The sequence below is a fragment of the Neisseria sp. HMSC073G10 genome, from assembly GCF_001812605.1.
GTDB classification, from domain to species: Bacteria; Pseudomonadota; Gammaproteobacteria; order Burkholderiales; family Neisseriaceae; genus Neisseria; species Neisseria subflava_A.
In genome coordinates, this window is sequence record NZ_KV809536.1 from 209,843 (window position 1) to 322,331 (window position 112,489).

Below are 112,489 nucleotides of genomic sequence, written 5' to 3' on the forward strand. Positions count from 1 at the left end.
GGGGTCCCGAGTTCGACTCTTGGTGCCGGCACCAGTTAAAGACTGATGGTGCCGCAAGGCATTTCAGTAAGCCGGTATAGCTCAGTTGGTAGAGCACCTGACTTGTAATCAGGGGGTCCCGAGTTCGACTCTTGGTGCCGGCACCAATTAAAAGCCCGATTGTGAAAGCAGTCGGGCTTTTTGCTTATGCTTTGATATTTTAAAAGCAGACCTTATAATACCGCGTTTCCATTTATAACAAAGGGCTGCCCGTCGGGCAGAACACACAACACCATGATTACCGTAAACACTTTGCAAAAAATGAAAGCAGAGGGCGAGAAAATCGCCATGCTGACCGCTTATGAATCCAGCTTTGCCGCGCTGATGGACAATGCCGGCGTAGATGTATTGCTGGTCGGCGATTCTTTGGGTATGGCGGTGCAAGGTCGTCAGTCCACTTTGCCGGTGAGCTTGCAGGATATGTGCTACCACACTGAATGCGTGGCTCGCGGCACTCAAAATGCCATGATTGTCAGCGACTTGCCGTTTGGCGCGTATCAGCAGAGCAAAGAGCAGGCATTTGCGGCGGCGGCCGAATTGATGGCGGCCGGCGCGCATATGGTCAAACTCGAAGGCGGCGTTTGGATGGCGGAGACCACTGAATTTCTGCAAATGCGCGGCATTCCTGTTTGCGCCCACATCGGCCTGACCCCGCAATCCGTGTTTGCATTCGGCGGCTATAAAGTTCAAGGTCGCGGCGACAAGGCGGAAGCGTTGCTCAACGACGCTAAAGCACATGATGCGGCAGGTGCGGCAATCGTATTGATGGAGTGTGTTCCTGCGGAATTGGCGAAAAAAGTGACCGAGACAGTTTCTTGCCCGACCATCGGTATTGGCGCAGGCGTGGATTGCGATGGTCAGGTTTTGGTGATGCACGATATGCTCGGCATTTTCCCCGGTAAAACCGCCAAATTCGTGAAGAACTTTATGCAGGGCAAAGACAGCGTTCAAGCTGCGGTCAAAGCCTATGTGGACGAAGTTAAAGCAAAAACGTTCCCATCTGTCGAACATACGTTTGCCGGATAAAATAAAAACCAGGCCGTCTGAAACTTATTTCAGACGGCCTTTTTGATGAATAAAAGCGTATAATCGGCGCGTGATTTCCGTTGATGAAACAGCGGAAAAGATAAAGGATTTTTCAAACCATGCAAATCATTCATACGATTAAAGAATTGCGCGAGTGGCGCAAAACTGCCGGAAAAGTGGCATTTGTGCCGACCATGGGCAATCTGCACGAAGGCCATCTTGCGCTGGTGCGCGAAGCGGAAAAACGTGCCGATAACGTTGTGGTCAGTATTTTTGTCAACCGCCTGCAATTCGGACAAGGCGAAGATTTTGACAAATATCCGCGCACTTTGCAGCAAGATGCCGACAAATTGGCAGGCGAGGGCGTTGCCGTCGTGTTCGCGCCTGATGAAAAAGAGCTGTATCCGAATGTGGAACAGCGTTTCAATGTCGAGCCTCCGCACCTGCAAAACGAATTGTGCGGCAAATTCCGCCCGGGCCATTTCCGCGGTGTTGCGACCGTTGTAACCAAATTGTTCAACATCGTTCAACCCGATACCGCCTGTTTCGGCAAAAAAGACTATCAGCAGCTGGCGATTATCAAAGGCTTTGTCGAAGACTTGAATTTAAATATCGAAATCGTCCCTGTCGATACCGGCCGCGCTTCAGACGGCCTGGCACTTTCCAGCCGCAACCAATATTTGAGCGAAGCAGAGCGCGCAGAAGCGCCCCGCCTCTATCAAGAGTTGCAAAACATTGCCGCCGCCCTGAAAAACGGCAATCTGGATTACGCCCAGCTCGAGGCCGAATGTATCCGCCGTTTGAGCGATGCCGGCTGGGTGGTTGATTACGTTGAAATCCGCCATGCACACAGCTTGGCAGTGGCTCATGTCGGCGATAAAGAATTGGTGGTGCTTGCCGCCGCCCGTTTGGGTACCACGCGCCTGATTGATAATTTGGAAGTGGATTTGGCTTAAAACCAAGCTACTGTTAAAGGCCGTCTGAAACCTGTTTTTCAGACGGCCTTTTGTTACAATAACGCTTTTGCGTTTCTAAGGCTTTTCCATGTCCAAACCCACCGTTTCCCCGATGATGCAGCAGTATCTCGCCATCAAATCGCAACACGCCGACAAGCTGGTGTTTTACCGTATGGGCGACTTTTACGAGTTGTTTTTGGATGACGCAGTGGAGGCGGCAAAGCTGTTGGACATTACCCTGACCACGCGCGGGCAGATGGACGGCGTGCCGATTAAGATGGCGGGTGTGCCGTTTCATGCGGCGGAGCAGTATCTTGCGCGACTGGTTAAGATGGGAAAAAGCGTGGCGGTATGCGAGCAGGTGGGCGAAGTCGGCGCGGGTAAAGGGCCGGTGGAGCGCAAAGTCGTGCGCATCGTAACGCCCGGCACGCTGACCGACGCGGCGTTTTTGGAAGACAAGGAAACCAACCGCATTGTGGCGGTGAACACGGATAAAAAACACGTTGCTATTGCGTGGGCTTCTTTGCAAAGCGGCGAATTCAAAACCAAGCTGACGACGGCGGACAAACTCGCCGACGAGCTGGCGCGTTTGCAGGCGGCGGAAATCCTGTTGCCTGAAGGTAAAAGTCTGCCTGACGGTTTTCAGGCAACCTCCGCCAACATCACGCGCCTGAACTCATGGCAGTTTGCCGCCGACGCGGGCGCGAAATTATTGACCGAATACTTCGGCTGCCAAGACCTGTACGGCTTCGGTTTGGACGGCAAGGAACACGAAGCCGCCGTCGGCGCGGCGGGCGCGCTGCTGAACTACATCCGCCTGACGCAAAACCTGATGCCGCAACACTTAGACGGCATTTCGCTCGAAACCGACAGCCAATATATCGGCATGGACGCCGCCACGCGCCGCAATCTTGAAATCACGCAAACCCTCTCCGGAAAAAAATCGCCGACCCTGTTTTCCATACTCGACGGCTGCGCCACCCACATGGGCAGCCGCCTCTTGGCACTCTGGCTGCACCATCCCTTGCGCAGTCGCGCCCACATCCGCGCCCGCCAAGAAGCCGTTGCCGCGCTGGGTTCGCAATACGAAAACCTGCAAGGCCGTCTGAAAAACATTGCGGACATCGAACGCATCGCCGCCCGCATCGCCGTCGGCAACGCCCGCCCACGCGACCTCGCCGCCCTGCGCGACAGCCTATTTGCCCTGTCCGAAATCGAATTGTCCGCCGAGGGCAGCAGTCTCTTAGAAACCCTCAAAGCCGTTTTCCCCGAAACCCTGCCCGTCGCCGAAACCCTCAAAGCCGCCGTGATGCCAGAACCCGCCGTCTGGCTCAAAGACGGCGGCGTCATCAACCAAGGCTATTGCGCAGAACTGGACGAACTGCGCCACATCCAAAACCACGGCGACGAATTCCTGCTCGAGCTCGAAGCGCGCGAACGCGAACGCACCGGCCTTTCTACCCTCAAAGTCGAGTTCAACCGCGTCCACGGCTTCTACATCGAGCTATCCAAAGTTCAAGCCGAACAAGCGCCTGCCGACTACCAACGCCGCCAGACCCTGAAAAACGCCGAACGCTTCATCACCCCCGAACTGAAAACCTTCGAAGACAAAGTCCTGACCGCGCAAGAGCAGGCATTGGCACTGGAAAAACGCCTGTTTGAAGCCCTGCTGAAAGAAGTTCAGACGGCCTTGCCGCAGCTTCAAAAAGCAGCCAAAGCCGCGGCTGCCCTCGACGTACTTTCTACGTTTGCCACCATTGCGGCAGAACGCGGCTTCGTCTGTCCCGAGTTCGCCGACTATCCGGTCATCCATATTGAAAACGGCCGCCATCCTGTCGTCGAGCAACAAGTGCGCCACTTCACCGCCAACCACACACGCCTCGACCACAAACACCGCCTCATGCTCCTGACCGGCCCCAACATGGGCGGCAAATCCACCTATATGCGCCAAGTCGCCCATATTGTCCTTATGGCGCACACCGGCAGCTTCGTCCCCGCCGATGCCGCCCAAATCGGCCCCATCGACCAAATTTTCACCCGCATCGGCGCATCCGACGACCTCGCCTCCAACCGCTCCACCTTCATGGTCGAAATGAGCGAAACCGCCTACATCCTCCACCACGCCACCGAACAATCCCTCGTCCTCATGGACGAAGTCGGACGCGGCACCTCCACCTTCGACGGCCTCGCCCTCGCGCACGCCATCGCCGAACACCTGCTGCAAAAAAACAAATCCTTCAGCCTCTTCGCCACCCACTATTTCGAGCTGACCAAACTACCCGAAGCCCACGCAACAGCAGTCAACATGCACCTCTCCGCACTCGAACAAGGACAAGACATCGTCTTCCTCCACCACATCGAGCCCGGCCCCGCCAGCAAAAGCTACGGTATTGCCGTTGCCAAACTCGCAGGCCTGCCCAACCGCGCCCTCAAAGCCGCCCAAAAACATCTGGACGAACTCGAAGCCCAAGCCGCCGCCAACCGTCCGCAGCTGGATATTTTCAGCGCCATGCCGTCTGAGAATGGGGCAGATGAGGAAGGGAAAGAACAAGAAGTTGAGCCTGTTGATCATTTGCAGGCCAATGAATTGGCTGAAGCTTTGGCGCAAATTCAGCCCGACAACCTCACGCCGCGCGAAGCCTTGGATGCCTTGTATCGCTTGAAAGAAATTTGCAACAAGGTGTCGTAAATAACTCAAAGGCCGTCTGAAACAGGAGAAACATATAATGAGTTTTGCTGACATTACCGTGGTTGGTATTACCGGTGCAGATTCTTATACCGAGGGCACGATGTATGCAATTATCCGCAGCTGTGCCGAATTGCCTGGAAGCCGTGGATTGCTGATCAGCCCGAGCTGTCCGCAAGGTTTGCCGGAAAATATCCGACATCAGCCTTGCCGGCCATTCGGTTATCTCGAATATAATCTGTTTGTTTTGTACCAACTGATGTATTACATCGATACTGATTATTGTTTGATCGTTCAAAATGACGGCTGGGTGTTGAACGGTCAAAACTGGCAGGATGCCTATCGGGAATATGACTATATCGGCGCACCTTTGCCGATTTTGTTGGAAACCGAAGCCGACGGGCAGTTTTTCCTGAAGGGAACCGACCAATATTTGGCCAAACAACATCTGATTCAGACTTCTCCAAATTTGGACGAGCCGCAGAATGGCGGTTTCAGCCTGCGCAGCAGACGGCTTTTAGCTATGCCACGACAACTGGGCTTAAATGTAGAAATCCGACCGCCTTTGCCGCCGAAAGACGAAAAAATTGCCGATATGGAATGGCTGATACGGCTGCACCACGAAGATATGTTTTTGACGGCGCAACACCGTTATAGATTGCAGGACTTGGGTCTGAAATTCGCGCCTCCGGATATTGCTACGCAATTCTCTTCAGAAGTACCGTTTATCAATCAAATGAGGAATGTCCCTTTAGAGCGCGTCTTTGGGGCGCATTGGATGGGCAATGTGGTCTTGACCGGCTGCAACCGTGTCCGGTTTGCCCAATTGAATGAGGATAAATTGGAAACATACTCCCGTTTTTTTAGAAATTTGGGTTATGAATGGGAATAAATTAAGGCCGTCTGAAAGTTCAGACGGCCTTTTTTAATGGCTGTTAATGTTGATGATGGTGGGCATGGCGTGCAGCCGCGCGTTTGGTACCGACAGGCACAATCAGCGTTGCGTAAGTATTGTCTTTCTGACATACGCTTTTATCGCCGTAATCGGTCTCGTTCACGACTTTGATTTTCCACAAGCCGTCAATCAACGTAATCACATTGACCACGCCGTTTTTATCGGTTTTGCCGGAGAAGCCTTGAGGCTCGCGGTGGTCATGGGTTGATTCCAAGTCCATTTCGGCCAAAGTGTCCGAGCTGGCGGTAACGGTGGCTTTAACCAAAGGCTCGCCTTTGTACAGGACTTTGACCGGCAAAATGCCGCCGGCTTTGACTTCGTTCGGATTTTGCAGCGGAACCAGTTCCAGCTCTTGGCCGATAGGGCGGGTCAATACCGCTTCATCGACTGCGCCGTTGCCCACTTGGACAAAGCTTTTGCCGAACATTTGTGCCTGTTCGCAATAGGTGGCACCGGCCAGTTGTTTTAAGGTTTGCTGTTTCCAGCCATCTTTGTTTTTCGACCAGAAAGTAGGCTTGTAGGTTGCGCTGACCCAGTAGGAACCTTCAGGCAAAGCAGCTCTGGAAACGTATTGATAGTTTTCGCCTTTATTTACCAAATCAACGGTTTTCTTTGAGCTGTCGGTCAATTGCAGCGGTTTGAAAATATGCACGCGGTCGTCGGCGATTTTTTCGACATTGGGGAAGTCATGGCTGTAACCCAAATCCGCATGCAGGATTTGGCCGGCAGGCTGATGTGTCGGTGCGGCCACCCAAACATCGTGCGCCTGTGCCGCTGCGCCTAATCCCAGCAATCCTAAAAGCATCCATTGTTTCATAGTTTCTACACTCCATTTTGTTGTTGAATGAAAGGCCTTGTATTTTGGCGAGTAGAAACATTACTCTTATTTGCATTTTTTGTAAATAATAAGAACTATATTTTTTAATTATAAATAATTATTTATATTGAATTTTCAGACGGCCTGACGTATTGGTAATGCTGTTTGCAACGTATGTTTATCTTGTATAAATAGCTGCTTTAATCTTTATCTGATTGATGTATATATAATTTATTGTGATTTTTGTCTGAGTGGGCATTTTTTTCCGACTTCCGCCCGGATTGTATATAACCAAAACTGATAAACGCGAAAGTAAACATTATTTCCAGTTTGCATCCAATCCCGATAAAGTGCTCCCATATTTTCAACAGGAGCCGATCATGAATATCCGTACGCTTTCTTTTGCCGCATTGACTGCCGCGCTGGCTTTGAGCGCGTGCTCGCCAAAAGCCGAACAATCCGCCGACAATGCTTCTCAAGCTGCCGGAGGTAAAGGAGGGGAAGTCAAATTGCTGAATGTTTCCTACGATGTCGCCCGTGATTTTTATAAAGAATACAATCCTTTGTTTGTCAAAGAGTTTGCCGCAAAAAACGGTGGACAGTCGGTTGAAGTCCAACAGTCGCACGGCGGCTCCAGCAAGCAGGCTTTGGCTGTCGCCAACGGTTTGGCTGCCGATGTGGTGACCATGAACCAGACTTCCGATATCGAGCTTTTGGTAAAAAAAGGTTTGGTCAAAGCCGATTGGAACACGCGCCTGCCGGATAATGCCGTGCCTTATACCAGCAACGTCGTTTTCTTGGTACGCAAAGGCAATCCGAAACACATCCAAGACTGGGGCGATTTGGCCAAAGACGGCGTGCAAATCGTTTTGGCCAACCCGAAAACCACCGGCAACGGCCGCTACGCCTTTTTGGGTGCGTACGGTTATGGTTTGAAAGTGAATAACGGCGATGAAGGCAAAACCAAAGATTTTGTGGCCGCATTGCTGAAAAACACGCCTGTGTTTGAAAACGGCGGCCGTGCGGCAACGACGACCTTCAGCCAACGCAATATCGGCGATGTCTTGGTTACCTTTGAAAATGAGGCTAACTACGTCAGCAAAAAGCTGACCCAAGACCAATTTGAAATTGTCTACCCAAGCTACACCATTCTTTCCGAAGCGCCGGTTGCTGTCGTGGACAGCGTAGTCGATAAAAAAGGCACACGCGCCGCTGCCGAAGCCTATCTGCAAAACCTCTGGAGCGAACCGGCCCAAGAGTTGGCCGCCAATCTTTACCTGCGTCCGCGCAATGCCGAAGTATTGGCGAAACACAAAGCCGATTTCCCTGAGATTGAGACGTTTAATCCGAATGAGAAATTTGGCCCGTGGGAAGAAATCATGAAAAAATTCTTTGCCGACGGCGGATTGTTTGACCAGCTTTCCAGTAAAAAATAAGGCTTGAATATAGAGGCCGTCTGAAACTTCAGACGGCCTTTTGTTACAATAAGCCTTTTTCTTATCCATCTTTTCCCATGTCTCAACGCAAAATCATCCATATCGATATGGACGCATTCTACGCTTCGGTAGAACTGCGCGAGCAGCCGCACCTGAAAGGGCTGCCCGTCGTTGTGGCGTGGGACGGCACGCGGTCGGTTATTTGTGCCGCTTCTTATGAGGCGCGCAAATTCGGCTTGCACTCGGCCATGTCGGTGGCAACGGCGAAAAGGCTGTGTCCGCAGGCGGTGTTTGTGCCGCCGCATTTCGATTTGTACCGCCAGGTATCGGCTCAGATTCATGCCGTGTTTCAGCGTTATACCGATTTGATCGAGCCTTTGTCTTTGGATGAAGCCTATTTGGATGTTACCCGAAATTTTGAAAATATCCCGTACGCCAGCGATGTGGCCAAACGCATTCGTGCCGAAATTTTTGAAGAAACCGGTTTGACCGCCTCCGCAGGTATTGCACCCAATAAGTTTTTGGCAAAAATTGCTTCAGATTGGCGGAAGCCAAACGGGCAGTTTGTGTTGCCGCCGCAAAAAATCATGGCGTTTTTGGAGAGCCTGCCGTTGGGTAAGATTCCCGGTGTCGGCAAAGTCACGCTGAAAAAGATGAATGCCCTCGGTATGCAAACTGCCGGCGATTTGCGCCGTTTTGAGCGCGGCGAACTTTTAAACCATTTCGGCCGCTACGGCTACCGCCTTTATGATTTGGCACGCGGTATCGACGAGCGGCCTGTCAAAGCCGAACGTGAACGCCTGCAAATCTCAACCGAAATCACCTTGCCCGAAGATTTGTCTTTGGAACAGGCTTCAAGCCATTTGCCGCACCTTGCCGAAGACCTTTGGCGGCAAATCGAACGCAAAAACGTCGAAGCCAAAGGCGTTACCCTCAAACTCAAAACCCACGATTTCCGCATTATTACGCGTTCGCTGACGTATTCTTCCGTCCTTCCCGACAGTGCTTCGCTGCTTCAGGCGGCGCATACTTTGCTGCAGCGCATACCGCCGCAACGCGAAGATGCCTTCCGCCTGATCGGTATCGGCGTGAGTCATTTGTTGCCGAAAAACCAGCAGCAGACGCTTTGGTTATAAAGAAATAGAAAAGCATTCTTTCCGTTTGAAGATAGGGCGCTGGACAATATCGTTCCATAACCATATCGACAGCCGTTTTAACAGGCCGTCTGAAAATTATTAGGAACAACCAGCCATGTCTTTATTCCGCCCTCAATTCTGGAAAATCCCCGAAATCAGCGATGACGAACGCCGCCGCCTGCCTGAGTTGGCGGCTGCTTTGGAGCACCGTTTGCAAGACATTGCCGCACGCTATCCGCAAGCCGTCTTCGCATCCAGTCTTGCGGTTGAAGATATGGTCATTACCGATGCCGTGTGCCGTCTGAAACTGCCCATACGCATCATCACGCTCAATACGGGCAAACTCAATCCCGAAACCGCCGCGCTGATTGCCGAAACCAATGCGCGCTATCAAACCGAATTGGAAGTGTTTTATCCCAACCAGCAAACCGCCGATGAATTTGAAGAGGAATTCGGCACGACCGCCATGTACGACAGCGTCGAGTTGCGCCGCCGTTGCTGCCATATCCGCAAAATCGAACCGCTTAACCGCGCTTTGCACAACGCCCCCGCATGGCTGACCGGACAACGCCGCAGCCAGTCGGAAACGCGCAGCGAATTGAATTTTGAAGAGCTGGATACGGGTCGCAACATCGCCAAATTCAATCCTATTTTCGATTGGGAAGAGCAGGATGTTTGGGCATATGCGCACGAGCACCAAGTTCCGCTCAATGCGCTTTATCATCAGGGCTATCCCAGTATTGGGTGCGAACCCTGCACGCGTCCGGTCAAGTTGGGCGAGAATATCCGCGCCGGGCGATGGTGGTGGGAAAGCAAAGACAGTAAGGAGTGCGGTTTGCACAAATAATCAAAGGCCGTCTGAAAACGTTTCAGACGGCCTTTTTGACGATTTAACAAAATGATTTATCAGGAATTTGTTTTCCGCTCAACGAAAGTAGAGAGCAGGGCAGTATCGATGTCCCATTTCCAAATGCCTTGTTCCGAGCCGTCCATGCCGCGCAGGAAGAGGTAGCGGATGGCGATTTTAGGCAACGGCTTGCCGCGCAGGGCATAGTAGCGCGCAATGGCAACGGCGTAGATTAGGGCTTGCAGGTAGTAGTGATGATGCGCCACGGCTTCGTTCATCTCCTGTTGCGTGTAGGCGCTTGCATCGTTGCCCAAATGGTTGGATTTATAGTCGATTAAAACGACATTGCCGTCTGAATCTTGGCAAACCATATCGATAAAGCCGTTTAAATAGCCTTGCAAATCATGGAAATCAAGTAGTTGCGCGGCTTGGACGCATTCAGGCGGCAGGTTTGCTTCGCTTGAGGCAAACCAACGGCGCAAGTCGTCCAGTTTGAAATCGTCCATGTACAGGGTGAACCCCATTTCGGGCAGGCGTTGGGCCGGCGGAATCTGCGACAGGCTCTCGTTGATTAAAGGTGTCAGGCGGCAGGTGTCAAGCATGGCACTTACCGTTGGCAGCCATTTGTCTTCAAAGCTGTGGCGTTGCAGAACTTCGGCAATCATTTCGGATTGGCTCTCGGCAGAGGCGGCGAAGTCGAGTTTTTCCAACATTTCATGCAAACATACGCCGGCATTGGTGCCGCGGGGGAAATGGTGGATATCGAGGCCGTCTGAAAGTGGGGGCGGCAGGTTTTCAGACGGCATGGCACGGTCTGCGCTTTCTGCCGGATCGATGGCAGGTTGCAAAGGCTCGTGTTGTTCGTCGGTTGACTTGGTGTGCCGGCTCAAACCGGTAAAGCTGGTGTGGCGGATAAAGTCAAAATTGCGGCGTTTAATGCTATGTGCGCTCAAGGCTTGGTCTTGCTGGCGGCTGTATTGATAGACGGTTTCCAGCAGGGCTTCTTCCGTGAATGCAAACTCCGTATTTTCAGGCGCGTTTTTGATAAAGCGTTGCCAGTTGGTTTTAAGCATTTCTACAACGTCTGTCGCGCTTTTATAGCTTTGGCTGACGCTTTCGCGGCCTGCATCTGGCAAACCTTCGAGCAGATAGGCAAAAGGATTGTTTGGCGTACAGTTTTTGTTGGCGGCGGCGTAGATGTTGAGCTGTTCTTCGGCGCGGGTAAGGGCAACATAGAGCAGACGCAAATCTTCTGCCGTCTTTTCGTCGGCAAGATGGCTTAGTTCTGCTTCCGAGGTTTGAGATTTGGCCAGCAGCTCGGTTTCGTGGTTTTCAGTATGCAGGATTTTCCAGTTTTCTTTGGAATTGTCTTTGGTATCCCACGCGAAGGGGCAGTAAACCAAAGGATATTGCAAACCTTTCGACGCGTGCATGGTAACGATTTTGACCAATTTTTCATCGCTTTCAAGACGGATGGTTTGCGCGTCTGACGGGAAATGGCCGCTGCGCGCACGGCTGATTTGTTCGTTCAGCCATTTATGCAGGGCGGCAGGGTTGCGGCTTTGGCTGTCTTCTTCGGCCAACAGCTCCAAAATTTGGTAGTAATTGGTCAGGCTGCGCTCGTTGCCGCCTTTGAGCAGGCGTGTTTCGATGTCATGTCGGGCGGCAAACTGCTGCACGGCGGCAAAAATACCGCCTTTCCGCCATTTTTCCATGGCCTCGGCTGACGACTCCAGCCATTTCAGCAGCTGATGTTCGTTATGGTTGAGTTCGTAAATCTCTTTGGCGGTATAGCCGAACAAAACGCCGGTCAAGACAAAGCGCAGCCAGTCGGTTTGCCTTGGGTTGAGCCAAAAGCCGATCAACGCGGACAGCGAGTCGGCCTCGGCGGAATCAAAAACGGACTGGCGCGACAGCAACACGCTTTGGATACGGCGCTGTTTCAGTTTTCCGGCAATCATCGCAGCTTCGTTGTTGGTACGGACCAAAACGGCAATATCTCCGGACTCCAGCGCGCGGCCTTTGAAGTTCAGACGGCCTTCGGCTGCTTCATTGAGCGCAAAGGCAATTTCATCGGCGCAATATTCGGCGGCGCGGCCACGTAAAATCTCTTTGCCGGTTTGATCGTCCGTATTGAGCCAGCGCACTTGGATGGCGGGGCGGTGTGGCGACAGCCGGCTTTCGGCACGGCTGGCGGAGACCTCGCTGTAATCGATGTTTTCCAACACGAAGGGGTGTTTTTTTTGTTTGAACAAGGCGCTGATGCCGTTGATCAGCTTGGCATGGCTGCGGTAGTTGACGGCGAGTGTGTAATGCCTGTCCGCATCTTGCGCGGCTTGCAAATAGGCGTAAATGTCCGCACCGCGAAAGCTGTAAATCGCCTGTTTGGGGTCGCCAACGAGAAACAGCGGGCAGCCTTGTTCGATAAAAATTTGGCGGAAAATTTCGTATTGCAGCGGGTCGGTATCTTGGAATTCGTCAATCAGCGCGATTTCCCAGTTTGCCGCTGCCGCTTTTGCCAATGCGTTGCCGTGTTCATTGGTGGTCAATGCCTGATGGACGTCTAGCAGCAAATCGTCAAACACACGCTCGCGGCGTGATTTTTTTTGTTCGGCAATGGACTGATTGATGTAGGAAAGGAGGTCGAGTTGCAGGCAGATGAAGACTGCTTCTTCCGCGCTTTTCATTGCCTGCAAATCACGACCAAGATTAGCCAAGGCTTGCAGCTGAATAATTTCCGGCGTATCGGCATCGGCTTTATATTCTTTTTTCAGTTTGATGTTGAGCGTGTCGATACTGAAGAGGCTTAATTTTTCCAGCGTTTGTTTGCTCAGGCGGGGCAGACGGTTGGATTCGGCGTTTGTTTTTAAATCGGTAAAAACATTTTCAAAGGTATTTCTTCTGTAGGTTTGGCCGTTAAGTTTGGGAAAAATTGCCCAAAACGCTTTTTCCAAGTCTTCCAACTGGCCGCAAATTTTTTCCCATGTTTCTTGAAGCTTGGCTTGGGCTTCTTGCAAATCGCCTTCAGGCCGTCTGAATTTCAGATAGGGGCGGCCGGTATAGCTTTTGATTTCGGCAAGCATTTCTTCGGGTGTGCATTTTCGGTCAAAAACCAATTGTGCCAATGTGGTATCGGTTGCCACTTTCTGCCGCCAAAAGTCCTGCGATGGAATCAGCAGCCTTTCGCGCGAGTCGTCCGACAGCTCGACATCCAAAGGTGCGCCGCACAAAAACGCGTAATCGCGCAAGACGCGCTGACAGAAGCCGTGGATGGTGTAAATCGAGGCGTTGTCAAACTGGCTCAGCGCGGCTTTGAGGCGGAGAATCAGGCGATGGCAGCTTTCCTGTCCATCTTGCTCGCCTAAAGCCAAAGGAATCAAGTGATTAAGAAAGTCATCGGGGGATTTTTTCTCTTTTTCGTAATATTTGTTCAGGCCGTCTGAAATATGTTCCGGCTCGCCGCCCAAGGTTTGGATTTCGTTCAAAACCTGCAACACTTCGTCCAAACGCGCGCGCAAACGGGTTTTCAGTTCTGCCGTCGCCGCTTTGGTAAAGGTAACGACCAGAATTTTCTCGATGTCTTTTTTTTCTAAAACAATCAGTCGGGTAAAAAGCGCGGCAATGCCGTAGGTTTTACCCGTACCGGCAGAAGCTTCGATGAGGTTGGTACCGTCGATGGAAAGTGTGAGCGCGTCAAAAGGAAGGGCGGAAGACATGGTTGGAACGGAATAATATTAGCGAGGCATTATCATAACAGAGATAGTGTGTTGTTTTGCATTGATGATAAAAATGCCGTCTGAAAACTTTCTGTTTTCAGACGGCATGTCTTAATGGCTATTAAATGACTTCAATAGTGCATCTTAGTAGCGCAAACGGCGTCTGGCGTAGCTTGGTTGGCGAGGACGGTAGGTATAACGGTTCGCCGCAGGAGCTTTACTGTCGTCATAGTAGTACGCAACATTATTACCGTTAATGGTCGTATTGTTGACGCTCAAACCAGTTGGAGAGCCGGTAGTGATAACAACATTGTCGCTTTGGATGGTGTTTGCCGTATTGGTTACGGTGGCGTCGTTTTTACCTTTGGCGTTGATGCCGCCGTTTGGTTTGCCTGAAGCGTAGCTGCCGTTGACATTGACGGTCAGATTTTTTTCGTTAACGCTGCTGATCGCGCCGGAAGTATTGACTTTGTTGCCTTCTACTTCAACGGAGTTATTGGATACCAGGTTGGTACCGTGCAGGTTGACGTCGCCGTTGTTGGCATTGATTTTAATATCGTTGCCGGCCGCTACATTTGCGCCTGCGGCGGTAGAAGACGCGTTATCGGTTTTGTTGACGCCGACAGAGCCGTTGACGTGAGGAACGGCAACACCGGTTTCAACATTGATTGTCGCGCCAGCGCCGATACCGACATTAACGGCTGTACCTTGGTTGGAGGCAGTATTGGCTGATTCGGTGAAGGTTACGCCGTTGCCTGCGGTAATGTTGACGTTGTTGTTGGCAGTAATGTTGGATGCGATTTCAGCAGAGTCTTTGGCGTTGATGACAACATTGGTCGCATTCATATCGCCTTTGACGGCGGTAGATTCTTTTTTGTTTTCATCAGCGTAGTTGACGTTCAGGTTGGCATTCACATCAACGTTTGAACCGTCTTTGGTGTATGCGCCGACAGTCAAAGAAGCGCCTCCTTGTTTACTGCTGCTGTTGCTGGTGTTGTGGGCGGCAGTGTTGTGGTATGAACCTGCATCAATGTTGATCGCACCGGTAACATCATATTTTGTACCTTCATCAGACACTTTGTCATTTGCCAAAACGATGGCATTGCCTGCGTTGATGGTGGTTACGGTTGCAGTGGATTCATTGTGGGTCGAAGAGTTGCCTTGACCTTGTGCAGTGATTTCACCGCCGATGCCTTTGTTGGTGCTGATGCCAACAGAAACGACCAAACCGCCGCCGTTTTGTTTCACATCGGATTTCGCACCGCTGTGTGCCGCTGCATGGGTAACGTTTTTGGCAGATTCAACCACATTGCCAGTCGCATTAATCACGGTACCTTCTTGATTAATATTGCCGTTGGCAGTGATGGTGGTATTACCGCCGGTGTTGATGTTGGATACATGGGATGTATTCGTTACGGTAGTTGCATCTGTTTTGGTGCTGGTAATGCCGACAGACAAGCCGATGCCTGCAACGTTATTTTTTTCGTATGCAGTAGCAGATACGCCCAAATCGGTTACGCGGCCGGATTCGGTCACAGTGTTGCTGCCTTTGGATGCAACAATATTGACGTCATTGGCTGCGGAAATGTTGACGGATTCTTCGCCGTTGACTTGGCTGCCGCTGACGGTAACGTTTGAGTTGGAAGACAACTGGGTGTTTTTACCGGTCAAAATGCTGCCGTTCAGACCGACAGAATGGGTGTCGGTGTGGGTATCGGTAAATTTGATACCGGCTTTGGCAGTCACGCTGCCGTTTTCTTTATTGGTTTCGATACCAGAGTAGCCTTTGATGGAATACTCGTTGACCTGTTTGTTTTCTACTGCTTTGGCAGCATCAATGGTCAAATCGCCTGCGGAAGAGAGTTGCAGTTTTTGTGCCGCAAACAATGCAGAACCGATTACATTGATGTCCTTGTTGGAAACAACGGTCAGGTCGGCATTGGAAACCAGGGTTGAACCGGTTACTTTTTCAATGCTGCTGTTGCTGCTGGTTTTAGAGGTAGTGATATTGAAAATCGTACCTTTACGCGCGCTTTGTGAGGAAGTATCGGTGCTGGTGGCGTTTTTAATATCAACATTGCCTGCTTTGGAGCTGACGAATGTACCGGCTTGGCCTTCAACGGTACTGCCGTAAACGTTGACGCCGTTTTTTGCACCCAAGACTACGTTTGAGTTGGCAGTAATGCTGCTGCCGTGCAGGTTTTCTGTACGGTTGTTTTGAACTTGGCTTTCTCCGCCGAACAGGCCGCCCCAGTATTTTTTCTGGTCATCGAGGCTGTTGGTGTTGATGGTGGTTTGAGTACCCAAGTTGATCTTGTTGACATCGGTAACGACATTGCCGTTTGCCGCGATGCTTGCGCCGTAAGTGCTCAAATCGCCTTCGGAAATCAAACCGATATCACCGGCTGCAGAGATTTTGGTTTGATGGGCGGTAGAGTTTTTTGAAGATTTTGTAGCGATACCGGTTTTCAGAGCGGCAGTTTCGTTTTTGAAGCTGACATAAGTCGAGCTGCTGTCGGTTTCACTGTTGCTGCTCAATACGATGCCTTGTTGGGCGGCAATGCGTGCATCAGCAGCCGAGGTCAGTTCGGTCGCGTCCAGTTGGACTTTGCCAGTGGTCGCAATATTGACAGAACCGGCATTGATTTTGGTTTGATGCAGGCTTTCGTCAGCAGAAGAGCTCAGGTTGTTGTTGTACCACAGGCCTTTGCTTTGAGTATGGTCGGATTCTATACGGTTGGTTGTTTTTACCGCGTTAGAATTGATATTGCCCGTGGCAGATGCGGTCAGCGCACCGGCATTGATGTTGGCCGCGCTCAGGTTGAGGCTGCCGCTATTGTTCAAAGTCAATGACTCGGATGCATTGATATTGCTGGCGGTAAAGGTTTCCGTTTTGTTGCGGTCTGAACGGAAGTGCTGAACATTTTTCGCCTCTTTGCCGCTGGAAGATTTGTTAGCAGAATGGCTGGTAACCGTGCCTTTGATGTCGGTATCGCGGGCAAACAATTCCATTTGTGCGCCGGTCAGATTGGCAGACTGGATGCTCAGGTTGCCTTTGCTGTCGATATTCAGGTAGCGGGTGCCGGTAATGGCGGCATTTTGAATGTTTTGTTTGGCGCGTTTGTCGGTCGCGTGGATGCGGATAGTACCTGCGCGCATACTGCCGAAGATATGACCGTCAAGCACCGGCGCATTTGAAGCAGCGTCCAATGTTTCGATTTGTGCGGTTTTGTAGTCGAAGTTGCTTTTGCCTGAAGAAACGTTGATGGCATCGGCGGCATTAACGTTGGCTGATTTGCCGACTACAACTTGCGGCGCGAGCAGGTCAACTACGTGGTTGCCGCTCAAATTGCCGTTTACTTGCAGTTGTTTGCCATTGTCGCTGATATTGAAAGATTTCAACGCGCCGTCTGAAACGGTTGGCGTACCGACAACCAAGGATGCGCGGTTGGCATTCAGGATGCTGCCGCCGTTGTGGGTAATGCCGTTAGGGTTTGCCAAAACATAGTCTGCGGCAATACCGAAGATCTCTTGCTGACCTAAGATCAGAGAAGGGTTTTTGCTGACCACTTCATTCAAGATCACAGATGCGGCCTGACCTTGGAAGTTTTTATTGGCAGACAGGTTTCCAGCCAGTTGGGATTTACCGGCAGACAGGGCGTTATTCAAAACGGCACCGTGTTGGGAAACGTTGTACTTGTTATATTGGTTGTGAGAAAGACCTTGAGCCGTCGGTGCGGCAATGTTGACGATGTCAACATTGCGTTGCTGCTGTACCGAAGTTTGGCCGATGGCTTCGATATTGGCCGCCACCGCTGCATTTCCCAGGAATGCAAAGCACACGGCGACAGTTACTTTGCCGGAAGCTGAGAGCTTAGGCTGATATAAAGTGTCGATTTTCATGGATTTTAATCCTTATTTATCGTGATGGAGATTGAATCAGAAATCCCATATCGGGTATGGTATTTCTGTTGAGGAAATTTTGAATGTATTAACATTGTTATAAGATTTTTTACAATCATACCACCAGTACGGCCTTGTGTGCACTATTTCAAATGCAAATATAAACCGCCCATCTTATTGATATTAATGAAAAATTAATAATGTTAAGATGGGCGGTTTATATATTGGATAAAAGGATATATATTTACATAACTTTAAAATGGAATGCGCAAAGAAACAGTCACATGATCCTGTATTTCACTATTTGATTGGTTGGGCATGCGCGCAAAACCTTTGCCATAGTCGGCAGAAAGCTGCCATTTGTCCGCCTTGCCTAAATTTAAACCTGCAACCACACCCATGGCACGTTGCGAACCTTCGTTATTGTTTTTGGCAACGCCAATGTCCGCGCCTAGATAAGGCTCGATATAGATGCCGTGGGGCGTATTGCGGCGGAAATAAACAGTATTGCTTAACAGGACTGCGCTGTTTGCGCTCAAAGAAGTTGAACGGAAACCGCGTACATTTTGATAACCGACGATGTCCATTTCTTTGGTGGCAAACAAATCATGCGGGCTATATTGGGCATCGATTTGGTGATGGTTGCGCACGATCCATTTACCCAATGGGCGGTTTTGAATCAAATTGCTTTGCAAGGATACAGAGGTATAGAGCTTGTCGAATGGCGTGTGTTCGGTATTTTTCGCAAACCCTTGTTCCACGCCGATATTGTTGAGCCAAATACCGTTTGGCAGGATGGTTGTATGCGACAGGCCGACTTGTGCCGAATAGATTTCCGGGCTTTGCAGTTCCAGTTTGCTGTCGGCAAATTTTGCAGTCTGTTTCACATAATCGATGCCGGCATAGGCGGAGGTAATGTGTTTTTGACTGCGTGAAAATACGCGGTCCGCTTTGATTCCTGCCGCTTTGGATTTGGAGCGGTAGGCATAGCGCGTTACGCTGGGCGTTAAGATGCTTTGCGATTGCGACGCGACGGCGTAAGTGCTGAATGTCCATGCGCCATAAGGTACTTGGTAGAACATACTGCCGCCGCGACTGTAATGGCTGTCGTGGTTGTTTAGATTGGTGTAGCCGTTTAAATAAAGGGAGTCGCTCAATCCCAACGGGCTGCCGATATTCAGGCTGCCGCGCAGTGTCGTGGTATTGGGTTTGCTGCCTTTATTGTCGATGGTGACGCTGCCGCCCCAATGTTTTTGGGCATCGTTGTTGAGTTGGATGGAGGCAGTACCGTCATCATGCGGATAAACATCGATGCTGACGTTGTTGCCGGCAACATGGTTTGCCTGTTCGATACCTTGGTCGAGGTATTGGATGTTTAGAGGTTTGCCTTGATGATCGGGGAAGAGGGTATCGACGTTGACTGTACGGGAGCCGCCGGTAATCTCACGGATTTTGCCTTCGATGACTGCCAATTTCAGGACGCGTTCAGGCGTGGTTTCAAATTTGATTTGCGTATGCGGATAGCCTTGAGCGATATACTCGGCAACGATGTCCCGGTTCAGTTGGTTGATGCTGTTTTGATTGATGCATTTGGGTAACTTGGCTTCAATCTTTTGGGAATCGATAAGGGTAATGCCGGAAAGCTCGATACCGGTGTAATCCAAGCATTCGGTATTGTTTTCAGACGGCACCTCTTGTGCAACCGTGTCGTTATCTTGTTTTTTCTGTAAATCCCATGCTGACTGCTCGCGTTTTTGGATTTCAACCGAATGAATCTGGTCGAGATTGTCGCGGAAGTCTTTGTCGAATTGGTTGGATACGTTTTTATCGATTTGATCAGGCGGATTCGGCGTATTGGCCGCGTAGGCGTTCAGTGCGGAGAGAATCAATACGGGCAGGGGAAGAAGGCGGGATTTATACATGGTGTCGTAATTTTATAGGGATAATAATTGGGTTTATTTTATCGAAAATAGCTGCTTGGGGCGTATCGGTTTTTATCGTTGTCTGTAATCAGGGTTTATTAAGCAATGATAGAATAAATTTCTATGATGATACCATAAAAATATTAAGGGAATTTAAATAACAAAAACCTGCCTTTGAAAAGGCAGGTTTTTTCAGACGGCCTTTGAGCCGTTAAAGATTTTGCAAACGCTCGACAGAAGGCGCGTAGTAGTAAGCACCTGATACGGCTTTAGACAAATATTTCAGCAGTAAGTCGGTTTTGCCGTCTGCATCGCCGAACATATTGAGCAGTTGAACTTCAATATTGTGCAGCGTGTTGCAATAGGAAGTGAACATCAAACCATGTTCGCCGCTGAGTTTGCCGAAGGGCAGGCTGCGGCGGACGATTTTCAAGCCAACGCCGTTTTCTTTGACATTGACGCGGCCGAGATGGGAGTCGGGCAGGCGCACGTCTTTGCTGAATTCGTCATTGGTTTCTTTGCTGCGGCCCACGCTGGCTTCTTGTTCGGCAGTAGGAACGGCATCCCATTTTTTTAAATCGTGCAGGTATTTTTGCAGCAAAACATAGCTGCCGCCGGCATCCGGTTTGCCTTCGGGAATAATGGCGACATTGCGCACATTGTCATCGCCCTGCGGATTTTCCGTGCCATCGACAAAACCGTCCAAACCGCGGTCTTCATACAGGCGCAGGCCGTGTTCTTCAGTGGATACGCGGATGCTGTCGCCGAATGCGCTTAATACGGATTGTGCTAAGGCATAGGCGGCTTTTTGCTCGGTGGCTTGGATGTGGATATAGAGGTCGTGTTGGGTGGAGGGTGCGAGGCCGTTGCCCAATTCTGGGAAAGGTTTGATTTCACTGCCTTCGTCAGTATGGCCGAACGATTGCCATGCGCGGCTGCCGAAGGCAATGGTCAAACCCAAAATATCATTCGGAAAACGAGTTTTTAATTTGGCCAGAGCCTCCAAAGAAAGGCGGCAGGCAGATTTGATGTCTTCGTTGCGGCCGTCTGAAATGTCTGCTTCGATAAAAATACCGGCTTGTGCGTGATCAGGAATAATGGCTGATTGGGGATGGCTCATGATGATTCCTTATATTATGGGTTTTTACGCGGGGGATTATACACTGAAAGTTTCAGACGGCCTAAAATCTGCCTTTTGATTTTTTAGGGCGGAAAGGCATGTTTGGCAAGATGTTTTTTGTGAGCGTCATTCTGTTGCAAGTGTTTACATTCGGGCTCGGGCGTTCGCTGCAATGGCTGTTTGCGCCTTGGATTGGCAAAGTCGGCAGGCGTTGGCTGATGGGTATTTCCTATTTCATTACAAACGGCTTGTTGGTCGGCTTGCTGCTGGAGTTGGGGCATATGATGTTCCGCGTGGTGGCATTTTGGATGGTAATCTTGCTGTTTGTGATGTATGCCGCGTTGGCGACATTTATCCTGTATCTTTTGCTGCGCCGTTTTATGGCGCGCCAACCACTGTCACGAAGCCTGCGGCTGTTTGCGCCTTTGTTTGTGGTCGGTTTGCTCGGTTTGGGGATGTATAACGCCTATACGCCCGTTGTCCGCCATCAGACCGTATTCATCAATAAGAAAATGGATAAGCCGTTGCGTATAGGCGTGGCCAGCGATTTGCACTTGGGGATTTTGTTCGGCGCACGTCAATTAGACAAGCTGACGGACATCATGAAGCGGGAACAAGTCGATATGGTGTTGCTGCCGGGCGATTTGATGGACGATACCATCGATGCCTACCTTAAAGAAAACATGAAACCGCATTTGCAGAAGCTGACTGCGCCGATGGGTGTTTATGCCACTTTGGGCAATCATGACTGGTTCCGCGATCAGAAGCGCATCAAACATGAATTGGAAGCGGCAGGTTTGACGGTTTTGGCCAATCAGGTTTTGGAAGTGAATGGTATGTTGCTGGTAGGGCGGAGCGATGATTTGGATCGCAAGCGTCCCAGCACGGAGCAGCTTTTGGAAGGTCAAAATACCGAATTACCGGTTTTATTGATGGATCACCGTCCTACTTCAATCGAAGCCCATGCACGGCTGCCGATTGATGTGCAAGTTTCCGGCCATGTCCACAACGGCCAAGTTGCACCTGCCAACCTTATCGTCCGTACGCTTTATCGTCTTGCTTACGGTTATGAGGCGATCGGCAACGGCCATTTTTTCACCACTTCGGGCTACGGCTTCTGGGGCATTCCCCTTCGTTTGGGTTCGCAATCAGAAGTGTGGGTTATCGACATCAAGTCAAAGCATTGAAATAGAAATATAAACTTCAGGCCGTCTGAATTTTAGACGGCCTTTTTTATGAAAATTGGGAAAAAATATTAAAATTGGATTATAATCAATATAAAAAATCAGCCACCGATATAAGTGGCATCATAACTAGGGAACTTACTATGGGTATTATTAGTCTTGCACTTATCTTCGTATCAATCACCGCAGTCTTATTGTATTTCAAACAACAGTTGAAAGACCACAAAAAAGACTGTCACGAATCCTTTGTCTCTTTGCGCATTGCGCTCGACTGCCGCCATCAGGCTGTCCGTCATGTATTGGATGCATACAGCAAACACCTGCAAGAGCAGGGCATTGCATCGGATCAAAACGTTCAGCAGATGTGTGCCGAAGTCGAAACCGCATTGGCGCAAACTGTCAAAACATTTTCCGAATCCAAAATCAAACATCTGTGTGAAGCCGAAACAGCATTGAATTATGCGCTGAAAAAATTGCAAACTGCCGTCAACGGTCTTTTGAAACAGTATCCTGATAAGAAATTGGCCGGTTTGATGGAAATGCTGAATGCAGCAGAAGCGGAAGTCGCATTGGCACGCCGCACTTACAATCGCAGAGCCGGAAGTTACAACCATCATTTAAACAAGCTGCCCAACCGTCTTGTCGCCAAGCCATTAGGCTTTGACAAGCAGGCAGGATTGGTTCGTTTTACGGAAAATCAAACGCAACGCATGAGCAGCAATATGTTGGCTTAAAAATTAAGCAGTTTGCTGAATAAGCGATAAATAAAAGGCCGTCTGAAATATTAATTTCAGACGGCCTTTTGTGTACTGTTAATGAAAAGTACTTAGGCTTTGGCTAATTTATTGAGCAAAGCGGATCAGGCTGTCGGCAAGCTTATCGGCTGCAGTTTCGTAACCTTGTGCAGAGAAGTGAACGCCGTCTTTGGCTGCCAAGCCTTGAGCCATCCAGCTTTTCATGCTGCATGCGCCCCCCATTGCATCTTGCCAAGACCAGAACATGATTTTTTCGTCACGGGCAACGCGTTGCTGCATTTGTTGTACTTCGCTGAGCAAGACAGGACGGTTGCCGCAGCTGCCGTAGGCGGTTTTCAAAGATTCCGGAGCGCCGAGGATCAGGATACCTGCGTTGGGCAGGGTGTTTTTGATTTGGCGGATGTAATTGCGCCATGTCCGTTCGGTAGAGGAAATATCGAGATTGCCGGAAAAGGCTTCATTGGTACCGTAGGCAAGGATGATTAAATCGGCTTTGGTTTGTGCCAAATCTTCCCACATGCCCGGCCGCCATTTTGACCATTGGGATAACTGCGCGCCGTTGATGCCCATGGCGGAAACGGTTACGCCACGTCCGGGGCGTTCGATATTAATGAAACCGATTTGCCAAGGCATGCCGCTGCTGAGGGTCATTGGCAGGGAGGTATTGGTATGCAGCAGTTGCCAACCATTTTGTGTGGCAGGGATTTCGCGTCCGTTGACGGTCAGGGTTTGCTCGGACCAAACCGGTTTGCCGAAGATGGAGATTTGTTGCATATCCATGCTGCCGTCGGCTGCGCTTAAGGTAACGCTGCCGCCATCGGCGCGTGCTTCAATACCGCCGAAAGAAAAATCGCTGTGTGATTTGCGGCTGCTGATGGTGTTCCAACCGCTGCCGTTGTAACGGACGGTTGCCATGCGCTGGCCTTTGACGGTGTTGGGATAAACCCAACCAATGCCGCCGTTGCCCCATTGTTGTTGTAAACGGCGGCGCAGGCGGTCGGTGAAATAGTCGCCGGCGGTGTGGGAGTCGCCGACTTGGATAATGCGGAACTTACCGTCTGAAGTGTTGTTGAGCTGTTGGAGTTTATTCAGCCAGGCAGGGCGGTTGGAGTCGTAGTTGCTTAATAGGCCGTCATTGGTTGCGCAGGCGGTAATAGGGAGTGCGAGAAGCGTGAGGAGTAAGGTTTTATTAAATTTCATGGTTGTGTATCGTGTGTAAAATTAATTTTTTCCATAATTTTTCCGGCCAGTAGTTTTTGGCCTTCTGCGGAAAAGTGAATGCCGTCCTTGCTGCGGTAACGGATGATTTTTCCATCTACTTTGACAGAGTCGGCATATTCTTCTGCGCCATTGCTCAACAGTTTGTCGGTCGGCAACCAAATGGCTTGAGGCGACACCGTACCCGACAGGATTTTGTCGAGGTAGCGCATCTGTTCGTTGAGCTTGGCTTTTTTCATGTAAGGAATGCCCAGCCAAATGACTTGGACATCATGTGTAGAGGCTGCATCAAGAATACGGCGGACGCGGCTGAGGTATTCTGCCTCCCATTCGGGGGAAGCGAACTTCAGGTATTTTTTACCCATCGGGAAATCCCAAGGGTCGTTAGGGCCTAAGAATACAACCAAAACGCGGATGTCGGGTTCTTTTTGCAAAGTTTGTTCGATGGTTTTCGGCCAGTCGAAGAAGTTGGGGTAGGACAAACCGGTACTTTGTTTGCTGAGGTTGACCGATTGTACGCCATATTCTTGCTTGAGGTGTTTTTGTACGAAAGGTGCAACGCCCTGCATTAATGAGTCGCCGGCAAAGAAAACTTTGTTGCCTTTTTTCAATACAACCTGTGTTGCCGACTGATCAGCCTGATTGCTTGGCTCGCTGGCGGCGGTATCCGTATTGTTAGCCGCATCAGAAGCAACAAAGTCTTTTTGATTGTCCGATGTTTCAATGTTTTCCGTATTTTCAGACGGCCTTGTCGTTTCAATACCAGAGTCTTCCGAAGCCAAAGTGTCTTCTGCTTCCAGCGAAGCTTTCAGGCCGTCTGAAAATTCGTAGGCTTTTTGTTGCCAATCTGCACCGATACGCCACCAAGTGTATTCGGATAAAGGCTCAAGCGGGCTGTTTTCATGATAGGTCTGCTGCCAATAGGCATTGATGGAGTTTTGGGCAAACCACATCAGCGCAACTGCACTGAGCAGAATCGAAACAAACAGGGAGATAAAGCGTTTCATGTTCTGCTCCTTAGAAATTGGCGTAAATAAAGCCGGGAATGCCGGACGGGGCGAAGACGATAATCAGGGCGAGGATAAGCGTGATGGGGATAAACCACAGCCATGCAGGCAGTTTGTCCAAGCCTTTTACCGATGCTTCAAATAAGCGAAGCAAATACGGGTATAGCAAAAGCATCATCGCAAATGCACCCAGCAACATGAGGTCGGTCGGCAGAGGCGCGTTCCAACCTTTGTCATTGGCAAATAATGCGCTGAACAGCATTTCCGTATCGGCAAGCGTTGCGCTGTTGAACACGACAAACGCGAAACAAACGAAATGGAAGGTAAACAGCCAGGCGAGCGGTTTGCCGATTTTCAGACGGCCTAAGGCATTGCGGCCGACGATTTTGTCGCCACAGTTAAGGAACACTAAAGCTGCACCGTGCAGCGCGCCCCAAATCAAAAAGCTCCAGCCATAGCCATGCCAAATGCCGGAAAGCAACATGGCAATCATCAGATTAAGCTGAGTGCGTCCGAAGCCTTTTTTGCTGCCGCCCAAAGGGATATAGATATAGTCGCGAATCCAAGTGGACAGGCTGATGTGCCATCTGTCCCAGAAGTCGCGGATGTTGATGGCGCGAAGCGGCACGGCAAAGTTTTTCGGCAGTTGGAAGCCGAGCAGCATGGCCAAGCCGATGACCAAATCCGAGTAGCCGGAAAAGTCGAAAAAGAGTTGGAAGGTGTAGCCATAAATCGCAGATAACACGCCCCAGCCGTCGAACTGAGCCGGATTTTCAAAAACAGGCGATACCCAGCCTTCCGCCAATACGCCGGCAAGCCACCATTTTTTGGCAATGCCCAACACAATCAGGCCGACTGCCAAAGCCGGATAAATCAGTTGGCGTGCTTGTTTGGTGCGGATTTGCGCCAATGCACCTGCTTGTTCGCCGTCTATGCTTTTAAAAGCGGTCGCACGGATAATCGGGCCGGATGTGATGGTGGGGAAGAAGCTCAAATGCAGTAGGAGCTCGTGCCATTCAAAACGGTCTCCCTTAGGCTCACGGTAGCAATACACCAAGTAAGCCAGCGATTGGAAGGTGTAATAAGACAAGCCTAAAGGCAAAAGGATGTCGATGACGGCGCTTTGTCCTGTATATTGCTGAATAATCGGGCGGAAAAAGTCGAAGTATTTGAAGAAACACAAAACAGTCAATGCCGCCAAAATACCGCAACCCAGCCAAAATTTGCGGATATGCTCGTTTTCAGAAAACATCAGTACGCTGATCAGGTAAACCACAGACGAGTAAACCAAAATCAGCGCGGCAAAGATAGGATCGATACGGTAAAGCCAGCCTAGCCCGGCAACCAAAAGTAAAACGTTTTGAACTTTCGGCAAACGTGCAAATGCCCAGTACAGCGGCAAAAATACGATAAAGAATACCGCAAACTCAATAGACAACAACGGCATGACAATTCCTTGATGTGTTTAAACTTTCAAACTTTTCGATTGATTGTTATTTTTTGGCGTTAAGTTTGGCGCGGATGACTTCGACTACCGCGGGTAAAATCGAAATCACGATGATCGCCGCCATAACTAAGCCCAGATTGTTTTTGACGACGGGGATATTGGCGAAGAAGTAGCCTGCATAGGAAAACGACAATACCCACAACACCGCGCCGATAATGTTGTAACGGATAAACGTCGCGTAGTGCATATCGCCCATACCGGCGACAAATGGCGCAAACGTCCGCACAATCGGCACAAAGCGCGCAATGATGATGGTTTTGCCGCCATGTTTTTCATAGAACGCATGGGTTTTTTCCAAATACGAACGGCGGAAAATTTTGGAATCAGGATTGGCAAACAGTTTTTGTCCAAAATACTTGCCAATCATAAAGTTGGCCGCATCGCCTAAAATAGCGGCCGCCAAGAGCAGCAATACCATGACGTGGATGTTCATGCCGCCGATGGCCGCAATACCGCCGGCGGCAAAAAGCAGCGAGTCGCCGGGTAAAAATGGCGTTACGACCAAACCAGTTTCGCAGAAAATCACAACAAACAAAATCGCGTAAATCCACGGGCCGTATTGGGCGGAGAGGTGGACAAGGTGTTGGTCGATATGGAGGATGAAATCAATAAGGGTAGAAATCACTAGGGTTCCCCAAATAAAAAGGCCGTCTGAAAAAGAACAGACAAATGTTTCGGCAAGAAGTTCGACATTGTAAAACCAAAGCGTAATAAAACCAATGCCGTGAGCGCGTCAAGATATGTTTAGAAGTGCAGATATGTTGCAGGTATAGGCTTCAGACGGCCTTTATCCTTGATGGTGGACGGCAAAACAACGTAAAATAAAGCCGATTTCAACCTAACCGGTGCGCCTTTGTGAACCAGCTCATCTTCGATTTTGCCAGCCATGATTATCCCGGCTTCGACAAATTTCTGGGAACAGAAAATGCCGAGCTGGTGTATGTGTTGCAGCACAAACATGGGCAATTTATCTATGTTTGGGGCGAAGAGGGCGCAGGCAAAAGCCATCTCTTGCAGGCATGGGTCGCACAGGCGCTCGATGCCGGACGAAATGCCATCTATATTGATGCCGCCGCCACGCCGCTGACAGAAGCCGCGTTGGATGCGGAATATCTTGCCATTGACCAAATCGAAAAGCTCAATAATGAAGAACAGGCTTTACTGTTTGCCATCTTCAACCGCTTCCGCAACAGCGGCAAAGGCTTTTTGCTTTTGAGTTCCGAATATACGCCGCAGCAACTCGTTATCCGTGAAGACCTGCGCACACGCATGGCGTATTGCTTGGTTTACGAAGTCAAACCGCTGACCGACCGGGAAAAAATCGATGCGCTCGTCAGCATGGCGGCTATCCGTCAGGTAACCATCGATCCAGAAATTTTCGAATACCTGCTGAACCATTGGCGGCGCGATATGGACAGCCTGATGCAAATGCTCGATACCCTCGACAATTACGCCGTTATGATGGGCCAGCGCATTACTTTGCCGCTTTTGCGCCAGCTTTTAAAACAACAGGAAACCCAATGAAAAACCTTGCCATTTTCGACCTCGACAATACCTTAATCAATACCGATTCGGATCACTCTTGGCCGCAATACCTGATTAAAAAAGGCATAGTCGATGCGGCTGAAACCGAGGCGCAAAATGAAAAGTTCTACCAAGACTATCAAAACGGTTGTCTTGATATCGATGCCTTCCTCAAATTCCATCTCGCGCCTTTAGCCCGTTTCAGCAAGGAAGAATTGGCTGAGTTTCATCGCGAGTTTATGGCCGAATATATTGTTCCGCATATTTCTCCGATGCAGCGTATGTTGGTGCAAAGCCATCAAATGGCAGGCGATGAAATGTTGGTTATTTCTTCGACCAACGAATTTATCATTACCCCTATCTGCCATCTTTTCGGTATTCACAACGTCATCGGCACACAGCTTGAAACCGGTGAAGACGGCCGATATACCGGCAACTATGTCGGTACGCCCAGCCTGAAAGAAGGCAAAATTACCCGATTGAACCAATGGCTTGCCGAGCGTGGCGAGACATTTGAAAGCTACGGTAAAGTTTATTTTTACAGCGACTCCAAAAACGATTTGCCTTTGTTGCGTATTGTGGACGAACCTGTTGCCGTCAATCCGGATGCCGAGCTGGAAAAAGAAGCCAAAGCAAAAGGTTGGCCGATTTTGAATTTCAAATAACGATCAATCAGGCCGTCTGAAATATTTAACCTAACCACAACCCTAATAAGGATAAAACATGAAAACGACTAAACTCCTCGCCTCAGCCCTGTTGTTTGCCGCTGTATTCGGTACCGCACAAGCAGCCGATACCGAAACTCTGGAAGCCATGAAAGCACAAAACGGCAGCGTTAAAACCGTTTTGATGGATGTTTTTACAACTCCTGCCGGCAACGTTGACCGCGTGAATATCATTCAATCCAGCGGCAATCCTGAAATGGACGAACGCGCAGTGAAAAGCGTTTCCAAATATCCTTATCCGAAACGCAAAACCGCATCTAAATATCAACATACCGTTACTTTTGAAACCAATGTTGAAGTAATCAACAACTGATTCGGACGCAAGGCCGTCTGAAAAACAGAAGGCGTTTTGATTGGGAAATTCCCTGTCAAAACGCCGTTTTATTCTTTAAACAAGTATAACCAAAATTGCCGTAAAACCACACGCTCCGGTGCTATACTGAAACAAATAAACCGCTTCATCACACATCATGTCTCCCCGTCCAGTTACCATTACTTCCTACAATATGCACAAAGGCATGTCTGCGCTCAACCGCAAAGTGCAGGTCAACCGCATGGCTGATGCGCTGGGTGCATTGGGTTCGGACGTTTTGTTTTTACAAGAAGTCCAAGGACAACATCTCAACAGAAGCCGTCGTACCGACTTTCCCGATGCGCCGCATTACGACATCATCGGCGACAGCCTCGATTATCATCGCAGCTACGGCAAAAATGCCGTCTATCCCAAACGCCACCACGGCAACGCCATTCTCAGCCGCCTGCCGCTGAAAACGGAAAACAACCTCAACATCAGCGTCAACAAACTCGAACAACGCGGCCTGTTGCATTGCGAAGTCGTGCCTGAAGGTTGGGAAGATCCGCTGGTGTGTTTGTGCGTCCACCTCAATCTGCGCGAGCCGGACCGCCTTAAACAATACCGCACCATCAGCGATTACGTTGGCCGATATATTCGTCCGGAAAGCCCGTTGATTATCGCTGGCGATTTCAATGACTGGCGGCAGAAATCAGCCCATGAGCTGGGCAGGGCATTAAATTTGAACGAAGTATTTGTCGATAATACAGGCAAACGCCCCAAAACCTTCCCTTCGCGCCTGCCCATCCTCAGCCTCGACCGCATTTATACGCGCAATCTTGATGTCATCGATTCTGAAATCCACAACAGTAAAGACTGGCAGCATTTGTCAGATCATCTGCCATTGAGTGTAACGGTTAGACCTCATCGTAAAATGAATATGAAATCAGATAGAAAAATGTAAGGCTGAAATTTTTTAAAGCACTATTGGCAATGTATCGAAAGAAAAAGTTTTTCTCTCAGATATTTGAGACAAAAACAGGCCGTCTGAAAAGTTTCAGACGGCCTGTTTAAGTTTATAAAAAAGCGCAAACCTTTTTATATCAAAAGTTTGCGCTTTAAATCTGGTGGAGGCGGGGGGAATCGTACTTTGAGATTAACTTATTGATTTAAAAATAATAATGTTTTTGTTTGCGGTAAAAGTTACCCCAAAAGTTACCCCAAAACTTTAAGGTAGGGGCATTTTTTTGGCACTATTTACCCCTTGTCAGATTGCCAGTTTAAGCTGTTTGGGTGGCAGGGGCAAAAATATTTTGTGGCATTTCTGCCAAGCTGTGAAATATGGTCTGATTGTAACACCGGCAATCATGCGCCGTCTTGTGGGTTGGTGCTTGCTTTATTTTCCAGCCGTCCGATATTGCCTTTCGGTCTGCTTTTGTCTGTATCAGTTCTGCCGTTCATTTGCCCGCAAAAGAAAGCGTATATATACAAAAAAAACGCAAAAATCGTTTGTTACCTTGTTACCAATGGCTGAAAGGCTTGCTATTCGTGGATTTCGTGGTAACAAAATACAAATCTTAACCTTGTTACCATTTGTTACCGCCCCTGTTTTTTTAATGTAACCATATGAATATAAAAGGGTAACAAGTGGTAACAAATCGGTAACAAGTAAATTTATGTTCATTTGTTACCGTTTTTTCTGTGTTTTTATATTTATATTCATATAGTTATAAATGTTAAATTTTGTGGTAACAAAGGTAACAAGTGATTTTGTCTCGCGCATATGGTTTTATCTTTTCGCGTGTCTTGGTCTCCTTTCCTTTTTATGGGCTCCAAAAATTCAAGGGCTACATTATTACGCGCGCGCGTATTGGTGTCGAAATTATTTATCCCTCGTCTGTCTTTGTTGGTTATAGCGGAAACAGGGCGTAATTGCGCTGTAAGCGCGTTTCTTTGTTTTGGTAGGGTAGGTATAGGGAAAGGGTCAAACAGTCCTAATTTTTGAAATTTAGGGGATTCCTGTTGATTTTATGCTTTCTTGGTTGGTCTGCCTGAATGTTTAGACGTAAAAAAGCCCGCCTGTGTTGGTCATGGCGGGCTTGGTTAGGATTTTGGAATTAACCCCATGTAAATGATTAGTCGTCCAGTTCTATATTTGTAGCTAAAACATGAAACCAGCCGTTACCTTTCCGCTGGTGTTGATAGCCTCTGTTTTTGTGGTTATATTTCAACAATCCATTATCTGCCAATACGCGGCAAACTTTCGCTTCATCGAAACTTTGGGCGATTTCATTGGCAAAGACACGGCGGATTACCCATAATTCCAATTTTTCCCCCTCCTGTTTCCTATATCCTGCATGGTCTTTATTGGTGCTTTTATCGCTCCATTCCATAAACCGCGTGCCTAATGCGTGCTGGGCGATAAAATCTTCTGCCTGCTCAATGATTCGGCGGTCTTCGTGTTTTCCTGCTCCGTTGGCTTCCAGCCATTCATCAAAGCATTTTTTCACGCCTGCCATGCCTACACCTACGGGCAAGCCGGTAACAGGGGCGGCAAGTTCCAAAGCAGCGGCGGCGATAGCAAAGCGTTTTGCTACTCTTCGCGCCTGTCCTGATAATTCGGGAATGGTTGCCATAAATGCGGCCATGCGCTCCGTTGCCTGCTGTTTGGCTTGTTCTAGGTCGTCTAAAAGCTGTCGGATAAATAGTCTTCCTGCCGTTCCGTGATATTTTTCGGCTGATTGGGCGATATGCTCACTCAACAATGCGCCATCTTCAAATCCGTGCAATGTGTCATAAATGCCGTATTGCGCGGCGGCTCTGATACTAGGCAAGCGGGCGGCTTGTCCTGCGTTCCAATCGCCCTTATGGTGCTTCAAGATGGAATCGGGGGTCTTTTCGCCGGTGGAAAACATCATCACTTTCCAGCGGCTTAAAGCGCGGTTTCCGCCTTGTTTTGCGCCTTGCACTTTGTTGATACCATTCATAACGCTATAAACAGTATCGCCGATAACGTGCGGGCTTGCCTGTCCTATTTCGTCCAACACCAGCAAGCCATCATTACGGGCGGCGGCTGTGTTGGAAAAGCCTATTTTCGTACCGCTCCAAGACAACAGGCTTCCTGATGGTTTGCCCCATACGCTCAAGGCTACTTTTGCGGCTGTGGTTTTGCCGTCTGAAGAATCGCCCATCAAGTGGAAGCCCCCCGATTCTTCGTTTAACAGGGAAAGCAATGGGGCGGCAAATGAAGCCCCCAAAGCAAGGCACAAACGGCTATTTCCTACTGCATATCGGGCTATGTTTTGTTGCCAGTCGGTAAGCTCTCCGTTTGGCTGATATGCCTTTGCTTGGCTGGTGTCGCCGTTGTAGATAATGGCGGGGTCTTTGTCGGTCGCTGTGATGGTTTCCCCGCTGGGCATAATGTAGCTGTCTTCGTGCCAGCCTGCGCGGTCGGTAATGGTAAAGGCTGTCTGGCTTCCCTCTTTCTGCAAATAGTCTGCCAGTTTTCGCCTTTTTGTTGGGTTGCTCTCAATGGATAAGCCGTAAAACCCCAAACGCCCCCAGCATTTCCCATCGGCAATTTCTGCTTGTGGCAGGGCGGCGGTCTTTTGTTGGCGTGTGATTTTGTCTTTAAACTTGATAATCCGATAATACGCGCCGTCATTGTCTTGCCCTGTGCCGATGATGTCGATAGGGTCGGAAAGCAATAGCGGCTCTGCTTCGACAATATCTCCGTCTTTGTCGGTTCTAACGTTTATCCACCATACGCCCCGATTATTGGTGTCAAAGCGTGGGTGTGGGCGGAATGACTCGATATTCTCAAGGTTGTAGTCTTTGGTGCTTTCCTGCTTCGCTGTTTCGGTATTTTTCATGCTGTCTGTCCTCCGAAATGATTGTCTGATTGCTTTTTCTCGTTCAGTTCGTCCAATGCGTCATAGCCTGGCGTTTTGCTTTGCCATATGCTCGCTTTGATTCCCTGCTTAATGGCTCGCATTGCCAAGTCATAAGCGGCTCTGTAACCAACGGGGCGGGGCGTGTCGTTATCGGCAATAATTGCAATTTCTTTTATACCGTTCAAAAAGTGAAAATTTGCCAAGCTGTTTGCGCTCAAGGCCGCGTATAAGCCCCAATCGTAAGCCTTGCATAATTCACGGGCGGCAAGGGCGGTTTCTATACCCTCTGCAATGACAAGGCGGCCATTTTCAGGAATCGGGAACAGGTGGACGGCTTGCCCCGATATGCTGCCTTTCTTTCGGCTTCTCATTTTCTTGGCCGGTAATGTTTCGCCTGTTACAGGGTCTTTGATTGCCAGTTTCTGATAGCGCGGGGCGTGTAGTCCGTCCTCCCCGCATGGCTTGTCATAGCTCGCCTGCAAATAGGTCAGGTGCAAGCCTTGTAACTCTTCGTCCATATCGCGGATAGCGCAAACCATACAGGGGAAACTACCAAGCATAAGCGGCTTATCCTCGCCTGTTGTCCAATAGTCTTTTTCAGGTAGGAAACGGACGTTTTCGGGTAAATGCGCCATGTCCAAACCGCGTGATTTTAGATACTGGATAACAGGGGAATCGGGGCGGATAGGTTCTGTGATTCTCCACAATGCGGCCAGCTTCTCGATTTGGTCTTTTTCGGGGCGTGGTTGCGCTTGTGGGCGTGTTGGCGGTATCGGCAAAGGGTCTGCATTGTCCATGCCTAAAACGCCTGAAACCTGCTTTAAGGCCGTCTGAAAATCACACCCGAAAAAGTGCATTACCAAGCCGAAACCATCGCCCGCGCCGTTGTTGTAATGGTTGCAAATGAATGTGCCGTTTCCGTCCTTGTCGTCATATCTGAAACGGTCTTTCCCTCCACACGCGGGGCAGGGCTGGTGTTTGTTTTTCAGGTATCGCGGGTCTATGCCTAATGCGGCGTGTATTTCCGGCCAGCGGTATTGTGCGGCGGCTTTAATGTCTTGGTATGTTGGTTTCATTTTCCTACCTCCTCTGATACTGGTTCTAAAACAATTCCGGCTGTTGGGTCGGTTCCCCATATTGCGGGCGTTTCCTGCTCTAGTTGCTCCGTGTCAGCGTGGGCGGGCTGGTTACAGGCTCGAACTACCAAAGCCAAAAGCAACACCCAAAACACCAGCAAAGCGCGGTTTAAATACCGGCGGAAACGGTCGGATTTATTGGTCTGTTTCATGGTTTTATCCTTTGCTCTGCCTCCAGTGCTTCAAAACATGAATCTAATAAAATCAATTAGTTATGAAAACACTAGGGCGAAGTTTGCCCTATGCCGTCTGAAATAGGCGGCATAAAGGCGGGTAAATTTCAGGGAATAGGTGGGCTTAACCGGCGTGGGTTCCGCTGTAAGAAGCCCATTCTTTCAGGTCGTCTGAAAGCTCCAGCAGGGCGGAAACCTGATTTACAGATTCCGTAAAGCTGTAACCAAACACCAGCGCCAGCAGGTCAAAACCGCTGCCGCCTTTGGGGGTGCATTGGTTGCAGATGTAGCCGCCGCCGTCTGAATCGTCAGGGCGCGGGATGGGGTCGGTTTTGAATATATCCCTCAAGCTCGGATGACAAATCGAAAGATTCCAAGTTTTCCGCATGGGGGACTAGGGTTTGAATGACTGTGGCAAGGCGTGCCGTGCTTCTGATCGCACTTATGGGGGTGTTGTGGACGGGATGGGCGGCCATGTTGTCGCAAATGGTGTCGATGATTGCGCCCGTATTGGCGATAAATTCGCCGCCGTAATACAGCGCGTCCATGATGCGGTTTGCCAGCTCTAAAGGGATGGTTACCGTTTGGGCTTGATTTTGAATGGTTTGGATTTGGGTAGAAGTGCAAGATTGCATTTGAAATGCTCCTAATCGTAAAGTGAGATTTGAGAAATGCCCGAAATAGGGGGCGGTGCTCTCTCCTGCGATTAGTCAGGCGTGGACGTTACCGTTACCACACACCGCCATAAACTTTGATATGCCGTCCAAAGCCTGTGATAGGCTTCAAACGCCATAAGAGAAAATGGCGATAAAAAATCAGCGTTACCCTGCTGATTTGGGCTAATCGTATTTAAGAGAGAAACTTAATTCTGCTTCCCAAAGCTCAATCTGTCAAATGGTTTTTACGGGGTTAGACGGCGTTATGACTTACTCTTTTCCGACACCAGCAAAGAAAACCGCCCGCGTTTCACGGTCGCCCCGAATTGGTTTTGCACTTCTTCCATCACGGTTATGATTTCATGCCCCGCTCTGCGAAGCTCCATAATGCGTGAGTTATAGCCAAGTATGCCCATCTGTGCCAGCTCCCATGATGTAACGCTCCCTTTTCTCAATCGGGCTAAAATGCGCTCTCTTTGGCTTGGCGTTTTGGACTTAATACTGATAGAATTATTTTTCATAATCTTTTACCTTTTGATTTGTTTGGCCGTCTGAATGTCCGTTCAGGCGGTCTTATTTTTTAAAAATCAGGTTTTGAGTTACAATCGCGCGCGCGGGCGCGTACTGTTACGAAAACTCCTGTTCTCCTTTCATTAGCTTGCCTGTTCTGTAAGCCATTTCTTCACTTCTCCTGCTACATAAAAGCGGCTGCGCGTGCCTGTGATTTGGCGTGATTGCGGGAATTGTCCTGCTGCCTCCAGTCGTCTGATTTGGCTACTACTCAAGCGAGTGATTCCGCGCCGTCCTTTCGCTTGGCTTGTCTCAAGTTCTGCAATAGTTAATTGCGCGGTATCAGGTAAGCTGTCGATATTGATAATGTGCATTTATTGCCTCCGTTTGGCTAATCACGCCTGCGGGTTGCTGGCGTTTCGATAGGCACAAATATAGCCGCCTCAATGGGCGGCTGTTTAGGCAGTAGCGTGTTGATTTCATGAAATAGCGTGTTGATTTCATGAAGTCAGCTAGTTGATTTCATGTTTTGCTCAAATTTTTTTATCCACTCTACAACCGTTCTTTCTGTTGGAACATCAGGGGCGGGGATTTCACCGTTATTAATTTTACGGATAATCAGGCTGATTAATTCAGCTTTTCCTCCTCTTTGATTTAACTTTCCCTTTCTTTCCTCCAATAACTGATTTACGGCTGCTATCGTTCCTGCTTTTTCATAAGGGCTTTGCTTGGCTTTTCCTGCTCTTTTAGCGTTTTCCGAAATTGCATTTTCTTTTACTTCTTTTATAAGTTTCTTCAGTTCCTCATCTCTCTGACTGCTCATAAAATCATATTCAGCAATCCTTAAAATGTTCCATGCCCTCAATAAATCGCTCACTGCATTTTTTCTATGAAACTCTTTCCATTCTTGAAGAGGGATTGGAAAATCTATATCACTTGCTTCATCTTCAACAGTTTGTGGGCAAAACCCACTCATAGCATTTTCAAAATGCTTTAAAGCTAAAACTGCGACTAATTCAAACTCTTTTACATTTGGAAGCTCATCATCTTCATCATCTATCCCATATCTCTCAACATACCCTAGTAGCGCTTCATAATCTTCAGTGTTTTCCTCTGTTTCTAAGTATGATGTCTCTTGAATATATTCGATAGCTCGATGTGTTGGATAACAATTTACCTCTCCATCTGAATAATCCCACTCGAACAAATTATGCAGACTATCATCAAAGTGAAGGGCTTCTTTTAGTTCACGAATGGCTGTATCTTCTTCCTCTTGAAAATAATATTCGATGTTTTCATCAATCAATCTAATAGCATATTCAATTTGCTCATGCGTCCTGTTCTGCAACAATCGCTTTAACGCTGCTAACAGTCTGCTTGTAGCTGGTGCTGAAAAGCTACTAGCCTGCCAAGCCAAATTTTCTAATTCTTCCCATGTTCTCATTATGTTAGCCTTAAATTTCCCCGATAACTTGAAGCGGATATTTTCAGACGTATTTTTAGGCAATCGCCTCAATTCCCTTGTTCTTGACGATAGTAAGCAGCTTCAAAGCCGCGCCGCTCGGCTTTTTAATACCCCGCTCCCATTCGGAAACTTGGTTTTTGCCGATGTTTAGATACATGGCAAAAGCGGCTTGTGATAATGCTTCGCGCTCTCTGATTGCCTTGATGTCTTCGCCGCTCAATGGTTTGATTTCGGTCAGGCATGATTTGTCAAAATCGCGCATTGTTTTTTTGTCAATGACGCCGATGTCGTGAAGTCCCTGCATGGTTTCATGTATTGCTGCGAAAATCTCGCTTTTGTATTTCATGGCTGTATCTCCGTGAAAGTGCCGTTTGATTTGGCTTGTTCTATGTCGGTTTCCGTCATTGCCAAGATGATGGCGGCGGCTTTCTTTAATTCTGCAAGTTCTTTGTTCGTGATGTTTTCGCGGTCGTTCTTGGCAAAGGCAGTCATGAAAAACGCCTGTTCCCCACGCCTGAAAAATATCAGGCTACGATAACCGCCGCTTCTGCCTTGTCCTTGCCTTGCTATGCGCTGCTTGATAACGCCGCCGCCTAAATCTGCGTCTATCACTCCTTTATCTGCCCGCTCTACCGCTTCTATCAGCTCGGAATCGCTGATTTTGTGCTTCTTGGCAAATTTCGTTATCCACTGGTTTCTAAATATCCGCATGGTTTTCTTTCGTAATGCTTAAGATGATAGTTTATTCTGCCGTTTCCTGCAATATGCCTGAATGTGCTTTCAATTCATCGAGATAATCAGCCCATTTTTGAACCATATCGGCGCGCTGTTCTAAATATTCCGCATGGTTGTAGGCTGCTCTTGTCGTGTTGGGGTCTTTGTGGGCTAGTTGCCTTTCTACCCAATCGGCGTTATAGCCCATCTCATTCAATATCGTGCTAGCTGTATGTCTAAAGCCGTGCTGTGTGGTTTCTTCCAAGAATCCTAAACGGTCTAATGCTTTCCGTATTGCCCCCTCGCTCAAGGGCTGTTTTTTGCTGGTGTTGTAAAACACATATTCATAATGCCCCGTTACGGGTTTCAAGCCGTCCAGTATTGCTAAGGCTTGGCGGCTCAAGGGGACAATATGGTCTATCTTGTTCTTCATGTTTACGCCGTCTTTATAGTATTGCTGCTCCTCCCAATCAATTTCACACCAGCGCAATAAACGCAATTCGGAAGGGCGGGCAAATACATAAGGGGAAAGCTGTAATAGGGCGCGTGTTTGCGGAAAGCCAGTGTAACCGTCAAAAGCCCGTAACACTTCGCCTAGCTTTTGCGGGTCTTTAATGAAGCGGTAATGTTTCTGCTCCACCTTTGCCAGCTCTCCCCGTAATTCGGCGGCTGGATTGAACAGGCTCAAGCGAAGTTTCACGGCATATTTGAAAACTTGATTTACTACGTCATAAATTTTTTGTGCCGTGTCATATTTCCCCGCCGATTCCAGCCTCTGCAACAGTCCTAAAACCTCAAGCGGCATGATTTCGTCTATTTTGCGTGTTGCAAGGTCAGGGAAAATATGAAGCTCAAGGCTGCGGATAACTCTTTGTGCATGGTCGGGCTTCCATTTATTTGGCTTTGCTACTTGGTCGCTGTGCCATTTGCGCGCAATAGCCTCAAATGTGTTTTTTAGCTGCTCTGCCTGCCTCTGTGCTTTGTCTTGCTGGTGTAGCTTAGGGTCTATCCCTTTTGCTATCAGCCCGCGTAATTCTTCGCGTTTTTCTCTTGCTTCTTTTAAGCTGATTTCAGGATAGACACCCAGTCGCATTTCATCGCGTTTGTTGTCGCTTGGCCGGTAGTAACGAAAACGCCAGTATTTGCCGTTTCCCCTTGCTTGAAGATATAACCCGCCGCCGTCTGATAATTGATTCGGCGGTTGTAGTTTTTTGCATTGGCTATCTGTAAGTGGCAGCGTCTGTTTAGGCATTTTTAATCCAGTTTGGGGTAACTTTTAAAAACTCATTAAGCCATTGTTAATAATTGGTTTTATGGACTTTTGGGGTAACTTGTTTCAAAAAATAGGGCTAATTTGCCCACTTTCCGGGCTTGTTTTTTGGGTAATTCCTGAAAAGTTACCCCAAAAGTTACCCTATAAATTGCGAAAACTCAAGCATACGCCAGCATATTCAAGGTAATAAAAAAGCCTTGAAACCGTTATGGCTCAAGGCTTTATGCGTATTACAGGATACTGCTGAAAATAGGGTATGGTGGAGGCGGGGGGAATCGAACCCCCGTCCGAAAGTCCTCTACAGAGCGTTCTACATACTTAGTTGTGTCTATTTAGAATCTCGTTCCCATCATGCCGACCAACAGGCCTTCAGAGAACCAGTTACCTTAAGTCTCGTTTCCTGCCAAGTAACCCGACAGAAAACCAGTCAATGTAGAATGACGTTGCGGTAGCTTGCGCTACACAGCCCATTGACCAACTGCTGCAACGGCAGGCCTTAAGCGGCCAGTGCGTAAGTTTCGTCGTTTGCGACTATTTAAATTCAGTGTTTAACGGGAAATCTGAGACCCCGGTATGCCCGCATCTGCTTTGCAACCCCCGTCGAAACCAAGATCGCCCCCAGATAGGAAAAGTCAATTATACGCATGTCAGCGTGCTTTGCCAAGTTACCGATTGATTGAAAAGGCCGTCTGAACAGCAGTTTGCTTTTTCAGACGGCCTGTTTGGCTTAGGTTTATTGATGGTAGTTTTGCAAGAAGCGTTTGAGTTTGTCCATGGCTTCTTCGATTTGATGAACGGGCGGCAGGGTAACGATACGGAAGTGGTCGGGGCGTATCCAGTTAAAGCCTGTGCCTTGGACGAACAGGACTTTTTCACGTACGAGTAAGTCGTAGATGAATTTCATGTCGTCATGGATGCTGTACATTTCGGTATCGATTTTGGGGAACATATACAATGCACCCATGGGTTTGACGCAGGATATGCCCGGAATCTGGTTGACCAGTTCCCATGCTTTGTTGCGTTGCTCGAGCAGGCGGCCGCCGGGGAGGAGGAATTCGTTGATGCTTTGGTATCCACCTAAGGCCGTCTGAATGGCGTGTTGCATGGGTGTGGTGGCACAAAGGCGCATAGACGAGAGCATGTCGAGGCCTTCGATATAGCCTTTGGCATGATGTTTCGGGCCGTTGAGCACCATCCAGCCTTGGCGGAAACCGGCTACGCGGTAGGCTTTGGAGAGACCGTTAAACGTAATGGTCAGCAAGTCGGGGGCAAGGGCGGCAATGTGATGGTGTACGGCACCGTCGTAAAGAATTTTGTCGTAAATTTCGTCGGCAAAAATAATCAGGCCGTGTTTACGCGCTAATTCGGCGATTTCCAGCAGGATTTCTTTGCTGTATACCGCGCCGGTAGGGTTGTTGGGGTTGATGATGACGATGGCTTTGGTTTTCGGCGTAATTTTGGCTTCTATATCGGCCAGATTCGGGAACCAGTCGTTTTCTTCGTCGCACAAATAATGACGCACATTGCCGCCGGCCAGTGTTGCAGCGGCGGTCCACAGTGGATAGTCAGGCGCAGGAATCAGGATTTCATCGCCGTCGTTGAGCAATGCCTGCATGGACATGGTAATCAGCTCTGACACGCCGTTGCCGATGTAAACGTCGTTGACGGTAACGTCGAGCAGTCCTTTGGTTTGATAGTAATGAACGATGGCTTTGCGTGCGGAATAAAGGCCTTTGGAGTCGCAATAGCCTTGAGAAGTCGGCAGATTGCGGATGACGTCAACCAAGATTTCGTCGGGCGCTTCAAAGCCGAACGGGGCAGGGTTGCCGATATTGAGCTTGAGGATTTTGTTGCCTTCTTCTTCCAGTTGCAGGGCTTTTTTATGAACCGGGCCGCGGATGTCGTAGCAAACGTGGTCCAGTTTTGATGATTTGGGGAATTTCTCCATGATGTGTGTTCCGTAAAATTGTAGACAATGGGATAAATGTACTCTTTTTGAGGGTAAATTAAAAGGGTTTCAGACGGCCAAAGTTTAGTTATTGCGCGCTTCATTTCGGCGAACCGTCACGCTTTTGCCGCCTATGCCCCAGTTGTCCATATCGATTTCGTCAATGACGACGACGGTCGTCTCAGGGTTTTTGTTGAGAACGCGTGAAAGTAATTCGGTGACGCCGCGGATTAATTCGGCTTTTTGCTCTGCACTCGGGGCTTCACTGCCGCCGGTTACTTTGATGTTGACGTAAGGCATGGCTTTTTCCTTTTAAAATAGCGTTCATATGTTATCTTATTTTTATCGGGCCGTCTGAAATTTGATTGCAGGATTTTTCATTGCTCATGACTGCTTTTACAAAGAATTAAGTTTTTTGGAATAGATTGTTTTTACAATGCGGTTTTATTTTGGATGGATATCGTCATGAACCGTTTTCTTCAGACTTTGATTGTGGCCGCGCCGATGGTGATTGCCGCGCCTTATGTGGCGGCGGAAACGCATCCTGCGCAAAAGCAGATGCAGCAGAACATTGATGCTGTGTTGAAAATTGCACGCAATACGTCTTTGACAGAGCCGCAACGTGTGAAACAGGTTGAGCAGTATGCCAACCGTTATTTGGATTATGAGCGTATTTCGGCTTTGGCTGTCGGCGCGCCATGGCGTGAATTTTCTGCCAAACAGAAAACCGATTTTATCCGTGCATTCAAAGATATGGTGATTGCGATGTACTCGCATTCTGCACTGATTGGTGCGGCGGATGCGAATGTGCGCCTGTTGCCGAAGATGACGGCAAACGGCAATAAGTTTGACGTTTTCTCAGAAATTCAAACCAAAAAAGGCACTAAGTATGAAGTGGCTTACCAGCTTTACCAAAGTGGCGGTGCGTATAAGATTTACAACATCCGCGTGGACGGTACCAGCTTGGTAACGGTATACCGCAACCAATTTGGCGAGCTGATTAAGAGCAAAGGCATTGACGGTACGATTGCAACTGTTGAAGCCAAGGGCTTGAAGAAACAATAAGGCAGATTGAGAAAAAGGCCGTCTGAATATTCAGACGGCCTTTTTGTGTTACGGACTGATTAAGCACGTTTGCGGAATTCGCCGGTACGGGTATCGATTTCGACTTTGTCGCCGTTTTCGATGTAAGACATCACTTGGATTTCGGTGCCGCCAACCAGACGTGCGGTTTTCATCACTTTACCGGAGGTATCGCCTTTAACGGCAGGCTCGGTGTATTCAACTTCGCGAACGATGATGGTAGGCAATTCTACGGAGATTGGGTTGCCTTCGTAGAAAGTAACTTCGCATACGTCTTCCATGCCGTCAACGATGAATTTCAACGCGTCGCCGATGTTGTCGGCTTCGATTTCGTATTGGTTGAATTCTTCGTCCATGAAGACGTACATTGGATCGGCAAAGTAGCTGTAAGTACAGTTTTTGCGGGCCAAGATTACGACGTCGAATTTGTCGTCGGCTTTGTAAATGCTTTCAGAAGCGGCACCGGTCAGCAGGTTTTTCAGTTTCATGCTGACTTTGGCGGAAGAGCGACCGCCTTTGATATATTCAGTTTTTTGAACAACCATAGGGTCGTTGCCAACCATGAATACGTTGCCGGCGCGCAGTTCTTGTGCTGTTTTCATTGTAGTTTTCCAATCAAATCGGTTGTAATAAAACGCGCTATTTTAGCGTATTTTTTTGTGCTTTGAAATAAAGGCGGCAAGTTTTTCAACGGCACTTTTTTGGGCAAAAAGTCCGTCCCGCCATTTTGCCGTGCTTTGCAGCCATTCGTTTTGGTGTGCCGTCAGGGTTTGCCATGCCTGCAGGCGTTGGCTGTCGCTGAGTGCTTCACCGTTGTTGAGTTCGTCGGAAAGGCGGCGGTGTGCCGTGGCGACAACATCCGGATAAACCTGATGCGCTTTGTCCCAAAACGCGTGTAGTTTGTCAAGATGGATATTTTCTTCTTGCGGATAGATGTGCCAAAAGAAAGGTTTTCCGGCAAGTTGGGCGCGAACAAAGCTGTCTTCGCCGCGTATGACGGCGCCGTCGGCAAGGTTGAGCAGTTTGTCAAAATCCTGTTGGGGGACAAAAGGGATTTTGATCAGGGTAACGTGTTCGCTCTGATACACATCGCCGTCTTCAAGCAGGGCATTTTGCGGCACTAGGCCGCTGTTTTTCAGGCTGGCGATGATTTGTGTACCTGCAAGCAGCAGGGTAATAGGTTGGTCGGCCTGTTGCCACATGGTCAGCCATTTTGCCCAAATATCGCTTTGATAGCCGAAAAGCAGCCATTCAGGCGCGTTTTTTGCGGGAAGTTTGAGTTGTCGGCGTAAGGCTTCCGTATCAAATCCGGCAGATTCGGCGTAATCGCGTTCGCGCAGCAGGCCGCCGCTTTTTTCGCTGAAACCCATAAACCAAAAGTATTTCTGTATGCCGCCAGCCTGGGGCGAGGGCATTAAATGCAGCCTCTCGTTGCTGTCTTCCGCACTGAGGTATTCCCAGTTGAGCCAAAGCGGTCGGTGTCGGCGGATGATGGATTGAACGTTGTCGGGCAGTTCGCAGGCGAAGGTTTCGATGACGATGTCGGGGGGAGGGGCTGTATCGGTATCTTCGGCATGGTCGGTTTGCCAAGCGTGAACGCAGATGCCTTGATGGATATTGGGAATCGAGGCCAAGTCAGGGCAGAGTGCCTGAAGGGACGGGAAGTCGTCTGTCCATAAATGCACTTGCCAGTCGAGTTCGCGTTGCAAAACACGCGCCAGCCGCCATGAAACGCCGATGTCACCGAAGTTGTCGATGACGTTGCAGAAAATCCAGCAGGTATAAGGTGGGGTGGTGTTCATGGAAAAATATGCCCAAGGCCGTCTGAAAACATCAGAATGCGCCGAAATAATGGAATAAATAAACAATCAGCAAAACAATCGGGATAAACATCCATATGCTTTGCCGTTTCAATTCAGGCTCTTGTTTGAGGTGGTGTTTGATGACGTCAAAGAGGACGAATTTGAATAGAAATGTGGCCTCGCAGGCAAGGATGATGCCGTTGATGAGGTGTTGCGTTTTGTCTTCGGGCGGGTTGAGGACAAACCACAAAAGGGTAGCGAGCGGAATCAGGCAGACGGCGAGCCAGCGTAGAAGGATGGGTTTGGACATGGTGTGTGTGCAAGAAATAAAAAGGGCATTATACCCTGTCGTCTTTCAGACAAGTGCAAATCAGGCTATCATTCGTTTTATTTGAAGCGAACATTTATCCCTATGCAAACCCAAGCCATCATCCGCCATATTGTTCAATGGCTCAAAGATTACGCCGAACAGGCGCGTGCCAAAGGTTTTGTCGTCGGCGTATCCGGCGGCATCGATTCTGCCGTGGTTTCCACACTTGCCGCGCAAACCGGTTTGTCGGTTTTGTTGTTGGAAATGCCGATTCGTCAGAAATCCGACCAAGTCAACCGCGCGCAAGAACACATGGGCCGTCTGAAACAGCGTTATCCCAATGTAAAAGCGCAAAGTGTCGATTTGACCCAAACTTTCGATACTTTCGCCGATACCGTTGAAGTCAGCGAAACTGAATTTCCCAACAAACAGCTGGCACTTGCCAATGCACGCAGCCGCCTGCGCATGACGACGCTTTATTATTACGGTCAGCTGCATGGTTTGCTGGTGGCGGGGACGGGCAACAAAATTGAAGATTTCGGCGTCGGTTTCTTCACCAAATACGGTGACGGCGGCGTGGACATCAGCCCGATTGCCGATTTGACCAAAACTCAAGTGTACGCGTTGGCTGCCGAGCTGGACGTCTCGGAAGACATTCAAAAAGCCGTACCGACGGACGGCCTTTGGGATACCGAGCGTACCGATGAAGAACAAATGGGCGCATCTTATCCCGAACTCGAATGGGCGATGAGCGTGTACGACAGTCACAAGCCTGAAGATTTTGATGGCAGACAGCGCGAAGTTTTGGCAATCTATACCCGATTGCACAAAGCCATGCAGCACAAAGTCAATCCGATTCCGGTTTGCAAGATTCCGGAAGAATTGTTTTAAGTTTGAATATCAAAAGGCCGTCTGAAAACGCTGGATTAAGGTTTTCAGACGGCCTTTTATATTTTATTTCAATAAGAATTGGGAATATGCTTGAAAAACAGCATCATCAGATACCAAAACAGCGTAGCGGCCGCCGCGCCCAGTAATACCCACGCGCTGATTTTGGCGATTTCCCGAATGGTGCGCTTTTGTTGGCGGCTGAACAAACGGTTCACAATCAATGCCGCTATGGCGCAAAAGAAAAAAAATCGCAAAAGCCTGCCAATCATTCCACATTCTCCCAAAAATATTGCCTTTAATCAGGGCAGGCCGTCTGAAGCCTCATGCACAAAACAAAAACGAAACGTTATAATACCCCTTTTGCCGCTTCACTTGGAAATTACAAATGACAACAAATGCCTCAGTGGGCATTGTAACGCCCCAGAAAATCCCGTTTGACACACCGCTTGCTCTGGAAAACGGCAAAACCTTACCCCGTTTCGACCTGATGATTGAAACCTATGGCACACTCAATGCCGACAAAAGCAACGCCGTTCTTATCTGCCACGCCCTGTCAGGCAATCATCACGTTGCCGGCAAGCACAGTGCGGAGGATAAATACGCCGGTTGGTGGGACAATATGGTCGGCCCCGGCAAACCTATTGATACCGAACGCTTTTTTGTAGTCGGTTTGAACAACTTGGGCGGTTGCGACGGCAGTACCGGCCCTTTGTCCGAGAATCCTGAAACCGGCCGCGAATATGGTGCGGATTTTCCGGTTGTAACCGTCAAAGACTGGGTGAAGTCCCAATCCATGCTTGCTGATTATCTCGGTATTCAAAAATGGGCGGCCATTGTCGGCGGCAGCTTGGGCGGTATGCAGGCATTGCAATGGACGATTTCTTTGCCTGAACGCGTTGCACACGCGCTCGTTATCGCTTCTGCGCCTAAACTTTCCACTCAAAATATCGCGTTTAACGATGTTGCCCGTCAAGCTATTTTGACCGATCCCGATTTCCATGAAGGCAATTACCGCAGCCATCATACCGTTCCTTCACGCGGTTTGCGTATTGCGCGCATGATGGGACACATCACCTATCTTGCCGAAGACGGCTTGGGTAAAAAATTCGGCCGCGATTTAAAATCAGACGGCTATCAATACGGCTACGGCGTTGAATTTGAAGTGGAATCTTATCTTCGCTATCAAGGCGACAAGTTTGTCGGCCGCTTTGATGCCAACACTTATCTGCTGATGACCAAGGCACTCGACTACTTCGACCCGGCTGCCGATTACGGCCACAACCTCACGCGCGCCGTGGAGAATGTGCGGGCCAAGTTTTTTGTTGCCAGCTTCAGCACCGACTGGCGCTTCTCGCCGCAACGTTCGCATGAATTGGTCAAGGCATTAATCGCCGCGCAAAAATCCGTGCAATACATTGAAGTTAAATCCAATCATGGCCACGATGCCTTCTTGATGGAAGACGAAGCCTATATCCGCGCGGTTACCGCTTACATGAACAACGTTTACAAGGACTGCCAACAATGAATCTGCGCGACGATTTGCAACTCATTTACGATTGGATACCCGAAGGCAGCCGCGTACTCGATTTAGGTTGCGGCGACGGCGAGCTGCTGGCCGCGCTGGTGGCGCATAAAAACTGTGCCGGTTACGGCATCGAAATCGATACCGACAGCGTGATTGCCGCCATGACCCGCGGTGTAAACGTTATTCAGGCCGACTTGGAAGAGGGCTTGGCGGCGTTTGGCGATCAAAGTTTTGATGTGATTGTCTTGAGCCAAACCATTCAAGCCATGCAGAACACGGAAAAAATTCTGCGCTGCCTGATGCGCGTGGCCAAACAGGCCATTGTCAGCTTCCCTAACTTCGGCTACTGGCGCAACCGTTTTCAAATCGCCGTCGGCGGCCATATGCCGGTTTCCGAGCGCATGCCGTATCATTGGTACGATACGCCCAATATCCATTGGTGTACCCTCAAAGATTTTGATTTGCTGTGTGCCAAAAACAAAATCCGCGTGCTTGAGCGTGCGGTCATGACGGGCAACCGACAGGTCAAACATCTGCCGAACTTATTGGGCAGCCTGGCGTTTTACCGCGTAGGTTGATGCGGTGATTAATAAAGGCTGTCTGAACAGGTCATCACGAAAGCATGGCTTTTGCGGATACCTGTTCAGACGGCCTTTTATTGTTCCCGCCGGTTTAAGCCTGTTTCAATTTTTCCAACAAGGCCAAACTGCCGGCATCGACCAGGCGGTAGGTTTCGTCAAAGTCGCCTGTGTACCACGGATCGGGAACGTGGTTGTAGCCTGAATCGGGAATAAGGTCGGTCAGTTTGAAGATTTTGCCGGGGTGAAAACCGAGCTGCTTTTCGGTTTCTCTGAGGTTGTTGTCATCCATCACGATGATGTAGTCGAAATGTTCGGCATCGCTGGGTTTGATTTTGCTGCTGGTAAAGCCTGACGGGTCGATGCCGTGTTGTTTGAGCACGCGGCGCGTACCTTCGTGCATGTTTTCGCCGTCGTGCCAGCCTGATGTGCCTGCGCTGGCTGTGATGACGGCATTGCCCATGCCTGCTTCGCGGGCGCGGTGGCGTAGGACGTATTCGGCCATGGGGGAGCGGCAGATATTGCCGAGGCAGACGAAAAGGATTTTGTGGGTTTTCATGTTTGTGAAAATGAGCGGTAAGGTTTGAAAATCAATGCAACACGCTGAACCGTTTTCAGACGGCCTTGCGTGTTGCATTTTCAATTTAGTTTACATTGCTGAAGAAAGGATTGTGGCCTTCCAGTTTCAACGCTTGGGCATAAGTCGGGATGTTCTCATTTTCGCCCAGTGGGTTGTGCAGCAGGTAGAGGTGCTCGATGCGGCATTCGGCCATCAGGTCGAGGAAGTTTTGCTGCACGATGGCGATATTGTCGGTTGAGGCCAGCTCCCAAGTGAAGGTCTGCGGAACGATTTCAAATGCGCTGTCTGTCGCGTTGAAGCTAAACTGGAGCTTGCCGTCCGCCTTGGCTGCGGCAACAACACCGACGCGCGGGCTTTGCATACGGATGGCGCGGATGGCGTTGGTGGCAAAAACGTCCATGGCCATGCGTTGGCGGGTGTGGCTGCCGTCGGTCAGTGCGTCAAGCGGTGTATTGGGCGAGAGCGGGTTGGTAAAGAGGGTAACGCCGTCGAGGGCGAGATGCTCTTGCCAAACCTGCATCAATGGCAGGCCTGCCTGTTGCAGGTTGAGGCCCAAGGCCGTCTGAATGTCTTTATTGCCGTAGCCCAGCGCGTAAACAACATGGACGGATTGGCCTTCGGGCAGCGCCAATGGTTTGTATTCGAATTTTTGCAGGAATGCGCCTGCCGCTTCATCGTTTTGCTTGGCTTGGAACCATTCGCCCGGGGTAACGCTGCTCAAGTCGGTCGATTGGACGAGGTAGGGCAGCCATTGCGTGTTTTGCGTGAGGGCGCGCAGGTTGGGGTAGTTTTGCAGGCAGGCGAAGAGGGCTTCGGTAGGCAGCGTGAGCGGCAGGGTTTGTTCTTTTTTACAGCCGGCAACCAAAACGACAGGCAGGGAAAACCATTGGGCTTCGTTATCGTTTTCTGCCTTCAGGACTTCGCCCACGCTTTGAATCAGGCTGGTGTAAGTGCCGACATCGGGCGCCATAGTCATCGCCAATGAAAGGTTGATGTAATGGTTTTGGCTGAGCATGGTGCGGATTTCGGTTTGCAGTTGACCGGCCGAAAGTTTGCGTGATGCGGAGGAGGAATTGTGCGCCAGCTGATAGGCATTGAGCAGAAGGTGGTTTTTGATAGGGCTTTGCGGATAAGGGCGGGTATCGGGAAGAACAAAGGTTTTCATGGCGGTTTGAAGTGTTGTGTTGTAAGTGTGGCGATTATAGCAATTTAGTCAGTCGGTGTGCTTGTTAATACATGAAATTCAAATGACGGCAGGGTGTGTGCTTCATTTTTACGCAGTTTTAGTGTCGGTATTTTGAGGCTGAAGAGGATGGTGCCCGATGTGTTATAATCCATGACCAAACATAATTCAGAAAGGAACAAAATCATGCGCTTGCTTCATACTATGCTGCGTGTCGGCAATCTCGAACGCTCTTTGGATTTTTATCAAAACGTATTGAACATGCAATTGCTGCGCCGCCGCGATTATCCTGAAGGCCGTTTTACTTTGGCTTTTGTCGGTTATGGCGATGAGGCGGACCATACTGTTTTGGAACTGACCCACAACTGGGATACCGAGTCTTACGACTTGGGAGAGGCTTACGGCCATATCGCGATTGAAGTCGATGATGCTTACGCGGCGTGCGAACGTGTCAAAGAGATGGGCGGCAAAGTGGTACGCGAAGCCGGCCCGATGAAACACGGCACGACAGTGATTGCGTTTGTCGAAGATCCGGACGGCTACAAAATCGAATTTATTCAAAAGAAAAGCGGTAGCGATTCGGTACAATATTCATCTTAAGACATAAGATAATGGAAAAGGCCGTCTGAATATTCAGACGGCCTTTTGTTTGATCAGCCCAACTGTTTTTGCTTTTCGCTCAACAGGGCGTGTACGTGAAGCGCGGTAGCGTAGCGGTCTTCTCCCGCTTCAATCGGATCAAGAAAATGCAGCTCGACCGTGCTGGAAGGCTGGCTGATGACCATGCAGATAGATTGCCAGAGGCTGATGTCGCCGTAGTAGGCGGTGTGCGGATTGGGGCTGCTTCCGTCCGGATTCGGATAGCGGCAGAGTGCCGGAATAATCGGTACGCCTGCATCATAGGCCGTCTGAAAAAAGCTGGGTTTGAACGGCAGGATTTCACGGCCTTCGGTACTGGTGCCTTCGGGGAAAATGGTGACGGTATCGCCGTTTTTCAGCGCTTCGGTCACGCCGGCGATTTTGGCGGAATTGCCTTTGATGCCGCGGTTGCGCGAGACGTAAACCGTTTGCGCCTGTGTAGCGAGATAACCGACCACCGGCCATTTGGCCACATCGTCTTTAGCCACGAAACGGCCGGGGAATGCGCCGTTGACCGCCATAATGTCCAACCATGAAATATGGTTGCTGATAAGCATCTGGCCGCGGCCTTCTTGCGGCGGCGTGCCGAAAGTTTGCAGTTTCATGCCGCAGGAAGCAAGCACGCGCAGCGACCATAATTGGATCGCGCGCAGTTTGCGTTTGCTGCTGTAAAAGGGAAACAGAAAAAACATTTCGGCCATGCCGTACAAAAGGCAGCCGGCAATGCAGAGGAGACGGAAGATAAAACGGATTTTGGCGGTCATTGTGTGTGTTTTTTTATAAAGATTAGGCAGGCCGTCTGAAGTTTCAGACGGCCTTTTATTATGAATCGGTTTTAGGGGCAAAACGCTGCAAGTAGCGGTCGGAAAGGTGGTTGATGTCCATCATGATCAGCACATCCGCGCAGTTGAATGCTTCATCGACGCAAGGCTCGCCGCAGAACCACGCGCCTGCTTTGAGATAGCCTTTGATCAGTGCGGGTACGGGCGGATTTTCAGACGGCGTGATACTGTCCCATTTGAGTGGGTTGAGCGGTTTGACACGCCATTGTTCCGGAGCGAGGTATTTGTCTTTTAAAGCATGATACAGGCCCGCTGCATCGTTGCCGCCGTCGCGCATTTCGATACTGCCGCAACCAATCATAAAGCGCAGGTTTTCGTCTTTCATGAATTTGACCAAACCGGTCCACAACAGCATGACCAAGCCGCCGTTGCGGTAGTCCGGGTGGGTACAGGCGCGGCCGAGTTCGACGGTTTGCGGCAGAATGTCTTTCAAAGGCTCAAGGTCGAATTCATGCTCGCTGTACCAGCCGCCGACTTTTTTTGCGGTTTCTTCGGTAATCAGGCGGTAGCAGCCGATAACTTCGCCGGTTGCATCGTCAAACGCGAGCAGATGGTGGCAATGCTCATCATAAGGATCGACATCGCGGCCGTCATCGCTTTCGATTTCCGCCCCCAGTTCTTGGGCAAAAACCTGATAGCGCAATCTTTGGGCGGCTTCGATTTCAGCTTGGGTTTCTGCAAGGCGTACGCTCAGGCCGATTTTGGGGCCCGTTTGATTGAAACGGCTGGGGGACATGATGTTTCCTGTTTGAAGAAAATGGCTGATTATAGCGGATATACGGGCAGATTTATATTGATTTGCTTTGCGGCAGGGCAAATTATATCGGGTTGTTGGAAAAAGGCTTCAGGCCGTCTGAAACTGATGGTTGTTTAGAAAGATGGCCAGGAACATTTGCCAGGATGTTTGAAATTTATGACACAAATCAAAATATTTATCCAAACTATTTAATATAAGAATAAAAATATATACAATATAACTAGTTCAAAAGTATTAATTTGATTGAACGAGATATTTTTAATATTTAAAAAATGGAGAATATAAAGATGAAACTGAATGTATCGCTCAGTCCTTTGTGTTTGGCTTTAGCGCTTTTTTTCGGTACTGCGTATGCGGACGGAGGTATTGTTGCTGGAACCATGCACAAGACGGGTTCTTTGGCTGTCGGTAAGGAATCCGTATCGGGCGAAAATGCCGCTGCAGTTGGCGACAAGGCTAAAGCAAATGGCTATAAGGCGATGGCTTTGGGTTATGATTCTGCCGCTTCCGGTTTGAGCGCAACTGCTTTGGGTGGCGAATCCAAAGCGGAGGCATTGCGGTCGGTGGCGGTTGGCTTTCGGGCCCATGCCAAGGGAACAAATGATGTAGCAGTCGGTGGCGCAGCGGCTGCTTCTGGCGGTCAATCCGTTGCAGTCGGTCTGCTGTCCAAGGCTTCGGCTTTGCGTGCCGTTGCGGTAGGTAATGGCGCTCAGGCAAGTAATATTGATGCAGTAGCTATCGGCAGAGATAGTGAGGCGGATGCGCTCAGCGCGACGGCCTTAGGTGATCGAGCTAAAGCACGTGGAACTCAATCACTTGCGCTGGCATCGGCTGCTGAAGCAGAAGGTTATCAAGCAGTGGCGGTTGGTACGCGTGCGGTATCGAATGCCGTAAACAGTGTAGCTTTGGGTGTCGAGTCTTCCGCTACAGCCTTGAACGGTCTGGCTGTCGGCACCAGCTCCAGTGTGCGTAAAGAAGGTGGTACGGCAGTCGGCGGCGGTGCATCGGCTTTGGAAGAGAAATCTTTGGCACTCGGTTTCCAAGCCAAAGGTAAAGCCGAGAAAGGGGTGGCTCTGGGTGCGCAAAGCATCGCAGATTTGGCTGCAGGTCAGGCAGGCTATGATTTTGCGACACAGTCGGCAAGTCAATCTGAAGACAAGACATGGAAATCGACATTGGGCGCGGTTTCAGTTGGCAATGAAAAGGACAGCCGTCAAATTACCCATGTGGCTGCCGGTACTCAGGATACGGATGCGGTAAATGTGGCTCAGGTTAAAAGGCTTGCGGAAAGATGGCAGGCCGATAGTCAGCAAAAAGAGTCGGCGGTGGCTGCTCAAATCAATCAGATACGAGCTGAAACACGCGTAGAAATGAAAAAACTGGAAGACCGTGCGGATGCCGGCTCTGCCGCTGCGATTGCGGTGGGTAATCTGGGACAGGCTTACCAGCCGGGACAGGGTGCGGTATCCATTGGCAGCGGCGTTTGGCGCGGAAAGGCCGGTTTTGCTGTCGGAGTATCGAAAGTATCCGCCAGCGGCAAATGGCTGGTGAAAGGTTCTGCTGTCGGCGCATCTAAGGGTGGTGCAGGCGGTGGAGCCAGCGTAACCTATCTGTGGTAGAAAATTTCAGATAGTCTTGAATGTTGAGGCCGTCTGAATTTGGCATGCGAAGCGGTAGAAGCGTAAAATCAACGTTTTTGCCGCTTTTTTATCATGGAAACCTCTTTCCTGCTTGCCGGAAAAATTACCGAGCTGACGCTGATTGTTTTGATGGGCGTGGCCTTGGTAAAAGCCGGGCTGTTGAAATCGGAAAACAGCTACACGCTCTCCGTTATCGCGCTTTACCTGATCAGCCCGTCCGTCATGATTCATGCCTTTCAGATGGACAATACGCCGCAGATTATCGAAGGGCTGAAGCTTTCCGTCATGCTGGCGGTGTTTTTCCATGTGGTGTTGATTGTTTTGGGCAGGGTGTTTAAACACTTGTTCAAACTCGATGGGCTCGAACACGCGGCGACGGTGTACAGTAATTCGGGCAACTTGATTATCCCTTTGGTGATGTCGGTATTTGGTGCGGAATGGGTGATTTATACCACTGGTTTTATCTTGGTGCAGACGTTTTTATTTTGGACGCATCTGCGCCTGTTGATTTGCGGCCGCGGCAATGTGGCTTGGAAAACCATTTTCACCAATATCAACATCTTATCCATGCTGGTCGGGCTGCTGATGTTTGCCTTTCAAATCAAGCTGCCGCACATTATCGATAATACTTTGGCGACGGTGGGCAGTATGATTGGCCCGGTTGCTATGTTGGTGGCGGGCATGCTTTTGGCTTCTCTGCCGTTACGCTCGATTATGTGGACGCCGAGGCTTTATCTCGTTGCTTTTTTAAGGCTGATTTTGATTCCGGTATTATTGCTTTTCGCCGTTAAAGCCTGCGGTTTTGCCCATCATGATGCGCATGCGGATACGGTTGTTTTAATCAGCTTTTTGGCAACGACTTCGCCTGCCGCAGCGACGGTTACCCAAATGGCGGTTGTTTACGGCAAAAATGCCCAAAAAGCCAGCGCGATTTATGGGTTGACGACCTTGCTTTGTGTGGTAACCATGCCGGTAATGATTGCGTTATATCGTTGGATTATTTAAGAAAAGGGCAGGCCGTCTGAAACTTTGACTTTATGTTTCAGATGGCCTGTTTGGTATTTTAATTTTGAAAATAACTTTTATTATCAATTAATTAAGCAATTAAAAAACTATACAAAGCCGTTTGCAGCGTGTATCCTTATGTCTAACATTCATCCAATATCAATCTTTAAAGGAACACAGCCATGACCGACTTTACCCTTTGGGAAACCGCACCTTTCAATTCCACCATTGACCATATTTTGCAGCGTTACCACAATGTCCACCGCGCCCAGTTTGAAGAGTTGGTTCCGCTGGCGCAAAAAGTGGCGCAGGTTCATGCTGATACTTTCCCTGCCGAAGTTCCTGATTTGTTGGCCTATATGCAAAACGAGCTGTTGATGCACATGATGAAAGAGGAGCGCATGTTGTTCCCGATGATTAATCAGGGCGTGGGTCGCGGCGCGGCAATGCCCATCAGCGTGATGATGCACGAGCATGAAGAACACGACCAAGCCATCGCGCGTCTGGAAGAATTGACCAATAATTTTGAACTTCCCGAAGGCGCTTGCGGCAGCTGGACCCGTTTGTATACTTTGGCCAAAGAGATGGTGGATGATTTGAAAGACCATATCCATTTGGAAAATGAGATTTTGTTCCACCGCGTTTTGGCTTCTTAAAATTTGAGCTTAATCAAGGCCGTCTGAATGTTCAGACGGCCTGTTCTTTAATCCCTTGCTAAGTTAGTGCAATAGTTCTAAAATTTTAATAAAGAAAGAAACAAAATTAGGCAGTAAAGGCACACATCCGTTCTTTTGTTTACTTGAGAAGGAGTTTATGAATGAAACATTCTAAAGTTTTACTATCGGGTATTCTGTTTGCTGCTGTGACTGCATGCGCCCAAACGACGGACGGAGACTGGAGCGCCCTGCAGGATGCGAAAACAGGCGTGCAGTCGCGGCCTTATTATGAATTTGGCAATGTACTTCAGAAGATTTCTTTTAAGAAAACCGGTAATCCGGAAAATGGTCTGAAAAAGCCTGTCTTGACAGTGTATCGTCAGGGCAAGCTGTTGGGCGAAGCATATAATTTGGAAGCATCTTATGGCAGCCCCTTGTTGCCAACCCTGTTTTTGGTAAACGGCAAGTCATTAAATATTAATGACGACAATGATAGAAAACTGTTGGCTACTGCTAAGAGAGTCGATTTTTACGATTTCGGACGTAGTCGGATCGGCCATGCAGTCTTTACCGCGCCTAACGGCATCTGTCAGGATATGAAACACGGCAAAGGCGTTTCCTACAAGCTGGTTACCAACTATGTTAATTTTCCGGATTATCCTTCGCCTGAAAATATCTTGATTATTACTGCGCAAGGCAAATATGAGCAAGACGGTTTTATATTGGATTCCACTGAGTCAAGGGTGACCAGTGCCAATAAAGAGTTTGCCAGAAAATATGGTGAAGCCCTGAAATCCAAGAATGGCCCTGAGACCAGACAGGTGAATATGGCTAATGCAGCCAGTGCAGAAAAAGGCAGACTGTTGGCTGATTATATCTGTCAGTAATCATATTAAAGGCCGTCTGAAATTCAGACGGCCTTTTTGAATCATGAATGCATCTCTTGTTCAAATGACAGCAGAATCTGTTTTACTTCATCCGCTTCTTTAACGGCGCGGATACGGTCAAACAATACCTGCGCCTGTTCAAACTCTTTTTTCATCATGCCCAGCCACTGTTTCAAGCGGGCAACCGGATATTTGTTGTTGGCTTCTTTGGCAAGGCATAAGTCGAAGAATTGGACTATCCATGAGGAGACTTCGGCAAAGTCGGTATCTTTGACTGTTTCGCCGTTTTCATATTGCTTGATTTGCCGCGCCAAGTCGGGACGGATAACTGCGCCGCGCCCGAGCATCACGCTGTCGCATCCGCTGACGGTTTTAATGTCGAGATAGTCTTGAAGGCTGAATACATCGCCGTTGGCAGTAACGGGAATACTGACTGCATCGCGGATTTTGCGCACCCATTCCCAATGTGCCGGCGGTTCGTAGCCTTCGACTTTGGTGCGCGCATGGACGGTTAATGCACATGCGCCGCCGTTTTCAATCGCGGAAGCACATTCCAATGCCAGACTTTTATCTTCATAACCGAGCCGCATCTTGGCAGTCAGCGGAATGTGTTGCGGAAGGCGTTGGCGCAGGGTGTGGACGATGTGGTAAATCAAGTCGGGCTCTTTGAGCAAGACCGCGCCGCCTTTGTGTTTGTTGACCGTCGGTGCGGGGCAGCCGAAGTTGAGGTCGATTTTGTCCGCCCCGAAACGCACGGCTTCTAAAGCATTGACGGCCATGTTTTCCGCATCGCTGCCCAAAAGTTGGACAGTACAGGGCGTGCCGGCCGGCGTGCGGTTGGCATGGGCGATTTCGGGAACATATTTAAGCCAAGTGGCGCGTGAGTGGACCGTGTGCGTAATGCGGACAAATTCGCTGACGCATTCGTCAAATCCGCCAATGCGCGTCAACAGGTCGCGCATCACATCGTCCACCAGCCCCTGCATGGGGGCAAGAATAAGCTGCATGGGTCAGGCCGTCTGAAAAAAGGAGGACATATTGTAGCGGTATATCGGTTAAAATACAGCTTCCTTTTTCAGACGGCCTTTTTATGATGCACACAATTCCGGCAACCGCCGCCATGTTGGTAAAAAATTCAGAACGTTATCTTTCAGAAGTTTTGAGTGCGCTGAAAGACTTTGACGAAGTCCTGCTGTTGGACAACGGCTCGACCGACCGTACTTTTGAAATTGCTAAGGGCTTTCCCAATGTCAGCTATTACAAGCATGACTTTATCGGGTTTGGCCCGATGAAAAATCTGGCGGCCAGACTGGCGCAAAACGATTGGATTTTCAGCATAGACAGTGATGAAGTGGCGGATGAGGCTTTAATCGAATCCATTCGTGCGGCCGTTTTGGAAAATGAGAAGGAACATATTTTTTCGCTTTCCCGTCTGAACCATTACCACGGCAGACTGATTAAAGGCTGCGGCTGGTATCCGGATATTATTCCGCGCCTTTATCATCGCAGATTTAGCCGTTTTTCCGACCGTCAGGTGCATGAGTCTTTGGTGTTGCCGCAGGAAGCCAAGGTTAAACAACTCGATGGCCGTCTGAAACATTATTCTTTTGAAAACGCCGAAGGGCTGATTCAGAAAATGCAGCAGTATAGCTCACTGTATGCGGAAGAAAACCGCTTCAAGAAAGACAGTTCGCCGTTTAAGGCTTTGCTGCATGGCGGCGTATCGTTTGTGAAAAATTACCTGCTCAAGCGCGGTTTTGCCTATGGTGCAGACGGCCTGACGATTTCGGTGTCTAACGCGCAAGGTTCGTATTACAAATATGTCAAACTCTATGAGCGCAACCGCACGATAACCGTCTCCCTCATCATCACCACTTACAACCGCCCCGATGCTTTGGAGCTGGTGTTGAAATCGGCTTTATCGCAAACCCGTCTGCCGGATGAGATTATTGTCGCGGATGATGGCTCAAGGCAGGAAACCGCCGAAGTGGTTGATTTTATCCGTCGTAGGACAAGTATTCCGGTCAAGCATTCATGGCAGCCGGATAGAGGCTTTCGTGCCGCCGAATCGCGCAACCGTGCGTTGGCGCAGGCGAAAAGCGATTATATTGTGTTGATTGACGGCGATATGGTTTTGGATCCGTCTTTTATCGCCGATCATTTGAAGATCGCCCGCAAAGGCCGTCTGATACAGGGCTCCCGCGTGATTTTGACTGAGGGTAAAACGCAGGATATTTTGGATGAAGGCGATTTGCCTGCCTTATCTATGTTCAGTTCGGGGATAGAAAAACGGCTTTCCGCCCTGCGTTGCCGTTGTTTGGCCAAACTGGCAGGCCGAAAAGGCAACCGCAAACACAAAGGCATCAAAACTTGCAATATGGGCTTTTTCCGCAGCGATGCGCTTGCCGTCAACGGATTTGACAATAGCTTTGTCGGTTGGGGTAGGGAAGATAGCGAATTTGTCGCTCGTTGCTATCATAATGGTATGAAACGCCATAATTTGAAATTTGCCGGTATTGCGTACCACCTCTGGCACAATGAGGCAGAACGCGATTCCTTGCCGCAAAACGATGCCTTGTTGGAGGCAACCTTGTCAGAACGCAAAATCTGCTGTGTTCATGGCGTATCGGATTTTATAAAAGATGAAGAAGTAGCCGGAAAATAGCCTTATCATTTTTTAAATCATAGAGGCCGTCTGAAAATTTTCAGACGGCCTTTTTTGTATTTTTAAAAGCTTAGCAGTTAAATGAGAATATTATTTATTTGATGTGAATCAGTATGTATAGTTCGGTAAAGTATGGTTAGGAAAGAGGGTTTGCTCTATAATTCGAATGTTTGTAATTTTATTTCGGTTAAGGCCGGATTTTGGGAGTTGTTATGTCAACTATGTTTTTTATCCAGTTTGCCATTGTGCTGCTGTGTATCCTGATTGGTGCGCAGGTTGGTGGGATTGGTTTGGGCGTGCTCGGCGGTATCGGCTTGGCCGTATTATCTTTTGGTTTCCATCTTCAACCGACCAGCCCGCCGATTGATGTGATGCTGATGATTATGGCGGTAGTGTCTGCCGCAGCGGCCATGCAGGCCAGCGGCGGTTTGGACTATATGATTAAGATTGCCACGCGTGTGTTGCACCGCAATCCGAAATACATCACCTTTATCGCGCCGGCGGTAACTTACACCTTTACCGTCTTGGCAGGTACGGGCCATGTGGCTTACTCGGTCTTGCCCGTGATTGCCGAAGTCAGCCGTCGCAATGGCATCCGTCCCTCCCGTCCGTTGACGATGGCGGTTATCGCTTCCCAATTTGCGATTGTCGCCAGCCCGATTGCCGCCGCCGTTGTTGCCTGCGTCACCATGCTTGAGCCGCAACACATCACGATGGCGGATGTGTTGAAAGTTACCGTTCCGTCCACGATTTTGGGTATTGGTTTGGCTTGCGTGTTCGTAAATAAACTGGGCAAAGAATTGAAAGACGATCCGCATTATCAGGCTTTGCTGAAAGACCCGAACTATGTGAAAGAATACATTGATGTGGAGGAACAAAAAACCGATGTCACTATTTCGCCGAAAGCCAAATTGTCGGTTGGTATTTTCTTGACTGCGGCATTGCTGGTGGTCGTGATGGGTGCGTTGCCTGAGTTGCGTCCGGCTTTTGAACACGATGGCGCGATCAAGCCTATGGGCATGGCGCATACGATTGAAATCGTGATGTTGTCTGCTTCTGCGCTGATTATTTTGGCGTGTAAACCCAATGGCGATGCGATTACCCGAGGTTCGGTATTCCATGCAGGTATGCGTGCCGTGATTGCGGTGTTCGGCGTGGCTTGGTTGGGCGATACCTTAATGAACGGCCACTTAACAGAAGTCGAATCGACCGTCAGTCATTTGGTTGAATCTGCACCGTGGACCTTTGCCTTTGCCCTGTTTGTCTTGTCGGTATTGGTCAACAGCCAAGGCGCGACAGTGGCGACGCTGTTCCCAATCGCCATCAAACTGGGGATTCCTGCGCCCATCATTATCGGCACATTTGTTGCGGTAAACGGCTATTTCTTTATACCAAACTACGGTCCGATTATTGCCGCTATCGACTTCGATACAACCGGCTCGACCAAAATCGGCAAATTCATCTTCAACCACAGCTTCATGATTCCGGGCTTGTTGAGCATGGCATTTAGTCTGGCGTTCGGTTTGTTGTTGGTTCAACTGTATTATTGATAGGCTGAAAAATGAAGGCCGTCTGAAATTAAATTTCAGACGGCCTTTTTGATATTGTTATTCGAGAGCTTAATTGCAGTATTTATTGACGTCGTTTTGGTATTGTTTAATCAGGCTGTCACGATTGGCCAAGCGTGCGCTTTCGGCGACTTGGCGGTTGATTTTGGCGATTTTGCAGTTTTCCAGCTTGTTTTGGCGGTTTTGCTCTTCGATTTTTTTATTGCGCTCTTCGATTTGTTTGTTTTGTTCTGCGACCTGTTCGTTGGGCTGCTCGGCAACCGGCTCAGATGCCGCAACAGCAGGCGCAACGGCAGGTTTGACGTTGTGCGTGCGGATGTTGACCACGCCGGAACGCTTCGGTTGCAGGCGGTTTGGCGTATCGGAATAGCTGTTGCCCGATGTGCCTTTCCAAGTGTAAACCTCGGCCGCGCCGGTCAGGGCGGCAGAAGAGAGAAGGGCTGCTATCAGACAGGTTTTGAGTACAGAAGATTTCATGGGTTTCTCTTATGTAAATGATGTTCTCATCTAGACTATTTTACTTGAAACTGCAATGCGTTGGCATATTTTTGTACCGCAGATCAAATCATGTAAAAAAATAACGTTAAAACGTGTATTGCCAATGTTAGCATCAAGCCGGTGTGATATAATGCCGTGCATCTTGCACAAACTGAAAGACCGAGCATCATGCGTATTGTAGAAAAAGCCTATACTTTCGACGACGTTTTGTTAGTTCCAGCGCACTCAAACGTGCTGCCTCGAGATGTCAAACTTCAAACCAAACTCACCCGCGATATCACGCTCAACCTCCCTCTACTTTCTGCTGCAATGGATACCGTTACCGAAGCGCGTCTGGCCATCTCAATGGCTCAAGAAGGCGGCATCGGCATTATCCATAAAAACATGACGCCGGAGTTGCAAGCGCGTGCCGTTTCCAAAGTGAAGCGCCATGAGAGCGGCGTGGTGAAAGATCCTGTTACCGTTGCGCCGACCGCATTGATCCGCGAAGTCTTGGAAATGCGCGCGCAACGCAAACGCAAAATGTCCGGTCTGCCTGTTGTTGAAAACGGCAAAGTGGTCGGTATCGTGACCAACCGCGACCTGCGTTTTGAAAACCGTGTCGATCTGCCGGTTTCTGCCATCATGACCCCCCGCGACCGTTTGGTTACCGTTCCTGAAGGTACCAGCATTGATGAAGCCCGCGAAATCATGCATGCGCACAAAGTTGAGCGCGTTTTGGTATTGAATGACCAAGACGAACTCAAAGGTCTGATTACAGTTAAAGATATTCTGAAAACAACCGAATTCCCTAATGCCAACAAAGATGCCGAAGGCCGTCTGCGCGTCGGTGCCGCGGTGGGTACCGGCGGCGATACCGAAGAGCGCGTCAAAGCATTGGTAGAAGCGGGCGTGGACGTGATTGTGGTCGATACTGCCCACGGTCATAGCCAAGGCGTGATCGATCGCGTGCGCTGGGTCAAAGAAACTTATCCGCACATCCAAGTCATCGGCGGTAACATCGCGACTGCCCAAGCCGCTTTGGATTTGGTTGCCGCAGGTGCGGATGCCGTTAAAGTCGGTATCGGCCCGGGTTCGATTTGTACGACCCGTATCGTGGCAGGCGTGGGCGTGCCTCAGCTGACTGCGATTCACAATGTTTCCGAAGCCCTGAAAGGTACAGGCGTTCCCCTGATTGCCGACGGCGGTATCCGCTTCTCCGGCGATATTGCCAAAGCTCTGGCAGCAGGTGCATACAGCGTCATGCTCGGCGGTATGTTTGCCGGTACGGAAGAAGCACCGGGCGAAATCGAACTCTACCAAGGCCGCTCTTACAAGTCTTACCGCGGCATGGGTTCGTTGGGTGCGATGAGCCAAGGTTCAGCCGACCGCTACTTCCAAGACAAAACCGACAGCACAGACAAATATGTTCCTGAAGGCATCGAAGGCCGCGTTCCTTACAAAGGCCCGATTGTGAACATCATCCACCAGCTGACCGGCGGTCTGCGCTCCAGCATGGGTTATTTGGGTTGCGCCAATATTGCTGAAATGCACGAGAAAGCAGAATTTGTGGAAATCACTTCTGCCGGTATGAGCGAATCTCACGTTCACGACGTACAAATCACTAAAGAAGCGCCTAACTACCATCGTTAAACCAGTATAAAAAGGTCGTCTGAAAATATTTCAGACGGCCTTTCTGTTTTTATAAGGTTTTAAAAATGAAGAGAATATTGCTTGCCGCTGTTTGGTCTGGCGTTTCAGGTTGGGTATCTGCAGAACTTGCCGGATAAATTGGGAAGACAAACGTTTCACGCGCTGAAATGACATGTATCAAATAGTACGTTCTGCTCAAGGCGATTAAACCGAGTTTCAGACGGCCTTTTAAAAATCGTATTACAATAAGCCAAAATTAAAAACACATTCCATTATGTCCAAAAAAATCCTGATTATTACCCCAAGCTGGATTGGCGACTGCGTCATGACCCAACCGCTTTATCGCCGTTTGCATGAGCTGTATCCCGGCTGCACCATTGATGCTTTTGCACCCAAATGGTCGATGGCCGTATTTGAGCGTATGCCTGAAATCAACCGTGTGATGGAAAATCCGTTTGGACATGGTGCGTTGGAATTGAAAAAACGCTGGCGTATCGGGCGTGAATTGGGAAAAGAGGGCTATGATCAAGTGATTGTTTTGCCCGGTTCGCTCAAATCCGCCATCATTGCCTTGGCTACGGGCATTAAGCAGCGTACGGGCTACGTCGGCGAATCGCGCTATTTTTTGTTGAACGATATCCGCAAGTTGGATAAGGCTGCATTGCCTCTGATGGTTGACCGCTATACTGCGCTGGCGCATCCGACCCAAGCGGATTTTAACGGGCATTCTGATAATCCCTGTTTCACGATTAATCCCGAAAGCCGTCAAGCCGCTTTGGCAAAACATGGTTTGACGACGGATAAACCGATTTTGGCATTTTGTCCTGGTGCGGAATATGGCCCGGCCAAGCGTTGGCCTGCGCGTCATTTTGCCGAACTCGGCCGCCGATATTTGGCCAAGGGCTGGCAGGTTTGGCTGTTCGGTTCGCAAAAAGATTTTGATATTGCAGATGAAATCAACCGACTTTCAGACGGCCTGTGTACCAATCTTTGCGGCAAAACCAATCTTTCTGAAGCCATTGATCTGTTGTCTTGCGCCGATACGGTCGTGTGCAACGACAGCGGTCTGATGCACCTTGCGGCCGCGCTTGATCGGAAATTGGTTGCGGTTTACGGCTCATCCAGCCCTGACCATACGCCGCCTCTCAGCCAAAAGGCAAAAATCGTCAGTTTGAATTTGGATTGTTCACCTTGTTTTAAACGCGAATGTCCGCTGGGGCATACGGATTGTTTGAACAAGCTGACGCCGGATATGGTGCAAAAAGCAGCGGAAGAGCTGGCTCGTTCGGCGTAATCCAATAAAGACTAGATGGAAAACAGCAAAGGGTGGATTTGAATCTGCCCTTTTGATTTTTGTTTTTTTATTTTTTAACAAAAGGCCGTCTGAAAATCATATTTCAGACGGCCTTTTTGGGTTTGAAATCAATACATCTGATTATTTTTGATGCAGATTGTAAACGTATTCGACTTCTTCGCGGCTGCCCATGAATACGGCAACACGTTGGTGCAGGCCGGTAGGTTGGATGTCGAGCATGGCTTCGATGGCGTTGTTTGATGCGCCGCCGGCTTGTTCCATAATCAGGCTCATCGGGTTGGCTTCGTACATCAGGCGCAGTTTGCCCGGTTTGGATGGGTCGCGCTTGTCTTGCGGATACATGAATACGCCGCCGCGCATCAGGATGCGGTGGATTTCGGCAACCATGCTGGCAACCCAGCGCATATTGTAGTTTTTGCCGCGTACGCCGGTTTCGCCTGCCAGCAATTCGTCAATGTATTGTTGAACAGGGGCGAACCAATGTCTTTGGTTGGACATATTGATGGCGAATTCTTTAGTAGATTCTGGAACGCGCGGATTTTCTTTGGTCAGCAGGAATTGGTTGGCATCGTCCAGAGTGAAGACGAATACGCCGTGACCGACAGTCAGTACCAGTTGGGTTTGTGGACCGTATAAAACATAACCTGCGGCTACTTGGTCGCGGCCTTTTTGCAGGAAGGATTCGGTAGTCAATGCGCCTTCAGGTTTCGCCAAAATGGAGAAGATGGTGCCGACGGAGATGTTGACGTCGATATTGGAAGAGCCGTCCAGCGGGTCAAACAATACCAAATAGCCGCCGTTTTCGTGTGTGGCGACATAGGTGTCTTCTTCTTCGCTGGCAAGGCCTGCGATGTTGGCATTGGCTTTTAAAACATCAATCATGATGTTGTTGGCGATGACGTCAAGTTTCTTTTGGTCTTCGCCTTGGATGTTGCCGGTACCTGCCATGCCCAAAACGCCGGAAAGCGCGCCGAGGCGGACTTTGGCGTTGATGTCCAAACAGGCGGCGGCTACGGATTCCAGTACGCTGGCCAGCTCTTGCGGCAGTTTGTGTTCGGGCAGGTGTTGGGCTAAGAATTGGTTCAGTGTCTTCATGGTTTCACTCTTTTCCTAAGTTTGAATCGAATATTTTTCAATTTCAGGCCATCTGAAAACGGCGTGTTCATTTGGTTTTGCTGTCAGCCATGCCTAAAACTTCTTTTGTGCAGGCGATGCTGGTGTCTTTGATGCGTTTTTTCAGCTCGTCGCTCATGGAGTCGCTGCCGCCCAAAAGCGATGTCGCTTCTTCAGGATTGATTTGGTCGACTGTTTTTTCGCCGATACAGCGGCAGATTTTTTCAGTGGTCGCGGAATTAAACGGGCTTTTTCCTGCGGCTTTTTCTACGCAGGCTTCGGTTGCCGAGCGGACAAATTCGGTGCGGAAACTTTGGGTAAATTCTTCTTTAAATTCGTTTTTTGCTGATTCGCTGCACGCGCAAAGCAGGAGCGTGCAGGCTAGGGGTGTGCGTATATTCATGAGTGGACGGCCGTTAATTGTTATGTTGTGAATTGTAGTGGAAAAAGGCTTAAGTATAAAGGGTTAAGGCCGTCTGAACGGGTATGGCGGCAAAGTTGAAGCGCTTGGGTATACATTCAGACGGCGGCGTTTATTTCGTTTTGCTTTCCAATAGATAATGCGCGCCGGTATCTTGCGCTAAAATTTTGGAAAGTTCGGGCAGATTGTTTTGCAACTGTTCGGCAAGCATATAGGGCGGGTTGATGACGAACATGCCGCTGCCGTGCATACCGAAGCCGTCGCTGCGCGGCGTATGAACATGAAGCTCGGCGTGCAGATAATTGTCGGGAGCGATTTTTTTGAGTTCGTCCGGCAGTTTGCGGCTTTCTTCGCGGCTCAGGCAAGGATACCAAATCATGTAGCAGCCGGTTTCAAAGCGTTTTAAAGCATCTTTCAAGACTTGGACGACACGGCGGTAGTCTTGTTTTTCTTCGTAGGGCGGATCAATCAAGACGGCTGCGCGGCGGGGCGGAGGAGGTAAGAGTGAAATCAGGCCCTGATAACCGTCCGCTTGGCTGACTTGCACTTTGCGCGTCGGACGGACTTCGCGCATATTGTTTTGCAAATGGACAAAATCGGCAGGATGCAACTCAAAGAGGCGCATTTTGTCGCTGTCGCGCGTGAGCGCCTGTGCCAGCCAAGGCGAGCCGCAGTAAAGGTTGTCTTGCGGCAGTATTTGTTTCAGACGGCCGACAAATTCGGCCAATTCGGCAGGCAGCTTGTCAGCTTGTTCCAAGAGCGCAATGCCTTGTTTGTATTCGCCGACTTTTTGCGCTTCATCGCCGCTCAAATCATACAAACCAGCACCGCTGTGCGTATCGATATACCAATAAGGCTTGTCTTTGCGGTTGAAATATTCGAGGACGAGGAAGAGGGTAAAGTGCTTGAGTATATCGGCATGGTTGCCGGCATGGAAGGCGTGGCGGTAGCTGAGCATGATCGGGCTGCGGAAATAAAAATCCGATTATACCCCAAACCATCGCCATCACCGCTTTCAGACGGCCTTTGTGCCTGGAAAATGCTACAATATCCGCCTTATCGTACCATCGGAAAGAAGACATCATGTTTACAGGCATCGTACAAGGCATGGGCAAAATTACAGACATCGCCCAACCTTCGCCCGACTTTCGTACCCACACTGTCGAGCTGCCCCCCGAAATCGCCGACAATCTGCAAACCGGCGCCTCTGTCGCCAACAACGGCTGCTGCCTGACCATTACCCGAATCGACGGCAACAAAGTCAGCTTTGATTTGATGGACGAAACCTTACGCAAAACCAATCTCGGTAGCTTGAAAGTCGGCGACAGTGTCAATTTGGAACGCGCGGCACGATTTGGCGATGAAATCGGCGGACATGTGATGAGCGGCCATGTGATGGCTGTTACCCGAATTTCCCGAATTGAATCCAGCGAGTTCAACCGCACAGTTTGGTTTGAGCTGCCGGAAAACCTCAAACCCTACATCCTGACCAAAGGCTTTGTCGGTTTGGACGGCTGCAGCCTGACCATAGGCGAAGTCAGCGACAGCGAATTTTGCGTACACCTGATTCCGGAGACTTTGGAGCGTACCCTGTTTGGCAGCCGCAAAGAAGGCGACCTCATCAATATTGAAATCGATCCGCAAACCCAAGCCGTTGTCGATACCGTGATGCGTGTATTGGCGCAAAAGGCCGTCTGAAAAAAAGAAAGCCAAAATGAAATTATCCAATTTTTTGAAAAAAGCGAATTCCGTTTTAAACCGTCTGGATTTAATCCTGCCTGACGAAGCCGGTAAAACCGACTGGCGCGCTTTGGCCTACCGTTGGCACAGCGTGGGCAAAAAAGGTATTTTGGAAAGCCTGCCGCGTCCGCATACGTTTCCTTTGAGCAGATTGGCGGCAGTCGGTTCGCAAACCGACAGACTGAAACGCAATACCGAGCAATTTTTGGCAGGCCGTCCGGCAAATAATGTCTTGATGACCGGCGCGCGCGGTACAGGCAAATCCTCCTTGGTTAAAGCGTTGTTGCACGAATACGCCGAGCAGGGCCTGCGACTGATTGAAGTGGATAAAAGCGATTTGGTCAGCTTGCCGGCTTTGTTGACGCTGTTGTCCGAGCGCCCCGAGAAATTTATCGTTTTCTGCGATGATTTGTCGTTTGAAACCGGCGATGAAACCTATAAAGCCTTGAAAACTGCTTTAGACGGCGGACTGTCGCAACGTTGCACCAATGTTTTGGTTTATGCCACTTCCAACCGCCGTCATTTAATTCCTGAATACATGGATGAAAACGGCGGTACTACGGGCACTCGCGGCGAAATCCATCAGAAAGAGGCTGTTGAGGAGAAAATCTCCCTTTCCGACCGCTTCGGCTTATGGCTGAGTTTTTATCCTTTCGATCAAAACGATTATTTGACCGCCGTGGCGAACTGGTTGGACGATTTCAATGTGCCTTTTGACGATACGGCGCGCCAAGCTGCGTTGCAATGGGCGCAAATGCGCGGCAGCCGTTCAGGCCGCTCGGCATGGCAGTTTGCCTGCGATTGGGCAGGCCGGTTGCCGGAAGAAAGAGTGCTGGATTAAGGCTGAAAAAGTAAAGGCCGTCTGAATATGGTTTCAGATGGCCTTTTTGTATTTTATTTATCCATCAGCGCAAGCATGAAGACAACCATTGCTGGCGTTGGCGCGGATTGAGCAGATGATAGAAGCGGTATTGGATTTCCATTTCATCCACCGCATAGTCCATGCTGGAGAGGTAGCGACTTTCAACATAATCGCGGGCGGCGTTTGAGTCGAATGAGTCGCCGGAGAGGATTTTGATGATGGTTTGACGGCGGTTGCGGTCGGAGCGTACGGTTTTACGGTAGGCTTTATCGTTGATTTGTTTGAAGTCGGTACGCAGGCGGCGCAGGGCGGCGTGTTGGTCGGCGGATAAATTAAGCTGTCGGATGTCGCAATTCGGGTGAAAGTCGTCCAAAGTGGCCAGAAACGGACCGGCATGTGCAGGCAGACTGGAACAGAGTAGGGCGAGTGCTAAGAAAATAAAAGTCGGATAGCGGGAAAGTGCAACAGACACGGTGTTTTCCTAATGTTTCATCAGGTTTGGAAATATAACCGATAAGCGTGTGAAAGGCAGTATCAATGCAGTTAACTTTTGTTAATGATGTTAGATTTTTTTGCACATGTATGTAATCTAATAATTTATTTTCAAAGCCTTACTATGTGATTATAAGTTTCATTAATGTATATGAAATGTAAATTCATAAAAATGACGGTAGAGATGTTGTCGGCAGCATACAACATAGGGTTAAAAATGCGATAATGACATCAGCTTTACTACAACAGAATAATGAAGTTTCATTAAAACTAAAATTCCCAGTAAAAAGTGAGGTTAAGTAATGTTAAAGCAAAGTTATTTGTTTAATATGTATGAGAAATTGCAATGGTGTTCTGATATTGAGCTTGGGATATCTAACTTTTTCCCTATGACATTAGATATGAATCTTGAAAATAGAAAATATTTATTTCAGGTCGGTATTGAGTTTGTTTATAGAGCTATAAAGTGTGGTTTATTAGAGTCATTAATTGATTTAGACTTTCCTTCTGGGGAATTGAACTCTTTGGAACATGAGTTTTCGATTATTGCTAATATAGAACTTACATCATTTGCTGATAATAATGAAATGTCATGCCAAGAAAGGGATATTTGGACAACAGAAATGTTAGAGGGCACTGATAAATTAAAATCTATTTGCCAGGATTGTTGTTTAATCGGATATGAAGAGTTTGATGAGAATGATCCTAGGTGGGAGATTTTTGTTCAGAAAATAGAAAAAATATTTTCTGAACAAAATTTGCCTTGGAATTTAGAACAGCCTTTGTTTACAGTAAAATATAAAAGATAGTTTAATTTCTAGGTATATAACAAAAGGAACACACTTTAGGAGAATAAACATGACCGACTACCGTATTGCCCCCAGTATTTTGTCTGCCGATTTTGCCCGCTTGGGCGAAGAGGTTGCCGAAGTTATCCGCGCCGGTGCGGATTTGATTCATTTTGATGTGATGGACAATCATTATGTGCCGAATCTGACTTTCGGCCCTATGGTTTGCGCGGCTTTGAAACCGTATGCAACCGTGCCGGTCGATGTGCATTTGATGGTTGAGCCGGTGGACGATTTGATTCATGCGTTTGCCAAAGCCGGTGCCAATATCATTACCTTTCATCCGGAAGCCAGCCGCCACATCGACCGCAGCTTGGGTTTGATTAAAGAATACGGCTGTCAGGCAGGTTTAGTATTGAATCCTGCTACGCCGGTCAATATTCTGGAAAACGTTTTGGACAAACTGGATATGGTGTTGCTGATGTCGGTCAACCCTGGCTTTGGCGGACAAAGCTTTATCCCGAATACGCTGGTGAAAATCCGCAAAGTGCGCGAGATGTTGGACGAGTATGAACGGCAAAGCGGCCGCCATATCGCCTTGGAAGTCGATGGCGGCGTGAAGACAGACAATATTGCTGAAATTGCGGCGGCAGGTGCGGATACGTTTGTGGCCGGTTCGGCGATTTTTGGCAAACCGGATTACAAAGCCGTTATCGATGAAATGCGTCAACAGTTGGCGCAAGTCGGATAACTAAGCCGGGATATTCTTGGTTTCCAAACTTTAAATAATCAATGTCTAATATTAAAGGCCGTCTGAAATGATTTTCAGACGGCCTTTTGTTTTAATCTAAACCCTTACAGCGGCCATTTCAATGCAGGATTGCTTTCAATGACTGCTTTGAATTGGTTTTGAATACGCTCAATCGCTTCTTGCGTATCCGCTTCAAAACGCAATACCAAAATCGGCGTGGTATTGGAAGCACGCATCAGGCCGAAGCCGTCAGGGAATTCAACGCGCAAGCCATCGATGGTGATGATTTCGGTCGCACCTTCAAACTTGGCATTGGCAGCCAGCTCTTCAATCACTTTGTGGCCGTTGCTGCCTTCCGGCAGGTCGATGTTGAGTTCCGGAGTGGAAATGCTTTGCGGCAGCTTGTTCAATACTTCGGACGGATTGTCGAAGGCAGACAGGATTTCCAAGAGGCGTGCGCCGGCATACATACCGTCGTCGAAGCCGTACCAGCGTTCTTTAAAGAAAACGTGGCCGCTCATTTCGCCGGCAACCAGTGCGCCGGTTTTTTTCATGGTGGATTTGATGAAGCTGTGGCCGGTTTTTTCCATCACAGGTTCGCCGTCGTGTTCTTTAATCCAAGGCGCGAGTAGACGGGTGGATTTGACGTCGAAAATCACTTTGGCTTTAGGATTGCGGCTCAACACGTCTTGCGCGAAAAGCATCAGTTGGCGGTCTGGATAGATGATGTTGCCGTCTTTGGTGACCACACCCAAGCGGTCGGCATCGCCGTCAAATGCCAAGCCGATTTCGGCATCGCCGTTTTTGAGTTCGACGATGAGGTCTTGCAGGTTTTTCGGTTTGGAAGGGTCAGGGTGGTGATTAGGGAAATTACCGTCCACTTCGCAGAAAAGTTCGGTAACTTCATTGCCCAAACCTTTGTAGAGTTTGCCCGCGAATGCACCGCCGACACCATTGCCCGCGTCAATCACGATTTTCATCGGGCGTTTGAGCTTGATGTGGCCGACGATGTTGTTGTGGTATTCACCGGAGATGTCTTTTTCGGTTACGCTGCCTTGTTTGTCGGCGGCAACAAAACCGTCTTTTTCAATAATGGCTAAAAGTTCTTGAATGGCTTCGCCTGCGAGCGTGTCGCCGCCGAGCATCATTTTGAAACCGTTGTAATCGGGCGGATTGTGGCTGCCGGTAATCATCACGCCGCTGCCGCCGCATTCGTTGATGGCTGCGAAGTAGAGCATAGGGGTGGCAACCATGCCGACGTTGAGGACGTCGATGCCGCTGTCTGTGAAACCGCGTTGAATTTGTGCCATCAGGCCGGGACCGCTCAAACGGCCGTCGCGACCGAGTGCGATGCGGGTAATACCTTTTTCGGAGGCTTTGGTGGCAATGGCTTTGCCAACTAAGTATGCAGCTTCGTCGGTCAGGGTTTTACCGACGATGCCCCGGATGTCGTAGGCTTTGAAAATGTCGCGGGCGATATTTGCCATGTGGATTTCCTTTGAATTTAAGGGAAAATAATAGGTATTATTTTAACACGGCTAAAAGGCCGTCTGAAAAAATCAGACGGCCTTTTGTCGTTACATCGACGAATCAATTGTTGAAAGTGTTGCACTGTTTGATGTCGCCGCTTTCCAAACCGCGCTTGAGCCAAGTCATGCGTTCTTCGGACGAGCCATGGGTAAAGCTGTCGGGAACGACATAGCCCTGAGCCTGTTTCTGCAAGCGGTCATCGCCGACGGATTCGGCGGCAAGCATAGCTTTTTGAATGTCTTCTGTTTTGAAGATATTTTTGTTGATGGCGTAGTGTCCCCAAATACCAGCGAAACAGTCGGCCTGCAATTCGAGTTTGACGGAAAGGGCATTGGCCTCTTTTTTGCCGACTTGCTGTTGCATTTTGTGGACTTTAGGCAGAATGCCGAGCAGGTTTTGAACGTGATGGCCGACTTCATGGGCAATAACGTAGGCAAACGCGGCATCGCTGGCGGATTCGAGCTTGGTGCGCATGTCTTCGTAGAAACTCAAATCCAAATAAACTCTTTGGTCGCCCGGACAGTAAAACGGGCCCATGGCAGATTGGCCCGTACCGCAGGCGGTGGACGTACTGCCTTCATACAACACCATGGTTGTCGGTGTGTAGTGTTGGCCGTGTTGCTGGAAATATTTACTCCATGCTTTTTCGGTATTAGCAAGGACGACACGGGACAGTTCTTTCAACTCGGCTTCTTGTTGGCTGTCGAGTCGGGAAGCTTGCTGGGTAGGAATGCCCATCGAAGATGAGCCGCCAACCAAACCGCTCAAATCCACGCCGTAATATGCGCCGATCAAAACCACGATAATGCCGAGTATGCCCGGCGTTTTACCGCCACCGCCGCCGCCACGGCTTCCGCGGCGATCTTCGACGTTTTGGCTTTGTTCACGACCTTTCCAATCCATAATGCGTATCCTGTGTAATTTTCATGCGGCGGATTATACTATGGAATGTCAAATGTGTTTGATCGAATTGTGAATATTGCTTGAGGCCGTCTGAAAATGCGGCATCGGGAAAGTGAAAACGGCAGTATCTTTCAGACGGCCTTGGGGTTTGTTAGAATGAACAAACCTACTATTGGGAGATATAAGATGAAAGTCAGCAGTAAAGCTATTGTCAACGGCGAATTTGAAGACAAATACGGCAAGCGCGGCAGCCAGTTCAGCCCGAGCGGTATGCCTTCTTATTCGATTCCTTTTGAAATCGAAGATGCGCCTGAAGGAACAAAATCGTTTGCCGTGGTGTTGGAAGACAAAGATGCCATTTCAGCATCCGGCTTCGTATGGACGCATTGGTTGATTTCGGATTTGAAACGCACTTTAGTGGCAGAAAATGAGAGTATTTCTGCAACAGATTTCACTCAGGGCGCGAACACTTGGGCGAGCGCGTTGGGTAAATTTGAAATCGAAGAAGCTTCTTTTTACGGCGGTATGGCACCACCGAACAACCGCCATCGTTATGAACTGATTGTGTACGCGCTGGATACTGTTTTGGATTTACCGCGCGGTTTCCGCTTTAATGAGCTGCATTTTGCCATGCAGGGTCATGTCTTGGATTCGGCATGCGTGGTCGGTACTTATGATGTGTGACGGTATGTGTCATTATTGAAAAACAGCCTGTCCGGTTTTAATTCGGACAGGCTGTTTTTATGGGAAATCAAATCAATTAAACCACTTCGGCTTTAGTGATGATGACAGGTTCGCTCGGTACGTCGTCGTGGTAGCCGTGACGTTTGGTAGAAACGCCTTCGATGGCATCGACAACGTCAAAACCGTCAACGACTTTACCGAATACGGCATAGCCCCAGTCTTGGACTACGGTTTTGCCATACAGCTCTTTAGAACGGAAGTTCAGGAAAGCGTTGTCGGCAGTGTTGATGAAGAATTGCGCGCTGGCAGAATGAGGATCGGAAGTACGCGCCATGGCGATGGTGTATTTTTCGTTAGGCAAACCGTTGGACGCTTCGTTTTGAATCGGATCGCGGGTTTCTTTTTCGTTCATGTTTTCATCCATGCCGCCACCTTGAATCATAAAGCCTTTGATGACGCGGTGGAAGATTACGCCGTCGTAGAAGCTGTCTTTAACGTATTGCTCGAAGTTTTTAGCAGTAACGGGGGCTTTGTCGAAGTCGAGTTCGATTTTGATGTCGCCTTTGTTGGTGTGCAGGATAATCATGGGTTTCCTTTCGTTAGAATCCGGTTTTAATCATTCGTTAAATTGTGTCTGAACGAGAAACTTCAAGGCCGTCTGAAAAATATTCTTTCAGACGGCCTGGACTATGCTTAAGGGTTTACGGCATCAGGACGAAATAAGCCCACAGTGCAACCAACAGGATACAGAGGACGTTCAGCAATAAGCCGACGTTCATCATTTCGCGTTGCTTAATCAAGCCTGTACCAAACACAATCGCGTTAGGCGGCGTGGCAACCGGCAACATGAAGGCACAAGATGCGCCAATGCCGATGACGAATACCAAGACTTGTTCTGGCAGACCCATTTGCGCGGCGATGCTGGCGAAAATAGGCACAAGCAGGGCGGCAGAAGCGGTGTTACTGGTGAACTCGGTCAGGAAGATGATGAAGGCGGCAACCACGAAAATCACCAGCAATGCAGGAGAATGGGAGAATGTGGAAGCAACTTGCTGACCCAATGCTTCAGATGCGCCGGAAGATTGCAGCAACGCGCTCAAGCTGATACCGCCACCGAAGAGCATCAATACACCCCAGTCGGTATTACGGGCAACTTCTTTCCATTGCGCCACGCCGAATACGACGACGGCAACGGCGGCAATCAGGGCGATAACGGTATCAGGGTTGGAAATACCGAATGCAGCTTTGATTTTGGAGCTGAATACCCAAGCGATGGCTGCGGCCAAGAAAATCAACAGCGCGATAACGCGGTGCAAAGTCCAAGGGATAGATTCGGCTTTAACTTCCACACGCTCGTTCAAATTAGGCTTGAGGATGACGTACATGGAGAACAGCATCAGCGGCAGAATCAACAGCATCATCGGCAGGCCGAGCTTCATCCAGCCGACGAAGTCCAAGTTCAGCGCTTTGGCGGCAATCATGTTCGGTGGAGAACCGACCACGGTACCCAAGCCGCCGATACTGGCGCAGTAGGCGATGCCGAGCAGGACGAAAACGTAGGTTTTGCGTTCTTTTTCTTGGTCGAGGTGGCTCATCATACCCATTGCCAAAGGCAGCATCATCGCGGCAGTCGCAGTATTACTGATCCACATAGACAGGAAGGCAGTAACGGCAAACAGCATCAACACGGCAACTTTCATATTGCCGCGTGACAGGCGCAACAGGCTGACGGCGATTTTACGGTCGAGACGCTGCATGTGCAGGGCGGTTGCAAGCGCGAAGCCGCCGAAGAAGATGTAAATCGTCGGGTCGGAGAAACCTGCCATCGCTTTTTTGATGTCCATATCCGGGAAGCCGAGTACAACGGCAAGGATAGGGATCATCAGTGCGGTAACGGTAATGTGTACGGCTTCGGTAAACCAGAGTGCCGCAACGAAAAGCAACAGCGCGATACCTTTGTTGGCATCGGTACTGTAGGGAAGAATGTAATAAATGCCGAAGCAGACAACAGCAGAGATAATGGTCGTCAGCAGTCCTTTAAAGTCGGTAATCGGCTTCTGTGCACTGAGAAGCTCGACGTTCTCAGGATGCTGAGTCTTATCCTTGGCGTTTAAGTCCATGATGTATTCCTCTGAAACATGATTGGTTTTTCTTTTCAGCCGTACGTTCAGACGGCCTAATAGACGACAGTATATTTGTAATTTAATGTAGTGTAAACAAATTGTAAATTATTTTTTAAAAATGAAATGAAAACCGGATAAGCAGCAAGAAAACTGCTTATCCGGCGGAATAAAGACCCATCGTGAGTTAGTAAGAATCAGGACAAATCGGTAAAACTGCCAAAATTACGGCCGGGTCAGTAATACCATCCTGATTTATATGGATTTAAACATTTTGCGTCAGATTGTCTTGTTCCTTAAACAACAAGCCGCAAACGGCCAGACCTGCCGCCGCCAGCAAGGCTCCGGCAATGCCGATATTGGAAAGACCGAACCAAGTGGTCACATAATGCCCCCAAAGCGCACCGCCGCCGATACCGACGTTGTACAAACCTGAATAAATCGAGTTGGCCACATCTGTTGCATCCGAGGCAAATGCCAAGACTTTCGACACCATGCCCAAGCTGACGATGACGATGGCCACGCCCCAAATAAACACCAGCGCATATACTGCATACGGGAAAGAGGCAAGCGGCAGAAGCAGTAGGGCGGAAAGCAGGATGACCGCCACCGCGCCGAGCATAAACAAACGTTGCGCTTTGGCAAACCATTTGCCGAATAGATAAGATGCGGCAAATCCTGCCAAACCATACAGGCTTAAAACGATGGTGACTTGTTCAGCCTTAAATCCGCCAACTTGCAACACAAAAGGTTCGATATAGCTGTATGCCGTGAAATGGGCTGTAATAATCAACACCGTCATGGTATAAAGCAACATCAGGTTGCGGCGTTTGAATAAACTCGGCAGGCTGCTTAAAGAGCCGGTATTTTGGCTGGGTAAAGCAGGCAGGTTTTTGGCCAATACCAGCATTACGCCGGCAGCGCAAACCCCAATCAGCAGGAAGCTGAGCTGCCAGCCGAAGTATTGCCCGACCACGCGCCCCAGCGGAATGCCCAAAACCATCGCCAAAACCGTACCCGTACTGAGCAAGCCCAAAGCCTGATTGGTTTTGCCGGCGGGAGCAAGCCGTACTGCCAAAGAAGCCGTAATTGACCAAAAGACCGCGTGTGTCAGCGCAATTCCGATACGGCTGACCAAAAGGATGTTGAAGTTCCAAGAAAAAAACGACAGCGCGTGAAACAGCGCAAACAGTGCAAACAGCATCAGCAATAATTTGCGCCGTTCGATGTTTTTCGTCATCAGCATCAGCGGCAGTGATAGGAGCGCAACAATCCACGCATACACCGTAATCATCATGCCCACTTCCGTTGCCGGTTTGCCAAAGCTCTGACCGATGTCGCTCAAAAGCGCAATCGGAATGTATTCGGTGGTATTGAAAATAAACGCACCCACCGCCAGCGCGCATACGCTAACCCATTGTTTGAATGTTGAAGTCATTATTATGTCCGTTTGATGAAGCAAAGGTCGTTATTGTACGCCTATCTGCATTTTTCAGACGGCCTTAATGAAGAATTTGCAAGCTGTTTGTGTAAGGAGTAAAGTATTTGGCAACTATATTTGTTTGAATGAAAGGAAATACAAATGCAAACTGTTACCCTCAATATCGACGGCATGACCTGCGGCGGCTGCGTGAAAAGCGTAACCCGTCTTTTGGAAGGCGTAGAAGGCGTGGAAAAAGCAGAAGTCAGCTTGGAAAACAAAAATGCAGTGATTACTTTTGATGAAAGCAAGACAGATACCGATGCGCTGATTGATGCCGTAGAAGACGGCGGCTACGATGTGGCTTTGTAACCGATAAGCGTATTTTGAAAAGGCCGTCTGAAACGCTTCAGACGGCCTCTGTCTCTTGATAACTTACTTTTTGCCATTATTTGGATTATACCGCCACACGGGTAAACAAAAGTTTTCGCGCATATCTGAAGCAAAGCGGCGGCAAGTGGCTGCCGTATTACGACGAGGCCTGTACCAAACCGTTAGCGGCCGACTAAGGCTACCTGAAACTTTTCAGGTAGCCTGTTTCTATTCTGCCCAAGCCGCCTAACGCTCCTCCAGCCCGGCCAAAATCGCACAATCCGGGAAGTCGTCTCCCGTGCAGGCATCGTGCCAACGTTGCAGCTCAGCCACCATGCCCTGCAAGCGTTCGATTTTGGCTTCCAGCTCGGCGATGTGCCGCGCGGTGAGCGTTTTCACTTCGCGGCTGGTACGCTGCGGGTTGTGTTGCAGGCTCAAAAGCTGCCCGATCTGCGGCAGCGAAAAGCCCACTTCCCGCGCATGGCGGATAAAGCGCAGCCGGACAAGGTCGGCCTGTCCGTAGCGGCGGTAGCCCGCTTCGCTGCGCGCGGCCGGGGCGATTAGGCCGTGCTTTTCGTAGTCGCGGATTTGTTTGGCGGAAAGGCCGCTCTCGGCCGCGGCCTGGCTGATGTTCATCATGATGCTTGACCTTTACTTCGGGTAAAGCTTTATAGTGGCGGCACTTAGCGGGAAAGCAAGAGCAGACCCATCATTTCAGGTTACCTGAAAGCTTTGGCTGCAACGGGCTTTAAAACCTCAGCCTCATTCCAACAGAAAGGAAACCCTATGCAAACCATCACATTAAACATCGACGGCATGACCTGCGGCGGCTGCGTGAAAAGCGTAACCCGTCTTTTGGAAGGCGTAGAAGGCGTGGAAAAAGCAGAAGTCAGCTTGGAAAACAAAAATGCAGTGATTACTTTTGATGAAAGCAAGACAGATACCGACGCGCTGATTGATGCCGTAGAAGATGGCGGCTATGATGTGGCTTTGTAACCAATAAGCGTATTTTGAAAAGGACGTCTGAAACGCTTCAGACGGCCTTTGTCTCTTGATAACTTACTTTTTGCCATTATGTCGTTTTCGTTTGATAATATAGAAACGCAAAAAAACACGCGCCAAACAATCAATAGGAGGCTTTGCCATGCAACAAAAAGTCCGTTTCCAAATCGAAGGCATGACCTGTCAGGCCTGCGCTTCGCGTATTGAAAAAGTGTTGAACAAAAAAGATTTTGTCGAATCGGCAGGGGTAAACTTTGCCAGCGAGGAGGCGCAGGTTACGTTTGACGACAGCAAAACTTCCGCTGCCGACATCGTCAAAATCATTGAGAAAACCGGTTACGGCGCGAAGGAAAAAACGGAAGACGCGCTGCCGCAGCCCGAAGAAGCAGCGCATGTAAGCTGGAGGCTGTGGCTTTTGTTGGCCATCAATATTCCGTTCCTTATCGGCATGGCAGGGATGATGATCGGGCGGCACGATTGGATGATTCCGCCTGTATGGCAATTTGTGCTGGCAAGCATAGTGCAACTTTGGCTGGCCATCCCGTTTTACAAAAGCGCGTGGGCAAGCATTAAGGGCGGGTTGGCGAACATGGACGTGCTGGTTACCATCGGCACGGTATCGATTTACCTGTATTCCGTTTATATGCTGTTTTTCAGCCCGCACGCGGCGCACGGCATGGCACACGTGTATTTTGAAGTAGGCGTGATGGTGATCGGTTTTGTGTCGCTGGGCAAATTTTTGGAACACCGCACCAAAAAATCCAGCCTGAACAGCTTGGGCTTGCTGCTCAAGCTCACGCCGACCCAAGTCAACGTGCAACGCGATGGCGAATGGAAACAACTGCCCATCGACCAAGTACAAATCGGCGACCTTATCCGCGCCAACCACGGCGAACGTATTGCTGCCGACGGCATCATCGAAAGCGGCAGCGGCTGGGCGGATGAGAGCCATCTTACCGGCGAATCCAACCCCGAAGAGAAAAAGGCGGGCGGCAAAGTGTTGGCAGGCGCGCTGATGACCGAAGGCAGCGTGGTGTACCGCGCTACGCAGCTCGGCAGCCAAACCTTGCTCGGCGACATGATGAACGCGCTTTCTGAAGCACAAGGCAGCAAAGCACCGATTGCGCGTGTGGCCGATAAAGCGGCGGCGGTGTTCGTGCCTGCCGTCGTGGGCATCGCGCTTTTGACTTTTATCGCCACTTGGCTGGTGAAAGGCGATTGGACGGTCGCATTGATGCACGCCGTTGCCGTTTTGGTGATTGCCTGCCCGTGCGCGCTCGGTCTGGCAACCCCTGCCGCGATTATGGTCGGCATGGGCAAAGCGGTGAAACACGGTATTTGGTTTAAAGACGCGGCGGCAATGGAAGAAGCCGCCCACGTCGATGCCGTCGTGCTGGACAAAACCGGCACGCTGACCGAAGGCAAGCCGCAGGTTGCCGCCGTTTATTGCGTTCCCGACAGCGGCTTTGACGAAGACGCTTTGTACCGCATCGCCGCCGCCGTCGAACAAAACGCCGCTCATCCGCTCGCCCGAGCCATCGTTTCCGCCGCCCAAGCGCGCGGTTTGGACATTCCCGCCGCACAAAACGCGCAAACCGTTGTCGGCGCAGGCATTACCGCCGAAGTGGAAGGCGTGGGTTTGGTGAAAGCAGGCAAAGCCGAATTTGCCGAACTGACCTTGCCGAAGTTTTCAGACGGCGTTTGGGACATTGCAAGCATTGTTGCAGTCTCGGTCGATAACAAACCTATCGGCGCATTCGCACTTGCCGACGCATTGAAAGCCGATACCGCCGAAGCCATAGGCCGTCTGAAAAAACACGGCATCAACGTTTACATCATGAGCGGCGACAACCAAGGAACGGTTGAATATGTCGCCAAACAACTGGGCATCGCACACGCCTTCGGTAATATGAGTCCGCGCGATAAAGCTGCCGAAGTGCAGAAACTCAAAGCCACCGGCAAAACCGTGGCGATGGTCGGCGATGGTATCAACGACGCCCCCGCGCTCGCCGCCGCCAACGTCAGCTTCGCCATGAAAGGTGGTGCGGACGTTGCCGAACACACCGCATCCGCCACGCTGATGCAGCATTCGGTCAACCAGCTCGCCGATGCCCTGTTGGTATCGCAGGCGACTTTGAAAAACATCAAGCAAAACCTGTTTTTCGCCTTCTTCTACAATATCTTGGGCATTCCACTCGCTGCGCTTGGCTTTTTAAACCCCGTCATCGCAGGCGCGGCAATGGCGGCAAGCTCGGTTTCCGTGTTGAGCAATGCCTTGCGCCTGAAACGGGTGAATATTGAATGATAATATAAAGGCCGTCTGAAGACTGTTTTATCAGACGGCCTTTAATCCATATTTTCTGATTTCGAGACTCAAGCGGGAGTATGTTGTATGGGCATGATGTTGTTTACCAATATTGTATTGATTGTTTTATGTATTTTTACCATGTTACTGGTGTGGTCGCGCAACTGGAAACGCAAGCAGGCGTATTTTGAGAAAATCAAAAGCAATCCGGAAAACCTCAAATGGGTTGGGCAAAATCTGACTGGTCAGGAATGGAAGGATTTGAAAGTCGTGAGTGACCATTTTGGCCTGCCCATGTTGCAAGCCAAGCAATTAATTGATTTTTATAAAAACAGTCAGCGTTAATTTATGATTTAACAATAAAACTTGACTGAAGTTAAGGCCGTCTAAAATAGCACTCTTATAATAATATAAGTGATATTTCAGACGGCCGTGCTGTTTGTTCAAATAAAGGGAGGAGAACAAAAATGACCGTTTACTTAATCGGCGACTCCGTGCGGCTTGCTTCGGAGCCTTACACACGTGCCGCTTTGCCTGATGCGGATATTGTTACTCCATCGGAAAACTGCCGTTCGTCACATGATGTGTTAGAGCATATCGGGCAATGGACAGAGGGCGCGACTGTGGTAGACATTATCCACATCAACTGCGGTTTACACGATATCCGCTACAATCAAGGCTGTAATGAGCCGGTGGCCGATATAGAAACCTACCGCAGCAACCTGATTCAAATTTTTGATTATCTGAAACAGACTGGGGCAAAAATTATTTGGGCAAGCAGTACGCCGTTTTTGGAAAGCGTACACAATATCGTCAAACCCTCGCGCCGCTATCTGGCTGATTTGAAGGCCTATAACCGTGTGGCGGAGGATTTGGCAAGGCAATATGGTTTTACCGTCAACGATTTATACGGTTTGATGTTTGAGCAGGATTTGACCGATGTGATGCTGTGCGACGGGCTTCATTTCAATGAGTTCGGCAGTAAGATAATAGGCAAGGCAGTAGCCGAAGCGATATTGAAACAGATGGATTAACCTAATTTAACTCGTTTTGTCATGTTTTGGCTTTCAGACGGCCTTTAAAGTTGAAACGAAGCCCCCGATATAAGGTAATGTAGCACTCATCCTATCAACATTTAATCCAGGAGTATGACCATGAGCGGCGAATTAGATAAAATCAGCGGTAAAGTAAAAGAAGTGGCTGGCGATGTATCCGGCAATGCTAAACTTGAAGCTGAGGGCTTGGTTCAACAAGGCGTTGGCAAAGTAAAAGAAGTGGTCGGCGATATTGAAGAAAAAGCAGGTGATGTTTTGCAAAAAGGCAAAGAAGAAGCCGAGCATTTGGTTGATGAAGCCAAAGAAAAAGCTGAAGGCTTGATTAATGATATTAAAAGCAAATTTTAATATTTAAAGAATAAAAGGCCGTCTGAAAGATTTTTCAGACGGCCTTTGTTTATGGTTTTAAAGTTTAGGCAAACTGTTTGCCAAATTCGATAAATTCGTCTTTTTTGGCTTTGGCTTTGCCGGAGTCGATGGCTTCTTGAGCAGCTTTGACGCCATCTGCCAGCGAAGTAACCGCATTTCCTGCATAGAGCGCGGCGGCGGCATTGAGGACGACGATATCGCGTGCGGCACCGGCTTTGCCGTCCAGCACTTCGTTCATTTTTTGCAGGGATTCTTGCGCATTTTCGACTTTGATTTCGTCTAAATTGCGGCGGACTTCCATGCCGAAATCGGCCGGGCTGATGTCGTATTCGGTAATTTTTCCGTCTTTCAGTTCGGCAACGCGGGTTTTGCCGGTCAGCGTGATTTCATCCAAACCGCCTTCGCCGCACACAACCAAAACATGTTTGGAACCAAGTTGTTGCAATACGCGGGAAAGAATGCCGCACAAGTCGATGTGGAACACGCCCAAGAGTTGGTTTGCCGCGCCGGCCGGATTGGTCAGTGGGCCCAAGATATTGAAGATGCTGCGGAAGCCGAGCGAACGGCGGACGGGAGCAACATAGCGCATGGCGCTGTGATGGTTGGGCGCGAACATAAAGCCGATGCCGGTTTGCTGAATACTTTGGGCAACCTGTTCGGGGTTGAGATTGAGGTTGGCGCCCATTTGTTCCATAACATCGGCAGCGCCGCTGGATGAAGAAACGGAGCGGCCGCCGTGTTTGGCGACTTTCGCGCCTGCCGCAGCCGCGACAAACATGGAAGTCGTGGAAATATTGAAGGTTTTGGCACCGTCGCCGCCCGTGCCGACAATATCGACCAAGTCATCGGCGTTTTCCAGCGGCACTTTAGTGGCAAATTCACGCATCACGCTGGCTGCGGCGGTAATCTCGGAAACGGTTTCAACTTTAATCCGCAGGCCGGTCAGGATGGCGGCGATTTGCTCGGGCGGAACTTGGCCGCTCATGATTTGGCGCATGAGGTCGGTCATTTCATCGTAGAAAAGTTCGTTGTTGCTGATGAGGCGTTCAATCGCTTGTTGAGGGGTAATCATGATTTTTCCTTTGTTCGTGTCCGATGTGATTCAGGCCGTCTGAAAATGCGGTTTGAACACTGTCAAACACCTTTCAGACGGCCTTTCATTAAGATTTTTGCGGACGATAGTCTTTGAATTCTTCCAAGAAGTTTTTCAGCATATCGTGGCCGTGTTCGGTCAGCAGGGCTTCGGGGTGGAACTGTACGCCTTCGACGGCATATTCTTTGTGGCGTACGCCCATGATTTCGCCGTCTTCCGTCCATGCGGTAATTTCGAGGCAGTCGGGCAGGGTGGCGCGGTCGATGGCAAGGCTATGGTAGCGCGTGCAGTTGACCGGATTGGGCAGGTCTTTAAACATGCCTGTGCCGTGATGGAAAACAGGGGAGACTTTGCCGTGCATCATTGTTTGCGCGCGCACGACATTGCCGCCGAACGCTTCGCCCATGGTTTGATGGCCGAGACACACGCCCATGACGGGCAGCCTGCCGGCAAAGTGCTGCATGGCCGCAACAGAAATGCCTGCTTCTTTCGGGGAACAAGGGCCGGGGCCGATGACCAGATATTGAGGTTTTAGGGCTTCGATTTCTTCGATGGTGATTTCATCGTTGCAGCGAACCAAAACTTCCTGCCCCAATTCGGCAAAGTATTGGACGATGTTGTAGGTGAAGCTGTCGTAATTGTCGATAAATAAAAGCATTTGCAAACCTTTAATGACATCTTGGCAGACAGGGTAAGGCCTGCCAAAAGTGTAAAAATCGTTTATGTTTGCATAATATCACAATCTTTACCTAAAGGCCGTTTGAAACGGCGGATAAGACAAAACAGCTAAAAAATGCTATGCTTTACGCTTTGAACCTAATCTGTTTGAAGTGATGAAAAAGTATCTTATCCCGACTGCCGCCGTCGTTGTCGCCGCTGCGCTCGGCACACCTTATTATCTTGGTGTCAAAGCGGAAGAAAGCCTGACCGAGCAACAAAAGCTGTTGCAGGACTCCGGTTTCCTGACCGTTGAGTCCCACCAATACGATCGCGGCTGGTTCAGTTCAACTGAGACGACCGTCATCCGCCTCAAGCCGACCCTGCTTCAAAATACGCAAAAATACCTGCCGGACAATTTGAAAACCGTCCTGCAAGAGCCGATTACGGTCATTAACCATGTGACACACGGCCCGTTTGCCGGCGGCTTCGGCACGCGTGCGCACGTGGAAACCGAGTTCCAATACCATCCGGAAACCAAAAAAGTTTTAGACCGCTTCTTCGGCCAGCAAACGCCGTTGACCATGACCAATACGGTTTACCTTTCCGGCGACGGCAAACTCAGCCTCAATATCCCTGCCTTCGACTATGAAGAGCTCTCAGGTATCAAGCTCAACTGGAAAGGCTTTAGCGGCAATACCGATTACAGCCAAGGCTTCAAAAGCTATCGTCACGATTATCTTGCGCCGTCTTTGCAAGTCAAATTGGCCGACAAAGGCGATGTGTCTTTGGAAAACCTGCGCTTCCAATCCGAAACGGAAGACGGCCTGACCAAGCTTTCTTTGGGCAAGAGCAGCATTACGCTGGATAAATTCCTGCTGCAATGGAAAGAAAACATTGATTACAACGTTAAGTTGAACGAATTGGTCAACCTTGTGACCAACCTGCAAATCGGTGCGTTTATCAATCCGACCGGCACGATTGCTCCGTCTAAAATCGAAGTCAGCAAACTGCGTTTCGATACGCAGACCGGCGAAGTCGATAAATTCATCAACAGCGAAGGCCGCTTCCAATTTGAAAGCCTGACCTATGGCGAAGACAAATACGGCCCTCTGGACATCAATGTCGCTGCCGAGCATTTGGATGCCGCATCGCTTTTGGCATTGAAAAACAAAATTGCCGAAGTGTCCGTGAAGAAAATGAGCGAAGAAGAAATTCAGGCTTCCTTGATTCAGACGGCCAAAAACGAGGCTTCGGGTCTGTTTACCAACAATCCGGTTTTGAACGTCAAAACCTTCAAATTTACTATGCCTAATGGTGATGTCGATGTCAGCGGCAAGCTTGCGTTTAAAGGTTTGGCAGCCAAAGACCTCAACAACTTGGGCGATATGTTGAAGAAAACCGAAGCCGACTTCAACATGAGCGTACCGCAAAAATTGTTGGAGCAGCTCGCCGTCAACCAAGCAAGCAGCCTGTTTAGCGTCAATGCCGAAGATGAAGCCGCAGGCCGTGCCAGCATCGATGATATCAACGAGACCTTGCGCCTGATGGTGGACAGCACCATTAAAAGCATGGCAAGTGAGAAATATCTGACCTTAGAAGACGATAATGTCAAAACCCATTTGACTTTGCAAAACAGCGAGTTGAAATTAAACGGAAAAGTCCTTCAAAGCGACCCGGAACCCGAGTTTGACGAAGCAGACTTTCCCAATAACTAATCCTCAATCACACAAACAGCGGTTTTAGCTTCACTGAAGTTAAAACCGCAAATCAACCCACAATCAAAAAGGAAACCCATGTTCCGTACCATGCTCGGCGGCAAAATCCACCGTGCCACCGTTACCGAAGCCGACCTCAACTACGTCGGCAGCATTACCGTTGACCAAGACCTGCTGGATGCGGCAGGTATTTGCGTGAACGAAAAAGTCGCTATCGTCAACAATAACAACGGCGAACGTCTTGAAACCTACACTATCCCCGGTGAACGCGGCAGCGGTGTCGTTTGTCTCAATGGCGCGGCCGCGCGTTTGGTTCAAAAAGGAGACATCGTGATTATCATGTCTTACGTCATGTTGTCCGAACCCGAAATTGCAGCGCATGAGCCAAAAGTCGTCCTCGTCGATGAGAACAATAAAATCCGCGACGTGATTTCTTATGAGCCGCCGCACACCGTGTTGTAATATTCAAACAAAGGCCGTCTGAAACGTTTCAGACGGCCTGTTTCCCAAATTCAACTTATCTGAAAGGCTTTGCCGTGAATATCCAAATCAACAACATCACCGTCAGCAACGATGCGCCCTTTACCCTTTTCGGCGGAATCAATGTCCTTGAAGACCTCGACTCTACGCTGAAAGCCTGTGAGCAATACGTTAAAGTAACCGATAAACTCGGCATCCCTTACGTTTTCAAAGCCTCTTTTGACAAGGCAAACCGCTCTTCCATCCACTCTTTCCGCGGTGTGGGTTTGGACGAAGGTATGAAGATTTTTCAAGCGGTGAAGCGCGAGTTTAACGTTCCCGTGATTACCGACGTTCACGAGCCTTACCAATGCCAACCGGTTGCCGAAGTCTGCGATGTCATCCAGCTGCCCGCCTTCTTAGCACGCCAAACCGATTTGGTGGTAGCAATGGCGAAAACCGGCAATGTCATCAACATCAAAAAGCCGCAATTCCTCAGCCCGTCTCAAATGAAAAACATCGTCGAGAAATTCCAAGAAGCAGGTAATGAGCAAATCATTTTGTGCGAACGCGGCGCAAACTTCGGCTACGACAACTTGGTGGTCGATATGCTCGGCTTTGGCGTGATGAAAAAAACGTGTAACAACCTGCCCGTTATTTTTGACGTAACCCATTCCCTGCAAACGCGCGAATCCGGCGCTGCTGCATCAGGCGGCCGTCGCGCCCAAGTATTGGACTTGGCGCTTGCCGGTATGGCAACCCGATTGGCCGGTTTGTTCCTTGAATCCCATGCCAATCCCGACCAAGCCAAATGCGATGGCCCAAGCGCATTACCGCTTGCCCAATTGGAAGATTTCCTGACCCGTGTTAAAGCAATCGATGAAACCGTGAAATCGTTTGCGCCTATGGATATTCGCTAAGGGCAAATAAGTTAAAAGGCCGTCTGAAAGCATTTTCAGACGGCCTTTTTATTGGCGTTACTGTCCGCGTAAAAACAACGCATCCAATTCTTTTAAAGTCAGTTTGACCCAAGTCGGGCGGCCGTGATTGCACTGGTTGCTGCGCGGCGTATTTTCCATATCGCGCAGGAGCGCATTCATTTCCGGCAGGGTGAGCTGGCGGCCGGCGCGGACTGAGCCGTGGCAGGACATGGTGGCAAGGATGTGGTTTTCGTGTTCCTTGATGGTTTGGCTGCTGCCGACTTGGGCAAGTTCGCCCAATACATCTTTGGCCAGTGAAACGACGTCGGCTTTACCGAGCATGGCGGGGACGGCGCGGACGGCAAGGGTATTGCCGCCCATGTCGGACAATTCCAAGCCAAAGCCTGCCAGCGTTTCGGCATGATCGGCAAGGGCGGCGCATTCTTCGTGGGACGCGGCAAAGGTTACGGGAATAAGCAGGCGTTGGCTTTGCAGATTGCCGTTTGCCTGACGTTGGCGTTTCATTTTCTCGTAGTTGACGCGTTCGGCGGCAGCGTGCATATCGATGAGCAACAGGCTGTCTTCTGCTTGGGCAAGTATGTAGATGCCAAGTAATTGGGCAATGGCAAAACCGAGTGGCGGCAGTTCGGATTGGGAGGGAAGGTTGTCTGAAAGCGGCGTATCTGTTTGGGGAGTAGGCGTTTCAGACGGCATATTGCCGAAACGTGCCTGCTCGAATTGACTCAACTCAAGGTCGATGTCGTCGGTTTTTTTGTAGAGCTCGGCATAAGTATTCATGGCCGCACGGCTTTCGCGCAGGGACAGGCTGCGTTGCTGCGGCGCGCGCGCGGCTTGGTAAGGCATGGGCGCGGTTTTTCCTGATGCACCAAAGGCATTGCGTGTATCGGGTTTGTTGCCCGTCGGGTAGTTGGATGCGCTATCAAATAGATTTTCGCTGTCGTTTTCAGACGGCGTTGAGGCAGGAGTAACGCCGGTAATGTCATGCAACACTTCGCCTGCGTTGCTGACGCTTTCGGTCAAGTCGGCGCGCGTGTCGGCAAGGGCTTTGTTGAGCGTGTGGAACACGAGTTGGTGTACTTGCTGGCTGTCGCGGAAGCGGATTTCGGTTTTGGTCGGGTGGACGTTGACATCCACGGCTTCGGGCGGCAGGTCGAGGAAGAGGACGAAAGCAGGCGTCAGTGCATTGTGCAATACGTCGCGGTATGCCTGTTTGACAGCATGGAGCATGACTTTGTCGCGCACGAAGCGATGGTTGACGAAGCAGTATTGTTTGTCGGTTTTGCCTTTGGCAAAAGTCGGCTTGGCAATTGCGCCATAGAGCCGCAATGCGCCATTGCCGCTGTCAATTTCCAATGAGGCCGTCTGAAAATCATCGCCGACAATGGCGGCAATCCGTTCATGCAGGCTTTGGGTAGGAAGTTTGAACACTTGTTTGCCGTCGCGTTTGAGCGAGAAGGCAATGTGCGGATGCGCCAGCGCGAGGCGTTCGAGCATGGTGGCGCAATGGGCGTATTCGGTGTTTTCGGATTTGAGGAACTTGCGCCGCGCGGGGGTATTGAAGAAGAGTTCGGCAGCTTCGATGGTGGTGCCGACGGGGTGGGCGGCGGCGGTAGGGCTGCTGAGTTTGCCGTCTTCGGCTTTGACTTGGGTTGCGTGCGAACTGTCTTCTTGACGGCTGGTCAGGCTCAGGCGGCTGACGGAGGCGATGCTTGCCAAACCTTCGCCGCGAAAGCCCATGCTGGCGACGTGTTCCAAATCGTTTAAGGTTTTGATTTTGCTGGTGGCGTGGCGATGGAGCGCAAGCTCGATGTCGTCCGGATGGATACCGCTGCCGTTGTCGCTGACGCGAATTAGGCGGATACCGCCACCGGCCAGTTCGACATCAATCGCCGTTGCGCCTGCATCGATACTGTTTTCAACGATTTCTTTCAAGGCGTTGGCAGGACGTTCGACCACTTCGCCGGCGGCGATTTGGTTGACAAGATGGTCGGGCAGGGCGGCAATTCGGGACATCGGTTTCTTTCAAAAAAGCAACGGAGGAAGGGGAAATTACAGGTATTTGCGCATCAATTCGCATTCGACACGGACGGTTTTGTTCAGCTGCAACACGGCAGTACCGAGCGACTCGTAACGGTTGAGGCGATAAAAAGGCACGGAATTGAGCGAGGCATACAGTTTGAGAAAGCTGAGGCCCGCATTTCGTGCCATTTCTTCGGCGCGGCTGAGCAGGGCCGTGCCCAAGCCGAGATTGTGGAAGAGCGGATGGACGTATAAGGCGTCCAGTTGCGCTTCTTTGAAATCGACTTGGAAGAAGCCTTGAATTAGCCCTTTGTATTCGACCACCCACAAAGCTTTGTTTTTATCAGAGATGGTTTCCAAATAGCTGTTGATGTCGAGCAGACTTTCCCATGTGTGCATAATGGTTTCATCGTAACTGCGGATGCAGGCGTATTGAACGGCATGCAGATGGGCGTTGTGTATGTCTTGGCAGTCTTTTTCGGTTGCCGGACGGAGGATGGTCAGAAGGCTCATGGCGGATGGTCGGAAAAATTGATTTCAGACGGCCTTTAGCGATCAAAGGCCGTCTGAAAAAAGTGGGTAAGGTTATAGGCTTTGATGTAAGGTTTGTGCGGATTGGAACGCGTTGTCCGCATCGTTGGCCAAGACGGTAAAGTGGCCCATTTTTCGGCCTTTACGCGCGGCTTTTTTACCGTAAAGATGCAGATGTGCATTCGGGTTGCTTTGCAGCGGCAGCCATTCGGGCTCGCCGCCGTCTTCCTTCCAAACGTCGCCCAAAATATTTGCCATACAGCAAGAAGTCAGCAATTTGGTGTCAGCCGGAGGCAGGTTGCACATCAGGCGGACCTGTTGCTGGAATTGGTCTACCGCGCAGGCATCGATGGTATGGTGGCCGGAATTGTGCGGACGCGGGGCGATTTCGTTGACGACTAATTCATGTGTATCGCCGACAACAAACATTTCTACTGCCAATACGCCGACGTAGTTTAATTCATCGGCCAAACGCTGCGCCATTTGTCGCGCCTGTTGCTGCACGTCGGCACTCAGTCGGGCTGGGACGATGGAGTAGGCGAGGATGCCGTTTTCGTGAATGTTTTCGGCAGGGTCGAAAGTTTGCACGTTGTCATTGTTCAGACGGCATACGATAACGGAAATCTCGCCGCGCAAGTCCACCATTTTTTCCAAAACGCAATCCACGCCGCCGTGTTCGGCAAACGCGGCTTTGAGTTCATCCAATGTTTTTACACGGATTTGGCCTTTGCCGTCATAGCCCAAAGTAGCGGTTTTCAGGATGCCGGGCAGAAATTGTACGCTTTCTTCAGTGATGTCTTCGGCTTTGCAAACTGCTTGATACGGCGCGGTTTGCAGGCCTGCTTTGCGTATCCATGCCTTTTCCTGAATGCGGTTTTGAGCGATGGCAACGCAGTCGCCGCTGGGGGAAACGTTGGTGTGTTTGGCGAGAAAACGCATCGCGTCGGCATTGACGTTTTCAAACTCGGTCGTAACCGCCGTGCATTTTGCCAATTCTTCCAAAGCTACTTCATCGTCAAACGGCGCGCACAAATGGCGGTCGGCAAATTCCGCCGCCGGCGCATTCGGGTCGGGATCGAGTACGGTTACTTTGTAGCCCATGGTTTTGGCAGCAACAGTAAACATTCTGCCTAATTGTCCGCCGCCGAGGATGCCGAGCATTGCAGGAGGGAGGATGGGGGATGTGTTCATGGATAATCGCTTTATGAGGAAATTGGGTAGGGTGTTTGCGGGCCGTCTGAAAAGGGTTTATGGGTTTCAGACGGCCTGATGTTTTAAAGTTTGCCGATAAATTGCGGCGGAACGTTTTCAGTTAACCATACGCCGTTGTCCGCCAGATAAAATTGATGTCCTGCCGCAAGCATGGCGACAGTGTCGATGGTTAATACAAGCGGCTTGCCGTGTCGGGAGCCGACATTGACGGCTGTTGCGGCATCGGCAGACAGATGGACAAAATGGCGCGAGGCAGAATGCAGGCCTTGCTCCAAAATAGACGGAACAGAGCGTTCAGCCGTACCGTGATACAAAATTTGAGGAGGCGTTGCCACTTTGTGTTCAACCTGAACTTGTGCCGTCGAATGACCTTGTGCCGCGCGGATGCGTTTGCCGTCTTCGGAAATCGTAAACCGTTTTTTATCGTTGTTTTCGACCACTTCCAGCAATACTTCGTAGGTCAGCGGATTGCCCGTAAAGCCGCGCTCGGGATGGTTTACCTGTGTCAGCAGGGTATCAATATCCACCCAGCCGTCTTTATCCAAAGTAATACCGATTTGCTCGGGATGATGGCGCAAGATAAAGCTGAGGAATTTGCTGATAGATTTTAGTTGTTTTTCTTTTAGTATCATAATCTTATTGTTTAGTCATTTCAGAGCGCAGGCCGTCTGAAAATTATTTATCCAATCCTTCTTGCACCATTTGCGCTGCGCGAATTACTGCCCGGGCTTTGTTTTGGGTTTCCTGCCATTCGGATGTTGGGTCGGAATCGGCAACTACGCCTGCGCCGCTTTGGACGAAGAGGGTATTGTTTTTAATCACGGCGGTGCGGATAGCAATGGCCAAATCCATGTCGTTGTTGAAACTCCATACGCCGACTGCGCCGCCGTAGATGCCGCGTTTGCTTGGTTCGACTTCTTCGATGATCTCCATGGCGCGGACTTTGGGGGCGCCGGAAAGTGTGCCTGCGGGGAAGGTGGCGGCGAGGATGTCCATGTTGGTCATACCGTCTTTCAGACGGCCTTCGACATTGGAGACGATATGCATCACATGGGAGTATTTTTCAATCACCATTTTGTCGGTGACTTTGACTTCGCCGGTTTTACTGATACGGCCGACGTCGTTGCGTCCTAAGTCAATCAACATGACGTGTTCGGCAATCTCTTTGGCATCGCTCAGCAGATCTTGCTCATTGGCGAGGTCTTCGGCTGGTGTTTTGCCGCGCAGGCGAGTACCGGCAATAGGGCGGACGATGACATCGTCGCGTTCGCGGCGGACAAGGATTTCGGGCGAAGAGCCGACAATATGAAAATCGCCGAAATCGTAGTAGAACATATACGGCGATGGGTTCAGCGTACGCAGGGCGCGGTAGAGGGCAAGTGGATTGTCGGTAAATTCCATGCTCATGCGTTGGCTGGGGACAACCTGCATGCAGTCGCCTGCAAAGATGTAGTCTTTGATTTTGTTGACGCAGGCTTTGAAAGGTTCTTCTCCAAATTCGCTGACTGCTTGCGTCTGCTTGCTGCCGAGGGAAAGCGGGATGGCGCAACTTTGGCGTAACTGGGTACGGATGTCTTCAAGTCGTTCGCGCGCGCGTTCGTAGCCGTTGGCTTGAGAGGGATCGGCATAAACAATCAGGTAGATTTTGCCGCTTAGATTATCCACTACTGCAAGCTCTTGCGAGAGCATCAGGAGGATGTCGGGCGTACCGAGCGGATCGGCTTTAGCCGTATGTTTCAGGCGGTGGGCAAAATGTTCGAAATTGTAGATGGTTTCATAACCAAAGTAGCCGACTAGGCCGCCGGTAAAGCGCGGCAGGCTTGGGATTTCGGGCGTTTTGAAGCGGTTGTGGAAGGCTTCGATAAAGGGCAGGGGGTTGCCGTAGTGTTGTTCGACGATTTCGCTGTTTTGATACACATCGACATGTTTGCCGCTGGTTTTGAGATAGTGGTTGCAAGGCAGACCGATAAAGGAATAGCGGCCGAAGCGTTCGCCACCGACAACGGATTCGAGTAGGTAGGTGAAAGGCTTGTTGGCAAGTTTGAGGTAGATTGAGAGCGGTGTGTCCAAGTCGGCAAGCAGCTCTTGAACGAGTGGAATGCGGTTGTAACCTTGTGCGGCTTGGGCTTGGTATTCTTGTTTGCTGATCATCTTGATAAGTCTTTCAGACGGCCTGTTTTAGGGTGTTAAATCGTGTGAAGAGTATAGCATTTTATTGGAATTGTTGACAGTCTGAGCGTTATGTCAGATATGGAAAACGCCGTCTGAAAAAGACGGCGCGAGGTATCAGGCAATGGTGTTGGAGATTTTGTTTTTCCGGCTTCGTTTCCACTTGAAAACATAAGCGGCAACAACGGGAATCAGGGCGATAATGGATTTGAATGTCCAGCCTGAATACCATGTACCTTCGGGAACATCGCTTGCAAGCCAAGTGAAGTACGGCCACCAGCAGGCAACCAGGCTGCCGAGGAACAGCGGCCAAATATGACGGCTTAAGTTGCGTTGCCATAAAAGGAAACAGATGGCTGCCCAAACGAAAGTCAGTACGGTAATCAGGAGGATGGTGTAGGCATCTGAAATCAGGATGGCGGCAAAGTAGTAGCTGAGTCCGACCCATAATAGGGCAAGTATCAAGACGATGATTTCTTCCGGGCGTTTAAACATATTTTCTCTCTTTTATAAGACTGGCAATGCGTTAATACTATACCCTAAACAAGAAGCGATGATAAGAGTCTTTCAGACGGCCTTGTAGCCGGGTTTGCTATAATGGGCTCAATCAATTTTTTGGAAAGGACAAACCATGACGGCAAACTTTCAAGAAACGTTAAAGGCTTTGGGCAAACAGGCAAAAAAGGAAGCAGCGGAGCGGGAAGCGGAAGCAAAGACTAAAAAGCAGGCAGAAGATGTGGATTTCAGTAAGGCAGTTGGTAAGGTTACGCCGTTGAAAAATGCCGGTAACTATTATGAACAGCCCCGTGATAAATCTCCGATCAAGCCGCGACCTAAAGAAATGGCGACTTTGGAGCAGGAAGATTATTTTTATGTGGGTAGCGGCGGCTGGGAAGAACCGCCGGCTTCGTTCAGTAAAAACGGGCAGGGTAAAAATGATTTGATGCGTTTGCGAAACGGCCATTATCCTGTTGTGGCTGATGTGGATTTGCACGGCTATACGCAGGAGGAAGCGCAGCAGGTATTGAACGAATTTATTGAGTTTACAAAAAAACGCGGCGTTTGCGGCGAGATTGTCCACGGTAGTGGCTTGGGTTCTTCAGGCTATAAACCGGTTTTAAAAAATATGACGCGCCGCTGGTTGATGCAGCATCCTGATGTGTTGGCTTATGTTGAGCCTCGACAAGGTAATGATGGTGCAGTCAGGATCTTGTTGAAACGCCAACGCCGAGACGATGATTGGAAGCAGTAAAATATAAAAAGCAGTGTCAGTAAGATGACACTGCTTTTTTATAGTTGTTAGACTAAGAAGATTTCTTTTTGGAAACCGATTCGCAACCTTTTCCATTGGTCATTGTGGTTTTGGAATCTTTGGCGGAATTAATATCAGTACATTTGTAAGTATTGCCCAAACTATCCATCCAAACGGAAAGGGTATAGCCTGTTTTTGTGGGAATGGCTTTCAAACGATAGGCTCGGCTTGTACTGGCATTAATCATTTCAGCAGAGTATTGGTATTTGTCTGCCAAATCTTTATGGCCTTTGTATGAGGCAATAAATGTACCTAATTCTTTTTCAATCCTTTTAGTTTCCCAATTTGGATTTTTAACCATCTTATTTTTAAAAGCAGAATTGATGGCAACTAACTCGGCATGCGCTTGTGATTGGTAGCCTCGTTCAATGTAGCGGTTGTAAGACGGAATGGCAATGACGCTCAGGATGGCTAAGATGGCGACGGCAATCATCATCTCAACCAGCGTAAAGCCTAGTTGTTTGGTAGAGGTGGTATTCATTATATTATTCGCTGGCAACGTAAGATTGAAGAACGACCTGTGTATTGTCATTCTTACCCCATGCTTTGGCTGTAACACGGTAAATAGTACGGTTGTCGGCAGAGTTAGTGCCTAGATATTCGATGATGTAGCGGGGATTTTTTGCGATGCCGCTATTTTCACCTAGAGAATATTCTGTGCCGTTAACATCAATACATTTTTGAGGTTTTTTATTCTTCTTTTTTTTATCTATACATTCAGGGAGTATACGATCCCAAGCATATCCTATCTTATTGTCATTTTCTTGTGTTTGAAAGTTACCGTCGTATTTAACGTATGGTGTAAAGCATAAACCGTCTTTACACTCTTTAGTAAAATTAGTCTTTTTCCCTTCAATATCAAAAATTTGATTTTCACCTTCACGCAATGCCGCTTCGGCCAAAGTGGTTGCCAGTTTGCGGTCGGCATCATTGGTGCTGATACGCTGTTCAGTATTGTAGGATTGGGTAGCTGTGACCACGAGCAGGGCGATGACGACCATCATCATTAAAACGATAAACAAAGCATAGCCCTGCTGCCGGTCAGGTTTGATTAGAGTGATCGGTCGGCGCATACGTTTCCTCCGCGGATAGTGGCATTAATATTATAGATATCGACTTTATTGTCTTTTTCTGTTGAGGAATCGATGCTGCCGCCATTCAGTACAATTTGAACAGCTGCCGGAGATTTAGCCTCAGATGAGATATCCAATGCATTTTTGTAATCAAATGATTCTGTATTTACTCCGCTGGCAGATGTATTTTCAGAATCAGGACATTCTGCATAGATATAGTGGATATCCATGGTTGTAATGCCTTTAATCAACAGCTGCGGATTACTCCATGAGCCATCATTTGATAATTGGAAACGGAACAAACCGTTCTCTTCGCCAAGTTTACCGACAGCGTAGGCAATCATCTCATGTTTCATGATAGCGATACTGCCGTCTTGATCAGAGTCGGTAATTTTTAAAGCCAATTTTGCGGCAGCCAAATCTTTAATTTTTGTGTAAGGTTTGGCAATACCGGAGCAGCTGCTGGCAATGGCAGTTTTTTCAGTTGAGTCTGCTTTGTCGATACCGTATTGGAACAGTAGGGCTTTGCCAGTTTGAGCAAAGCCGGTATAGCTTAATTTATTGATTTCTTTAACCGGTAACAGCTTATTAACACCGGCTGTTTTCAAGGCATATTCATCTGAGTTTTTGTCTTCTATCACTGCAGAGGCAGGAAAATTCGCCATATTGAAGCAACCGAAATTGCCTGCCATACGCGCATCGCGGACGATCATATTGGCGGCGTTGCGCAAGTCTTGTTGGATACCGATACGGGCGTTGGCAGACTTGTTTAATCCGCGTGCAGTGAAATAGGTGGAGCTGACAGCCATTAAGACGATCATGCTGAGTAGGCTGGCAACCAGAAATTCAAGGATGCTGAAGCCTCGAATGGCGGTTTTATTGGGAATATGGTTGAGTAAGCGTTTATTGTTCATTGTTAGTCTCTTACGCGTGATTGGTATGTATAGACAACGTGATGCCCCGATGTGTTGAGATTTTTTGCGCTATTTTCTTCTTCAACATCTTGTAACCATAAAACTTTCACGATGGTCGTGTCGCCTTTGCCATCGCATTTTGCGTTAAACCCATTTTCGTAAGTCGGCTCTGCTCCGGAAGAATCTTTGCAGATGGTTGAGAAGACTTGGGCTTCGGGAAGGGCTTTGGCTAAATCGGTTTTAAACTGTGCAATTTGAGCCTGTGCAAGTTGGGCTTTGGTCATTTTGGCTTCAAATTTTGCAGTTTGTTTAAAGTCGGATTTTAGGTAGGCATCATAGGATTTTTTATAACGGGAGGTTTTTTCCCCTGCAGTATCGGTTTCTTCAGAAAGCGTCGGATTAATGAGCATGCCTTCAATCAGATTTTGTGTAATTTGGGCGACTGTGGTTTGATTTTCAGACTCACGTACGTTGGATACGGTACGCAATTGAACAGCCAGCAGGGCGAGTACGCCGATAGCAAGGACAAACATGGCAATCAAAACTTCAATCAGGGTCATGCCCGATTGAAGTTTTGGGGTAAAGCTTGTTGAGCTGGTTTTCAGACGGCCTTTAAATGATCTGAGATGAGTAGGATTAGTAATGTTCATAAGATACCGTTTTTATTATTGAGAAGAGTATTCACACATTTTGCGCTCATCGTTTTTAGCACAGATTTCGACATGCCCATTGCCATTAATTAAAAGTACGGTAGCACGGGCTTTCTTGGTTTCAGCATCGGCGGCGGATTTATCTGTTAGGCTGATTTTAATGTGGCCGTCTGAAAATTGATAATTCTTGCCATCGGTCGAATGGCCAAATGTACCATTGGGAAGAAACCTCCACCAGACTTCGTTTGAAGCCGAAGTAGAGAGGGCAGAACGGTCATTGCCGATAGGGATGTAGTCGAAGCTGTATTCTACTTTGTCGGTGCCTCCATTGAGAATAATGGAGCGGACGGATAAATCGACTGTATCGTTTTTATAGTTGGAATCTCCGTTTTTATCGGCGTAGGCCAACATACCATTACCGGCATATTTGGAATCGCAACCATTATTGGGCGAGCCATCGGATTTGATTTTGACCGGGCAGATGTAAACGGGAAGATTGAGACGGACGGCCTCATTTCGCGCGAAGCGCAGCAGATTGGCAATTTGCTCTGCTTGCGATGCTGCACGTCTGGAGGCAATCCATTGATTCATATTGGGAAGTGCGATGACGGCCATTACTGCTGCAATAGTAATGACAATCAGCAACTCAATTAGGGTGAAGCCTTTTTGTGTCTGATACATGAGTGATTTTTTGGTAGTAATGTGTTGGGTAACTGACGTTTTCTCTTTTGTACTTGCCTGCGGCAATGCTTTTGCTTTTATTAGATTTATTTTAAACGATTTTGTAATGCGTGACTAATGAAATATGAAATTCGGTTAGTTTTTCAGACAATCTGTCTCAATCTTCCATCAACATGGATTCTGGAACATAGGCGGCATTATCAAATTTGGTAAATTGACCCATCCAAGTGAGGAATACTTTCCCGACTGGACCGTTACGGTGTTTGCCGATAATACATTCCGCCAAGCCTTTTGCGGGTGATTCTGAGTTGTAGTATTCGTCGCGATACATAAACATAATCAAGTCGGCATCCTGCTCGATTGCGCCGGATTCACGCAAGTCGGACATCATCGGCCGTTTGTCGGTACGCTGCTCAACTGTACGGCTCAACTGCGACAGGGCAATGACGGGAACTTGCAATTCTTTAGCCAATGCTTTGAGGGAGCGGGAAATTTCGCCAAGCTCGGAAGCACGGTTGTCAGAACGGCCGGAGCCTGACATTAATTGCAGGTAGTCGATAACGATCAAACCCAATTTGCCGTTGAACTGGCGAGCAAGACGACGGGCGCGGGCGCGGAGTTCGAGCGCGGTCAAACCCGGCGTTTCATCGATATACATGGGTGCATCGGAGAGTTTAACGACCGCTTCGTTCAGACGGCCCCAGTGTTCGTCTTGCAATCTGCCGGTTTTTAAAACGCTTTGGTCCAAACGTCCGACTGAACCCAGCATACGCATAACCAGCTGCGCACCGCCCATCTCCATAGAGAATACGGCGACAGGTAATTTGTTTTCTACGGCAACGTGTTCGGCAATATTGATGGAGAAGGCGGTTTTACCCATGGAAGGACGGCCTGCGACGATGATCAAATCGCCCGGTTGGAGACCTGATGTTTTTTTGTCGAGGTCGATAAAACCTGTCGATATGCCGGTTACTTCATCAGGATTGTCGCGCGAATAAAGCATATCGATACGCTCGACCACTTCTTTCAAAAGGTCGGGCATCTCAAGGAAGCCTTGTTTGGATTTGGCGGTACTTTCGGCGATTTGGAATACTTTGTTTTCAGCCTCGTCCAAAAGCTGGCCTGCATCACGCCCTTGCGGATTGTATGCGCTGCGTGCAATTTCCGTGCCGACTTCGGCAAGCTGGCGCATGATGGAACGTTCGCGCACGATTTCGGCGTAGCGGCGGATATTGGCAGCAGACGGCGTGTTTTGCGCCAGCGTAATCAGATAGTTGAATCCGCCTGCCGCTTCCAATTCTTCATTCCGTTCCAAACTTTCTTGAACGGTAATAACGTCGGCAGGACGGCTTTCATTAATCAGGTTGGCAATCGCACGAAAAATCAGGCGGTGTTCGTGTCGGTAGAAATCCTCGCCGGAAACGACATCGGCAATACGGTCCCAAGCAGAATTTTCCAGCATCAGGCCGCCCAAAACGGATTGCTCCGCTTCTGTGGAATGTGGCGGCAGTGACAATGCGCTGATTTCACGGTCTTCAGACGGCATATCGGAATAATTGCTCATGACGGGCATCTCTGGCTGGAAAATTGCAATCCGCTATTATAGCGCAGTGTAAGTTCAATTGGTTTGTTTAGGCTAAAGCAGGTAAAATAGCTATGTTGTCAATATGACGACGTACACTACCAAAATATAAATATCAACAATCAGGAGCACAAAAATGGAACATAAGCTGCCACAACTGCCTTATGAACTGGACGCATTGTCCCCACATTTGACCAAAGAAACTTTGGAGTTTCACTACGGCAAACACCATCAAACTTACATCACCAATTTGAACAATCAAATCAAAGGCACTGAGTTTGAAGAAATGCCTTTGGAAGAAATCCTGAAAAAATCTTCCGGCGGTATGTTCAACAACGCTGCCCAAACTTGGAACCACACTTTCTACTGGCTGGGCTTTACCCCTAAAGGCCAAGGCAAACCTGCCGGCGAATTGGCTGCGGCCATCGACGCCAAATGGGGTAGCTTCGAGAAATTCCAAGAAGCTTTCAATGCTTGCGCGGCCGGTACTTTCGGCTCCGGTTGGGCATGGTTGGTGAAAACGCCTGCCGGTGAATTGGATCTGGTTTCTACTTCCAATGCAGGTACTCCGCTAACTACTGAAAACACTCCGCTGTTGACTTGCGACGTATGGGAACACGCCTACTATATCGACTACCGCAACAGCCGTCCTAACTACCTGAAAGGTTTCTGGGAAATCGTTAACTGGGATGAAGTTGCCAAACGCTTTGCCGCATAAAACGATATGAATGAAAAGGCCGTCTGAAGAATTTTCAGACGGCCTTTTTGTCGATATTGGCGTGATGAAATGGTTTAGATGAATGTTTTTTCTGTTTGATGCGCAAAATTATCATGGAGCAGAAAAAAGGATAAACGAGAGATTATGCTAAAATATTGTCAACAATTTTTTGATTCCGCATGATATGGAATCAGCGTTTGACACACATAGACAAGAGGATTTTATGAAATTTCTAGACCGTGAGGCGACCATTGCCAAACCCGGCTTTAATCGTTGGCTGGTACCGCCTGCCGCTTTGGCCGTGCATCTTGCCATCGGGCAGATATATGCTTATTCCGTGTTCAATGCGCCGCTGACCAAGCTTATCGGCATTACTGAGTCGGCTGCAGGAGATTGGAAACTGACCACGGTCGGTTGGATTTTCAGTATTGCCTTGGCGATGTTGGGCGCGTCAGCGGCCATGTTCGGTACATGGATGGAGCGAGTTGGTCCGCGTAAGGCGATGTTTGTTGCTGCCTGCTGCTTTAGCTTGGGCTTTTTTGTGTCGGCGATCGGCGTCCATACGCACAATCTGTTTTTGCTTTATTTGGGCAATGGTGTGATTGGCGGGGTTGGCTTGGGCTTGGGCTATATCGGGCCTGTATCGACGCTGATGAAATGGTTTCCCGATAAACCGGGTATGGCGACAGGTTTGGCGATTATGGGTTTTGGTGGTGGCGCGATGTTGGCTTCGCCTTTATCCGTGTCGCTGATGAGTTTTTTCTCCAGTGAAACTTCGGTTGGCGTAGCGCAGGCTTTTGTCGTTTTAGGACTATTTTATTTGGTGTTGATGATGTTTGGCGCGTTTACCATCCGCATACCTGCCGATGGCTGGAAACCTAAAGGTTATGTTGCGCCGAAAATCAAAAGCAAATTGGTCAGCAGCAATCATGTCAATGTTTCCGAAGCCATGAGAACGCCGCAATTTTGGCTCTTGTTTTGGGTGTTGTGTCTGAACGTGACGGCGGGTATCGGCGTTTTGGGTCAGGCTTCTGTCATGATTCAGGAGCTGTTTTCTGAAACTTCTGTCGGTAAACAGGCTGCCATTGGCGCGGGTGCGGCGGCAGGTTTTGTGAGTCTGTTGAGCCTGTTTAATATGGGCGGCCGCTTTTTGTGGTCCAGCGTGTCCGACAAAATTGGCCGTAAAAATACTTATACTATTTTCTTTGTGCTCGGCTCGCTGTTGTATTTTGCCATTCCGTCTATTGGTGAGAGTGGTAACAAGGCTTTGTTTGTTATTGGGTTTTGCGTCATTATTTCCATGTATGGCGGCGGTTTTGCAGCCATTCCGGCGTATTTGAAGGATTTGTTCGGCACTTATCAAGTCGGGGCAATTCACGGCAGAATTTTGCTGGCATGGTCAACTGCGGCCGTCATTGGCCCGGTGTTGGTCAACTATATCCGCCAAAGTCAAATTGAAAGCGGCGTTCCGGCTGCTGAAGCTTATAGCATTACCATGTATATTATGGCGGGTTTGTTGATTGTCGGTTTGCTGTGTAATTTGAGTGTCCGTTCGGTTCATGAAAAGTATCACGAGAAAGACATTAAGGTCGCGGCACATAGTGGCAATCCCGATGATGAAACCGCTGTATCCGATGCTTATCTGATCAGTAAAAAAGTATCAGCGGGCGGTATCGGCGTATGGTGGCGCTGGGCTTTGGTCTGCATTCCTTTGGGCTACGGCGTCATTATGGTGTTTGTTAAAGCATTAAGTTTGTTTAATTAATTGTTGAAAATTAAAGGCCGTCTGAAAGTTTCAGACGGCCTTTTAAAATATTAAGCAACTAATCTTTTGATACGCTGATGGTATGTTTGATGTGTTTTAAATTCGCAACGATGGTAAAAGTCATCATCACCAGTAAAGTCCATGAACTCCATTTGCTGATGTGTACCGATGCCCACGCGCCGATTTGGTTGGGATAGCGCCAAACGCCAAATAGAGTTCCCAAATTTTCTGCCAGCCAAATAAAAAAACCGATCAGGACGAAAGCAAGCAGGAGCGGCATTTTGCGAGTGGTGTCATAGGGCGTGTATAAGACCGTTGTCCGAGCGTATAGGCCGAGAGCAAAAGCTGCAAGATACCAGCGATAGTCGCCGATATAGTGATGGGTGAAAAAATTGATATAAATCGCCAGTGCGCACAAAGTGCCCAACCAATACGGCGGGTGGCTTTTGATTTTGAGGTCAAACAGCCGCCATGCTTGAATGATATAGCTGCCGACTGCAGCATACATAAAGCCTGCAAACAGCGGTACGCCGCCAATTTTGGTATAAGCTTCGTCCGGATAGCTCCAAGATTGGATATCGCCAGATGTCTTGAACCACTCTAAAGCAAAGCCCACCAAGTGAAACAGCGTAATCGATTTGACTTCATCCCAAGTTTCCAGCTTGAAATACAGCATGGCTACTTGTACGGAGACGGCAAAAATCAGCAGCAGGTCGTAGCGCGAAATTCCCAACCAGCCTGTTTTCGGAATGAGGAACATGGCAATGAAAAACAAGCCTGCAAATAAGCAGGCTCGTGCTTCTTTTAAACCAAAAAACCAAAATTCAATGATAAAGCGTCGCCAACCATGCAAATCCTTGCGTTTGGGATGCTCAGTCAGCCAAGTATCCAGTTTGCCCAACATGTTTTCAGATGGCCTCTTTATCTTAAAAATGTTTTAGGCAGATTGAATCGGAATGATACGGTTTTGCTTACGCTTTGCGCCACCTTCGCAGTAGTTGGTTTTGACATAATCTTCAACGATTTGTAAAAACTCGGCAGCGATATTGTCGCCTTTGAGGGTGACTTTCCGCTCGCCGTCTACATAAACCGGCGCAACCGGTGTTTCGCCTGTACCGGGCAGGCTGATACCGATATCGGCAAGTTTGCTTTCGCCCGGGCCATTGACTACGCAACCCATTACGGCAACGTTCAATGATTCAACGCCTGGATACTCAGTGCGCCAAATAGTCATTTTTTGACGTAAATAGTTTTGTACGTCTTGCGCCAATTCTTGGAATACAGTACTGGTAGTACGGCCGCAGCCCGGGCAGGCTGTAACCATTGGTGTGAAGGAACGCAAGCCCATGGTTTGCAGGATTTCCTGACCGACAATGACTTCCTGAGTGCGCGAACTGCCGGGCTCGGGGGTCAGGGAGATTCGGATGGTGTCGCCGATACCTTCTTGCAGCAATACAGCCAAGGCTGCGGTAGATGCTACAATGCCCTTGCTGCCCATGCCAGCCTCAGTCAGACCGAGATGGAGTGGATAGCGGCAACGGCTGCCCAATTCGCGGTAAACCTGAATCAAGTCTTGTACGGCGCTTACTTTGCACGACAAAATGATTTTGTCTTCGGGCAAGCCCAAAGCCACGGCTTTTTCTGCCGATTCCAGCGCCGAAACAATCAAAGCCTCTTTCATGATTTCTTCAGGCGGCTTCGGTGTAGCAGAAGCTAGGTTGGCATCCATCATACGCTTGGCAAGGCTTTGATCAAGCGAACCCCAGTTCACACCGATGCGTACGGCTTTATTGTTTTCTGCGGCAGTACGAATCATAAAGGCAAATTTCTCATCGCCTTTTGCGCCTTTGCCGACATTGCCTGGGTTGATGCGGTATTTAGACAGGGCCTTGCCGCACTCAGGAAATTCAGCCAATAAGCGTTCGCCATTGAAATGGAAGTCGCCGATCAGGGGCGTGGTATAACCCATATCGTCTAAGCGGCTGCGGATTTCGGCGACTTTGGAAGCTGCTTCCGGAGTATTGACCGTGATGCGTACCATTTCCGAGCCGGCATCGCTCAACTCTTTGACCTGTCGGGCGGTTGCTTCTGCATCTGCGGTGTCGGTATTGGTCATAGATTGCACAACAACGGGCGCATCGGAGCCGATGATGAGGTGGTCAATTTTGACTTGATGTGTCTGACGGCGTTTAGGTGTGGTCATTTTAGTTTTTTCCTGCAACAAAAGAGGCGGATTTTTCACCGGCAACACGGTATTTCAAAGGTTCGATAGGTGTGCCGCCGTAATTGGCTTCTGAGCCGGCTGCAATACCGATCCAAACATTGTAAGGCGCGCCGCCTCTCAGACGTTGTTCGCTTCCGGCCGGAACGATACGGCTGAATACTACTTTTCCATCTTTGTCTGTAATAATCAGATTACTTCGGTATTGGACTTTAATCCAAAGTTCGTCTTTCTCAACTTTGACAGTAGGCTTCTCTTCTTGTACGGCGGCGGAAGCTGCTGAGGCTGCTTGATCATTGGCCACTTCAGGCTTATTGGTGATTTCTTTTTTGCCGTCTTCCGTCATTTCGCTAACGGCAACATTATCCGTTTTTAAGGCAGGCGTTTTCATCGTATCAGCAACATCTTTGCTGTTCTGAATATTTGCCTGCTCATTTTCAAAACTGGATTTGCTTTGCCAAAAGTAAACGCCGCCTACAGCCAAAGCCAATGCGGCTATTCCCAATATCCATTTTGGGAAGCCTTGTTTCTCAGTGTCTTTGTAGCTTAAGCCGGTGTTGGTGCTGCGTGTTACCGCGTATACATGGTCTTCAAGTTGCGGAGTAATGGAGAGCAAATGTTTGGCGATGGTTTGTTCGTCGATTTTCAGAAATCGTGCATATGAACGCAGATAGCCTGAAACAAAGACTAAACCGGGAAAGCCTGAATATTCCCCTTTTTCCAAAGCATCAATTTGTTCTGCAGACAGTTTCAAACGTGAAGCAACATCTTGAATATCGATTTTGGCATCAGTTCTGTGTTTGCGTAATTCATCCCCCAATGTTTTGGCGGCTTGTGTGTCGTAGTTGATTTTATCGTTATTTTCCATTTAGTGGCCTGTTGTGACGGTTTGTAGTTCGTCTGAATAAGGGAAGTTTGCCCTAAGTTGGGCTTCGTATTCGTATGCGGCGTGTTTATTGCCCAAGGCGGTAGCCAAACGCCAGCCTAAAAGCAAATCGTCAGCCTGCAGGACATCAACTTTGCTTTGGTATTGGCGGAAATAATAGTCGGCATCGTTCAGATTTCCTGCCATCATTTTGGTTCGGGCAAGTTCTTTGAAAGCAGGGAAAAATTGCGGATTCGCTGCTAAAGACCTTTCCAAATAGGCTTGGGCTAAAGAGTATTGGCCTAATCTTGCGCTGCAAATGCCTTTATTCATATTGGCAATAAAGGGGCTTGGGTAGGTTGGGTCGGCCAGTGCTTTGTCAAAATAAGCCAAAGATTCGGCTGGTGCATTCATTTGATTGCACAAAAACCAACCGTAGTTGTTGTTGACTTCTGCGCTATCAGGTTTTAAAGACAATGCTTTAAGAAAGCTTTCTTGAGCTTTATCTTTGACCTTCAAATACTGATAAATCTCAGCGCGTACCAACCAAGCAAGGTCATTTTTTGAATTGGACTTAAGCGCCTCTTCGATACTTTCAGTAGCTTGGCGATAGTTTTGGCCGCGCATATATTCTACAGCCAGTTGGGTTTTGATATTAGAAACTTGAATGGCACGTTCTTTAGGGCTTGGGCCGGAAGAGGAAGCGCAGGCTGAAAGAGTCAGAGCGGTAATTAAAGCGAATCCGAACTTGATTTTCATAATTAACCTTATTGTTCGACCAAAATCTGTTGCCATTTTTGTTGGCGGCGTGTTTTATCTTGTACTTGTCCGGCCAATTGTCCGCAAGCGGCATCGATATCGTCGCCGCGAGTTTTGCGGACAGTAACGACAAAGCCGGCTTGTTGCAGAATATCGCGGAAGACACGGATATTTTCGTTGGTAGAACGTTCGTAGCCGGAATTTGGGAAAGGATTGAACGGAATCAGATTGAATTTGCAGGGTACGTCTTTAACCAATTCAATCAATTCACGTGCATGTTGTGCTTTATCGTTGATGCCGTCGAGCATAACGTATTCAAAGGTAATAAAGTCGCGGGGGGCTTTGACCAGATAACGTTGACAGGCCGCCATCAATTCTTTAAGCGGGTATTTTTTGTTGAGGGGAACAATCTGATCGCGCACTTCATCGTTGGATGCGTGTAAAGACACGGCCAAAGCAACAGGCATTGCATCACGCAGTCTATCCATTTGCGGAACCATGCCTGAAGTAGAAACGGTCACGCGGCGACGGCTCAAGCCGTAGCCGTGATCATCCAGCATAATGCTCAAAGCGGTAACAACATTGTCAAAGTTTGCCATGGGTTCGCCCATGCCCATCATCACCACGTTGGAGATAACGCGTTCGTTTTTAGGGGTAACGCCCATGGCTTTATTGGCCCACCAAAGCTGACCGATAATTTCAGCGGCAGTCAGGTTGCGGTTGAAACCTTGTCGACCAGTAGAGCAGAAGGTGCATTCCAATGCACAACCTACTTGGGAAGAGATGCATAAGGTACCGCGTTCGGCTTCGGGGATGAAGACAGTTTCTACACCGTTGCCCGTGCCGACATCCAGCAACCATTTGCGTGTGCCATCAGTAGATTCTTGTGCCATCATTAATTTAGGCACTTCGATTGTGGCTTGTTCATTCAGCTTGGCGCGTAATGATTTGGCCAAATCAGTCATTTCTTCAAAGTTTTGTGCACCGGCTTGATGCATCCAACGCATTACCTGCTTGGCGCGAAAAGGTTTTTCGCCCATTTCGGCAAAGTGTTGCGTCAGTCCGTTTAAATCGTAATTCAGTAGATTGGTTTTCATGTATTTTTATGTTTCTCAGTAAAGCTTTTAAAGCAAAGAGGCTTATTGGACAGCTTTGCTTTAAAAGCCTTTGGGTTTTCAGACGGCCTTTAATTTGTAGGACATACAAAGCAGTTTTGCCGTCCGATATGGATCGGACGGCCGTAGAGCGGCTACAGGCTTTTACTCTTAGCGTGGGCAGATTTCGCTTTGGCTGAAGAAGTAAGCAATTTCAATTGCAGCATTTTCAACGCTATCAGAACCATGCACGGCATTAACACTGACAGATTCTGCAAAGTCGGCACGGATCGTGCCCGGAGCTGCATCGGCTGGATTGGTTGCGCCCATCAATTCACGATTTTTGGCAACGGCGTTTTCACCTTCTAATACTTGAATCATAACAGGATTGCGAGTCATGAATTTAACCAAGTCTTCATAAAAAGGGCGATCTTTATGTACGGCATAAAACTCTTTTGCTTCACGCTCAGAGAGATGTTTCATTTTCGCCGCAATAATGCGCAAGCCGTTTTCTTCAAAGCGGCTATAAATCTTGCCGATGACGTTTTTTTCTACTGCATCGGGTTTGATGATGGAAATCGTACGTTCGATGGCCATGTTATGTCCTTGTTTTTATTGATAAGTAAGTTGTCGCAGCCAAGAGGCAAGGGAAGTGTATTCTACCAAATTTCGCCCCTTTTTGGGAAAGGCATTATTTGCTTAAAGTTAGGTGTGATTGTTCCAAATAGACTTCGGATTGCATTTCGATCATACGGCTGGCTGTACGGGTAAATTCTTCGGCGAAATCGCCTTCGACATAAATATCGTTTACGCCAACTGCGCTGGTAGCGCACAATTTCACACGGAAATCGTATAAAACGTCAATTAACCATGTCAGACGGCGTGCTTCTGCTTTTTCTTGAGGGGTTAGACGTTCTAATCCTGAAAGGAAAACCATCTCATAATGTTCGGCCAAGTACAGGTAGTCAGCTTGTGAGCGCGGGCCAAAACATAATGCACGGAAATCAAACCAGATGGCACGTTCTGACTGGGCTTTATGAGGAATTTCCCGTCCATGAATAATGCTAATGCCTGGGTTTAATTCAGAGATTCCGCTCATTTCTTTAAATAAAGCAGCCAGTTTTTGCTCATTTTCTTCATTATTGGGGACAAAGAAAATTTCAGCAGGACGCAGCGTACGCAAGCGGTAATCTTCGCCGCCATCCACATTTAAAACGGTCAGGTTGGACTCGATAAGGGCGATGGTTGGTAGAAAGCTGCTGCGGTTTTGGCCTTGAGGATAGAGTTCGGATGGAGCGTAGTTGGAAGTGGCTACCAAGACTACACCTTCACTCAACAGGTTTTCCAGCAAACGGCCTAGAATCATGGCATCGGCAATATCGCTGACGTGGAACTCGTCAAAACATAATACGCGTGTTTCTTTGGCAATTTCTGTTGCAACGGCTTTTAAGGGATTGGCTTCGCTTTTCAAGACTTTAAGGCGTTGATGGATTTCGGCCATGAAGGCATGGAAATGCACACGACGCTTACGACGATAAGGGAGACAGCCGAAAAAAGCATCCATCAAAAAGCTTTTACCGCGTCCTACGCCGCCATAAAAATAGAGTCCTTTAGGTACTTGAGGGGAACGCAAGCTACGGCCGAGAAAACGGTTGCGTTTGCGTTTGAACATCATCAGCTCGGTCCACAAACGATCCAAATATTCAATGGCTCGCGCTTGGGCTTCGTCGCGGATAAAGTTGGGCTGTTCGGCTGCAGCTTGATACCAAGTCAATGGGCTGTGGTTTTCAAATGGAGGTGGTGTGAATAGTTGGTCTCTATTGCTCATGTGTAACCTTTATTATGCTTTACTGGCGATAGTTGAAACATCATCCGCAATAGTTTGGACAGTAGTTGGAATGATGTTTTCATTACAGAATAGTCGGTCTATTATAAATGATTTCAGACGGCCTGCGTTTTTTGCAAAAGCATTGTAGTAAATATAGTTGAAATAGTGTGTGATTGAGGTATGCGTAAAAGAGCCAGCTTTGGTATTTTTGGTGAAAACAAAAAAACGCCGCATTTCTGCGGCGTTTTGCTACTAAGTATTAATGAGCACTTTCTTGCAATGCCAAGTCTACACGCTCACGCAACTCTTTACCCGGTTTGAAGTGAGGAACATGCTTTTCAGGCACTTCCACGCGTTCGCCGGTTTTTGGGTTGCGCCCGATACGGGCAGGGCGGTGGTTCAAGTCGAAGCTGCCGAAGCCGCGGATTTCGATACGTTGTCCACGAGCCAGTGAGCGGGTCATGGTATCAACCAAGACTTTTACACTGTATTCGACATCTTTAGCCAGCAGTTGGTTGCCATTTTTTTCGGCAAACACTTCTGCAAGGCGAACCATCAATTCAGACTTCGTCATGTCTGCAACCTTATTCTTGGTCGCCGGACAGTTTGGCTTTCAGCAAGTCACCCAAGCTGGTAGTACCGGCATTGGCAGTTGCAGCGGCGTTAACTGAATTCAGCGCTTCGCGGTTTTCTTTAGCGTCTTTCGCTTTAACAGACAGACGGATGCTGCGGTTTTTGCGGTCAACGGTAACGATAACGGCTTCAACTTCGTCGCCTTCTTTCAGTTTGGTAGTCAGGTCTTCAACGCGGTCGGCGGCGAATTCAGAAGCAGGCAGGTAGCCTTCAACTTCTTCAGACAGAGCGACTACGGCACCTTTGGCGTCAACAGATTTCACAGAACCTTTAACCAAAGAACCTTTGTCGTTTACGCTGATGAAGTTGCCGAACGGATCGCCTTCCAGTTGTTTGATACCCAAAGAGATACGTTCTTTTTCAACGTCGATGGCCAATACAACGGCTTCAACTTCTTCGCCTTTTTTGTATTTGCGTACAGCTTCTTCGCCAGCTTCGGTCCAAGACAGGTCAGACAAGTGAACCAGGCCGTCGATGCCGCCAGGCAGACCTACGAATACGCCGAAGTCAGTGATAGATTTAACTGCGCCGGAGATTTTGTCGCCTTTGTTGTGGTTGGCAGCAAACTCTTCCCAAGGGTTAGCTTGGCATTGTTTCATACCCAAAGAGATACGGCGACGGTCTTCGTCGATTTCCAGGATCATTACTTCAACTTCGTCACCCAGTTGAACAACTTTGCTTGGGTGTACGTTTTTGTTGGTCCAATCCATTTCGGAAACGTGTACCAAACCTTCAATGCCTTGTTCGATTTCAACGAACGCACCGTAGTCGGTCAGGTTGGATACTTTACCGAACAGGCGGGTACCTTGTGGGTAACGACGGGTCAGGCCGCTCCAAGGATCTTCGCCCAGTTGTTTCATACCCAGAGAAACGCGTTGTTTGTCTTGGTCGAATTTCAGGACTTTGGCTTCTACTTCTTGACCAACTTCCAAAACTTCGCTTGGGTGTTTCACACGGCGCCATGCCAAGTCGGTGATGTGCAACAGACCGTCGATGCCGCCCAAGTCAACGAATGCACCGTAATCGGTGATGTTTTTAACGATACCTTTGATAACTGAACCTTCTTGCAGGTTTTCCAGCAAGGCTTTGCGTTCTTCGCCCAAAGTAGCTTCCAGAACAGCGCGGCGGGACACAACAACGTTGTTGCGTTTTTTGTCCAGTTTGATCACTTTGAATTCAATTTCTTTGCCTTCGAAGTGAGAAGTGTCTTTTACAGGACGTACGTCAACCAAAGAACCCGGCAGGAATGCACGGATGCTGTTGATCATAACAGTCAGACCACCTTTGACTTTGCCATTGATAACGCCGGACAGGATGTCGCCGTTTTCCATAGCTTCTTCCAAAGCGATCCAGTCGGCAGCGCGTTTGGCTTTTTCGCGGGACAGTTTGGTTTCGCCGAAGCCGTTTTCAACAGATTCGATGGTAACGGTAACGAAATCGCCAACTTTAACTTCAATCTCGCCCTGAGCGTTTTTGAATTCAGCAACATCAATCAGAGATTCTGATTTCAGACCTGCGTTAACGGTAACGAAGTTTTGATCGATGCCGACTACTTCAGCAGTAATCACTTCACCTGGGTTCATTTCTTGCAGGGTAAAGCTTTCTTCCAGCAGCTGGGCAAAATTTTCCATAGTCATATATACTCTTTTCGGTACACCGCCAAGGGGTGCGGGTTAGGTTTGAAATGACCTGCCGTCCTTGGCGCGGCAGGTTGGGAAATGTTTTCAGACGGCCTTGTTATACGGTTAACAGGCCGTCTGAAATGAAAACTTCGCGATTATACTCCAAATTTTAAACTTTATGATACCAATCAAGCACTTTTTTTACAGCTTCTTCGATAGAAAGGTTATCGGTATCTAAAAGCAGGGCGTCGGGCAGCTGTTTCAACGGAGCAACAGGGCGGCGGCGGTCTGCTTCGTCGCGCGCTTCAATGTCCGACAAAATACGCTCGAATGCAACGCCTTCGCATGGGATACCGAGTTGCTTTGCACGACGTTGGGCGCGGACATTGGCACTTGCGGTCAGGAAAATTTTTAATGCGGCATCAGGGAAAATAACCGAGCCGATATCGCGGCCGTCGGCGACCAAACCTTTTTCGGTTAAGAAATCGCGTTGGCGCTGCAAAAGGGCGGTACGCACTTTAGGCAACTGCGCGACGGCAGATGCGCCCATGCCGATCGCTTCGGTACGGATTTGCTCGGATACATCTTCGCCGTTTAATAATACGGCGCTGCCTTCAAATTGTGCGGGCAAAGTTTCTGCCAGTGTGCTGACGGCATCTTCATCTGTCCAGGCAACATTTTGTTTTTGTGCGTAAAGCGCGGTCAGGCGGTAAAGCGCACCGGAGTCGAGGTAAAGAAAACCCAAGGCTTCGGCTACGCGTGAGGCAACCGTCCCTTTGCCGGATGCGCTGGGGCCGTCGATGGCGATGACTTTTTGCTTGAGGCTCATGTGTTCTCCTGAATGCGATAGGTATTTGAATTAACCGTTTATTATACGTTGCTTTGGCCGTCTGAAAACGAAAATTTTCGTGGGATTTAGATTTGGGGGGAAAGCGGCTCGGCCTTATCGGGTATAATGGCCAAAATCATCATTTAGCCGCTTTGTCTGATTGTTCGGGCCGTCTGAAACAACGGGTCGGGAACGGTCTTAGAATTTAGAAACATTATGTTACAAACCGATAATCTTACTTCTGTACAACCTCAGCGCATTATCACTGCTCAAAATATTTCTGCTCAGGAAGAATTGCTTGAACGCGCTTTACGTCCGAAAACTTTAGACGACTATATCGGACAGGATAAAGCTAAAGAGCAGTTGGCCATTTTTATTCAGGCGGCGAAAAAACGTGGCGAAGCGCTTGACCACACTTTGTTGTTTGGCCCTCCAGGTTTGGGCAAAACTACTTTGGCGCATATTATCGCCAAAGAGTTAGGCGTTAATTTGCGCCAAACCAGCGGCCCGGTTTTGGAACGTGCAGGCGACCTTGCAGCCTTGTTGACCAATCTCGAGCCGCATGATGTGCTGTTTATTGATGAAATCCACCGTTTAAGCCCCGTGGTTGAAGAAATCCTTTATCCTGCGCTTGAAGATTATCAGTTGGACATCATGATAGGCGAAGGACCGGCCGCGCGTTCGGTCAAAATCGATTTGCCGCCGTTTACATTGGTGGGTGCAACGACCCGTGCCGGTATGTTGACCAATCCGTTGCGCGACCGTTTCGGTATCGTGTCCCGATTGGAGTTTTACCAAAACAAAGATTTGGCAACTATTGTTGCCCGTTCTGCTCAACTATTGCAGTTGGATATGGGCGACGAGGGTGCGATGGAAGTGGCCAAGCGCAGCCGCGGCACGCCGCGTATTGCCAACCGCCTTTTGCGACGTGTGCGCGATTATGCCGATGTGAAAAACAACGGCGTCATTGATGCGGAAATTGCCGATGCGGCTTTGAGTATGCTGGATGTGGACGGGCAAGGTTTGGATGTGATGGACAGGAAATTCCTTGAGGCGATTCTGCACAAATTCAGCGGTGGCCCTGTCGGTTTGGAAAACGTGGCCGCTGCGATTGGTGAATCGACCGATACTATCGAAGATGTGATTGAGCCTTATCTGATTCAACAAGGCTTTTTGCAACGTACACCGCGTGGACGCGTAGCAACCGAACGAGCCTATCTACATTTCGGTTTGAAGGTTCAAGAATAATAATGAAGGCCGTCTGAAAACCGCTTTCAGACGGCCTGATACTTTCAATTTCATATGATTGTCGGTAAATATCTGCCGATAATCGGTTAAAATGTCCCCCTTTTCTTTTTTGAAGTTTCCCCATGAATATCTTATCCGTAGAAAATGCTTCTTTTGCTGTCGGCCACGTCGCCTTGCTCGATAAAACTTCTTTTCAACTCGACAGCGGCGAGAAAATCGGTTTAATCGGCCGCAACGGTGCGGGTAAGTCTTCGTTTTTAAAAATTCTTGCAGGCGTACAAAAGCTCGATGACGGGCAGATTATTGTTCAAAACAACCTTAAAATCGTTTATGTACCGCAGGAATCCTTTTTTGATAAGGACGCAACCGTATTTGATACCGTTGCTGAAGGCTTGGGCGAAATTCGCGATTTATTGCGTCGTTATCATCATGTTAGCCATGAGTTGGAAAATGGTTCGAGTGAGGCTTTGTTGAAAGAACTCAACGAATTGCAACTTGAAATCGAAGCGAAGGACGGCTGGAAGCTGGATGCGGCAGTCAAGCAGACTTTGGGGGAACTCGGTTTGCCGGAAAACGAAAAAATCGGCAACCTTTCCGGCGGTCAGAAAAAGCGCGTCGCTTTGGCGCAGGCTTGGGTGCAAAAGCCCGACGTATTGCTGCTGGACGAGCCGACCAACCATTTGGATATCGACGCGATTATCTGGCTGGAAAACCTGCTCAAAGCGTTTGAAGGCAGCTTGGTCGTGATTACCCACGACCGCCGTTTTTTGGATAATATCGCCACGCGCATCGTTGAACTCGACCGCGGCATTCTGCGCTCCTATCCTGGCTCGTTCTCCAAATACAGCGAGAAAAAAGCGCAAGAGTTGGCAGTCGAGGCGGAACATAACCGCCTCTTCGACAAATTCCACGCACAGGAAGAAGCATGGATACGCAAAGGCATCGAAGCGCGCCGTACCCGTAACGAAGGCCGCGTGCGCCGTTTGGAAGAGCTGCGCCGCCAGCGCGCCGAACGCCGCAACGTACAAGGGCAGGTCAACTTTAAGCTCGACAGCGGCGAAAAAAGCGGCAAAATCATCGCCGAATTGGAACATGCTTCGTTTGCCTATGGTGACAAAGTCATCATGGACAAATTCTCCGCCATTTTGCAGCGCGGCGACAAAATCGGCTTAATCGGTCCAAACGGTATCGGTAAAACCACCTTCCTTAAGCTGATTTTGGGCGAATTGCAGCCGACCTACGGCAGAATCCGTATCGGCAGTAAACAGGAAGTTGCTTATTTCGACCAGTTCCGCAGCGCGTTGAATGAAAACGACACTGTGTTTTACACGCTCGGACAGGGCAATGATTACGTTGAAGTCGGCGGCAAGAAAA

General features: G+C 49.1%; 112 protein-coding genes, 1 tRNA gene and 1 other RNA gene (1 of these 114 only partly in view). 47 read left to right on the forward strand and 67 right to left on the reverse strand.

Annotated elements, in window-relative coordinates; genetic code table 11:
* Window positions 1-70: 70 nt before the first annotated feature.
* The 5 genes from HMPREF2865_RS09120 (at window position 71) to HMPREF2865_RS09140 (ending at window position 5,599) form a co-directional block, all read left to right on the forward strand.
* A tRNA-Thr gene (locus tag HMPREF2865_RS09120) sits at window positions 71-146 on the forward strand.
* 127 nt (window positions 147-273) lie between these two features.
* Complete coding sequence (gene panB, locus HMPREF2865_RS09125; RefSeq protein WP_004521070.1) at window positions 274-1,065, forward strand: 3-methyl-2-oxobutanoate hydroxymethyltransferase; 792 nt, start codon at window positions 274-276, stop codon at window positions 1,063-1,065.
* A 119-nt stretch (window positions 1,066-1,184) separates the two neighbouring features.
* Entirely contained in the window at window positions 1,185-2,021 is an 837-nt protein-coding gene (panC, locus tag HMPREF2865_RS09130) for a pantoate--beta-alanine ligase (RefSeq protein ID WP_070646810.1), read from the forward strand.
* Window positions 2,022-2,109: 88 nt separating this feature from the next.
* Window positions 2,110-4,710, forward strand: a complete 2,601-nt coding sequence (gene mutS, locus HMPREF2865_RS09135; RefSeq protein ID WP_070646811.1) for a DNA mismatch repair protein MutS — start codon at window positions 2,110-2,112, stop codon at window positions 4,708-4,710.
* Window positions 4,711-4,747: 37 nt separating this feature from the next.
* Window positions 4,748-5,599 (forward strand): DUF5672 family protein, encoded by an 852-nt coding sequence (locus HMPREF2865_RS09140; protein WP_070459920.1) that lies wholly within the window; start codon window positions 4,748-4,750, stop codon window positions 5,597-5,599.
* A gap of 43 nt (window positions 5,600-5,642) precedes the next feature.
* On the opposite strand, the gene HMPREF2865_RS09145 is transcribed toward HMPREF2865_RS09140, so the two are convergent.
* Entirely contained in the window at window positions 5,643-6,479 is an 837-nt protein-coding gene (locus HMPREF2865_RS09145) for a DUF4198 domain-containing protein (protein ID WP_070646812.1), read from the reverse strand.
* A 386-nt stretch (window positions 6,480-6,865) separates the two neighbouring features.
* Here HMPREF2865_RS09145 and HMPREF2865_RS09150 point away from each other — a divergent pair, with 386 nt between their 5' ends.
* From HMPREF2865_RS09150 to HMPREF2865_RS09160, 3 genes are all read left to right on the forward strand, one after another.
* Window positions 6,866-7,915, forward strand: a complete 1,050-nt coding sequence (locus HMPREF2865_RS09150; RefSeq protein WP_199901837.1) for a sulfate ABC transporter substrate-binding protein — start codon at window positions 6,866-6,868, stop codon at window positions 7,913-7,915.
* Window positions 7,916-7,992: 77 nt separating this feature from the next.
* Complete coding sequence (gene dinB / locus HMPREF2865_RS09155) at window positions 7,993-9,051, forward strand: DNA polymerase IV (RefSeq protein WP_070646813.1); 1,059 nt, start codon at window positions 7,993-7,995, stop codon at window positions 9,049-9,051.
* Between the two features lie 115 nt (window positions 9,052-9,166).
* Entirely contained in the window at window positions 9,167-9,898 is a 732-nt protein-coding gene (locus HMPREF2865_RS09160; RefSeq protein ID WP_070646814.1) for a phosphoadenylyl-sulfate reductase, read from the forward strand.
* A gap of 59 nt (window positions 9,899-9,957) precedes the next feature.
* Here the strand turns inward: HMPREF2865_RS09160 and recB are convergent, their stop codons facing one another.
* The 4 genes from recB to HMPREF2865_RS09180 all read right to left on the reverse strand — a co-directional run bounded on the left by recB (window position 9,958) and on the right by HMPREF2865_RS09180 (window position 20,559).
* A complete protein-coding gene (gene recB, locus HMPREF2865_RS09165; RefSeq protein ID WP_070646815.1) occupies window positions 9,958-13,614 on the reverse strand; it encodes an exodeoxyribonuclease V subunit beta in 3,657 nt (1,218 codons plus the stop codon).
* Window positions 13,615-13,758: 144 nt separating this feature from the next.
* A complete protein-coding gene (locus HMPREF2865_RS09170) occupies window positions 13,759-17,517 on the reverse strand; it encodes a hemagglutinin repeat-containing protein (RefSeq protein ID WP_070646816.1) in 3,759 nt (1,252 codons plus the stop codon).
* 254 nt (window positions 17,518-17,771) lie between these two features.
* Window positions 17,772-19,439 (reverse strand): ShlB/FhaC/HecB family hemolysin secretion/activation protein, encoded by a 1,668-nt coding sequence (locus HMPREF2865_RS09175; RefSeq protein WP_070646817.1) that lies wholly within the window; start codon window positions 19,437-19,439, stop codon window positions 17,772-17,774.
* Between the two features lie 211 nt (window positions 19,440-19,650).
* Complete coding sequence (locus HMPREF2865_RS09180) at window positions 19,651-20,559, reverse strand: Dyp-type peroxidase (protein WP_070646818.1); 909 nt, start codon at window positions 20,557-20,559, stop codon at window positions 19,651-19,653.
* 98 nt (window positions 20,560-20,657) lie between these two features.
* Here HMPREF2865_RS09180 and HMPREF2865_RS09185 point away from each other — a divergent pair, with 98 nt between their 5' ends.
* Together HMPREF2865_RS09185 and HMPREF2865_RS09190 are read left to right on the forward strand one after the other, a co-directional pair.
* Complete coding sequence (locus HMPREF2865_RS09185; protein ID WP_070646819.1) at window positions 20,658-21,746, forward strand: metallophosphoesterase; 1,089 nt, start codon at window positions 20,658-20,660, stop codon at window positions 21,744-21,746.
* 140 nt (window positions 21,747-21,886) lie between these two features.
* Complete coding sequence (locus HMPREF2865_RS09190) at window positions 21,887-22,477, forward strand: LemA family protein (RefSeq protein WP_070646820.1); 591 nt, start codon at window positions 21,887-21,889, stop codon at window positions 22,475-22,477.
* Window positions 22,478-22,585: 108 nt separating this feature from the next.
* Here the strand turns inward: HMPREF2865_RS09190 and HMPREF2865_RS09195 are convergent, their stop codons facing one another.
* The 4 genes from HMPREF2865_RS09195 to HMPREF2865_RS09210 are packed head-to-tail and all read right to left on the reverse strand — an operon-like array spanning window position 22,586 to window position 26,855.
* Complete coding sequence (locus HMPREF2865_RS09195) at window positions 22,586-23,698, reverse strand: SGNH/GDSL hydrolase family protein (RefSeq protein WP_070646821.1); 1,113 nt, start codon at window positions 23,696-23,698, stop codon at window positions 22,586-22,588.
* A complete protein-coding gene (gene patB, locus HMPREF2865_RS09200) occupies window positions 23,695-24,723 on the reverse strand; it encodes a peptidoglycan O-acetyltransferase PatB (RefSeq protein WP_070646822.1) in 1,029 nt (342 codons plus the stop codon). The genes HMPREF2865_RS09195 and patB overlap by 4 nt, the downstream gene beginning before the upstream one ends.
* 10 nt (window positions 24,724-24,733) lie before the next feature.
* Entirely contained in the window at window positions 24,734-26,170 is a 1,437-nt protein-coding gene (locus HMPREF2865_RS09205; protein ID WP_070646823.1) for an MBOAT family O-acyltransferase, read from the reverse strand.
* 46 nt (window positions 26,171-26,216) lie between these two features.
* Complete coding sequence (locus HMPREF2865_RS09210; protein WP_070646824.1) at window positions 26,217-26,855, reverse strand: DedA family protein; 639 nt, start codon at window positions 26,853-26,855, stop codon at window positions 26,217-26,219.
* 230 nt (window positions 26,856-27,085) lie between these two features.
* Between HMPREF2865_RS09210 and hda the strand changes: the two genes are divergently transcribed.
* The 5 genes from hda to HMPREF2865_RS12065 all read left to right on the forward strand — a co-directional run bounded on the left by hda (window position 27,086) and on the right by HMPREF2865_RS12065 (window position 30,393).
* Window positions 27,086-27,754, forward strand: a complete 669-nt coding sequence (gene hda / locus HMPREF2865_RS09215; RefSeq protein WP_070646825.1) for a DnaA regulatory inactivator Hda — start codon at window positions 27,086-27,088, stop codon at window positions 27,752-27,754.
* Window positions 27,751-28,419 carry a histidinol-phosphatase gene (locus HMPREF2865_RS09220; protein WP_070646826.1) on the forward strand — a complete coding sequence of 223 codons (669 nt, stop codon included), beginning with the start codon at window positions 27,751-27,753 and terminating at the stop codon, window positions 28,417-28,419. The genes hda and HMPREF2865_RS09220 overlap by 4 nt, the downstream gene beginning before the upstream one ends.
* 58 nt (window positions 28,420-28,477) lie before the next feature.
* Window positions 28,478-28,792 (forward strand): TonB family protein, encoded by a 315-nt coding sequence (locus HMPREF2865_RS09225; protein ID WP_003747161.1) that lies wholly within the window; start codon window positions 28,478-28,480, stop codon window positions 28,790-28,792.
* Window positions 28,793-28,949: 157 nt separating this feature from the next.
* A complete protein-coding gene (locus tag HMPREF2865_RS09230) occupies window positions 28,950-29,735 on the forward strand; it encodes an endonuclease/exonuclease/phosphatase family protein (protein WP_070646827.1) in 786 nt (261 codons plus the stop codon).
* Window positions 29,736-30,018: 283 nt separating this feature from the next.
* On the forward strand, window positions 30,019-30,393 hold the full coding sequence (locus tag HMPREF2865_RS12065; RefSeq protein ID WP_141752540.1) for a hypothetical protein: 375 nt from the start codon (window positions 30,019-30,021) through the stop codon (window positions 30,391-30,393).
* A gap of 513 nt (window positions 30,394-30,906) precedes the next feature.
* On the opposite strand, the gene HMPREF2865_RS09240 is transcribed toward HMPREF2865_RS12065, so the two are convergent.
* The 14 genes from HMPREF2865_RS09240 to HMPREF2865_RS09305 form a co-directional block, all read right to left on the reverse strand.
* Window positions 30,907-32,643: a DUF927 domain-containing protein gene (locus HMPREF2865_RS09240; protein WP_070646829.1), complete on the reverse strand. Its 1,737-nt coding sequence runs from the start codon at window positions 32,641-32,643 to the stop codon at window positions 30,907-30,909.
* Window positions 32,640-33,740, reverse strand: coding sequence for a DUF7146 domain-containing protein (locus HMPREF2865_RS09245; protein ID WP_070646830.1), 1,101 nt, complete (start codon window positions 33,738-33,740; stop codon window positions 32,640-32,642). Before HMPREF2865_RS09245 ends, HMPREF2865_RS09240 begins: the two co-directional genes overlap by 4 nt.
* The gene (locus tag HMPREF2865_RS09250) at window positions 33,737-33,952 is read right to left on the reverse strand and encodes a PTS sugar transporter subunit IID (RefSeq protein ID WP_070646831.1); all 216 of its coding nucleotides are present in this window, start codon (window positions 33,950-33,952) and stop codon (window positions 33,737-33,739) included. Before HMPREF2865_RS09250 ends, HMPREF2865_RS09245 begins: the two co-directional genes overlap by 4 nt.
* Window positions 33,953-34,097: 145 nt before the next feature.
* The gene (locus HMPREF2865_RS09255; protein WP_070646832.1) at window positions 34,098-34,322 is read right to left on the reverse strand and encodes a hypothetical protein; all 225 of its coding nucleotides are present in this window, start codon (window positions 34,320-34,322) and stop codon (window positions 34,098-34,100) included.
* On the reverse strand, window positions 34,282-34,608 hold the full coding sequence (locus HMPREF2865_RS09260; RefSeq protein WP_070459990.1) for a hypothetical protein: 327 nt from the start codon (window positions 34,606-34,608) through the stop codon (window positions 34,282-34,284). The genes HMPREF2865_RS09255 and HMPREF2865_RS09260 overlap by 41 nt, the downstream gene beginning before the upstream one ends.
* A gap of 284 nt (window positions 34,609-34,892) precedes the next feature.
* Window positions 34,893-35,150 (reverse strand): helix-turn-helix domain-containing protein, encoded by a 258-nt coding sequence (locus HMPREF2865_RS09265; RefSeq protein ID WP_070646833.1) that lies wholly within the window; start codon window positions 35,148-35,150, stop codon window positions 34,893-34,895.
* Between the two features lie 132 nt (window positions 35,151-35,282).
* Window positions 35,283-35,513, reverse strand: coding sequence for a helix-turn-helix transcriptional regulator (locus tag HMPREF2865_RS09270; protein WP_049344708.1), 231 nt, complete (start codon window positions 35,511-35,513; stop codon window positions 35,283-35,285).
* Window positions 35,514-35,647: 134 nt separating this feature from the next.
* Window positions 35,648-36,583 (reverse strand): hypothetical protein, encoded by a 936-nt coding sequence (locus HMPREF2865_RS09275; RefSeq protein ID WP_070646834.1) that lies wholly within the window; start codon window positions 36,581-36,583, stop codon window positions 35,648-35,650.
* Window positions 36,584-36,638: 55 nt separating this feature from the next.
* Window positions 36,639-36,950: a helix-turn-helix domain-containing protein gene (locus HMPREF2865_RS09280; RefSeq protein ID WP_070646835.1), complete on the reverse strand. Its 312-nt coding sequence runs from the start codon at window positions 36,948-36,950 to the stop codon at window positions 36,639-36,641.
* Window positions 36,947-37,315: a type II toxin-antitoxin system RelE/ParE family toxin gene (locus HMPREF2865_RS09285; protein WP_070646836.1), complete on the reverse strand. Its 369-nt coding sequence runs from the start codon at window positions 37,313-37,315 to the stop codon at window positions 36,947-36,949. Before HMPREF2865_RS09285 ends, HMPREF2865_RS09280 begins: the two co-directional genes overlap by 4 nt.
* A 31-nt stretch (window positions 37,316-37,346) precedes the next feature.
* Window positions 37,347-38,570 carry a tyrosine-type recombinase/integrase gene (locus HMPREF2865_RS09290; RefSeq protein WP_070646837.1) on the reverse strand — a complete coding sequence of 408 codons (1,224 nt, stop codon included), beginning with the start codon at window positions 38,568-38,570 and terminating at the stop codon, window positions 37,347-37,349.
* A gap of 278 nt (window positions 38,571-38,848) precedes the next feature.
* Window positions 38,849-39,211, reverse strand: a transfer-messenger RNA (tmRNA) gene (gene ssrA, locus HMPREF2865_RS09295).
* 113 nt (window positions 39,212-39,324) lie between these two features.
* Window positions 39,325-40,539: a pyridoxal phosphate-dependent aminotransferase gene (locus tag HMPREF2865_RS09300; RefSeq protein ID WP_070646838.1), complete on the reverse strand. Its 1,215-nt coding sequence runs from the start codon at window positions 40,537-40,539 to the stop codon at window positions 39,325-39,327.
* An 84-nt stretch (window positions 40,540-40,623) separates the two neighbouring features.
* Complete coding sequence (locus HMPREF2865_RS09305; protein WP_070646839.1) at window positions 40,624-40,839, reverse strand: tautomerase family protein; 216 nt, start codon at window positions 40,837-40,839, stop codon at window positions 40,624-40,626.
* Between the two features lie 165 nt (window positions 40,840-41,004).
* On the opposite strand from HMPREF2865_RS09305, the gene HMPREF2865_RS09310 reads away from it, so the two are divergent.
* Window positions 41,005-41,604: an MlaC/ttg2D family ABC transporter substrate-binding protein gene (locus HMPREF2865_RS09310; RefSeq protein ID WP_070646840.1), complete on the forward strand. Its 600-nt coding sequence runs from the start codon at window positions 41,005-41,007 to the stop codon at window positions 41,602-41,604.
* 59 nt (window positions 41,605-41,663) lie between these two features.
* Here the strand turns inward: HMPREF2865_RS09310 and efp are convergent, their stop codons facing one another.
* The 3 genes from efp to HMPREF2865_RS09325 are packed head-to-tail and all read right to left on the reverse strand — an operon-like array spanning window position 41,664 to window position 43,734.
* Window positions 41,664-42,224 carry an elongation factor P gene (gene efp / locus HMPREF2865_RS09315; RefSeq protein WP_070608205.1) on the reverse strand — a complete coding sequence of 187 codons (561 nt, stop codon included), beginning with the start codon at window positions 42,222-42,224 and terminating at the stop codon, window positions 41,664-41,666.
* 42 nt (window positions 42,225-42,266) lie between these two features.
* Entirely contained in the window at window positions 42,267-43,424 is a 1,158-nt protein-coding gene (earP, locus tag HMPREF2865_RS09320) for an elongation factor P maturation arginine rhamnosyltransferase EarP (protein WP_070646841.1), read from the reverse strand.
* A 31-nt stretch (window positions 43,425-43,455) separates the two neighbouring features.
* Window positions 43,456-43,734 carry a hypothetical protein gene (locus HMPREF2865_RS09325; RefSeq protein WP_070646842.1) on the reverse strand — a complete coding sequence of 93 codons (279 nt, stop codon included), beginning with the start codon at window positions 43,732-43,734 and terminating at the stop codon, window positions 43,456-43,458.
* Between the two features lie 102 nt (window positions 43,735-43,836).
* Between HMPREF2865_RS09325 and nadE the strand changes: the two genes are divergently transcribed.
* Window positions 43,837-44,625, forward strand: a complete 789-nt coding sequence (gene nadE / locus HMPREF2865_RS09330; RefSeq protein WP_070646843.1) for an NAD(+) synthase — start codon at window positions 43,837-43,839, stop codon at window positions 44,623-44,625.
* A gap of 68 nt (window positions 44,626-44,693) precedes the next feature.
* Here nadE and HMPREF2865_RS09335 read toward each other — a convergent pair whose 3' ends face one another.
* Window positions 44,694-44,894, reverse strand: a complete 201-nt coding sequence (locus tag HMPREF2865_RS09335; protein WP_003747144.1) for a protein MIGRI — start codon at window positions 44,892-44,894, stop codon at window positions 44,694-44,696.
* Window positions 44,895-45,010: 116 nt separating this feature from the next.
* Between HMPREF2865_RS09335 and HMPREF2865_RS09340 the strand changes: the two genes are divergently transcribed.
* Together HMPREF2865_RS09340 and metW are read left to right on the forward strand one after the other, a co-directional pair.
* Window positions 45,011-46,150, forward strand: a complete 1,140-nt coding sequence (locus tag HMPREF2865_RS09340; RefSeq protein ID WP_070646844.1) for a homoserine O-succinyltransferase MetX — start codon at window positions 45,011-45,013, stop codon at window positions 46,148-46,150.
* On the forward strand, window positions 46,147-46,728 hold the full coding sequence (gene metW, locus HMPREF2865_RS09345) for a methionine biosynthesis protein MetW (protein WP_049322294.1): 582 nt from the start codon (window positions 46,147-46,149) through the stop codon (window positions 46,726-46,728). Before HMPREF2865_RS09340 ends, metW begins: the two co-directional genes overlap by 4 nt.
* A gap of 94 nt (window positions 46,729-46,822) precedes the next feature.
* Here the strand turns inward: metW and HMPREF2865_RS09350 are convergent, their stop codons facing one another.
* Together HMPREF2865_RS09350 and HMPREF2865_RS09355 are read right to left on the reverse strand one after the other, a co-directional pair.
* Complete coding sequence (locus HMPREF2865_RS09350) at window positions 46,823-47,287, reverse strand: low molecular weight protein-tyrosine-phosphatase (RefSeq protein ID WP_036493856.1); 465 nt, start codon at window positions 47,285-47,287, stop codon at window positions 46,823-46,825.
* Window positions 47,288-47,372: 85 nt separating this feature from the next.
* Window positions 47,373-48,473, reverse strand: coding sequence for a conjugal transfer protein (locus tag HMPREF2865_RS09355; RefSeq protein WP_070646845.1), 1,101 nt, complete (start codon window positions 48,471-48,473; stop codon window positions 47,373-47,375).
* A gap of 204 nt (window positions 48,474-48,677) precedes the next feature.
* On the opposite strand from HMPREF2865_RS09355, the gene gloA reads away from it, so the two are divergent.
* The gene (gene gloA, locus HMPREF2865_RS09360) at window positions 48,678-49,091 is read left to right on the forward strand and encodes a lactoylglutathione lyase (RefSeq protein WP_070589865.1); all 414 of its coding nucleotides are present in this window, start codon (window positions 48,678-48,680) and stop codon (window positions 49,089-49,091) included.
* Window positions 49,092-49,144: 53 nt separating this feature from the next.
* Here gloA and HMPREF2865_RS09365 read toward each other — a convergent pair whose 3' ends face one another.
* Window positions 49,145-49,894 carry a lysophospholipid acyltransferase family protein gene (locus tag HMPREF2865_RS09365; protein ID WP_049322297.1) on the reverse strand — a complete coding sequence of 250 codons (750 nt, stop codon included), beginning with the start codon at window positions 49,892-49,894 and terminating at the stop codon, window positions 49,145-49,147.
* Between the two features lie 58 nt (window positions 49,895-49,952).
* Entirely contained in the window at window positions 49,953-50,708 is a 756-nt protein-coding gene (locus HMPREF2865_RS09370; RefSeq protein WP_070625413.1) for a GNAT family N-acetyltransferase, read from the reverse strand.
* Window positions 50,709-51,016: 308 nt separating this feature from the next.
* On the opposite strand from HMPREF2865_RS09370, the gene HMPREF2865_RS09375 reads away from it, so the two are divergent.
* From HMPREF2865_RS09375 to HMPREF2865_RS09390, 4 genes are all read left to right on the forward strand, one after another.
* Window positions 51,017-52,348, forward strand: coding sequence for a YadA-like family protein (locus HMPREF2865_RS09375; RefSeq protein ID WP_070460037.1), 1,332 nt, complete (start codon window positions 51,017-51,019; stop codon window positions 52,346-52,348).
* Between the two features lie 93 nt (window positions 52,349-52,441).
* A complete protein-coding gene (locus tag HMPREF2865_RS09380; RefSeq protein ID WP_070646846.1) occupies window positions 52,442-53,374 on the forward strand; it encodes an AEC family transporter in 933 nt (310 codons plus the stop codon).
* 182 nt (window positions 53,375-53,556) lie between these two features.
* On the forward strand, window positions 53,557-54,030 hold the full coding sequence (dnrN, locus tag HMPREF2865_RS09385) for an iron-sulfur cluster repair protein DnrN (protein ID WP_070460041.1): 474 nt from the start codon (window positions 53,557-53,559) through the stop codon (window positions 54,028-54,030).
* Between the two features lie 161 nt (window positions 54,031-54,191).
* Entirely contained in the window at window positions 54,192-54,917 is a 726-nt protein-coding gene (locus tag HMPREF2865_RS09390) for a DUF8095 domain-containing protein (protein ID WP_070460044.1), read from the forward strand.
* Window positions 54,918-54,958: 41 nt separating this feature from the next.
* Here HMPREF2865_RS09390 and HMPREF2865_RS09395 read toward each other — a convergent pair whose 3' ends face one another.
* On the reverse strand, window positions 54,959-55,924 hold the full coding sequence (locus HMPREF2865_RS09395; protein ID WP_049333384.1) for a tRNA dihydrouridine synthase: 966 nt from the start codon (window positions 55,922-55,924) through the stop codon (window positions 54,959-54,961).
* An 83-nt stretch (window positions 55,925-56,007) separates the two neighbouring features.
* Here HMPREF2865_RS09395 and HMPREF2865_RS09400 point away from each other — a divergent pair, with 83 nt between their 5' ends.
* Both HMPREF2865_RS09400 and HMPREF2865_RS09405 read left to right on the forward strand, forming a co-directional pair.
* Window positions 56,008-57,582, forward strand: coding sequence for a glycosyltransferase family 2 protein (locus tag HMPREF2865_RS09400; protein WP_070646847.1), 1,575 nt, complete (start codon window positions 56,008-56,010; stop codon window positions 57,580-57,582).
* A gap of 221 nt (window positions 57,583-57,803) precedes the next feature.
* A complete protein-coding gene (locus tag HMPREF2865_RS09405; protein WP_070646848.1) occupies window positions 57,804-59,132 on the forward strand; it encodes an anaerobic C4-dicarboxylate transporter family protein in 1,329 nt (442 codons plus the stop codon).
* A gap of 69 nt (window positions 59,133-59,201) precedes the next feature.
* Here HMPREF2865_RS09405 and HMPREF2865_RS09410 read toward each other — a convergent pair whose 3' ends face one another.
* A complete protein-coding gene (locus HMPREF2865_RS09410) occupies window positions 59,202-59,627 on the reverse strand; it encodes a DUF4124 domain-containing protein (RefSeq protein WP_070625407.1) in 426 nt (141 codons plus the stop codon).
* A 189-nt stretch (window positions 59,628-59,816) separates the two neighbouring features.
* Between HMPREF2865_RS09410 and guaB the strand changes: the two genes are divergently transcribed.
* Window positions 59,817-61,280 (forward strand): IMP dehydrogenase, encoded by a 1,464-nt coding sequence (guaB, locus tag HMPREF2865_RS09415; RefSeq protein WP_049344697.1) that lies wholly within the window; start codon window positions 59,817-59,819, stop codon window positions 61,278-61,280.
* 274 nt (window positions 61,281-61,554) lie between these two features.
* Window positions 61,555-62,574, forward strand: coding sequence for a lipopolysaccharide heptosyltransferase II (gene waaF, locus HMPREF2865_RS09420; RefSeq protein WP_070646849.1), 1,020 nt, complete (start codon window positions 61,555-61,557; stop codon window positions 62,572-62,574).
* 141 nt (window positions 62,575-62,715) lie between these two features.
* Here waaF and HMPREF2865_RS09425 read toward each other — a convergent pair whose 3' ends face one another.
* From HMPREF2865_RS09425 to HMPREF2865_RS09435, 3 genes are all read right to left on the reverse strand, one after another.
* Window positions 62,716-63,690, reverse strand: coding sequence for a class 1 fructose-bisphosphatase (locus HMPREF2865_RS09425; protein WP_070646850.1), 975 nt, complete (start codon window positions 63,688-63,690; stop codon window positions 62,716-62,718).
* 67 nt (window positions 63,691-63,757) lie between these two features.
* Entirely contained in the window at window positions 63,758-64,111 is a 354-nt protein-coding gene (locus tag HMPREF2865_RS09430) for a hypothetical protein (protein WP_070646851.1), read from the reverse strand.
* Between the two features lie 130 nt (window positions 64,112-64,241).
* Window positions 64,242-65,087, reverse strand: a complete 846-nt coding sequence (locus HMPREF2865_RS09435) for a 23S rRNA (adenine(2030)-N(6))-methyltransferase RlmJ (RefSeq protein WP_070646852.1) — start codon at window positions 65,085-65,087, stop codon at window positions 64,242-64,244.
* A gap of 125 nt (window positions 65,088-65,212) precedes the next feature.
* On the opposite strand from HMPREF2865_RS09435, the gene HMPREF2865_RS09440 reads away from it, so the two are divergent.
* Together HMPREF2865_RS09440 and HMPREF2865_RS09445 are read left to right on the forward strand one after the other, a co-directional pair.
* Window positions 65,213-65,827: a riboflavin synthase gene (locus HMPREF2865_RS09440; protein ID WP_003683409.1), complete on the forward strand. Its 615-nt coding sequence runs from the start codon at window positions 65,213-65,215 to the stop codon at window positions 65,825-65,827.
* Between the two features lie 16 nt (window positions 65,828-65,843).
* Window positions 65,844-66,710, forward strand: a complete 867-nt coding sequence (locus HMPREF2865_RS09445; protein ID WP_070460903.1) for an ATP-binding protein — start codon at window positions 65,844-65,846, stop codon at window positions 66,708-66,710.
* Window positions 66,711-66,774: 64 nt separating this feature from the next.
* Here the strand turns inward: HMPREF2865_RS09445 and HMPREF2865_RS09450 are convergent, their stop codons facing one another.
* The gene (locus tag HMPREF2865_RS09450) at window positions 66,775-67,203 is read right to left on the reverse strand and encodes a Spy/CpxP family protein refolding chaperone (protein ID WP_070646853.1); all 429 of its coding nucleotides are present in this window, start codon (window positions 67,201-67,203) and stop codon (window positions 66,775-66,777) included.
* 322 nt (window positions 67,204-67,525) lie between these two features.
* On the opposite strand from HMPREF2865_RS09450, the gene HMPREF2865_RS09455 reads away from it, so the two are divergent.
* Window positions 67,526-68,032: a hypothetical protein gene (locus HMPREF2865_RS09455; protein ID WP_070646854.1), complete on the forward strand. Its 507-nt coding sequence runs from the start codon at window positions 67,526-67,528 to the stop codon at window positions 68,030-68,032.
* 49 nt (window positions 68,033-68,081) lie between these two features.
* Window positions 68,082-68,762: a ribulose-phosphate 3-epimerase gene (gene rpe, locus HMPREF2865_RS09460; RefSeq protein ID WP_036490579.1), complete on the forward strand. Its 681-nt coding sequence runs from the start codon at window positions 68,082-68,084 to the stop codon at window positions 68,760-68,762.
* A gap of 104 nt (window positions 68,763-68,866) precedes the next feature.
* Here the strand turns inward: rpe and HMPREF2865_RS09465 are convergent, their stop codons facing one another.
* Window positions 68,867-70,249, reverse strand: coding sequence for a phosphomannomutase/phosphoglucomutase (locus tag HMPREF2865_RS09465; RefSeq protein WP_070646855.1), 1,383 nt, complete (start codon window positions 70,247-70,249; stop codon window positions 68,867-68,869).
* 103 nt (window positions 70,250-70,352) lie between these two features.
* Window positions 70,353-71,195 carry a KPN_02809 family neutral zinc metallopeptidase gene (locus HMPREF2865_RS09470; RefSeq protein ID WP_070646856.1) on the reverse strand — a complete coding sequence of 281 codons (843 nt, stop codon included), beginning with the start codon at window positions 71,193-71,195 and terminating at the stop codon, window positions 70,353-70,355.
* A gap of 186 nt (window positions 71,196-71,381) precedes the next feature.
* Here HMPREF2865_RS09470 and HMPREF2865_RS09475 point away from each other — a divergent pair, with 186 nt between their 5' ends.
* A complete protein-coding gene (locus tag HMPREF2865_RS09475) occupies window positions 71,382-71,879 on the forward strand; it encodes a YbhB/YbcL family Raf kinase inhibitor-like protein (RefSeq protein WP_070646857.1) in 498 nt (165 codons plus the stop codon).
* 76 nt (window positions 71,880-71,955) lie between these two features.
* On the opposite strand, the gene HMPREF2865_RS09480 is transcribed toward HMPREF2865_RS09475, so the two are convergent.
* The 3 genes from HMPREF2865_RS09480 to HMPREF2865_RS09490 form a co-directional block, all read right to left on the reverse strand.
* Complete coding sequence (locus HMPREF2865_RS09480; protein ID WP_070646858.1) at window positions 71,956-72,465, reverse strand: peptidylprolyl isomerase; 510 nt, start codon at window positions 72,463-72,465, stop codon at window positions 71,956-71,958.
* A 115-nt stretch (window positions 72,466-72,580) separates the two neighbouring features.
* Complete coding sequence (locus HMPREF2865_RS09485) at window positions 72,581-73,999, reverse strand: SLC13 family permease (RefSeq protein WP_070646859.1); 1,419 nt, start codon at window positions 73,997-73,999, stop codon at window positions 72,581-72,583.
* A 265-nt stretch (window positions 74,000-74,264) separates the two neighbouring features.
* On the reverse strand, window positions 74,265-75,437 hold the full coding sequence (locus HMPREF2865_RS09490) for a sugar transporter (RefSeq protein WP_070646860.1): 1,173 nt from the start codon (window positions 75,435-75,437) through the stop codon (window positions 74,265-74,267).
* Window positions 75,438-75,581: 144 nt separating this feature from the next.
* Between HMPREF2865_RS09490 and HMPREF2865_RS09495 the strand changes: the two genes are divergently transcribed.
* Window positions 75,582-75,791 carry a heavy-metal-associated domain-containing protein gene (locus HMPREF2865_RS09495; protein ID WP_004519826.1) on the forward strand — a complete coding sequence of 70 codons (210 nt, stop codon included), beginning with the start codon at window positions 75,582-75,584 and terminating at the stop codon, window positions 75,789-75,791.
* A 246-nt stretch (window positions 75,792-76,037) separates the two neighbouring features.
* Here HMPREF2865_RS09495 and cueR read toward each other — a convergent pair whose 3' ends face one another.
* Window positions 76,038-76,430 (reverse strand): Cu(I)-responsive transcriptional regulator, encoded by a 393-nt coding sequence (cueR, locus tag HMPREF2865_RS09500; protein WP_070646861.1) that lies wholly within the window; start codon window positions 76,428-76,430, stop codon window positions 76,038-76,040.
* A gap of 147 nt (window positions 76,431-76,577) precedes the next feature.
* Between cueR and HMPREF2865_RS09505 the strand changes: the two genes are divergently transcribed.
* The 5 genes from HMPREF2865_RS09505 (at window position 76,578) to HMPREF2865_RS09525 (ending at window position 80,501) form a co-directional block, all read left to right on the forward strand.
* Window positions 76,578-76,787, forward strand: coding sequence for a heavy-metal-associated domain-containing protein (locus tag HMPREF2865_RS09505; RefSeq protein ID WP_070646862.1), 210 nt, complete (start codon window positions 76,578-76,580; stop codon window positions 76,785-76,787).
* Window positions 76,788-76,935: 148 nt separating this feature from the next.
* Window positions 76,936-79,098, forward strand: coding sequence for a heavy metal translocating P-type ATPase (locus HMPREF2865_RS09510; protein WP_070646863.1), 2,163 nt, complete (start codon window positions 76,936-76,938; stop codon window positions 79,096-79,098).
* Between the two features lie 87 nt (window positions 79,099-79,185).
* Window positions 79,186-79,443 (forward strand): hypothetical protein, encoded by a 258-nt coding sequence (locus HMPREF2865_RS09515; RefSeq protein WP_070646864.1) that lies wholly within the window; start codon window positions 79,186-79,188, stop codon window positions 79,441-79,443.
* Window positions 79,444-79,565: 122 nt separating this feature from the next.
* Window positions 79,566-80,132 (forward strand): SGNH/GDSL hydrolase family protein, encoded by a 567-nt coding sequence (locus HMPREF2865_RS09520; RefSeq protein WP_070646865.1) that lies wholly within the window; start codon window positions 79,566-79,568, stop codon window positions 80,130-80,132.
* Window positions 80,133-80,252: 120 nt separating this feature from the next.
* Complete coding sequence (locus tag HMPREF2865_RS09525) at window positions 80,253-80,501, forward strand: CsbD family protein (protein ID WP_070646866.1); 249 nt, start codon at window positions 80,253-80,255, stop codon at window positions 80,499-80,501.
* Between the two features lie 64 nt (window positions 80,502-80,565).
* Here the strand turns inward: HMPREF2865_RS09525 and trpD are convergent, their stop codons facing one another.
* Both trpD and HMPREF2865_RS09535 read right to left on the reverse strand, forming a co-directional pair.
* Window positions 80,566-81,594 carry an anthranilate phosphoribosyltransferase gene (trpD, locus tag HMPREF2865_RS09530; protein WP_070646867.1) on the reverse strand — a complete coding sequence of 343 codons (1,029 nt, stop codon included), beginning with the start codon at window positions 81,592-81,594 and terminating at the stop codon, window positions 80,566-80,568.
* Window positions 81,595-81,682: 88 nt separating this feature from the next.
* The gene (locus HMPREF2865_RS09535; RefSeq protein ID WP_003683598.1) at window positions 81,683-82,273 is read right to left on the reverse strand and encodes an aminodeoxychorismate/anthranilate synthase component II; all 591 of its coding nucleotides are present in this window, start codon (window positions 82,271-82,273) and stop codon (window positions 81,683-81,685) included.
* Window positions 82,274-82,448: 175 nt separating this feature from the next.
* Here HMPREF2865_RS09535 and HMPREF2865_RS09540 point away from each other — a divergent pair, with 175 nt between their 5' ends.
* The 3 genes from HMPREF2865_RS09540 (at window position 82,449) to kdsA (ending at window position 85,369) form a co-directional block, all read left to right on the forward strand.
* The gene (locus tag HMPREF2865_RS09540) at window positions 82,449-83,990 is read left to right on the forward strand and encodes a YdgA family protein (protein WP_070646868.1); all 1,542 of its coding nucleotides are present in this window, start codon (window positions 82,449-82,451) and stop codon (window positions 83,988-83,990) included.
* A 78-nt stretch (window positions 83,991-84,068) separates the two neighbouring features.
* Complete coding sequence (gene panD, locus HMPREF2865_RS09545; protein WP_003678944.1) at window positions 84,069-84,452, forward strand: aspartate 1-decarboxylase; 384 nt, start codon at window positions 84,069-84,071, stop codon at window positions 84,450-84,452.
* Between the two features lie 74 nt (window positions 84,453-84,526).
* Complete coding sequence (kdsA, locus tag HMPREF2865_RS09550; protein WP_036472435.1) at window positions 84,527-85,369, forward strand: 3-deoxy-8-phosphooctulonate synthase; 843 nt, start codon at window positions 84,527-84,529, stop codon at window positions 85,367-85,369.
* 57 nt (window positions 85,370-85,426) lie between these two features.
* Here the strand turns inward: kdsA and mutL are convergent, their stop codons facing one another.
* The 6 genes from mutL to HMPREF2865_RS09580 form a co-directional block, all read right to left on the reverse strand.
* Window positions 85,427-87,403 (reverse strand): DNA mismatch repair endonuclease MutL, encoded by a 1,977-nt coding sequence (gene mutL, locus HMPREF2865_RS09555; RefSeq protein WP_070646869.1) that lies wholly within the window; start codon window positions 87,401-87,403, stop codon window positions 85,427-85,429.
* 36 nt (window positions 87,404-87,439) lie between these two features.
* Window positions 87,440-87,922 (reverse strand): GNAT family N-acetyltransferase, encoded by a 483-nt coding sequence (locus HMPREF2865_RS09560; protein ID WP_070583404.1) that lies wholly within the window; start codon window positions 87,920-87,922, stop codon window positions 87,440-87,442.
* A 72-nt stretch (window positions 87,923-87,994) separates the two neighbouring features.
* Window positions 87,995-89,131, reverse strand: coding sequence for a 5-(carboxyamino)imidazole ribonucleotide synthase (locus HMPREF2865_RS09565; protein ID WP_070646870.1), 1,137 nt, complete (start codon window positions 89,129-89,131; stop codon window positions 87,995-87,997).
* Window positions 89,132-89,214: 83 nt separating this feature from the next.
* Window positions 89,215-89,784: an RNA 2'-phosphotransferase gene (locus HMPREF2865_RS09570; protein WP_070646871.1), complete on the reverse strand. Its 570-nt coding sequence runs from the start codon at window positions 89,782-89,784 to the stop codon at window positions 89,215-89,217.
* A gap of 43 nt (window positions 89,785-89,827) precedes the next feature.
* The gene (gene trpE, locus HMPREF2865_RS09575; protein WP_070646872.1) at window positions 89,828-91,303 is read right to left on the reverse strand and encodes an anthranilate synthase component I; all 1,476 of its coding nucleotides are present in this window, start codon (window positions 91,301-91,303) and stop codon (window positions 89,828-89,830) included.
* Between the two features lie 135 nt (window positions 91,304-91,438).
* Window positions 91,439-91,816 (reverse strand): hypothetical protein, encoded by a 378-nt coding sequence (locus HMPREF2865_RS09580; protein ID WP_070646873.1) that lies wholly within the window; start codon window positions 91,814-91,816, stop codon window positions 91,439-91,441.
* 136 nt (window positions 91,817-91,952) lie between these two features.
* Between HMPREF2865_RS09580 and HMPREF2865_RS09585 the strand changes: the two genes are divergently transcribed.
* Window positions 91,953-92,573 (forward strand): Smr/MutS family protein, encoded by a 621-nt coding sequence (locus tag HMPREF2865_RS09585; RefSeq protein WP_070646874.1) that lies wholly within the window; start codon window positions 91,953-91,955, stop codon window positions 92,571-92,573.
* A gap of 52 nt (window positions 92,574-92,625) precedes the next feature.
* Here the strand turns inward: HMPREF2865_RS09585 and HMPREF2865_RS09590 are convergent, their stop codons facing one another.
* The 6 genes from HMPREF2865_RS09590 to dnaB all read right to left on the reverse strand — a co-directional run bounded on the left by HMPREF2865_RS09590 (window position 92,626) and on the right by dnaB (window position 97,515).
* Complete coding sequence (locus HMPREF2865_RS09590; RefSeq protein WP_070646875.1) at window positions 92,626-93,114, reverse strand: PilX family type IV pilin; 489 nt, start codon at window positions 93,112-93,114, stop codon at window positions 92,626-92,628.
* 4 nt (window positions 93,115-93,118) lie between these two features.
* Window positions 93,119-93,706 (reverse strand): pilus assembly PilX family protein, encoded by a 588-nt coding sequence (locus tag HMPREF2865_RS09595; protein WP_070646876.1) that lies wholly within the window; start codon window positions 93,704-93,706, stop codon window positions 93,119-93,121.
* The gene (locus HMPREF2865_RS09600) at window positions 93,685-94,620 is read right to left on the reverse strand and encodes a PilW family protein (protein ID WP_070646877.1); all 936 of its coding nucleotides are present in this window, start codon (window positions 94,618-94,620) and stop codon (window positions 93,685-93,687) included. Before HMPREF2865_RS09600 ends, HMPREF2865_RS09595 begins: the two co-directional genes overlap by 22 nt.
* A gap of 2 nt (window positions 94,621-94,622) precedes the next feature.
* Window positions 94,623-95,270 carry a type IV pilus modification protein PilV gene (gene pilV, locus HMPREF2865_RS09605; RefSeq protein ID WP_210399360.1) on the reverse strand — a complete coding sequence of 216 codons (648 nt, stop codon included), beginning with the start codon at window positions 95,268-95,270 and terminating at the stop codon, window positions 94,623-94,625.
* Window positions 95,271-95,285: 15 nt separating this feature from the next.
* Window positions 95,286-95,951: a GspH/FimT family pseudopilin gene (locus tag HMPREF2865_RS09610; RefSeq protein WP_070647200.1), complete on the reverse strand. Its 666-nt coding sequence runs from the start codon at window positions 95,949-95,951 to the stop codon at window positions 95,286-95,288.
* Window positions 95,952-96,108: 157 nt separating this feature from the next.
* Entirely contained in the window at window positions 96,109-97,515 is a 1,407-nt protein-coding gene (gene dnaB / locus HMPREF2865_RS09615) for a replicative DNA helicase (RefSeq protein ID WP_036493702.1), read from the reverse strand.
* Window positions 97,516-97,669: 154 nt separating this feature from the next.
* On the opposite strand from dnaB, the gene HMPREF2865_RS09620 reads away from it, so the two are divergent.
* Window positions 97,670-98,251: a superoxide dismutase gene (locus tag HMPREF2865_RS09620; RefSeq protein ID WP_070646879.1), complete on the forward strand. Its 582-nt coding sequence runs from the start codon at window positions 97,670-97,672 to the stop codon at window positions 98,249-98,251.
* A gap of 223 nt (window positions 98,252-98,474) precedes the next feature.
* Window positions 98,475-100,016 (forward strand): L-lactate MFS transporter, encoded by a 1,542-nt coding sequence (locus tag HMPREF2865_RS09625; protein ID WP_070646880.1) that lies wholly within the window; start codon window positions 98,475-98,477, stop codon window positions 100,014-100,016.
* Between the two features lie 58 nt (window positions 100,017-100,074).
* Here HMPREF2865_RS09625 and HMPREF2865_RS09630 read toward each other — a convergent pair whose 3' ends face one another.
* The 10 genes from HMPREF2865_RS09630 to cmk form a co-directional block, all read right to left on the reverse strand.
* Entirely contained in the window at window positions 100,075-100,920 is an 846-nt protein-coding gene (locus HMPREF2865_RS09630; protein WP_070646881.1) for a DUF817 domain-containing protein, read from the reverse strand.
* A 33-nt stretch (window positions 100,921-100,953) separates the two neighbouring features.
* The gene (ispG, locus tag HMPREF2865_RS09635) at window positions 100,954-102,219 is read right to left on the reverse strand and encodes a flavodoxin-dependent (E)-4-hydroxy-3-methylbut-2-enyl-diphosphate synthase (RefSeq protein WP_070646882.1); all 1,266 of its coding nucleotides are present in this window, start codon (window positions 102,217-102,219) and stop codon (window positions 100,954-100,956) included.
* 1 nt (window position 102,220) lies between these two features.
* Window positions 102,221-103,105 carry a helix-turn-helix domain-containing protein gene (locus tag HMPREF2865_RS09640; protein ID WP_070646883.1) on the reverse strand — a complete coding sequence of 295 codons (885 nt, stop codon included), beginning with the start codon at window positions 103,103-103,105 and terminating at the stop codon, window positions 102,221-102,223.
* Window positions 103,106-103,861, reverse strand: coding sequence for a type IV pilus biogenesis/stability protein PilW (gene pilW, locus HMPREF2865_RS09645; RefSeq protein WP_070646884.1), 756 nt, complete (start codon window positions 103,859-103,861; stop codon window positions 103,106-103,108). It lies immediately after the preceding gene.
* 8 nt (window positions 103,862-103,869) lie between these two features.
* Entirely contained in the window at window positions 103,870-104,958 is a 1,089-nt protein-coding gene (gene rlmN / locus HMPREF2865_RS09650) for a dual-specificity RNA methyltransferase RlmN (protein WP_003683577.1), read from the reverse strand.
* 168 nt (window positions 104,959-105,126) lie between these two features.
* On the reverse strand, window positions 105,127-105,552 hold the full coding sequence (gene ndk, locus HMPREF2865_RS09655) for a nucleoside-diphosphate kinase (protein ID WP_004519785.1): 426 nt from the start codon (window positions 105,550-105,552) through the stop codon (window positions 105,127-105,129).
* 94 nt (window positions 105,553-105,646) lie between these two features.
* A complete protein-coding gene (zapE, locus tag HMPREF2865_RS09660) occupies window positions 105,647-106,783 on the reverse strand; it encodes a cell division protein ZapE (RefSeq protein ID WP_070646885.1) in 1,137 nt (378 codons plus the stop codon).
* Between the two features lie 259 nt (window positions 106,784-107,042).
* Window positions 107,043-107,357 (reverse strand): integration host factor subunit beta, encoded by a 315-nt coding sequence (locus HMPREF2865_RS09670; RefSeq protein WP_003678992.1) that lies wholly within the window; start codon window positions 107,355-107,357, stop codon window positions 107,043-107,045.
* 10 nt (window positions 107,358-107,367) lie between these two features.
* Complete coding sequence (gene rpsA, locus HMPREF2865_RS09675; RefSeq protein ID WP_003678994.1) at window positions 107,368-109,053, reverse strand: 30S ribosomal protein S1; 1,686 nt, start codon at window positions 109,051-109,053, stop codon at window positions 107,368-107,370.
* A 154-nt stretch (window positions 109,054-109,207) separates the two neighbouring features.
* On the reverse strand, window positions 109,208-109,867 hold the full coding sequence (gene cmk, locus HMPREF2865_RS09680; protein WP_049322671.1) for a (d)CMP kinase: 660 nt from the start codon (window positions 109,865-109,867) through the stop codon (window positions 109,208-109,210).
* A 216-nt stretch (window positions 109,868-110,083) separates the two neighbouring features.
* Between cmk and ruvB the strand changes: the two genes are divergently transcribed.
* Both ruvB and HMPREF2865_RS09690 read left to right on the forward strand, forming a co-directional pair.
* Window positions 110,084-111,115, forward strand: coding sequence for a Holliday junction branch migration DNA helicase RuvB (gene ruvB / locus HMPREF2865_RS09685; protein ID WP_070646887.1), 1,032 nt, complete (start codon window positions 110,084-110,086; stop codon window positions 111,113-111,115).
* A 122-nt stretch (window positions 111,116-111,237) separates the two neighbouring features.
* A protein-coding gene (locus tag HMPREF2865_RS09690) for an ATP-binding cassette domain-containing protein (protein WP_070646888.1) crosses the window boundary here: on the forward strand, window positions 111,238-112,489 show its 5' portion. Its footprint extends 656 nt past the window's final position; 1,252 of the gene's 1,908 nt are visible here — the first part of the coding sequence; its start codon is at window positions 111,238-111,240; its stop codon lies off the right edge, out of view.

Bases quoted from the DNA above. Each gene is read 5' to 3' on its own strand.
- HMPREF2865_RS09515 (WP_070646864.1), top strand. From the start codon at position 79,186: ATGGGCATGATGTTGTTTACCAATATTGTATTGATTGTTTTATGTATT.
- HMPREF2865_RS09300 (WP_070646838.1), bottom strand. From the start codon at position 40,539: ATGGAGAAATTCCCCAAATCATCAAAACTGGACCACGTTTGCTACGAC.
- HMPREF2865_RS09400 (WP_070646847.1), top strand. From the start codon at position 56,008: ATGATGCACACAATTCCGGCAACCGCCGCCATGTTGGTAAAAAATTCA.
- ispG (WP_070646882.1), bottom strand. From the start codon at position 102,219: ATGACCACACCTAAACGCCGTCAGACACATCAAGTCAAAATTGACCAC.
- HMPREF2865_RS09240 (WP_070646829.1), bottom strand. From the start codon at position 32,643: ATGAAAAATACCGAAACAGCGAAGCAGGAAAGCACCAAAGACTACAAC.
- HMPREF2865_RS09275 (WP_070646834.1), bottom strand. From the start codon at position 36,583: ATGAGAACATGGGAAGAATTAGAAAATTTGGCTTGGCAGGCTAGTAGC.
- HMPREF2865_RS09580 (WP_070646873.1), bottom strand. From the start codon at position 91,816: ATGTTTAAACGCCCGGAAGAAATCATCGTCTTGATACTTGCCCTATTA.
- HMPREF2865_RS09145 (WP_070646812.1), bottom strand. From the start codon at position 6,479: ATGAAACAATGGATGCTTTTAGGATTGCTGGGATTAGGCGCAGCGGCA.
- HMPREF2865_RS09185 (WP_070646819.1), top strand. From the start codon at position 20,658: ATGTTTGGCAAGATGTTTTTTGTGAGCGTCATTCTGTTGCAAGTGTTT.
- ndk (WP_004519785.1), bottom strand. From the start codon at position 105,552: ATGGCCATCGAACGTACGATTTCCATCATCAAACCCGATGCAGTAGAA.
- HMPREF2865_RS09405 (WP_070646848.1), top strand. From the start codon at position 57,804: ATGTTTTTTATCCAGTTTGCCATTGTGCTGCTGTGTATCCTGATTGGT.
- HMPREF2865_RS09205 (WP_070646823.1), bottom strand. From the start codon at position 26,170: ATGCCGTTGTTGTCTATTGAGTTTGCGGTATTCTTTATCGTATTTTTG.
- HMPREF2865_RS09245 (WP_070646830.1), bottom strand. From the start codon at position 33,740: ATGAAACCAACATACCAAGACATTAAAGCCGCCGCACAATACCGCTGG.
- HMPREF2865_RS09350 (WP_036493856.1), bottom strand. From the start codon at position 47,287: ATGAAAACCCACAAAATCCTTTTCGTCTGCCTCGGCAATATCTGCCGC.
- dnrN (WP_070460041.1), top strand. From the start codon at position 53,557: ATGACCGACTTTACCCTTTGGGAAACCGCACCTTTCAATTCCACCATT.
- HMPREF2865_RS09425 (WP_070646850.1), bottom strand. From the start codon at position 63,690: ATGAAGACACTGAACCAATTCTTAGCCCAACACCTGCCCGAACACAAA.
- waaF (WP_070646849.1), top strand. From the start codon at position 61,555: ATGTCCAAAAAAATCCTGATTATTACCCCAAGCTGGATTGGCGACTGC.
- HMPREF2865_RS09230 (WP_070646827.1), top strand. From the start codon at position 28,950: ATGTCTCCCCGTCCAGTTACCATTACTTCCTACAATATGCACAAAGGC.
- guaB (WP_049344697.1), top strand. From the start codon at position 59,817: ATGCGTATTGTAGAAAAAGCCTATACTTTCGACGACGTTTTGTTAGTT.
- panC (WP_070646810.1), top strand. From the start codon at position 1,185: ATGCAAATCATTCATACGATTAAAGAATTGCGCGAGTGGCGCAAAACT.
- HMPREF2865_RS09445 (WP_070460903.1), top strand. From the start codon at position 65,844: ATGAAATTATCCAATTTTTTGAAAAAAGCGAATTCCGTTTTAAACCGT.
- nadE (WP_070646843.1), top strand. From the start codon at position 43,837: ATGCAAACCCAAGCCATCATCCGCCATATTGTTCAATGGCTCAAAGAT.
- HMPREF2865_RS09540 (WP_070646868.1), top strand. From the start codon at position 82,449: ATGAAAAAGTATCTTATCCCGACTGCCGCCGTCGTTGTCGCCGCTGCG.
- HMPREF2865_RS09470 (WP_070646856.1), bottom strand. From the start codon at position 71,195: ATGGATTGGAAAGGTCGTGAACAAAGCCAAAACGTCGAAGATCGCCGC.
- HMPREF2865_RS09670 (WP_003678992.1), bottom strand. From the start codon at position 107,357: ATGACGAAGTCTGAATTGATGGTTCGCCTTGCAGAAGTGTTTGCCGAA.
- mutS (WP_070646811.1), top strand. From the start codon at position 2,110: ATGTCCAAACCCACCGTTTCCCCGATGATGCAGCAGTATCTCGCCATC.
- HMPREF2865_RS09305 (WP_070646839.1), bottom strand. From the start codon at position 40,839: ATGCCTTACGTCAACATCAAAGTAACCGGCGGCAGTGAAGCCCCGAGT.
- HMPREF2865_RS09495 (WP_004519826.1), top strand. From the start codon at position 75,582: ATGCAAACTGTTACCCTCAATATCGACGGCATGACCTGCGGCGGCTGC.
- rpsA (WP_003678994.1), bottom strand. From the start codon at position 109,053: ATGACTATGGAAAATTTTGCCCAGCTGCTGGAAGAAAGCTTTACCCTG.
- HMPREF2865_RS09475 (WP_070646857.1), top strand. From the start codon at position 71,382: ATGAAAGTCAGCAGTAAAGCTATTGTCAACGGCGAATTTGAAGACAAA.
- HMPREF2865_RS09310 (WP_070646840.1), top strand. From the start codon at position 41,005: ATGAACCGTTTTCTTCAGACTTTGATTGTGGCCGCGCCGATGGTGATT.
- HMPREF2865_RS09335 (WP_003747144.1), bottom strand. From the start codon at position 44,894: ATGATTGGCAGGCTTTTGCGATTTTTTTTCTTTTGCGCCATAGCGGCA.
- HMPREF2865_RS09465 (WP_070646855.1), bottom strand. From the start codon at position 70,249: ATGGCAAATATCGCCCGCGACATTTTCAAAGCCTACGACATCCGGGGC.
- HMPREF2865_RS09355 (WP_070646845.1), bottom strand. From the start codon at position 48,473: ATGAAAACCTTTGTTCTTCCCGATACCCGCCCTTATCCGCAAAGCCCT.
- HMPREF2865_RS09435 (WP_070646852.1), bottom strand. From the start codon at position 65,087: ATGCTCAGCTACCGCCACGCCTTCCATGCCGGCAACCATGCCGATATA.
- cueR (WP_070646861.1), bottom strand. From the start codon at position 76,430: ATGATGAACATCAGCCAGGCCGCGGCCGAGAGCGGCCTTTCCGCCAAA.
- HMPREF2865_RS09535 (WP_003683598.1), bottom strand. From the start codon at position 82,273: ATGCTTTTATTTATCGACAATTACGACAGCTTCACCTACAACATCGTC.
- HMPREF2865_RS09585 (WP_070646874.1), top strand. From the start codon at position 91,953: ATGACGGCAAACTTTCAAGAAACGTTAAAGGCTTTGGGCAAACAGGCA.
- HMPREF2865_RS09480 (WP_070646858.1), bottom strand. From the start codon at position 72,465: ATGATTATCCTGCACACCAACAAAGGCGACATCAAAATCGAACTCGAC.
- HMPREF2865_RS09560 (WP_070583404.1), bottom strand. From the start codon at position 87,922: ATGAGCCTTCTGACCATCCTCCGTCCGGCAACCGAAAAAGACTGCCAA.
- HMPREF2865_RS09260 (WP_070459990.1), bottom strand. From the start codon at position 34,608: ATGCAATCTTGCACTTCTACCCAAATCCAAACCATTCAAAATCAAGCC.
- dinB (WP_070646813.1), top strand. From the start codon at position 7,993: ATGTCTCAACGCAAAATCATCCATATCGATATGGACGCATTCTACGCT.
- HMPREF2865_RS09220 (WP_070646826.1), top strand. From the start codon at position 27,751: ATGAAAAACCTTGCCATTTTCGACCTCGACAATACCTTAATCAATACC.
- zapE (WP_070646885.1), bottom strand. From the start codon at position 106,783: ATGAGCAATAGAGACCAACTATTCACACCACCTCCATTTGAAAACCAC.
- patB (WP_070646822.1), bottom strand. From the start codon at position 24,723: ATGAAACGCTTTATCTCCCTGTTTGTTTCGATTCTGCTCAGTGCAGTT.
- HMPREF2865_RS09270 (WP_049344708.1), bottom strand. From the start codon at position 35,513: ATGCACATTATCAATATCGACAGCTTACCTGATACCGCGCAATTAACT.
- HMPREF2865_RS09325 (WP_070646842.1), bottom strand. From the start codon at position 43,734: ATGTCCAAACCCATCCTTCTACGCTGGCTCGCCGTCTGCCTGATTCCG.
- HMPREF2865_RS09525 (WP_070646866.1), top strand. From the start codon at position 80,253: ATGAGCGGCGAATTAGATAAAATCAGCGGTAAAGTAAAAGAAGTGGCT.
- HMPREF2865_RS09520 (WP_070646865.1), top strand. From the start codon at position 79,566: ATGACCGTTTACTTAATCGGCGACTCCGTGCGGCTTGCTTCGGAGCCT.
- metW (WP_049322294.1), top strand. From the start codon at position 46,147: ATGAATCTGCGCGACGATTTGCAACTCATTTACGATTGGATACCCGAA.
- HMPREF2865_RS09340 (WP_070646844.1), top strand. From the start codon at position 45,011: ATGACAACAAATGCCTCAGTGGGCATTGTAACGCCCCAGAAAATCCCG.
- panD (WP_003678944.1), top strand. From the start codon at position 84,069: ATGTTCCGTACCATGCTCGGCGGCAAAATCCACCGTGCCACCGTTACC.
- rpe (WP_036490579.1), top strand. From the start codon at position 68,082: ATGACCGACTACCGTATTGCCCCCAGTATTTTGTCTGCCGATTTTGCC.
- HMPREF2865_RS09570 (WP_070646871.1), bottom strand. From the start codon at position 89,784: ATGATACTAAAAGAAAAACAACTAAAATCTATCAGCAAATTCCTCAGC.
- HMPREF2865_RS09250 (WP_070646831.1), bottom strand. From the start codon at position 33,952: ATGAAACAGACCAATAAATCCGACCGTTTCCGCCGGTATTTAAACCGC.
- rlmN (WP_003683577.1), bottom strand. From the start codon at position 104,958: ATGAAAACCAATCTACTGAATTACGATTTAAACGGACTGACGCAACAC.
- HMPREF2865_RS09430 (WP_070646851.1), bottom strand. From the start codon at position 64,111: ATGAATATACGCACACCCCTAGCCTGCACGCTCCTGCTTTGCGCGTGC.
- HMPREF2865_RS09280 (WP_070646835.1), bottom strand. From the start codon at position 36,950: ATGAAATACAAAAGCGAGATTTTCGCAGCAATACATGAAACCATGCAG.
- HMPREF2865_RS09180 (WP_070646818.1), bottom strand. From the start codon at position 20,559: ATGAGCCATCCCCAATCAGCCATTATTCCTGATCACGCACAAGCCGGT.
- HMPREF2865_RS09175 (WP_070646817.1), bottom strand. From the start codon at position 19,439: ATGTATAAATCCCGCCTTCTTCCCCTGCCCGTATTGATTCTCTCCGCA.
- HMPREF2865_RS09455 (WP_070646854.1), top strand. From the start codon at position 67,526: ATGTTAAAGCAAAGTTATTTGTTTAATATGTATGAGAAATTGCAATGG.
- HMPREF2865_RS09640 (WP_070646883.1), bottom strand. From the start codon at position 103,105: ATGGAAAATAACGATAAAATCAACTACGACACACAAGCCGCCAAAACA.
- HMPREF2865_RS09140 (WP_070459920.1), top strand. From the start codon at position 4,748: ATGAGTTTTGCTGACATTACCGTGGTTGGTATTACCGGTGCAGATTCT.
- HMPREF2865_RS09610 (WP_070647200.1), bottom strand. From the start codon at position 95,951: ATGTATCAGACACAAAAAGGCTTCACCCTAATTGAGTTGCTGATTGTC.
- HMPREF2865_RS09510 (WP_070646863.1), top strand. From the start codon at position 76,936: ATGCAACAAAAAGTCCGTTTCCAAATCGAAGGCATGACCTGTCAGGCC.
- gloA (WP_070589865.1), top strand. From the start codon at position 48,678: ATGCGCTTGCTTCATACTATGCTGCGTGTCGGCAATCTCGAACGCTCT.
- HMPREF2865_RS09600 (WP_070646877.1), bottom strand. From the start codon at position 94,620: ATGAACAATAAACGCTTACTCAACCATATTCCCAATAAAACCGCCATT.
- earP (WP_070646841.1), bottom strand. From the start codon at position 43,424: ATGAACACCACCCCACCTTATACCTGCTGGATTTTCTGCAACGTCATC.
- HMPREF2865_RS09565 (WP_070646870.1), bottom strand. From the start codon at position 89,131: ATGAACACATCCCCCATCCTCCCTCCTGCAATGCTCGGCATCCTCGGC.
- HMPREF2865_RS09625 (WP_070646880.1), top strand. From the start codon at position 98,475: ATGAAATTTCTAGACCGTGAGGCGACCATTGCCAAACCCGGCTTTAAT.
- HMPREF2865_RS09190 (WP_070646820.1), top strand. From the start codon at position 21,887: ATGGGTATTATTAGTCTTGCACTTATCTTCGTATCAATCACCGCAGTC.
- HMPREF2865_RS09490 (WP_070646860.1), bottom strand. From the start codon at position 75,437: ATGACTTCAACATTCAAACAATGGGTTAGCGTATGCGCGCTGGCGGTG.
- HMPREF2865_RS09370 (WP_070625413.1), bottom strand. From the start codon at position 50,708: ATGTCCCCCAGCCGTTTCAATCAAACGGGCCCCAAAATCGGCCTGAGC.
- HMPREF2865_RS09410 (WP_070625407.1), bottom strand. From the start codon at position 59,627: ATGAAATCTTCTGTACTCAAAACCTGTCTGATAGCAGCCCTTCTCTCT.
- HMPREF2865_RS09170 (WP_070646816.1), bottom strand. From the start codon at position 17,517: ATGAAAATCGACACTTTATATCAGCCTAAGCTCTCAGCTTCCGGCAAA.
- HMPREF2865_RS09485 (WP_070646859.1), bottom strand. From the start codon at position 73,999: ATGGACTTAAACGCCAAGGATAAGACTCAGCATCCTGAGAACGTCGAG.
- recB (WP_070646815.1), bottom strand. From the start codon at position 13,614: ATGTCTTCCGCCCTTCCTTTTGACGCGCTCACACTTTCCATCGACGGT.
- HMPREF2865_RS09195 (WP_070646821.1), bottom strand. From the start codon at position 23,698: ATGAAATTTAATAAAACCTTACTCCTCACGCTTCTCGCACTCCCTATT.
- HMPREF2865_RS09160 (WP_070646814.1), top strand. From the start codon at position 9,167: ATGTCTTTATTCCGCCCTCAATTCTGGAAAATCCCCGAAATCAGCGAT.
- HMPREF2865_RS09620 (WP_070646879.1), top strand. From the start codon at position 97,670: ATGGAACATAAGCTGCCACAACTGCCTTATGAACTGGACGCATTGTCC.
- panB (WP_004521070.1), top strand. From the start codon at position 274: ATGATTACCGTAAACACTTTGCAAAAAATGAAAGCAGAGGGCGAGAAA.
- HMPREF2865_RS09290 (WP_070646837.1), bottom strand. From the start codon at position 38,570: ATGCCTAAACAGACGCTGCCACTTACAGATAGCCAATGCAAAAAACTA.
- HMPREF2865_RS09395 (WP_049333384.1), bottom strand. From the start codon at position 55,924: ATGCAGCTTATTCTTGCCCCCATGCAGGGGCTGGTGGACGATGTGATG.
- efp (WP_070608205.1), bottom strand. From the start codon at position 42,224: ATGAAAACAGCACAAGAACTGCGCGCCGGCAACGTATTCATGGTTGGC.
- HMPREF2865_RS09365 (WP_049322297.1), bottom strand. From the start codon at position 49,894: ATGACCGCCAAAATCCGTTTTATCTTCCGTCTCCTCTGCATTGCCGGC.
- HMPREF2865_RS09375 (WP_070460037.1), top strand. From the start codon at position 51,017: ATGAAACTGAATGTATCGCTCAGTCCTTTGTGTTTGGCTTTAGCGCTT.
- HMPREF2865_RS09440 (WP_003683409.1), top strand. From the start codon at position 65,213: ATGTTTACAGGCATCGTACAAGGCATGGGCAAAATTACAGACATCGCC.
- dnaB (WP_036493702.1), bottom strand. From the start codon at position 97,515: ATGAGCAATTATTCCGATATGCCGTCTGAAGACCGTGAAATCAGCGCA.
- mutL (WP_070646869.1), bottom strand. From the start codon at position 87,403: ATGTCCCGAATTGCCGCCCTGCCCGACCATCTTGTCAACCAAATCGCC.
- pilW (WP_070646884.1), bottom strand. From the start codon at position 103,861: ATGAAAATCAAGTTCGGATTCGCTTTAATTACCGCTCTGACTCTTTCA.
- trpD (WP_070646867.1), bottom strand. From the start codon at position 81,594: ATGATTACCCCTCAACAAGCGATTGAACGCCTCATCAGCAACAACGAA.
- pilV (WP_210399360.1), bottom strand. From the start codon at position 95,270: ATGAACATTACTAATCCTACTCATCTCAGATCATTTAAAGGCCGTCTG.
- HMPREF2865_RS09505 (WP_070646862.1), top strand. From the start codon at position 76,578: ATGCAAACCATCACATTAAACATCGACGGCATGACCTGCGGCGGCTGC.
- HMPREF2865_RS09595 (WP_070646876.1), bottom strand. From the start codon at position 93,706: ATGCGCCGACCGATCACTCTAATCAAACCTGACCGGCAGCAGGGCTAT.
- ruvB (WP_070646887.1), top strand. From the start codon at position 110,084: ATGTTACAAACCGATAATCTTACTTCTGTACAACCTCAGCGCATTATC.
- HMPREF2865_RS09265 (WP_070646833.1), bottom strand. From the start codon at position 35,150: ATGAAAAATAATTCTATCAGTATTAAGTCCAAAACGCCAAGCCAAAGA.
- HMPREF2865_RS09225 (WP_003747161.1), top strand. From the start codon at position 28,478: ATGAAAACGACTAAACTCCTCGCCTCAGCCCTGTTGTTTGCCGCTGTA.
- HMPREF2865_RS09390 (WP_070460044.1), top strand. From the start codon at position 54,192: ATGAAACATTCTAAAGTTTTACTATCGGGTATTCTGTTTGCTGCTGTG.
- cmk (WP_049322671.1), bottom strand. From the start codon at position 109,867: ATGAGCCTCAAGCAAAAAGTCATCGCCATCGACGGCCCCAGCGCATCC.
- HMPREF2865_RS09380 (WP_070646846.1), top strand. From the start codon at position 52,442: ATGGAAACCTCTTTCCTGCTTGCCGGAAAAATTACCGAGCTGACGCTG.
- HMPREF2865_RS09285 (WP_070646836.1), bottom strand. From the start codon at position 37,315: ATGCGGATATTTAGAAACCAGTGGATAACGAAATTTGCCAAGAAGCAC.
- HMPREF2865_RS09630 (WP_070646881.1), bottom strand. From the start codon at position 100,920: ATGTTGGGCAAACTGGATACTTGGCTGACTGAGCATCCCAAACGCAAG.
- trpE (WP_070646872.1), bottom strand. From the start codon at position 91,303: ATGATCAGCAAACAAGAATACCAAGCCCAAGCCGCACAAGGTTACAAC.
- HMPREF2865_RS09590 (WP_070646875.1), bottom strand. From the start codon at position 93,114: ATGAATACCACCTCTACCAAACAACTAGGCTTTACGCTGGTTGAGATG.